Source organism: Streptomyces sp. NPDC092045 (genome assembly GCF_044756005.1).
In the GTDB taxonomy this organism is placed as follows: domain Bacteria; phylum Actinomycetota; class Actinomycetes; order Streptomycetales; family Streptomycetaceae; genus Streptomyces.
Genome location: NZ_JBIVSC010000001.1, coordinates 505,818 through 617,903 on the forward strand (window position 1 = coordinate 505,818; position 112,086 = coordinate 617,903).

Consider the following 112,086-nt stretch of genomic DNA (forward strand, 5'->3'; position numbering starts at 1 on the left):
CTCCGGCTCCACGGTGATGCCGATGCCGGCCGAGCGGTTCGCCGGCCCCTCCAGGAGGACCGCCGAGGTCGCCGCGTCCGGCGTCATCAGACCGGCGGGCCGCATCGTCCCGGAGTCGTCGTACCAGAGCTGGTAGACCTTCCCGGGCGGCGGCGCCGGCATCCCCGCCGCGGCGAACACCGCCCGGTCCAGGGACGGGGAGTGGACGAGGGTGCCCACCGCGCCGTCCGCGAGCCGGGCCGTGGAGACCCGGGCGTCGGGCGCGGCCAGGACGGCCGCGACGGCCTCCGCGCGCTCCTCCGCGACGGCCGCGCGCCGGTCGGCCTCCTCCGCGCGCTCGTACTGCCAGCCCGCGACGCCGCCGAGCGCCAGCAGACCGGCGACCGAGGCGGCGAGCGCCCAGCGGGGCAGCCGCCGCAGGCCCCCGAGGCCGCCCGGCGACCGTCCGAAGGGACGGGTGGCGGGCGGGAGCTGGCGGACGTCCGGGATCCGGCGCAGCACCTCGGCGCGCAGCGCCGGGTCGACCGGCGAGGCGACGGCGAGACCGAGGCGCGCGGTCGTCTCGGAGAGCTCGCGGACCTCGTGCGCGCACGGGCCGCACTGGGCGAGGTGCCGTTCGACGGCCTCCCGCTCCTCGTCCGTCTCCAGGGCGTCGAGGACGTAGGCGCCGGTCAGCGTGTGCAGCTCGTCGGTGGTCATCACGCGGTCACCCCCAGGCAGTCGCGGAGTCGGATGAGCCCGTCGCGCATCCGGGTCTTCACGGTCCCCAGGGGGAGCGAGAGCAGCTCCGCGACCTCACGGTAGGTCAGACCGCGGTAGTAGGCCAGAGTGACGGACTGCCGCTGGCGTTCGGTGAGGCCCTGAAGACAGCGCCGTACCCGCTCGCGGTCCAGACGGCCCTCCACCTCCTCGGTCACCTCGTCGTACGCGGGACTGTGGTCGAGCAGCGCGACCCGCCGGGCGCGGTCCGAGGCGGCCTGCTCGGAGCGCACCCGGTCCACGGCCCGGCGGTGGGCGAGGGTCAGCGCCCAGTTCAGGACCGAGCCCCGGTCCGGCCGGTAGCGGGCGGCGGAGCGCCAGAGGTCGACCATCACCTCCTGCGTCACCTCCTCGGACTGCGCGGGATCGCGCAGCACGGAGCGGACCACGCCCAGGACGGGACCGGAGACCCGGTCGAAGACCCCGGCGAAGGCGTCCTGGTCGCCCCGGGCCACCCGGACCATCAGCTCGGGCAGTCCGTCGCCCCGGTCCGGGACCGGACCGCCTCCGACGCGTGCGTGCTCTCTCATCCGCCTGTGCCCTCCTGCGTGGCCTCGGGTGCGCTGCTCCTGAGGGTGTTCGGAGCGGCGGCCCCGGGGGATTGGTCAGGTCCGCGAACGGTCCGGTGCGGCCCCTCCCTCCTTCGGGAGGCGGCTCAGCGCGCCCGGCCACCAGGCCTTCGGGCCGAGGTCCCGGACGAGCGCCGGGACCAGGAGCGACCGCACCACCAGGGTGTCGAGCAGCACGCCGAAGGCCACGATGAACGCGATCTGCACGAGGAACGCCAACGGGATCACGCCGAGCGCCGCGAAGGTCGCCGCGAGCACCACGCCCGCCGAGGTGATCACGCCGCCGGTCGCGGTCAGGCCGATGCGGACGCCCTCGCGGACCCCGCGGCGCAGCGTCTCCTCGCGCACCCGGGACATCAGGAAGATGTTGTAGTCGACCCCGAGCGCCACCAGGAAGACGAAGCCGTACAGGGGCACCGAGGAATCGGTGCCGGTGAAGCCGAGGACGTGCTCGAAGACGAGCGCCGAGACGCCCAGGGTGGCGGCGAAGTTGAGCGCCACCGTGGCCACCAGGAGCAGCGGCAGCACGAGGGAGCGCAGCAGCGCCACCAGGATCACCAGGATGATCGCCAGGACCACCGGGACGATGAGCGCGCGGTCCCGGGCGGCGGTGCGCTGGGTGTCGTACTGCTGCGCCGTCGAGCCGCCCACCAGGGCGTCCGATCCGGGGACCGCGTGCACGGCGGTGCGGAGCCGGGCGAGCGTCTCGCGCGCCGCGTCGCTGTCGGCCGCGTCGGCGAGGGTGGCGTCGATCCGGACCCGGCCGTCGACCACGAGCGGCTTCTCGGGGGCCGGGCGGCCCGTCGCGTCCACCGGGAACGCGGAGTCGACGCCCTCGACGTCCCGGGCGGCGGCGGCCACCCGGGGCGCCGCCCCGGCGTCGGCGATGATCACGGCGGGGTTGCCCGCGCCGCCGGGGAAGTGGCGGCCGAGGGTCTCCTGCGCGGCGACGGACGGCGCGTCGTTCACGAAGATCTCGTCGAAGGGGACGCCCCGGGAGTTCAGCACGGGCGCGAAGGCGGCGCAGGCCAGCAGGCCGGCGAGGGTGATCGCCCACACCTTGCGGGGCGCGCGGTCGACCACGCCGGCGATGCGGTGCCAGAGGGCCTGGCCGCCCCGGGGCGCCTCGGGGTCCGCGCCCTCGGGGAGCGTCTTCGGGCGGGCCGGCCAGTAGGCGGCGCGGCCGGTGAGGACCAGGGCCGCCGGGAGGAAGGTGAGCGCGCTGACCACGGCGCAGACGATGCCGATGGCGCCGACCGGGCCGAGCGCCCGGTTGTTGGACAGGTCGCTGGCGAGCAGGGCGATCAGCGCGAGGGCGACGGTGGCGGCGCTGGCGACGATCGGCTCGACGGAGCGGCGCAGGGCCTTGCGCATGGCGGCGAAGCGGTCGGCGCCCGGGGCGGTGAGCTCCTCCCGGTAGCGGGCGGCGAGCAGCAGCGCGTAGTCGGTCGCGGCGCCGATCACCAGGATGGACAGGATGCCCTGCACCTGGCCGTCGACCCTGACCAGGTCGGCGTCGGCGAGCGCGTACACGATCGCGCAGGCCAGGCCGAGGGCGAAGACCGCGCCCACGATGATCATCAGGGGCAGCAGGACGCTGCGGTAGACGACGAGCAGGATCAGCAGCACCGCGATCAGGGCGACGCCGAGGAGCAGCCCGTCGATGCCGGAGAAGGCGCCGGAGAGGTCGGCCTGGGTGGCGGCGGGGCCCGCGAGCCACACGGTCGTCCCCGGCACCGGGGCCGCGGCCTCCCGCACCGAGTCGAGCGTGTCCGGCAGCGCGTCGCCGAGGTCGGGCCGGAGCGGGACGACGGCCCGCAGCGCCTTCCCGTCCTCGGACGCCAGGGCGGGGGAGGGCGGTCCGGCGATCCCCGGACGTCCGGAGAGCGCGGCGAGGGCCTTCGTCGCCCCGGCGGCCGAACCGGCGTCCAGGCTTCCCCCGTCCTTCGCGGTCCACACCACGATCGCGGGCACGGACTCCGAGGTGCGGAAGGCCTTCTGGGCCTCGATGACCTTGGTGGACTCGGCGCTGCGCGGCAGGAAGGCCGCCTGGTCGTTGGTGGAGACCTCGCCGAGCCGGCCGGCGAAGGGACCGAGGCCGCCGCCGACGGCGAGCCAGACGAGGAGCAGGACCAGCGGGACGAGGAAGCGGGTCCGGCGGGGAGCGCGGGGCATCGGGTCTCCGAACTATGACTTGACCATTAACAATCTCAATGATTGAGAGAAGTGTGCACCATCACGGGAAGGGCCGGACGACCGGGTACCCGGAACGGGCGATCGGATGCCACGGAACACCACGTACGCGGGCTCTCGTCGGACCTTCCGCCGTCACGGACCCCGCGGATGCACCCGTTCGGAGTACTCGGCCGTTCCGTGACGCGTGGATTTCGTGCCGCGTGCGGTTCGCGACGGGTTGTCGCGACGGGCCCGTCCCGGTGGCGCGTCCGTCCCGGTGACGGGTCCGCCCGGGCGGGGCGCTCCTCCCGGCGGCCCGCCCGCCTCAGCGGCGCGGCACGCGCAGGGCGCCCAGTTCGTCGTTCAGGACGTTCAGGAAGCGCAGGGCCACCGCGAGTTCGTCGTCGTCGAACCGGTCCCGCGCCCGGGCCGTCGCCTCCGCGAGCGGCAGGAAGTAGCGCCGGGCCGCCGCCCTCGCCCCGTCCTCGTAGCGCACGTGCACCACGCGGCGGTCGGCGCTCTCCCGGGACCTGCGGATGTGGCCGGCCCTCTCCAGCCGGTCCAGACAGGCCGTCACCGCGCCGGAGGTCAGCCCCAGGTGCTCCCGGAGCCGCCCCGGCGTCAGCGGCTCGGGACTGTCCAGGACGACGGCCAGGGCCTGCACGTCCGTGGGGTGCAGCCCCTGCGCCTGGGCGAAACCGTGCACCAGACGGTTGATCTCGCCCTGCGTCCGGCGCAGCGCGACGGCGAAACTGTGCAGGTCACCGACCGCGCCCGGAGGGGCGGCGGGAACATCTCGGTCTTCTTCGCGGGCCACGCGTTCAGCCTATAGACCCCGTCCTCCCGCATCCGTCCGGGCCGCGGCGGAGGAAGACAGGGAGAAGAATCGACGTGGGACCCGCCCCGCGCGGGCCCCGGCACGCACGCCCCCGGGACGGAACGGAGCACCCCCTGCCATGGCGACGCACCCCAGGGCCACGCCCGACCCGACGCCGGACGGTTCGCCCGGCGCGGCACCCGCAGGCCGGCCCGGCCCCGGCCCCGGCCTCTGCCTCGTGACCGGCGCCGGCGGCTACATCGGCGGCCGCCTCGTCCCCGAGCTGCTCGACGCCGGTCACCGCGTGCGCTGTCTGGCCCGCACCCCCGCCAACCTCCGCGACTACCCCTGGGCGGACCGGGCCGAGGTCGTCAAGGGCGACGTCACCGACGCGGCCACCCTGAAGCCCGCGTTCGAGGGCGTGGACGTGGCCTACTACCTGGTGCACTCCCTCGGGTCCGGCCACGACTTCGAGGAGACCGACCGGCGCGCCGCCCGGACCTTCGCCGAGGAGGCCCGCGCCGCCGGGGTCCGCCGGATCGTCTACCTCGGCGGCCTCACCCCGGCGGGCGTGCCGGAGCGCGAACTCTCCCCGCACCTGCGCTCACGGGCCGAGGTCGGCCGGATCCTGCTCGACTCCGGCGTCCCCACGACCGTGCTGCGCGCCGCCGTCGTCATCGGCTCCGGCTCCGCCTCCTTCGAGATGCTCCGCTACCTCACCGAGCGGCTCCCCGTGATGCTGACGCCGAGCTGGGTCAGGACGCACGTCCAGCCCATCGCCGTCCGCGACGTGCTGCGCTACCTCGTCGGCAGCGCGGACATGCCCGCGGACGTCAACCGGGCCTTCGACGTCGGCGGCCCGGACGTCCTCACCTACCGCGACATGATGATCAAGTACGCGGAGGTCGCCGGGCTGCCCAAGCGCCTCATCGTGTCCGTGCCGATGCTCACCCCCGGCCTGTCCAGCCACTGGATCGGACTCGTCACGCCCGTCCCCGCCGGCCTGGCCCGGCCCCTCGCGGAGTCCCTGCGGTACGAGGTGGTCTGCACCGAGCACGACATCGCGGAGCACGTCCCCGACCCGCCCGGCGCCCCGCTCTCCTTCGACCGCGCCCTCGAACTCGCCCTCCGGCGGATCCAGGAGGCCAAGGTCACCACCCGGTGGTCCTCCGCCTCGCTGCCCGGAGCGCCCAGCGACCCGCTGCCCACCGACCCCGACTGGGCCGGCGGCAGCCTCTACACCGACGAACGCGAACGGACCGTCGACGCCCCGCCGGAGACCCTCTGGAAGGTCGTCGAGGGGATAGGCGGCGAGAACGGCTGGTACTCCTTCCCGCTGGCCTGGGCCGTGCGCGGCTGGCTCGACCGGCTCGTCGGCGGCGTGGGCCTGCGCCGGGGCCGCCGCGACGCCCAGCGGCTCCGGGTCGGCGACGCGCTCGACTTCTGGCGGGTCGAGGAGATCGAGCGGGGGAGTCTGCTCCGGCTGCGCGCCGAGATGCGGCTCCCCGGGCTCGCCTGGCTGGAGATGCGCTCCGAACGGGACGAGGAGGGGCGGACCCGCTACCGCCAGCGCGCCCTGTTCCACCCGCGCGGACTCGCCGGACAGCTCTACTGGTGGAGCGTGGCGCCCTTCCACGCCGTCGTCTTCGGCGGCATGGCGAGGAACATCGCCCGCACGGCGGAGCGGGCGGCGGCCGGGGGACCCGCGCCGGCCGTCCGCACCGGGGACGTGCCGGCCCGCGCGGGGGACGCGCCGCCCCGCGGCTGAACGGCGGCCGCGCGTCCGCCCGCGAACGGCGCGCCCTCCGCATCCGTACGCGGGGCGCAGGAAGAAGAACAGCGGCACAGCCAGAACGCAGGCACAGTCACACCGCAGCCACAGCCACATCGCAGGCGCGGCCGCCCACGCGGCGCCGCACAGCCGGACCGCGGACACGGGCGCACCGCAGACACCGCCGTGTCGCGACACGGTCCCGCCGTGCCGCGGGCGCGGCCGCGCCACAGCCCAGTCCACCGGGCGGCGTCCGGCCCCCCGACGCCCGCCCGGTGGCCGAACCCCAGGAACAGGCGCCATGACCGTCTCCGTCGTCCTCTTCACCTCCGACCTCCGGATGCACGACCATCCGCCCCTGCGCGCCGCCGTGGACGCGGCGGACGAGGTCGTCCCGCTGTTCGTCCGCGACCCCGCCGTCGACCGGGCCGGGTTCGCCGCGCCGAACCGGCTCGCCTTCCTCGCCGACTGCCTGACCGACCTCGACGCCGGACTGCGGCGGCGCGGCGGGCGGCTCGTCGTGCGCGAGGGCGACACCGTGGCCGAGGTGTGCGGCGTGGTCCGGCAGGCCGACGCCGACGAGGTCCACATGGCCGCCGACCACTCGTCCTTCGCCCGCGCCCGCGAGGAACGGCTCCGGGACGCCCTGGAGTCCGACGGGCGCCGCCTCTACGTGCACGACGCCGTGACCACCGTCGTGCCGCCCGGCGACGTCACCCCGCAGGGCTCGGACCACTTCGCGGTCTTCACCCCGTACTTCCGGCGCTGGTCGGGCGAGCCGCTCCGGTCGCCGCTGGCAGCCCCCCGGGCAGTAAGGGTGCCGGACGGCCTGCGCTCCGACGAACCGCCGTCGCGCGCCTCGGTGGCGGGCGTGTCCGAGGGCCTGGTCGAGGGCGGCGAGAGCACGGGCCGGCGCAAGCTCGGCGCCTGGCTCTCCCGGCACGCCGACGCCTACGAGACGGGCCACGACGACCTCGCCGGCGACACCACCTCGCGCCTCTCCCCGTACCTCCACTTCGGCGCGCTCTCGGCCACCGAGGCGGTCCACCGGGCCCGCGCCCGGGGCGGCCCGGGCGCCGAGGCCTTCGTGCGGCAGCTCTGCTGGCGGGACTTCCACCGCCAGATGCTCTCCGCGCGGCCCGGGGCCGCCGCCGAGGACTACCGGCCCCGGCACGACCGCTGGCGGCGGGACGCGGCGGCCGAGGCGGACCTGCGGGCCTGGCGGGAGGGCCGGACCGGCTACCCCGTGGTGGACGCGGCCCTGCGCCAACTCGCCCACGAGGGCTGGATGCACAACAGGGGACGGCTGCTCACCGCCTCCTTCCTCACCAAGACGCTCTACCTCGACTGGCGGGAGGGCGCCCGGCACTTCCTGAGCCTCCTCGTGGACGGCGACCTCGCCAACAACCAGCTCAACTGGCAGTGGGTGGCCGGGACGGGGGCCGACAGCCGTCCGAACAAGGTCCTCAACCCCGTCGCCCAGGGCAGGCGTTACGACCCCGACGGCGCCTACGTCCGCCGCTGGGTCCCCGAACTCGCCGCCCTCCCCGGCGCCTCGGTCCACGAGCCCTGGAAGCTGAAGGAACGGGACCGGGCCGCGTACGACTACCCCGAACCGCTCGTCGCACTCGCCGACGGCACCGCCCGCTTCCGGCACGGCAGGGGCCTGGAGTAGGGCGAGGGGCGGAAAGGCCGGGAGGGGGGCGGGAGGGGCGAGGGACGGGAGGGTGCAACGGGAGGCGTCGCATCGGAAGAGGAAAGACGACGCACAAACGATGCGAGTTGTTCCACCTCGCTCCCCGGCCGGAGGCTGAGGGAGCCGGGGGCACGGAGCCCCAGCGAGAAGGAGCTTCGCCATGAACGCAGCCCGTACGGCCGTCCGCGGCCCCGCCCCCGCCGACGGACCGACCGCCCCCGCCCACCCCGCGGACCCCCGGCGGGACGGGGAGGCGGACCTTTCCGCCGTCCTCCCCACCGCCCTTCCGGACGGGGAGGCGGACCTTCCTCCCGGCCTCTCCGACGCGGAGGTCGGCCTGGGGCTCCTCCGGGGCGACGAGCGCTGCCTCGTCCTCGCCCACCACCGCTGGGCACGCCTCGTGCACACCCTGGCCGCCCGCGCCCTGGGCGACCCGCGCGAGGCCGAGGACGTCACCCAACAGGTCTTCCTCGCCGCCTGGCGCGGTCGCGCCGGATACCGCCCCGAGCGCGGCTCCCTGCCCGGCTGGCTCGTCGGCATCACCCGGCGGAAGATCGCCGACGCCCTCACCGCCCGCACCCGGCGGCTCGACCTCGTCGCCGCCGCCGGAGCGGCCCTGCCCCCGTCCGACGGCACCGGCGAGGGCCCCGAGCACGTCCTCGACCGGATCGTGGTCACCCGCGAACTCGCCCGCCTGCCGCGCGTCCAGCGCGACGTCCTGGCCCTCGCGTTCTTCGGGGACCTGACGCAGACGCAGATCGCCCACCGGACCGGCATGCCCCTCGGCACCGTCAAGAGCCACGCGCGCCGGGGCCTCCAGCGGATGCGCCGCAGCCTCGCCGTGGCCGAGGCCGCCACCGCTTGAGCCCGGACGCGGGCCCGGTGCCGGACCCGGACGCGCACCTGCCATCGAGGCCGGACGCGCACCCGCCACCGAGGCCGGACGCGCACCCGCCACCGAGGCCGGTACCGGACCCGCCACCGAGGCCGGTACCGGACCCGACGGCGGGCCCGGCCCCGCACCCCGTTCCGCACCCGGCTCCGCACGGGGTTCCGCATGCGGCTCCGGACCGGGCCCGGGCCCCGCTCCGGAGACCTGACGTTCTATGACCCGCGGGAGGCCCGTCCTCCGCCGGGTCCGCCCGTCCGGCCCGCCCCGCTCCCCGTCCGGGCGGCCGGAAGCCCGGCGCCCGGACCGCTCCGGGGCCTCCCCGTCCGGAGGGGCCCGTACCCGACGGCCCGTGAGACCTGGCAGACTGCGGCCCTCACGGTCGTCTCCCCCCTCGCCACGAGCGGACCGCTCGTTCTGGGAAGCGGCAAGCGACTCCTGGAGGCCCCATGGCACAGCGGCCCGGACACGCGGCCCACGAGGCCCGCGCGAGCGGGTTCTCCCCCCGGCCGGCGCACCGGCGCGCGGGCGGGACGGCCGCGCGGTGAACGTCTGCCGCACCCGGCGCGCCGGCACCGGCGCCCTCCTCGTCCGCAGCGCCCCCGCGGCCCCCGCCGCGGCCGTCCTGCTGCTCCACGGCGGCCGTGCCGACGGGCCCGAGCCGCCGCCCGCCCTCAACCTCCCCGCGCTGCGCATGCGTCCCTTCGCCGCCGCCGTGACCCGCGCCGTCCGGGGCCGGAGCGTCCTCGTCGCCGAGGTCCGCTACCGCCACCGCGGCTGGAACGGCGAGCGCGCGGACGCCGCCCGGGACGCCGAGACCGCCCTGAACGACCTCCGGGAGCGGATCGGGCCCGTGCCCGTCGTGCTCCTCGGCCACTCCATGGGCGGCCGCGCCGCGCTCCGCGCCGCCGGCGACCCGGCCGTGCGCGGGGTCGTCGCCCTCGCGCCCTGGTGCCCGTCCGGCGAGCCCGTCGAGCACCTCGGCGGCCGGCGCCTCTACCTGCTCCACGACGAGACCGACCGGGTCACCTCCGCCCGCGAGTCCTGGGACTTCGTCCGCAGGGCCAGGGCGGCGGGGGCCGACGCGGTGGGCATCCCGATGCGGATCGGCGGCCACGCCATGCTCCGGGGCGCGGACCTCTGGCACCGCCGGGCGGCCGAACTCACGGCGGCGCTGCTGTCGCACGGCTGAGACCGCCGGATCCCGTTCCGCGCCCGGTCGCGCGGTCACACCGGGGGGACGGTCCGTCCTGCCGCGTGGTGGGAGAGCGCGTCGAGCGCCTCCCGAAGGCCTCCCGGGCGCAGCGTCCCCGGCCCCGGGGTCCGGCCCGCCCAGCCGGGCCCGGCCAGGAGCATCAGCGGACGCGTCCGTGCCCCCTTCACGCCGAACGAACTCCCGGCGACGTGCCGGGCGAGGGCGTGGTGCGCGGTGGAGCGCGCCTGGGACCAGAGCACGACCGCGGCCGGGCCCATGCGCCGCACGGCGGCGTCGAGCGCCTCGGCGGGAACGGCCGCGCCGAACATCCGGGTCGGCAGACCGCGTTCGGAGAGCCCGGCCGCCAGCGCTTCGAGCGGCAGGGTGTGCTGCTCACCGGGCACACAGGCCAGGAGCACGGGCGGTACGGGGGCCATGGCGCCGTGTCCGGCGGGCGCGACCTGCCGGAGCGCGGTCGACACGTGCCAGGACAGCAGGTGCTCCACCTCGACGTAACGGTCGCCGGACGACTCCCACTTGCGCCCCACCGCGTGCAGGGTGGGGGCCATCACCTCCTCCCAGGCGGTGACGAGCCCGTGGTCCGCGATCGCGTCCCGGAGCAGCGCGTCCAGGGCGGGCCCGTCGAGCCGCACGGCGGCCCGCGCGAGCCCCCGGCACTCCCGCCGCACGTCGCCGAGCGGCAGCCCGTTGCCGGACCCGGGCTGCCGGGCCGGCCGGGGCCCTCCGGGGCCCGGCTCCCGCTCGTACGCCGGTTCCCGCTCGTGCACCGGTTCCGGTTCCGGATCCGGTTCCGCCCCCGGGTCCGGAACGGCCGACCGGACCCGCGCCCCCGGCACCGTGTCGGGAACCGCGTCCGAGGCCTCCGTCCTGCCCGTCCGCGCGATCCGCGCCGCCTCGGCCGGCGGTGCCCCCGAGGCCGTCAGCCGGCACATCTCCTCCAGCATCGCGACGTCCTCCGGGGCCCAGCGCCGGTGCCGCCCGTCCTCACGGGCGGCGGGGCCCATCCCGTACCTCCGGTCCCAGGAGCGCAGGGTGGTCGGTGACACCCCGAGGCGCCGCGCCACCGCTCCGGTGGTGAGGCCGTACATCGCCGCATCGCTCATGCGACCAGGTTACGACGCACAAGCGATGCGAGCGCGCCTCAGGCGGCGGGGCCGGTGCGCTCGGCGGCCAGCAGCCCCGCGCAGGCCTCCCGGGTCGCCCGGTGCACGGCGCGGGCGAGCCGTGCGCCCCAGAGCGAGCGCGGTCCCGCGAAAGGCTCCGCGAACGGTCCGGTCCCGTCCGCGCCGGGGGAGGACGCGGCCACGCAGACGGCGTCCGTCGGAGTGCCGGAGGCGTCCGCGCCCAGCTCGACCAGGGCCTGCGTCTTCGCCTCGGTGGCGGTGGCCACCGCGTTCACGAGGGCCGCGTCCGTCAGGGGCACGGGCAGCGACACGATGATGTTGATCGTCCCGGGGCGCGGGACCGCGATCCCGCCGGTGCCCGGGGCGGCGGCCCAGCCCCGCACCCCGATCCCGGCCGTGACCACGGCGTGCGCGCCGCCGTCCACCGCGTGGCGCCGGTCCGCGACCGAGGCCGCCGTCATGAGGCCGACGCCCGGGCCGGAGAGCCCGGCGCCCGAGGCGAGTTCACGGAGGTGGGCGACGGGGTCGAGCCGGTCGTAACCGGGCGGCACCTGGGCGTTGACCACCCACCCCCGCTCGCCGATGCCCCCGCCGAGCACCGCGCTCGACACCATCCGCACGCCCGGCCCCGGGGCCCAGGCGAGGAGCGGCCACTCCCGCCCCCGCTCCGTGTGGCCGAGGAGGACGGCGTCGGCGAGGGACGGGTGGGCGGGGAGGGTCCGGGGAAGCACCCCACACCCTAACGCGCGGCCCTTTTCTCGCTCGAACGAGTGAAAGCTCCTTTCGGACCCATCCGGTCGGCGCCCTGTTCCGAATCACCCGTGACAGCAGGGCCGGAAGCGAACGATTCGCCGCCGACGGCCCGGACGCGCCACCGCCCCCCGCCGGGGAGGCAGTGCCGTCTCTCCACATACGTGCGCAGTCCTCTACGCATCCGGACCAAAGAGGTTCCTCCCATGAACACTTCCCGCATCCGCCGCGCCGCCGTCGCCGTGGCCGCCGCGGCCGTGCTCCCCTTCTCCCTGGCCGCCTGCTCGGACTCCGGCAAGAACGAGGCGTCCGGGTCCGGCGCCCCGGCCTCCAGCGCGCCCGCGCAGGAGAACACCTCGGCCCCCGCCGACTCGGGCATGACGCCCGACGGCCCGTTCGGCCCGGCCTGTGCCGGTGTGCCGAAGGAGGGCGCCGGCTCCTTCGACGGCATGGCGAAGGACCCCGTCGCCACGGCCGCCTCGAACAACCCGGCCCTGTCCACCCTGGTGACCGCCGTCAAGCAGGCCGGACTGGTCGACACCCTCAACAACGCCCAGAACATCACCGTGTTCGCGCCGACCAACGACGCCTTCGCGAAGATCCCGAAGGCCGACCTGGACAAGGTCCTCGCCGACAAGGACATGCTCACCAAGATCCTCACCTACCACGTGGTGGGCCAGAAGCTGACCCCGAAGCAGCTGGAGAACGGAACCTTCGAGACCCTCCAGAAGAGCACGCTGACCACGAAGGGCTCGGGCGAGGAGTACACGGTCAACGACTCCTCGAAGGTCGTCTGCGGCAACGTCCCCACGGCCAACGCGACCGTCTACATCGTCGACACCGTGCTGATGCCCAAGTAGGCGCCGGAGAACGGGCGCCACGCGCGCGGAGCCCGCGGCGGGAGCGGCCGCGGGCCGGGCCGGACGGGAACGGTCCGAACGGGAACGGGCCCGCGCGCGCGTGACGACGTCCGAAGGGCACTCACAGGCGGGACCACCGGACCTTGGGGCCGGTGGTCCCGTTGTCGTGCCCGGTGCCCGGTGCCCGGTGCCTGACACCCGGCACCCGCACCCCCCGCCGTCCCCGAGGCGTGGACCCGCCACGGGTACGGAGTGACGCCGGACCCGCCGGGCTCGTTTGCCGGGCATGCCCTCCCGTCACGCCGTCCCCGGCGCCGCGATACCAGCCCACCGCCCCGCCCGCGAGGCCGCCGAGGCCGCGCTCGTCGAGCACTACCCCGCGCTCGTACGGCTCGCCTACCTCGTCCTGCCGCCCGCGCTCGGCCGCCACCGCCGGGTCCTCGCCGCCCACGCCCTGGTCCAGAACTCCCTGGCGGAGACGGCCGGCCGGCCCAAGGACGGGGCGCCGCGCGCCGGGGCCTCCCTGCCCGGGCAGCGCTCCGGCGAGCGCCCCGCGCACGCGTGGCTGCGGGCGACCGTCGTCCGCGCCGCGCTCCGCCCACCGCGCCGCTTCCCACCCCCGTTCCCCTTCCCGCTGCCCCTCGTCCTCGGCCTGCGGCTCTTCCCCCGGGCCGGTGGGACCGACGAACTCGCCCTCGACCGGGCCCTCGCCGAGGCCGCCCCCGCCACCCGGGCCGCACTCGCCCTGCGGACGCTCGAAGGCCTCCCCGCCGACGCGGCCGCCCGGCTCCTCGCCTCGGCGGGCGTCACGGATCCCGCCGCCGCCCTCCGGGCCGCCGAACGGATCGGCGCCGCGTCCGGCACCGACGTCGAGACGCTCCTCCACAGCGCCGAGTTCGACCCCTGCACCGTCCACACCCGCCCCACCGACCTCCTGCGCCGCCGCCGGCACACCCGGCTCGCCGCCCTCGCCGGCGCGCTGCTGCTCGTCACGACGGGCGTCGCCGTCACCGCCGGGGTCCGGGCCGGGACGGAGGCGGAGCCCGCCGGCTCCCGGGCCGTCCCGGACCGGACGGCGGACCCCGCCGCGCTCGTCCGCACGCCCGCCGACCGCTGGGCCGACACCTCGCGCGTCGACCTCACCGCCTGGCCCGCCCGGGGCGCCGGGACACGGGACACGGCCCTGCTCCGGCGGGCCCTGGAGGCGTGGGCCCGGGGCGCCGGGGACGGCGTCCGGCTGACCGCCGCGCCGGACACGCCCGTCTCCCCGCCCGCCGAACCGCCCCGGCTCCTCTTCGCGGGCCCGGTCGACGGCGCGGCCGTGGTGCTCCTGCACGACGGACGCAGGCTCGCCCGGTACGCCGAACCCCGCGACGGACGCGGGCCCGCCGCCCTCGACCTCGCGCGGGCCGACGACTCCGACGTCACCACCGGCGCCGCCGTGGCCCTCACCCGCACCGCCGGGCGGGCCCGGTACCTCCTCGCGCCCTGGATCGCCGAGGCGGCGGTACGGGACCTCGGCGCGCCCGGCACCGCCGCCCGCCCGCTGGACGTCACACCGGACGGGGTGACCGGCCCCGTCCCGTACGGCGTCCTGTCCGACCCGGGGCGTGCGCCCGGCGCGTGCGCGGGCGCGACCGCGCTCCAGCTCCGCTCCTCGACCCGGATCGTCGAGGACCACGCCTTCCTCCTCGCCGACCTCGGGGAACTCGTCCCCGCGCACCTCACGTGGACGCCCCCGCCGGGCGCGGACGTCCCGGCGCGCGCGCCCCGCGAGGCGACCGGCGCACGCGGGCTCGCGGCCTGGGCGCGCTCGGCCTGCTCCCTGGCACCGCTGCACGGCGCCGGGATCCGGTCGGTCAACCGCTGGGAGTACGCCGAACAGCCCCTGCCCGAGCGGGCGGGCCGGGCCCTGTGGGTCTGCTCCCGCGTGGAGACCTGGGAGGGGAGCGGCCGGGCGTCCGTCTCCTTCGAGGCGCCGGGCGGCCCCGCGCCCCGGCCCGTGGCGGACCTCCGGGACACGGCGGCGTGCGGCCGCTTCGGTCAGCACGTTCTCGCGGGCGCGTACTGGACGGCGCCCTCGGGCACGCGGTACCTGCTCGCGGCGGGCAGCCGCCGGCTGACCGGCGTCACCGCCGGGGGAGCCGTCACGGCCACCGCGCGCGGCCCGTTCCTGGCGGCCAGGGCCGCCGCGGAGGGGCCGGCGCGCCTCACGGGCCGACTCCCCGAGGGCTCCGCCCTCCCGGGATTCGACGTGCTCCCGGGGCCCACCGCCCCTCAGCGCTTCGCCGCCCACCAGGGTTCCGCCGACCGGCGGGGGCCCACCGGCCACGAGGGATCCACCGGCCGGCGGGGGCCCGCCGCCCTCCTCGGCCCCGCCGCCCTCCCGTAAGGCTCCGGTCGCCGGCCGCGTCGGGGTTCCAGGACCTCCACGTGGTCGGCGACCGCCACCACCAGGACGCGGGCGCCGGGGCCGCCGGTGCGCCGGCGGCGGCGCACCCCGCCGGACGAACGTTCTTCCCGGTCGGCCCGGCGGCCCCCGTCTCCCGCGCCCTCGCCTGCGTCCCGGGGGCGGTCGTGGGCGGCTCCTCGCTCGTCGTCTGCGCGGTGATCGCCGTGATGGGCGCCGAGAGGCCCCACCGCGCCGACCCCTCCGGCACGGGCTCCACGGCCGCCGCCCCGGCCCTCGCCACCGGCCCGCCGCCGCTCCTGACCCCCGGCCCGTGCGACGGCTTCCCCGGCCGGGCCCGCACGGTCCTGGGCAGCGGCGTCGTCGCCGGCACGCCCACCGCCGTCCTCCTCACCGCCCCCCTCGGCCGGTCCGGCCGACGGGACGGGGACCCGGAACCGGACGGCGCGAAGACCGGGGTCCCGGAGCCGCGCCGCCCCGGGTGACGGGAACGGGCCCGCGCGCGGCCGGGTGCGGACGGCGTTCGCCTCCGGTACGCCTCCCGCGCGGGATCACCCGTCGTCGACGCCCGCCCGCTGCCGCTTGCCGAGTTCGTACATCAGCTGTTCGTTCGTCCTGACCTCGAAGCGGGCGCGCAGGGCCGCCACGTAGGTCGTGTAGGTGCGCGGGCTGATCTCCAGCGACCGGGCGATGGCCTCGCGGGTGCCGCCCTCGGAGAGCATCCGGAGGATGTCGCGCTCGATCAGCCCGCGGTCGCTGGGGCCGTCCGCCGGCGCCGGGAACCAGGGGTCCGCCGCCTCCCAGTGCAGCTCGTACTCCTCCCGCAGCCACGCGAGCAGCGCCGGATCCCGGACGGCGATGGCGGGTTCGTCCTTCCCCTCGCCCGCCCGGCGGTCCGAGATCAGCGCCACCGTGTCGGTGATGACCATGCGGGGGAACCTGCGCGAGGAGGTCCTGCTCTCGGCGGCCCCCGTCCCGGCCGTCCTCCGGGCGTACTCGGTCTCGGGGGCCCGGGTCCGGGCGCTCGTCGGATAGAGGCTGCGGTAGCGGACGCCGCCCCGCTCCAGGAGGGCGACGTCGCGGACGGTCGACGCCGCCAGCCGCTCCGCGTGCCTCGGCCGCGTCTGGGACGACCAGACGGCGGTGGAGGTCTCGATCGCGTTGTGGAGGAGGTGGTGGACGGCCGTCGGGCCCTCGACGATCTCGATCGCGTCGGTGTCGGGCCGGACTTCGGCCCCCGCCCGGTCCAGGGCCCCCAGGACCGACGGAATCCGCCGGATCCGCCGGATGCGGCGTTCGACTTCGTCAAGTTCCCGGCGGATCAGCTCCCGTTCGACGTGGGGGAGCGGCCTCGTGCTGGGCCGGTCGGTGAGGGGCTCGGTGAAGACGACCCCGACGCTCCGCAGGTTCTCCAGCCGCGGATCGTCCGCCTCCAGGTCGTCGTCCCCGCGCCGGAGCGCCCGGTAAAGCCGCACGTCGTCCTCGGAAAGGCCGAAGTCGTCGGCCCCGTGGGCCGCTTCGCCGCGTTCGTCCACAGTCTCCCCCTGCCCATCCGCGCAATGCGCCGATGGGCATCCTCGATTCCTTGCGAGCGCCGAACCGGTAAGGAAGCCTAACTCTCCGTGAGTTGACCGGACGCGCGGGAAGAGCCCGCGGGGCAGCGCGGGAAACCCCGCTTCGCGCACGAGGAGAGACCCGGGATGCCCCTGAAGGAGCCGCGCCGTCCGGACGCGCGCGGGCGGCGGGCGGCCGGCAGGTGGACCGCCCTGCGCGAGCAGGGACACCTGTGGGCGGCGACGCGCCGGGCCGGACGGCTCATCAACCGCGATCTCGGCCTCGTGGGCGCCGGCGACATGGAGGCGGTGATCAGGGCGGTCGAGGAGAAGCGGGGCAAGCGGATCACCATGGTCCGGGTCCCGCTCCCCCCGGAGGTGTCCGCCTTCTGCGTCCGCGGCCACGACCGGGAGTACGTCGTCGTCGACGCGCTGGCCGGCGAGCTGACCCGGGCACACGCCACCCTGCACGAGCTCTTCCACCTCTGGGAGGAGCACCCGGCCGAGGACGGCGGCCACGACCTGGAGATGGACGAGGCCACGGTCCGCCTGCTCCTGCCCGGCATCAAACCCGAGGCCGCGCTGCGGATCCTGACCAGGTCCCACTACAGCAAGAAGGCCGAACTGGGCGCGGAGACCTTCGCGACGCTCATGCTGCAACGGCTGCACCTCTCCGCGGCGCGCGGCGACGAACCGGTCTCGTCCACCCTCGCGCACAGGAGCGCCGGTGTCTGAGGGGACGACCACGGCGGTCTACCTCTGCGTGGCGGCGATCAACCTGCTCATCAGCGCGGGGAAGGGCATGGCCCTCCTGCGGGAGCGGACGGCCACCCTGGCCCTGATCACCCTCAGCTTCTCCGTGTCGGTCCCGGTCTACGCGGCGGCCAGCCCGGCCGGCTACCGCCTCCTCGGCGAGCTCACCGGGCGCCCCAGCGCCGCGACCCTCCCGGTGTACGCGGGGATCGTCGTCTGCTACGCGATCACCCACGTCCTCACGGTGCTCTGGACCGTGACCTCGTCGCCCGGCGAACGCGCCGGGGTGAACCGGCGCGCACGGGCGTGGGCCGGAGCGTACGCGGGCGTGATCGCGGCCATGGCGGTCACCTTCCGGGCCGCCGACCTGGACGGGCGGCCGGCGGACCCCCTGCGCTTCAACACCGACTTCGCCGAGGGGCAGCCGTTCGTCCTCGCCTTCCTCGCCCTGTTCCTGAGCGCGCTGTCCTGCGCCACGCTCGGCACCGCGCGGCTGGCCCGGCGCACGGTCCCGCGAGACCCGGACCTCCGGCACGCGGTCCGGTACTTCAGCGTGTCGATGGTGATCTGCTTCGGGTACGTGCTGTGCAACGTCCCGGCCGTCCTCCTCGCGAGCCTGGGCGGTCACGCCCTCGACGAGGTGGGCGTCCTGGGATCGCTCTTCGGCACCGTGGGGGCGCTCCTCACGAGCTACGGGATGACCGGGGCCGCCGTGAGCGCGTGGCTGCGGGAACGGAGGGACGTCAAGACCCTCGAACCGCTGTGGCGGCTCGCGGTGAAGGACGTGGACGAAAGGCTCGCCCTCGACCCGCGCGGCCCCGGCCTGCGCCTCACCCACGTGCGCTTCACGCTGCACCGGCGGGTGGTCGAGATCCTCGACGGGATGCGCGTGCTGCGGGCCTGGTCCTCGGCCGGGGCGGCCGGGACCGCCGAACGGCACGTGGAGGCGGGCGATCCGTCCCTCTCCGCGGCGGAGCGGCAGGCCGTCGTGACGGCGGTCGTCCTGCTCGACGCCGCCCTCCGCCTCCGCGCGGCCCGTTCGCGGCAGGCCCGCCCGGTCCCGCCGGACGCCCCGGCGGCTCCGCTTCCCGGGGAGGACACGGCCGCGTCCGACGAACGGCGCCGACTCCTGCTCGTCGCCACCCACTTGGACCACCCCCTCGCCGTCGCGGCGCTGCGGGAGCTGCGCGCCGGGGACGCCGGCCCGCGGGGGACCTCCGGTGACCGCGCGGTAATGTCCTGACCGGTCGGTGCGGAGGACGGCGTCGCGGACGGCGTTCGGCACCGGCCGGTACGGAACACGGTGTCGCCGACAGGACTCGGCACCGGCCGGCGCGGAACACGGCGCCGCCGACAGCGTTCGATCACCCGGCCGCCGGGCCGGGACGGGGGGTTCATGTGAAGCGGGCCGTCGTCATGGGCGGAAGCTACGCCGGGCTTTTCGCCGCCCGCGTGCTGAGCGACCACGCCGAGGACGTCGTGGTGGTGGAACCCGACGCCATCGGCCCCGACGGCCTCGGGCGGCGGACCCCGCAGCGGCACCAGCTCCACGCCCTGCTGTCCATGGGGCACGCGCAGTTGGAGCGCTGGTTCCCGGGCGTCACCGACGACCTGGTGAAGGGCGGCGCGCTCCTGGGCGAGGGCGAGGACGTGCGGTTCTACCTGGACGGGCGCCTGAAGGCACCGGTGGCCGGGGCGCGCATGCTCGGCGCCACCCGGCCGTTCCTGGAGAACCACCTGCGGCGCCGGGTCGAAGGGCTCGCGAACGTGCGGTTCGTCCGGGCGCGGGCCACCGGCCTCGTGCTCCGGAACGGCCGCGTGACCGGCGTGACCACCGCGGCGCCCGAGGGCGCCGACGGGTCCGTCGGCGGACCCGGCGACGCGGCGGGGGAGACGATCGACGCCGACTTCGCGGTCGACGCGATGGGACGCAACAGCCCCCTGGAGGACTGGCTCGTCCGGCACGGCTGGGACAGGGCGCCCGTCGACGGCATGAGGATCGACCTCGGATACGCCACCGCCCTGTTCCACCGGGGGGACGAGCTGGGCGGCACGGTCGTCGCCCACTCCAGCCCGGGGCCCGCGAGCGGCTACCTCCCCACGGTGACGGAGCCCGGCGCCCTGACCGCGGTGGAGGACGACCGCTGGTCCGTCGTCCTGGCCGGCTACGCCGACCACCGCCCCGGGCCCGACCCCGAGGAGTTCCTCCGGCGGATGCGCCGCTGCGTCGAGCCCCTCCGGACGGTGGCGGACGCCTCCACGATGATCGGCGGGGTCAGGACGTACCGCTTCGTCGAGAGCCGCCGCCGCACGTACTCCCGCCTCGACCGGTTCCCCGGCGGCCTCGTCGTCGTGGGAGACGCGCTGGCCAGCGTCAACCCGGTCTACGGCCAGGGCCTGACGCTGTCGGCGCTCGCGGCCAACGCCCTCGGCGCCCACCTCCGTTCCACTCCTTCTCCGCACCTCCCGGCCCGGAACTACTTCCGCCTCGTCGAAGCCGTCGTGGAGGGGGCCTGGCAGCTCTCCACGGCGGCCGACCTCGCACAGCCCCACGTCACCGGCCCGTACCCCCGGGGCCACCGCGCGCGCAAGTGGGTCGCCGACAGGCTCACCGAGGCGTCCGTGCTCGATTCCGCCGTGAACGCGCGGTACATGGGGGTCGTGAACATGGAGCTGCCGCCGAAGGCCCTGACCGACGTCCGGTTCCTCGCGCGCGCCGCCCGCGTGCTGATCAGCGGCTGACGGGAGGGAACCGGACATGTGGGAACGCGTCCTCGACCGCGCGGGCATCCGGGAGCCGGAGGCCCGCCGGGGATACACGGCACAGCGCCGGGCGGTGCGCCGGTTCGCCCCCGCCGAGTACACGGCGGCCCGGCTGCTGCTGCCGGCGCCGCTCCAGCCCGACGTCGTCGTCCTGGTCGCCTTCATGCACGAGACCGACGACCGGATCGACCGCGGCGGCCCGTCCGAACGCGAAGAGGCGCTCCGGCGGTGGCGGGCGCTCACGGACGGGGCCCTGGCCACCGGCGCGTCCCCGCACCCGGTCCTCCGGGCCCTCGCGTGGGCGGTCGACCGGCACCCGGTGCTGCGCGCCCGCGTGCGGGCGTTCCTCGACGGGGCCGCCCTGGAGGTGGCCTGGGAGCGGTTCGGCACGGAGGCCGAGGTCGAGCGGTACGTCGAGGAGTACTCGCTCCCCGCCCTGATGCTGTCCATGGGCCTCCTGGTGCCCGGCGGCGAGGCCGCGTCGGCCGGGTTCGAGCGCGCCTGCCTGGCGCTCATCACCGCCATGCAGCGGATCGACTTCCTGGAGGACCTCGCGCAGGACGTCCGGGAGGGCAGGATCGGCGTCTCGGACGAGGCCCTCGCCCGGCACGGCCTGACGGCCCGGGACCTCCGCGCGGAGACGGCGCGCGCGGACCGGGTCGCGGAGCTGGTCGCCGGTCGGACCGACGCCGCCGTCGCCTTCCTGGCGGCGGCGCGGCCGCTCGTCGGCCTCGCGGCCGAGGCCCACCGCCCCTTCCTGCGGGCCGTCCTGGGGGTGCAGGAACTGCGCGCGGCGGCGGTGCGGAAGGCCGGGGCGTCGCTCGTGGTCCGCCCGAGCGGGCCCTCGCCGCTCGGGTGCGGCGTCGTCCTGCTCCGGGAACTGGTGCGCCGGGGCCTTCTCCCGGCCGCGGCCCGGCGCGGGCCGCGCGGCTGAGAACCGGCCGTCACGGCTGCCGCAGCAGCCCCCGGATCTTGCCCATGAGGCGGGTGCGGGAGGGCGGGGCGAGGGCGCGGACCTGGTCGGCGATCTCCCGGAGCTCCCGCTCCTCCGGGTCGGTCGCGGGCTCCGGCGGGGAGGACCGTTCCCACGGGGGCCCTGCCTGCGGGGCCCGTTCCGACGGCTCCCGCGCCGACGGGTCCTGCTCCGGCGGCGGGGGCGTGAGGACCGCCGCGAGGGCCTCCTGGAGCCGCCCGGCGAGCCTGATGTCCGCCGCGTCGATGCTGCTGCGCAGCGCGAGGTGGCCGACGCGCTCCCCCCGGAGTGTGCTCAGGGTGAGGAGGCTCGCGTAGACGGGGCGCAGCGCCCGCGCGAGGGCCCGCCGGCCGTTCGTGCTCAGGAAGCCCGGGTCCACGTCGAAGAACTCCTCCAACGAGGCCGTCACGGCCCGGCCGGCCTCCCGGCTGCCCGAGAGGAGGGCGGAGACCATGCCCCGGGACAGGCCCAGCGCGTCCGCGATGTGGATCTGCTTGTAGGGCTTCCCGTCCGGCGCGCGCCGGGTGTCGAGCAGGAAGGCCAGACGGACCGTGAAGCCCGGGTTCAGGGCCTCGTCCGGCACCGGCTCGCCCCGCAGCAGGGCGAGGACGACCTCCTCCGGGATGCCGGTCCGGTGGGCGACCGAGTCCAGCTCCAGGTCCTCGTGGGTCATCGCCATCGCGGGGAGCAGCCCGTTGATCGCCGTGATCAGCGCCGCGAGGTCGTCCGGCGGTGGTTCGACGGCGTTCATGCGAGGCGGTCTCCGGTCTCCGGTCTTCGGCGGGAGGAGGGGTGGCGCGAGGTGGTGGCGCGGAGGGGCGGGGCGGGTGCAGGTTAACCGTCCGTCGCCGCCCGCGTCACGGCCGCCCGCCGTCCGGGGGAGCGTCTTCGGCCATGAAGTTCACAATTGTTGACACGGTGGGACGGGTGCAGCAAGATCGGTGAACGTGCCGGTCCCTCGGGGGACCCGGCGTGCCGACCGCGTACGGCGGTGCGCGAGCCGGCACGCGGAACCCCGGGGGGACGGGTACGAGGAGGGCCGCCCGCACGGGACGCGGCGTCGCCGCTCCACGGTCGTCGCGACCGGCCGGACCACCGGCACGGAAACCAACCCGAACCGCAGGGGGTGCTTCGAGGCGGGCGTGCCGCGACCGCGCCGGCCTCGGGAACGGCCCTCGGCCCCGCCCGGGAAGGCGGTGCTCCCGGCTGCGGCCCGGTCCGGCCGGCTCCCCCGCCCGCCAGAGGGAGCTCTGCATGTCTCGCGCACCGGACGCCCCCTCCGCCCGTCGGCCCGCCCCCGGCACCGTCGCCGTCGTCGCGCCGCACGGTGACGACGACGGCCACCTCCGCGAGTACTCCCGGCTCGGCTGGGACTGCGTCGCCGTGGTCCTGCCGGACCACGAGCGCCCCGCCCCCCACCGCGACCACGTCGTGGACGTCCCCGGATACTCCGTCACCGTCGCCCACAACGGAATGCGGCACACGGTGAAGAGGCTCGCGGGCAGGGGCGTCGACCTGGTGGTCGCCGGGAGCGGTTCGGGCGTGGGGCTCGCCGACCGCCTCTCCCGCCTCCTCGGCCTCCCCGGGAACGACCCCGGCACGACGTTCGTCCGGACCAACCGGGCGATCCAGGCGGCCGCGCTGGGCGATTCGGGGATCGCGTCGGCCGCGTCGATGTACTCCACCGACGTACGGGACGCCCTGCGGTGGACCGACATGGTCCGCTTACCGTCCTACGTCGTCGCGGCGGCCGACAGCTCGGTGACGGCGCGCCCCGTCGTCTGCGCCACGCCGGACGAGGTCGCCGCCGCCTGGCGCCGGACGGGCCGGGCCGCCGTCCACCAGGCCGGGTCGGGCGAGGTGATGGTCCAGCAGCGCGTCCCCGGCCCGCAGTACCTCGTCCAGACCATCAGCGGCCCCACGCCCGGCGAGCACCTGGTGTCCGCCGTCTGGGCCGAGATCCGGACGGACGCGCGCGTGCACGACCGCTCCGAACTGCTCGACCACCGGGGGCCGCTCTTCCGCGCGCTGTCGCTCCACGCCCTGCGGGTCCTGCCCGTGCTCGGCATCGCCCACGGCGCCGCCCGGCTCCGGGTGGCGTGGTGCGAACGGCGCGGCCCGGTCCTGCTGTCGGCGCGCGCCTTCGCCCAGCCGTCCCCGGCCGACGACTACTCCCCTTCGGTCAGCCACATCGCCGCGGCGGCGCGCGCGGCGACGACCGACGGCCTGGGCAGGGCGTCGGCGAGCCGCGAGCGGGCCGTGATGCGGGTCTCCCTCGCTGCCCCCGCCGACGGCTGCGTGCTCGACGCCGCCCTGCTCCGGACCATCTCGACCCTGCCCACCCTCGCCCACATCATCCGGTTCGCGCGCCCCGGCAGCCCCCTGCGCAAGACCCTCGACCGGGCCTCGTCCCCCGGCGAACTCGTGCTGACCGGCGCCGCTCGCGCGGTCGAGGAGGACTACCGGCTGATCCGCTCCATCGAGCGGGTCGGTCTCTACGCGGGGCGGTGCGGGTGAGGGGAGGGGCACCGGCACCGGGTCCGCCCGGGAAGGGGAAGGCATCCCTCCGGGTCCCGGGGCGGACGACCCCTCAGGACCCCGGGATACACTGCGGCGCTCCGCCCCGACTGGAGGTCGCCCGAGTGTTTCCCGGACGGATGCCCGCCGCTGTCCTGGCGGTTCCGCTGCTTCTCGCCCTGTCCGGCTGCTCCTCCTGGATCTGCACCGACACGACCGCGCCGCGCGGCGAGGCCGCCGCCGAGGTGCGGGTCCAGAACGTGTACGGCCAGCCCTCCGGCGTCACCGCCGAAGTCGTCGACTGGCACCTCGAACCCCATCCGCAGGTGCCCCACGAAGGGGACCAGGTCCGCTTCCGCTTCCGCTTCGACGGCGCCGACGAGTACTCCGGCACCTTGCTGGACGTCTGCGCGGTGGACGAGGACCGGGTGGTCCTCGGATGCCAGGAGGTCGAATCGGCCCGGGCGTTCGGGCCGGGCCCCGTCGCCGTGGGGGACGACTGGCTCGGCGTCGAACACCCCGAGCGGGTCGCCGAACTCCTCCTGATCCCCAACGACCGGTCCCACCTCGGCCGCAGCTGCGAGAGCGACCCCAAGGACGGCGGCGGGACGCACCCGCCGGAGACGCCCGGCCGGGGCGAACGGCTCTGACCTCCGCGCGGCCGCCCGTTCCCGGGGCCCCTCTCGGGAGGCGCGGTCCTCGGCCGGCGCCGCCGCGAGCCCCGGGACGCCGAGCGCCTTCTCCTGCGCGGGCGTGGCCCGGTGGAGGCTGTCGCTCAGCTGGTGGGGGTCCGCGTCCAGGTCGTAGTACTCGCGGAACGTGACCCGGCCCGTCCCGCCGACGTTGCCCGCGGCGTCCGTGTGGAGCTCGTGGTACTCCGTGTGCCGGCGGTCCTTGGCGACCTACGAGGACCAGGTGTTCTGCCCCTCCGTGCCCGCGCCCTGCCTCCACCACTCGATCAGCAGGTGGGCGCGGGAGCGCCCGCCGAGCAGCGAGCGCCCGTCGTGCGGCGTGTCCGGCGCGATCCCGGCCGCGTCGAGCGCGGTCGGCGCGATGTCGACGTTCGCCGCGATCCGGTCGTCGGTCGTTCCCCCGCCGAGGCCGCCGGCGGGCCAGGAGAGGTAGAACGGCACCTCGTGGGCGGGCCGGTGGGGCATGCCCTTGCCGCCGAGCCCGTGGTCGGCCCAGTGGAAGCCGTTGTCGCCGATGCAGATCACCAGCGTGTCGTCCGACTGGCCCAGCGCCGCCGGCTTGTCGCGGAACGCCCCCCTCCCGCGTCGTCCACCGAGCGCAGCGTCCGCAGCTGCTTCGCCCGCGTCAGCCGGCCGTCCGCGAGCGTCTGCGTCGCGTCGCGCACGTACGCGGGCCTGTCGCCGCGGTCGGCCCCGGGCACGGACGCCCGCCCCAGGCCGGCACGTCGGTGCCGGCGTACTTGGGCCCGGGGGTGTGGGGCCCGGGGGAGGCGCACGGGGTGACGTACGCGGACCAGGGCCGGCCGTCCGTGCGGGACTTGTCGATGAACGCCGGCGTCCGGTTCTTCACCACGGTGGTCGTGCAGCCGGGCACGGTCCGCACGGTTCCGTCCACGTTGAACGTCCCGTCCGCGTGCGACGGCTTGAGCAGCGCGAACTCCTCCGGGACCGGACGTTTTCGATGTGGGCACGACGAAATCCTCTCGGCCGTGTGCGGAGCGACGAAGGCGGCGGACAGGACGCCACGGCCGGGCCCGCCCGCGATCCATGCGCGCGGGACCAAGGAGTTCGTTGCCGCGTTGTTGCCGCGGCGCTTCGCCCCGCTCCGCGGGAGGCCCGCGCCGGACGCGACCCCGGCGTCGCGCGGCCCCGGGGGGAACCACGGCTCCGGCGCGGAGCCCCCGGCCCGGCGGTCCGGGCGCTCCTCGCCGACGACCGCCCCCCGGTTACTATCCTCACTTCATGCCGGAACCCGGCGGAAAGGGGCGCGGCGCCGTCGACCGGCGATCTCCGCCCCTTCGCTCCCGGAGGCCGTGCCCGTGGAACACGAGGCTGAAGAGATGGGTGGCCTGGGAAAGTGTTGGAAGAGGTCGTAGCGACCCGCTATGTCACGCCCCTGCGTGAGGGCGGCTCGCTCCCCGGGATCGTCGAGGCCGACGACCTCGGCACGTACGTCATGAAGTTCACCGGCGCGGGACAGGGCCGCAAGACCCTGGTCGCCGAGGTGATCTGCGGGCAGCTCGCCCGCCGGCTCGGGCTGCGGGTGCCCGAGCTCGTCGCCATCCGGCTCGACCCGGTCATCGGGCTCTCCGAACCCGACCAGGAGGTGCAGGAACTGCTCAAGGCGAGCGGCGGGCTCAACCTGGGCATGGACTTCCTGCCGGGATCGCTGGGCTTCGACCCGCTGGCGTACGAGGTGGACCCGGCCGAGGCGGGCCGGGTCGTCTGGTTCGACGCGGTGATCAACAACGTCGACCGGTCCTGGCGGAACCCGAACATGCTCGTCTGGCACGGCGACCTGTGGCTCATCGACCACGGCGCCACCATGATCTGGCACCACAACTGGCCGGGGGCGCCGGCGTCCGCGGCGAAGCCGTACGACGCCTCCGACCACGCGCTCGCCCCCTTCGCGCCCGACGTCGCCGCCGCGGCCGCCGAGCTCGCGCCGCTCGTCACCCGCGAACTCCTCGACGAGGTCGCCGCCGACGTGCCCGACGAGTGGCTCGTCGACGAGCCCGGCTTCACGGGCCCGGACGAGGTGCGCGCCGCCTACGTCGAGGCGCTGCTGCCCCGCGCCGCCACCATCCACGAGCGGATCACGCTCGGACCGCGGACCGAGAACCGGCCCCAGCAGCCGCCCGGCTGGCTCGCCGACCGCCTCGCGCCCCGTGCGCGCCCCAGCGGGAAGACCGCCGGGAAGCCCGTCGAGAAGGACAGCACCACGTGAGCGACCGTGACGTCTTCGAGTACGCGCTGCTGCGCGTGGTGCCGCGGGTCGAGCGCGGCGAGTGCTTCAACGCGGGCGTGGTCGTCTACTGCCGCGCCCGCTCCTTCGTGGCCGCCCGCACGCACCTGGACGAGTCCAAGCTGACGGTGCTCGACCCGGCGGCCGACGTGACCGGCGTACGGGCGGCCCTGCGCGCCGTCGAGGGGGTCTGCCTCGGCGGGGACGCGGCCGGGCAGGCCGCGCGCGACGACGCGGGGCGCCGCTTCCGCTGGCTGATCGCGCCGCGCTCCACGGTCGTACAGCCGGGACCCGTGCACACGGGCCTCACCGCCGATCCCGAGGCCGAGGTGGAGCGGCTGCTCGATCTCCTCGTGCGCTGAGCGCCCGCGCCCGGACGCAGAGTGACCAGGTGCACCCGGTGGGCCGTTGACACCGGGTGCCGGGGCTTCTAGCGTCTCGTCTGCGGACGATACTAAGCGGTCGCTCATGTGCGGGACGCAGGAGCGGACGCCGGTCGGCCGCCACCAGGGACGATCCAAGGGCGAGGAGAACCAAGCATGTCCACCACCGAGCAGCGCGTAGCCGTCGTCACGGGGGCCGCACGGGGCATCGGCGCGGCCACCGCGCTCCGCCTCGCGGCCGAGGGCCGCGCCGTCGCCGTACTCGACCTCGACGAGGCGGCCTGCAAGGACACCGTCGAGAAGATCACCGCCGCGGGCGGCACCGCCCTCGCGGTCGGCTGCGACGTCTCCGACGGCGCCCAGGTGGAGGCCGCCGTCGCGCGCGTCGCCGCCGAGCTCGGGGCGCCGACGATCCTCGTCAACAACGCGGGCGTGCTCCGTGACAACCTGCTCTTCAAGATGTCCGAGTCGGACTGGGACCTCGTCATGAACGTGCACCTCAAGGGTGCCTTCCTGATGGCCAAGGCCTGTCAGAAGCACATGGTGGACGCGGGCTTCGGCCGGATCGTCTCCCTCTCCTCCTCCTCGGCGCTCGGCAACCGCGGCCAGGCCAACTACTCCGCGGTCAAGGCCGGTCTGCAGGGCCTCACCAAGACCCTCGCCAAGGAGCTCGGCAAGTTCGGCGTCACCGCCAACGCCGTCGCCCCGGGCTTCATCGTCACCGAGATGACCGCGCAGACCGCCGAGCGCGTCGGCATGGGCTTCGAGGAGTTCCAGGCCGCCGCCGCCTCCATGATCCCGGTGCAGCGGGTCGGCCGCCCCGAGGACGTCGCCAACGCGATCGCCTTCTTCACGGGCGACGACGCCGGCTTCGTCTCCGGCCAGGTCATGTACGTGGCCGGCGGCCCGCTCAACTGACGACCGGCAGCGGCAGGGAACAGGAGGAGACGGACATGAGCACGCAGGAACCGCCGGAGCTGTCCGGCAGGGTCGCCCTGGTCACCGGGGCGAGCCGGGGCATCGGCTACGGGATCGCCGAGGCGCTGGTCGCCCGCGGCGACCGGGTCGTCATCACCGGGCGCGGCGAGGAGGCCCTCAAGGAGGCCGTGGAGCGGCTCGGCGCGGACCGGGCGATCGGCGTCCCCGGCAAGGCCCACGACGAGGCCCACCAGGCCGCCGCCGTCGAGGCGGCGATGGACGGCTTCGGCCGGGTGGACTTCCTGGTCAACAACGCCGGGACGAATCCGGTCTTCGGCGCCATCGCGGACCTGGACCTCAATGTGGCCCGCAAGGTCTTCGAGACCAATGTGATCTCCGCGCTCGGTTTCGCGCAGCGGACCTGGCACGCCTGGCAGAAGCAGAACGGCGGGGCGATCGTGAACATCGCCTCGATCGCCGGCGTGTCCGCCTCGCCCTTCATCGGGGCGTACGGAATGAGCAAGGCCGCGATGGTCAATCTGACCCTTCAGCTCGCGCATGAATTCGCGCCGGTCGTGCGAGTGAACGCAATCGCCCCGGCCGTTGTCAAGACGAAATTCGCGCAGGCTCTCTACGAGGGCCGCGAGGCGGAGGCCGCCGCCTCCTATCCGCTCGGCCGGCTCGGCGTTCCGGCGGACATCGGCGGCGCGGCCGCCTTCCTCACCTCCTCCCAGTCGGAGTGGATCACCGGGCAGACGCTCGTCGTCGACGGCGGGATTTTCCTGAACGCCGGAGTCGGGTGACCGATAACCGGACACTTTCCGGAATTCGTGTCCGGATTGGGCCCGGTTCTGCATCGAATGCCTCAAGTGCCCCGTCGGGCTCGAACATTGACCTGACGGGGTGCTGCGGTATCGTCGGCCGACCCATGGCTGAACGAGGAGCGTGCACGTGTTCAACCGGACCAGTCTGCAGGCGGCTGCAGCCCTTGTGTCCATATCCCTGGTGACCGGATGCGGTGTCTTTTCGGACAGTGAATCCGCCGGGGATCAGAGGCTCGTGGTCGGCACGACGAGTTCTCCCTCCACGCTTGATCCGGCCGCGTCCTGGGACAATGCCTGGGAACTCTTCAGGAATGTCTTCCAGACCCTGGTGAGTTTTCCGACCGGCAGCACGACCCCGCAGTCGGACGCCGCGGACTGCAAGTTCACGGACACCGCCAGCCGGGTCTTCGAGTGCAAGCTCATCGACGGCCTCACGTTCTCCAACGGGCACAAGCTGGACGCCAGGGCCGTGCAGTACTCGATCGAGCGCATCCGCACGATCAACCACAAGGGCGGCCCCAACGGCATGCTCGGCTCCCTCGACAAGATCGAGACCGTCGGCGACCGCACGGTCGTCTTCCGCCTCAACAAGTCGGACGCCACCTTCCCGTTCGTCCTCGCCACCCCCGCCATGTCCATCGTGGACCCGGCCGACTACCCGGCCGACCGGCTCCGCTCCAAGGACGGCAAGGTCAGCGGCTCGGGCCCCTACACCCTCGACGCGTACACCGAGGGCGAGTCGGCCGAGCTGACGAAGAACGCCACGTACAAGGGGTTCGCCACCCTCAAGAACGGGGGGGTGACCATCAAGTACTTCAAGGAGTCCGAGGCGATGGTCACGGCGCTCCGCAAGAAGGAGATCGACGCCACCTACCGCGGCCTCACCGCCGAGGAGGTCGTCTCCCTCCAGGACGACAAGCCCGAGAACCAGGGCCTCCAGCTCGTCGAGTCGACCGGCGCCGACATCCGCTACCTCGTCTTCAACACCCAGGACCCCTCGGTCGCCAAGCTCCCCGTCCGCAAGGCCATCGCCCAGCTCGTCGACCGCGACGAACTGGTCAGCAGGGTCTACCAGGGCACCGCCGAACCCCTGTACTCCATGGTCCCCAAGGGCATCGCGGCCCACACCACCAAGTTCTTCGACCGCTTCGGCACGCCCAGCGTCGAGAAGGCCACCGAGCTCCTCCGCGAGGCCGGCATCGACAAGCCCGTCAAGCTGACCTTCTGGTACACGACGGACCGCTACGGCTCCTCGACGGCCGCCGAGTTCGCCGAGCTCAAGCGGCAGCTTGAGGAGTCCGGGCTCTTCGAGGTCACCCTGAACGGCAAGCCCTGGACGGAGTTCCAGGCGGCCTACCAGAAGGGCGAGTACCCGGTCTTCGGCCGCGGCTGGTTCCCCGACTTCCCGGACCCGGACAACTTCGTCGCGCCCTTCGTGGGCAAGGAGAACGTCCTCGGCACGCCCTACCTGAGCCCCCGGATCACCAACGAGCTCCTCCCGAAGTCCCGCCGCCAGAGCGACCGCGGGACCGTCACGGACGAGTTCGTGGCGGCCCAGGAGATCATGGTCCAGGACGTCCGGCTGCTGCCCCTGTGGCAGGGCAAGCTCTACATCGCGGCCCGCGAGGACATCGGCGGCGGAGAACGCGCCCTCGACCCGCAGACGGTCATGCAGATGTGGGAACTCCACCGCCGGGCCAGCTGGTAGGCGGACGCCGCGAGGACCTGCGGGGGCCGCTGTCAGTGGCCCCCGGTAGGTTCTGGGACGTAGACAGGAACGTCCACCGGAGGTTGTTGACCGTGACCGACACCAGCATGCTGCCCGAGTCCTGGCGGGGTGTTCTCGGCGAGGAGCTGCAGAAGCCGTACTTCGCCCAGCTCACCGAGTTCGTCGAGGAGGAGCGCGCCAAGGGACCGGTCTTCCCTCCGAAGGACGAGGTGTTCGCCGCCCTCGACGCCACCCCGTACGACAAGGTGAAGGTCCTGATCCTCGGTCAGGACCCCTACCACGGCGAGGGCCAGGGCCACGGCCTCTGCTTCTCGGTCCGCCCGGGCGTGAAGACCCCGCCCTCCCTGCGGAACATCTACAAGGAGATGAACGCCGAGCTCGGCCTCCCGGTCCCGGACAACGGCTACCTGATGCCGTGGGCCGAGCAGGGCGTCCTCCTGCTCAACGCCGTGCTGACCGTCCGCTCCGGCGAGGCGAACTCGCACAAGGGCAAGGGCTGGGAGAAGTTCACGGACGCGGTGATCACCGCCGTCGCCTCGCGCCCCGACCCGGCCGTCTTCGTGCTGTGGGGCAACTACGCGCAGAAGAAGCTGCCGCTCATCGACGAGGAGCGGCACGTGGTGGTGAAGGGCGCCCACCCCTCGCCCCTGTCGGCGAAGAAGTTCTTCGGGTCGCACCCCTTCACGCAGATCAACGAGGCCGTGGCGGCGCAGGGCCACGAGCCGATCGACTGGCGCATCCCGGACCTCGGCTGAGCCTCGGCCCGATCGGGGCCGGGTGCGGCTAGCGTCGGCCCTCCCAGTGGTGATCTTGTGGAGGTCGCGGTGACCGAGCAGCAGCAGGTGTCGGACGACGGGGTCATGACCAGGATCGGGCAGGCCCTGATGCTGCTCCACGGCGGCGACCGCGAGGAGGCCCGCAACCGCTTCGGGCTGCTCTGGCAGCAGATCGGCCCGGACGGGGACCCGCTGCACCGCTGCACCCTCGCGCACTACATGGCGGACGCCCAGGACGACCCCGACACCGAGCTGGCCTGGGACCTGCGGGCGCTGAGCGCGGCCGAGGACCTCACGGACGAGCGGCTCGCCGCGCACGACGCCTCGGCGGCGGTCCGCGCCCTGTACCCCTCGCTCCACCTCAACCTGGCCGCCGACTACGCCGGGCTCCACCGGCCCGACGCCGCGCGCGCCCATCTGGACCGGGCCCGCGCGGCGGCGGGCCACCTGGACGACGACGGCTACGGGAACGGGGTGCGGGCCGCGATCGAGCGCCTGGAGCTGCGGCTGCGGGCGGAGTGACGGACCGCCGCCCGCCCGCGGTCGGCCCCCTCGCCCCCGTGCGCCCGGCTCACCCGATGTACGGGGCGGGGCAGACGCCCGGCCGGCCGGGGCCCAGGGCGCCGTACCGCTCGCCCAGCGCGCAGACGTCGGACGGGGAGAGCGGGGGCCTCACCGGCGGCTCCACCGCCCGGGGCGGCCCGGTCGGCGCGGACGGGCCGGTCGACGCGGACGGTCCGGGCCGGTCCGGCCGGACCGGCGGACGCGGGTCTTCGCGCCGGGGCGGTACGGCGCCGGGGCGCGGCGCCTCCGGGAGCGCCGGGGCCGCCGACCGCCGCTGCCGCTCGGCCGCGGGGGTCGCGCGGGGCGCGGCGGACGGCGGGGGAGCGGGGAGCGCCGCTTCGAGGGCCTCGCGGGCCGGACCGTCGACGATCTGCGGCGCGACGTCCTTCCCGGTGCGTACGGGCTCCGCCGCCGGAGCGGGGGCGGGCGCCGTCGGCGCGTCCACCGAGACGCAGCCGGTCAGGGCGGCCATCGCCGCCCCTAACAGGATCTTCGCTGTGGTTCGGGTTCCATGCACCCGCGCCACTCTGCTGCTCCGGCGGTGGTCTCCGCGCCCCTACCGGCGGGGAATGCCCCGCACGGGTGAGCCGGCGCGCATCCGGCCTTGACCCCACCGGCCGGACGGACGGCGGGGTGACGGGGACGGCGGCGCGGCCGGACGGGCCGGCCGCCGGTCGCGCGGTCCGGATCAGTCGCCGGTCGCGCCGTCGATCCGCTCCCGGAGCAGGTCCGCGTGGCCGTTGTGGCGGGCGTACTCCTCGATCATGTGGAGGTAGATCCAGCGGAGGTTGAAATCCTCCCCGTTGCGGCGCCTGCCGACGGCCCGGTCGTCCAGGCCGTGGGCCGCCGCCAGGGTGCGGGCGTGGGCGATCTCGGCCTGCCAGGTGGCGTAGGCCTCCTCGTAGGTGTCGCCCTCCTCGGTGTGGATGTCCCGGTCGTGGTCCTCCTCCGTCGAGTAGATCCAGACGGCCTCCTCGCCGGCCAGGGTGCGGCGGAACCAGCCGCGCTCGACCTCGGCCATGTGCCGGACGAGACCGAGCAGGTTGAGGTCCGACGGCGGGGCGGAGGGGGTGCGCAGCCGGGCGTCGTCGAGCCCCTCGCACTTCCTCGCGAGGGTCGCGCGGTGGAAGTCGAGCCACTGCTCCAGCGCTTCGCGCTCGCCCGAGGTGGTGGACGGCGGGACGCGCGGGACCGTTCCGGTCTGTTCGGTCGTCATGCCGGGCATCGTTCCCCACGACCGGAGGGCCACGCCAGCGAATTCACGCCCGTGCGGCCCGGCCCCCGAGCATGCCGCGCAGCAACTCGTCGATCCCGGTGCGCAGTTCCGCGAGGTCCGGCACGGCCGAGTGGAAGGAGCCCGCCGCGCAGGAGAACATCAGCCCCTCGGACCAGGCGATCAGGGAGAGGGCGTGCCGTTCGGGGGCCGCCGAGCCGGCCGCCGCCATCATCGCGGTCAGCGGGCCGTGGAACACCGCGCCCGCCCGGTCGAAGAAGCTCCGCAGCTCGGGGCGGCGGGTGGCCTCCAGGGCCAGTTCGTAGCGGGAGACGAGCAGGGGCCGGTGGTCGGTGAGGTAGCGGTGCAGGGCGAGGGCGAGCGCGTCCACGAGCGCGTCCCCGCCGCCGTCCGGACCGGGCATCTCGTGCGGAGTGAGGACCCGGGACTCCAGCTCGACCTGGCGCCGCACGGCCGTCTCCAGGAGGGCCTGGCGGGTGCGGGCGTGGTTGGACGTCGACCCCTGCGGCAGCCCGGCCCGCTCGTCCACGGCGCGGTGGGTGAGGCCCCGCATCCCCCGTTCGACGAGCAGGTCGAGGGCGGCGTCGCCGATCCGGTCGGCACGCGGGGCGGAGGGGTCCGGCGCTGCGGTCATGGAGGACAACCTACTACCGACCCCTCCTGCCCTCACTGCATCTGTAGTACGGTCGTGGTGCCGGGCTCACTACACCTGTAGTCCCCGGTTCGGCGGATTCCCGACCCGAGGGGGCAGTCATGGAACAGCACGGAGCCGAAGCGAATCGCGGCGACACCGAGGCCGACCGCACCCGTGCCGACCGGGCCCGTGCCGCGCACACCGATTCCGCGCACGCCGATTCCGGCCGTGCCGACGTGAGCCGCACCGACATCGATCACGCCGACGCCCATGCCCACCGCGCAGCCGCCGACGCCCACCGCACCGACGCCCACCGCACCGACGCCCACCGCACCGACGCCCGCCGTCCCGCCCCCCGCCGCCCCGACGCGCCCCGCGCCGTCGTCGTCGGGGCCGGCGTCGGAGGGCTCACCGCCGCCGTCGCCCTGCACCGGAGGGGCTGGCGGGTCACCGTCCTGGAGCGGGCCGCCGACCTCACCCCCGTCGGGGCCGGCATCGGCCTCGCGCCCAACGCCCAGCGGGCCCTGGACGTCGTCGGCCTCGGCGACCGGGTCCGCGCCCTCTCCGCCTGGCAGGGGGACGGCGGCATGCGGACCCCCGGCGGCCGCTGGCTCGTCCGCACCGACGCGAGGGCCGCCGCCGCGCGCTTCGGCGGCCCCCTCGTCCTCCTCCACCGCGCCACCCTCGTGGGGATCCTCACCTCCGCCCTCCCGGCCGGGACCGTGCGGACCGGCACGGCCGCCGCGGTGGCGGACCCGGGGGACGACCACCGCCCGGCCCGCGTCACGGCCCGGAGCGACGGAGGGGAGACGGAGTGGGAGGCCGACCTCGTCCTCGCCGCCGACGGCATCCACTCCGCGATCCGGCGGGCGCTCTTCCCCGACCACCCCGGGCCCCGCTACTCCGGCCGCACCAGCTGGCGGATGGTCGTCCCCGCCCCCGGGCGGCCCTTCGCGCCGCACGAGACCTGGGGCGCCGGACGGCTGTGGGGCACCCAGCCGCTCAAGGACGGCCGGGTCTACGCGTACGCCATGGCCACCGCCCCCGAGGGCGCCCGCGCGCCCGACGACGAGAAGGCCGAACTCCTGCGCCTCTTCGGGGACTGGCACCACCCGGTGCCCGAGGTCCTCGCCGCCGTCGACCCCGGCCGGGTCCTGCGGCACGACGTGCACCACCTGATCACCCCGCTGCCCGCCCACCACCGGGGCAGGGTGGTCCTCCTCGGGGACGCCGCGCACGCGATGATGCCGTCCCTCGGCCAGGGCGGGAACCAGGCGGTGGAGGACGCCGTCGTCCTCGCCCACCACGTGGGCGCCGGGGACGGGTTCACGCCGAGCCGCGCGCTCGCCGCCCACACCGCGGACCGGCTGCCGCGCACCACCGCCGTCGTCCGCAAGTCCGCCCGCGCCGGAGCGCTCACGACGCTCTCCGCCCGCCCGGCCGTCGCCCTGCGCTCGGTCCTCGTCGGCGCGGCCTCCCGCCTCGGACCCGGGTTCCTCCTGCGGGGCCTCGACGGCATCGCCGACTGGCGGCCGCCCGGCGGCCCCGGCCGTCCCGCGTAAGCTGACCGGCGCGAACGGCCCGTACGAGCGGGGCCGGCGAACGACGACAAGGGAGACCCCCGTGAAGGTTGGCTGCATCGGACTCGGCGACATCGCGCAGAAGGCCTACCTTCCCGTCCTCGCCACCCTCCCCGGGGTCGAACTGCACCTGCAGAGCCGCACCCCCGCCACGGTGGAGCGGGTCGCCGACACCCTGCACCTGCCCGCCGGCCGGCGCCACACCGACCTCGACGGGCTGCTCTCCGCCGGGCTCGACGCGGCCTTCGTGCACGCCTCGACCGCCGCGCACGCCGAGATCGCCGAGCGGCTCCTCGACGCCGGCGTCCCCACGTACGTCGACAAGCCCCTCGCCTACGAGTACGCCGACTCCGAGCGGATCGTGGAGCTCGCGGAGAAGCGCGCGGTCTCCCTCGCCGTCGGCTTCAACCGGCGCCTCGCCCCGGGCTACGCCCAGTGCCTGGAGCACCCGCGCGACCTGATCCTGCTCCAGAAGAACCGGATCGGCCTGCCCGAGGACCCCCGCACGCTGGTCCTCGACGACTTCATCCACGTCGTCGACACCCTGCGCTTCCTGCTGCCCGGCGAGACCGAGCACGTCGACGTGCGGGCCCGGATCCGCGACGGCCTGATGCACCACGTGGTGCTCCAGCTCTCCGGCGACGGGTTCACCGCCATCGGCATGATGAACCGGATGAACGGCTCCACCGAGGAGGTCCTGGAGGTCTCGGGCCAGGACACCAAGCGCCAGGTCCTCAACCTCTCCGACGTCGTCGACCACAAGGGGCAGCCGACCGTCCGCCGGCGCGGCGACTGGGTGCCCGTGGCCCGGCAGCGCGGCATCGAGCAGGCCGTGCTCGCCTTCCTCGACGCGGTCCGCGAGGGCCGGGTGCTCAGCGCCCGCGACGCCCTGCTGACCCACGAACTGTGCGAGCGCGTCGTACGGGAGTCCTTGGCCCAGGCGTCCTGACTGCCCGCCCTCCGGGGCCCGTCAGCCGGCGGACTCGCCCGCGTGCGGGCTCAGGACGTCCGTGCCCACCAGGACGAACAGCAGGATGCCGAGCAGGATCCGGTAGATCACGAAGGGCATGAAGCTCTTGGTGGTGATGAAGCGCATGAACCATGCGATGACGGCGTATCCCACCGCGAAGGCGACGATCGTCGCGAAGATGGTCGGACCCCAGGAGACGTGCCCCTCGCCCGCGTCCTTCAGCTCGTACGCGCCCGAGGCGAGGACCGCCGGGATCGCGAGGAGGAAGGAGTAACGGGCCGCCGCCTCGCGGGTGTAGCCCATGAGCAGGCCGCCGGAGATCGTCGCGCCCGAGCGGGAGACGCCGGGGATCAGGGCCATCGCCTGGCAGACGCCGTAGATCAGGCCGTCCCGCACCCCGAGGTCCTTGAGCGTCTTGCGCTCGCGGATCGCCCGGTGACGGCCGCCGATCTCGTCCCGCGCGGCCAGCCGGTCCGCGACGCCCAGGACGACGCCCATGACGATCAGGGTGGTGGCGATGAGCCGCAGGTCCCGGAAGGGGCCCTCGATCTGGTCCTTGAGCGTGATGCCGAGGACGCCGATCGGGATCGAGCCGACGATCACCAGCCAGCCCATCTGGGCGTCGTGGTCGGACCGCACCGACTTGTCCGTGAGGGAGCGGAACCAGGCCGAGACGATCCGCACGATGTCCTTGCGGAAGTAGATCAGGACCGCCGTCTCCGTGCCGATCTGGGTGATCGCGGTGAACGCCGCACCCGGGTCGTGCCAGCCGGCGAACGCCGCCGTGAGGCGCAGGTGCGCGCTGGAGGAGATGGGGAGGAACTCCGTCAGCCCCTGGACGAGTCCCAGGATGAACGATTCGAACCAACTCATGGGGCCAGGGCCGTCCCGTTTTGTACGTGTGTGGTCAGAAGGTCGTGCGCAGCGTACCGTCCCGAAGTGAAGAATCCCCCGACGGAGGATGTACGCGAGGTAGCGCCCGCCGTATCTCCCGGGAGGCCTCCGGCGCGCCTCAGCGGGCGCTGCCCACCAGTTCGGGTTCGGGCGTGTCGTCCCGCGCGGGGACCGGTGCCCGCAGGCCGTGCCGCTTGCGCCAGGCCACCACCGCGGCGCCGATCCCCGACAGGACGATGAAGCCCGCGGAGAAGAGGAAGGCCGGCGAGTCCGGCGAACCCGCCTGGGCGCCCGCCACCACGTACGCCGCCGTGTTCGGGACCGTGCCGATGCCCGTCGCCAGGAGGAACGGCACGTACTTCATCCGGGAGACCGCCGCGCAGTAGTTGGCCGCCGCGAACGGCACCCCGGGGAACAGCCGGATCGCCAGCATCGAGCGGAACCCGTGCCGGCTCAACTGCCCGTCCGCCGCCGTCAGGAGGCGGCCCCGCAGCAGCGGACGCAGGGCGTCCTGGCCCAGGTAGCGGCCGAGGGTGAACGAGATCCCGGCGCCGAGGACCGTCCCCGCGACCGCCCCCGTCAGACCGGCGGCCGAGCCGAAGAGCGCGCCCGCCGCCAGGTTCAGGACCGGGCGCGGCACGAAGGCCGCCGTGCACACCCCGTACGCCAGGGCGAACAGCAGCACCGCGCCCGCGCCGCTCGTCCGCGGCGGCCAGCCCGAGGCCAGCAGGCGCTGCGGCTCGTAGAGCACCACGAGGGTGGCCGCCGTGAGCAGCAGCAGCGCGAGCAGCGAGAGCCGCGCACGGGGAGCGAGGAGGACCCGGGAACAGCGGACGGCGAGGGAGCCCGGCGGCCGGGGGGCGGGAGCGAGCATTCGGGGAGAGTAACGGACGGGTGCGTAGGGGCGCCGTAATGTGCGTCATGTCCGTCCGGACCGGATTCCGGAGCACGCCACGACCGAGGGGCCCGCATGACGACCGATCCCGTGCCCGGGGAAGCCCCGGCGGAGAGGTTCCCGGCGACCGGTCCCGTGCCCGGGGAAGTCCCGGTCGAGAGGTCCCCGAGAACCGGGCCCGTGCCCGGGGGAGCACCGGTCGGGGGAGCCCCGGCGGCCGGACCCGCGTCCCGGGAAGACCCGGACCCGAGGCCCCCGGCGGCCGGACCCGCGCCCGGCGAGGTACCCGGCAGCGCCCTCGCCGACACCGTCCTCGAACGGCTCGTCACCGTCTACCCGGCCGCCGGGAACCCCTTCAGGGCGCAGGAGATGGTCGCGTACATGAAGGGCGTCGCACCCTTCCTCGGGGTGCGGACGCCCGAGCGCCGGGCCCTGTCCCGGACCGTCCTCGACGGCACCCCGCGTCCCGGCGAGGACGACTGCGCGGCGATCGCCCTGCGCTGCTTCGCGCTGCCCGAGCGCGAGTACCACTACTTCGCCGTCGACTACCTCCGCCGCCACGTGCGGCGCTGCTCCTCCGGCTTCCTGCCCGTCGCCCGCCGCCTCGTCACCACCGTCTCCTGGTGGGACACGGTCGACCACCTCGCCGCCCACGTCGTCGGCGGCCTGGTCGCGGCCGACCCCGCCCTCGCCCCCGAGATGGACGCGTGGATCGACGACGAGGACCTGTGGGTCGCGCGCACCGCCCTCCTCCACCAGCTCCGCTTCAAGGGGGACACCGACGCGGACCGCCTCTTCGACCACTGCCTGCGCCGCGCCGGCCACCCCGACTTCTTCGTCCGCAAGGCGATCGGCTGGAGCCTGCGCGCATACGCCAAGACCGCCCCCGCCGAGGTCCGCGCCTTCGTCACCGCCCACGGGAACCGGCTCTCGCCCCTCTCCGTCCGCGAGGCCCTCAAGAACCTCGCCCCGCCCGCCGGCCTCCCCAACCACCGCGCCAGAATGGGGACGTGACAGGGGAGACGGGCAAGCGGACGGCACTGGTCCTGGGCGCGGGCGGCATGGTCGGGGCCGCCTGGGAGACCGGAGTGCTGCGGGGGCTCCTCGACGCCGGCCTCGACGTCACCGGGGCCGACCTCGTCGTCGGCAGCTCCGCCGGCGCGGTCGTCGGAGCGAGGCTCGGCGCGCTCGGCCCCGACGCGCTGTACGAGCGGGAACTCGGCGACGAGGACGTGGAACCGGCCGCGCGGCTCGGGATCCCCGTGCTTCTCCGGTACGCCGTCGCCGTCCTGCGGTCCCGCACCCCGGAGGAGTACGGACGCAGGCTCGGCCGGCTGGCCCTCGGGGCCCGCACGGTGGACGAGGCGGTCCGCCGCGAGACCGTGGTCCGGCGGCTCGGACCGGCCACGGAGTGGCCCGGCCGCCCGCTGCTCGTCACCGCCGTCGACGCCACCACCGGCGAACTCGTCGCGTACGGCGCGGACGCGGGCGTCCCGCTGGCCGACGCCGTCACCGCGAGCTGCGCCGTCCCCGGCCTCCAGCCCCCGGCCACCGTCGGCGGGCGCCGCCTGATCGACGGCGGCATCCACTCCACGGCCAACGCCCACCTCGCCGCCGGGTACGAGAGGGTCGTGGTCGTCGCCCCCGACGGACGCGGCGGCAAGGTGATCCGCTCGCCGGAGCGGCAGGGCGCCGACCTCGCCGCCGCGGGGGCCCGCGTCGAGGTGATCACCCCCGACGCCGACTCCCGTGCCGCCTTCGGGCGCGACGCGCTCGACCCCGCCCACCGGGCCGCCGCGGCCCGCGCCGGACGCGCCCGGGCCGCCCGCCACGCGGAGGCCGTCGCCGCCGTCTGGAACGGCTGACCCCACCCCCCCGCGGGCCGGGCGGCCGGCCCCGCCCCGTCACAATGGGAGCGTGAACGAGCACATCCCCGTCGTCCGCGAGGTCGACCAGGGCACCGCGCGCCTCATGCCCGACGTGGACCGGAAGCGGGCCTGGCTCCTGACGGTCGACGGCGCGCCCCAGTCGTACGTCGACCTCGACGACCCGGCGTACCTGGAGTTCGAGTACGCGCGCCGGCTCGCCCACGTCGTCGACGGCGCGGCCGGCGAGGGCGAACCGCTGGACGTCCTGCACCTGGGCGGCGGGGCGCTCTCCCTGCCCCGGTACGTCGCCGCCACCCGGCCCGGCTCGCGCCAGGACGTCGTGGAGGCGGACCGCGGTCTGCTCGCCCTGGTCGCGGAGCACCTGCCGCTGCCCGAGGGGTCCGGCACCACCGTGCACGGCGCGGACGCCCGGCGCTGGCTGGAGGCGGCCCCCGCCGACTCGGCCGACCTGATCGTCGGCGACGTCTTCGGCGGCTCGCGCGTCCCCGCCCACCTCACCTCCGTCGAGTACGCGCGCGAGGTCCGGCGCGTCCTGCGGCCCGGCGGCGTCTACGCCGCCAACCTGGCCGACGGCGCCCCCTTCGCCTTCCTCCGCTCCCAGCTGGCCACCTTCGCCGCCGTCCTCCCCGAGCTCGCGCTCGTCGCCGAACCGGGCGTCCTGCGGGGCCGCCGCTTCGGGAACGCGGTCCTGGTCGCCTCCGACCGCGCGCTCGACACCGCCCGCCTCGCGCGCCGGGCCGCGGCGGACGCGTTCCCCGCGCGCGTGGAGCACGGGGACGCGCTCGCCCGGTTCACCGGGGACGCGGAACCGGTCGCGGACGCCGGGGCCGTGCCGTCACCCGTTCCCCCGGACGGCGCCTTCGGCATCGGCTGAGCGGGGACCCGGAACGGCCGGGAGCTCCTTCCCGGTCGGTTCGACGGGCGGGTGCGCGGACGCGTGCGGACGCCTGGTCAGGTTCCGCACGTCCGGCACCAGCAGGACCAGGGCGGTGACGAGCACCATCAGCGCCGCCGCGCCCCACAGCGCCCCGCTCCGGCCGAACGCGCCCTCCGCCGGGCCCGTGAGCGCCGTCGTCAGCGGCAGCAGGGCCGTCGAGCCGAACCAGTCGTAGGCGGAGACCCGGGACAGCTTCTCCTCCGGGATCTCCTGGTGCATCGCCGTCATCCACGAGACGCCGAAGACCTCCAGCGCCACACCGCTCACGAACATCACGACCGCCAGTCCGCCCGCGGACAGCGGCACCGCGAGCGCCGCCGAGGGCAGCGCGATCGGGAAGACGCACAGCGTTCCGACGAACAGCATCCGGCGCGGCTTCCACCGGGTCATCAGGACCGCGCCGACGACCGTCCCCACCCCGTACGCGGCGAGCGCGAAGCCCCAGGGGCGCGCGCCGCCCAGCTCCTCCCGGGCGACCAGCGGCCCGTACACCGCCTCGACCGCCCCGATCAGGCCCACCACCACGGAGAACTGGGCGACGATCGACCACAGCCACGGCCGGCCGGCGAACTCCTGCCAGCCCTCCCGCAGGTCGGAGAGGAGGCCGCCGCCGGGGGCGCGCTCGGGCACGCCCTTCACGTCGAGGAAGGCACGCAGCCCGCCCGCGACGGCGAAGGCGACGGCGTCGACCACGAGGACCCAGCCGGGGCCGACGAACGCGACGAGCGCGCCGCCGAGCGCGGCGCCGCCGATGGAGGCGCCGTGCATCGCCATCCGGAAGACGGCGAACGCCCGGCTCGCCTGCTCCCCGCTGACGGTGGCCATGAGCATGCCCTCGGCCGCCGGGTTGAAGAAGGCCTGGCCGGTGCCGCAGAGCGCGGTGAGCACCATCATCTGCCAGATGCGGGCCTCGCCGGAGAGGACGAGGGCGGCGAAGACGGCCTGCGACACGCAGTTGAGGACGTTGGCGGCGACCATCACCCGGTGCCGGGGCAGCCGGTCGGCGACGGCGCCGCCGACGAGCAGGAAGAGGACCAGGGGCAGGAAGCGCGCCATCGCCACGAGGCCGACGTCGCCCGCGTCGCCGCCGGAGTCGAAGACCGCCCAGGTGGTGGCGATCAGGGCGCCGTGCGTGCCGAGGTTGGTCACGACCGTGGCGGCGGTCAGCAGGAGGTAGTTGCGCCCGGCCCACTCGGGGCGGCGGGAGTGGGGAGGCGCGGGGGAGGGGGAGGCGGGGGAGTCGGCGGGTGAGGTCACCCCGGGACTATCCCCGCCGCCCGGCCGAAGTGCCAAACCGATGTACGGACGGGCCGTGGTGCCGGCCACCGGGACGCCGGGTCCCGGTGACCGGGGGCGCGCCGGGTCCCGGTGGCCGGGGCGGTCACGCTTCCCCCGTCCCGCCGTCACGAGCCCCCGGCGGGCGCGGCCCCCGCCGTCACGGGCCCGGGCGTCAGGAGTCCTCGGCGAGCCGGACCGTGGAGAGGATCTGCCGGATCGTGGCGTCCGGCAGCTCGTCGCCGACGCCGTCGGCCGCGTTGAGGACCCAGGTCGAGAAGTCGTTCTTCGCGTTCTTGAAGGTGAAGGCGATCGCCTTGCCGTCCGACTCGCACTTGTTGCGCTTCTTGACGCCCGTGGCCGTGGCCGTCGACACGCTGCCGACGAGGCCGGACTTCGTCGTGTACGGCACGGCCTTGGTGATCTTGACCGTGTCCCGCGGCATGTGCTGCGCGTAGCCGCCCCACACCCAGGTTCCGGCCTCGTTGTACGCGGCCTCCCCGGTGTTCTTGGCACCCTGGCCGCCCTTGGTGCCGGCCGATGCCAGGCTCCAGGACTCCTCGCTGCCGTCCTTGTTGGTGTCGTAGGTGCACCACTTGCCCTTGAGGTGCGTGGGCCCGGACATCGTGACGAGCGGGCTGCCGTCGCCCTTCTTCTCGTCCTCCAGGAAGCTGATCGTCCCGGGCTTCGAGACGTCCCACTCCGGCGGCACGTCGAAGAGGGTGCCGTACTTCGGGTTGTGGACGACCTTCCAGCCGGGGATCGTCGGCTGCCGCGCGGCGTCGTCGCGCGGGTTGTCGAGGCCGGAGGACTGGCTCGGCTCGGGGATCGCCGACGGGTCTGCGGGTGCGGTGGCCGACGCGGACGGCTTGGGGTCGGCGGCGGTCGGCTCCCCGTCGTCCTCGCCGAACACCAGGAAGGCGGTGACGCCGGTCGCGGCGACCACGGCGGTCGCGGCGACGATCGCCACGATCGCCGTCTTCTTCTTCCCGCCGGGACCGCCGGGACCGCCCGGACCGCCGGGCTGCCCCGGGACCGCGTACTGCTGCGGCACGGTCGGCTGCTGGTACGGGTTCGGCTGCCCCGGCTGCGGTCCGTACCCCTGCTGCGGGTACCCCGGCGGGGCCGGCGGCTGCTGGCCGTACCCCGGCTGCGGCTGCGGATGACCCGGCTGCGTCGGCGGCTGCTGCGGGTACCCGGGCTGGGCCGGCGGCTGCTGGTACGGGTTCGGCTGCTGGTAACCCGGCTGCTGGTACGGGTTCTGACTCTGGTCCTGCGGGTTCTGCTCGCCCCCGGGCGGCTGCTGTCCTGGCCACATGGCCAGTAACCATAGAGGTGCGGGGGCCGTGCGGCCATGCCCGCCCCCCGCCGGGAGGGGCCGCGGGACGCGCGCGGGGGATGGCCAAGGCTACTACTCATGGGTAACATCACGCTCCATGAGCGCAGACCAGATGACCGTCGGCGAGATGCTCGCCGCGACGGTGCCCATGGCCGGGACCCTGAACCTGGAGTTCCTGGAGACCACCGCCGAGCGCGCCGTCGTGCGCCTGCCGGACCAGCCCGCCTACCACAACCACGTCGGCGGCCCGCACGCCGGAGCGATGTTCACGCTCGCCGAGTCCGCCAGCGGCGCCATCGTGCTCGCCGCCTTCGGCGACCAGCTCAGCCGCGCGGTCCCGCTCGCCGTCAAGGCCGAGATCGGCTACAAGAAGCTGGCCATGGGCGTCGTCACGGCCACCGCCACCCTGGGCCGCCCCGCCGCCGAGGTCGTCGCCGAACTCGACGCCGGACAGCGCCCGGAGTTCCCGGTGCGGATCGACATCACCCGCGAGGACGGCGCCGTGACCGGCGAGATGACCGTCGTCTGGACCCTGCGCCCGAACGCCTGAACCGGCCCGGGACACCGTGCCCCCGCCCCCGCACCCCTTCCGGTGCGGGGGCGGACGCGTTTTTGGTGTCGCGACCGGCGACCGGCGACCGGCGACCGGAACCGTCCCCGGCCCGTCCCCGGCGTCGAGGTCCGTCCCTCCCGACCGGGTAGGCTTCCCCGGCGTGCCCGCCGAGGCGCACGACGGCGCCACGGCCCCCGACCACGGGCCCGGCGCGACAGGGGAGCCGAAACGGGAGGAAGCCGCGTTGCACGTCCAGGAGTGGCTGGAGACGATCCCCCCGATCGCCGTGTACACCCTCGTGGGGGTGGTGATCGGCCTGGAGAGCCTGGGCATCCCGCTGCCCGGCGAGATCGTCCTCGTGAGCTCCGCGCTGCTCGCCTCGCAGCACGGCGACATCAACCCGTACGTGCTCGGCGCCTGCGCCACCGCCGGCGCGATCATCGGGGACTCGATCGGCTACGCCATCGGCCGCAGGGGCGGCAGACCGCTGCTCGCCCGGCTGGAGAGGAAGTTCCCCAAGCACTTCAGCGAGGCCAACATCGCCCTCGCGGAGAGCTCCTTCCAGAAGTGGGGCATGTGGGCGGTCTTCTTCGGCCGCTTCGTCGCCCTCCTGCGCATCTTCGCCGGACCGCTCGCGGGCGTGCTGCACATGCCGTACTGGAAGTTCCTCGTCGCCAACGTCTTCGGCGGCATCCTGTGGGCCGGCGGCACCACGGCCGTCATCTACTCGGTCGGGATCGTCGCCGAGGCCTGGCTGAAGCGCTTCTCCTGGCTCGGCCTCGTCCTCGCCGTCCTGATCGGCCTCACCTCGATGCTCGTCCTCAAGAACCGTGCCAGGAAGGCGGCCGAGGAGCGCGCCGCCGCCCCCGCCGGGCCGGCGCCGGAACAGGTGTCGGTCCCGGCCGCGGACTGAGCGCCTCCCGTACGGCGCGGAGGGCGGCACCCCGACCGGGCGCCGCCCTCCGTCCGTTCCCGCGCGCGGGACGCGCTCACTCCCCGAAGGCCTCCGCGTGGCCCTCGGCCAGGTGCAGGTACATCTCGGCGTTGAGCCGGATGCCCGCCAGCTCCTCCTCCGTCAGCGGGCGGCGCACCTTCGCCGGGACGCCCGCGACCAGCGAGCCCGGCGGGACCTCCATGCCCTGCGGGACGAGCGCCTGGGCGGCGACGAGCGACCCGGCGCCGATCCGGGCCCCGTTGAGGACCGTGGCGCCCATGCCGACGAGCACGTCGTCCTCGATGACGCAGCCGTGCACGGTGGCGTTGTGGCCGACGGTCACCCGGGCCCCGATCGAGACGGGGAAGCCGGGGTCGACGTGGACCGTGCAGTTGTCCTGGACGTTGGAGTCCTCGCCGATCTCGATCGGACCGCAGTCCGCCCGCAGCACCGCGTGGTACCAGACGCTCGCTCGGGCGCCGAGGGTCACCTCGCCGAGGACCACCGAGGTCGGGGCGGTGAAGGCCGTCGGGTCGATCCGCGGCTCCCTGCCGCCCACGCCCTTGATCAACGCCTCTGTCATGGTTCTTCGCTCCTGATCGTCAGCCGTCGTGTCGCGCCCGGGGGTGTCCCCGCGCCGCAGCCTATGCCGGGCCCATGACGGACATCACAGCGCACGGCGGTGATCGGGCGCGACGGCGCCGACTACCGTGGCCGGGTGCCCAGGAACAGAAACACGTTCTCATCCCTCGCCGCCTGGCGGCGCAGGGTCGTCGCGCACGCCCTCCAGGGCGGCTGGCGCTGGGTGCAGCAGGCCGGCGCCGTCACCGCCGAGCACCAGGGGAGACTGCGCTTCCGCCGGCTCGGCGAGGGCACCCGGCTCGCCTTCCCGCAGGGCACGGTCTTCGGCGAGCGGTGGATCGAGATCGGCGCGTGCTGCATCGTCGCCGAGCAGGTCACGCTGACGGCCGGGATGCTGCCGGGCCTCGACCTCGGGACGGAGACGGTCCTGACCCTCGGCGACGGGGTCGTCCTCGGCCGGGGCAGCCATGTCATAGCCGACGCGGAGGTGACGATCGGCTCGGACACGTACTGCGGACCGTACGTCTACATCACCTCGACGAACCACAGCTACGACGACCCGGACGAGCCGGTCGGCCGCCAGTGGCCCCGCTCGGCGCCGGTCTCCATCGGCCCCGGCTGCTGGCTCGGCACGGGCGCGGTGGTCCTGCCCGGCGCGCGCCTCGGCCGCAACGTGGTCGTCGCGGCGGGCGCGGTGGTGCGCGGCGAGGTCCCGGACCACTCGGTCGTGGCCGGCGCCCCGGCGAAGGTGGTCCGCAGCTGGGACCCCGAGAACGGCTGGCAGCCCCCGCTCCGCACCCCCGCCCCCGTCCCGATCCCGGAGGACGTCACCCCCGAGCAGCTCGCGGCGCTCGCGGCGTGGGAGGTCGAGCAGGCGGGCACGGCGGCGTCCTGACGGGGCGCGAGGGGTGTCCGTACGCGCCGCCCGCACTCCGGGACGGCGCCCCGCCCGTTCGGTGCCGGTTGTTAACGTGACGCGCATGCGCGCACCCATCGGAGACTTCACCGACGCCCGGCCCGCCCCGGACCGCCTCGACCTCCTGACCGGCCCCGTCGCCGACGCCGTCCGCGCCTGGACGGGCCCCGTCCCCGCCGACCAGGTGCTCTACGTCGACACCGACCCGGCCGTCGCCGACACCGCCGTCTTCGTCGAGCACCACGGCGCCGACCTCCTCGACGCCTCCGCGAACTGCGTGGTCGTGGCGGCCAGGCGGGGCGGCGACACGACCCTCGCCGCCTGCGTCGTCGGCTCCGCCACCCGCGTCGACGTCAACGGGGTGGTGCGCCGTCACCTCGGCGCCCGCAAGGCCTCGTTCGCCCCGGCGGACACGGCCACCGGCGAGAGCGGCATGGAGTACGGCGGCATCACCCCCGTCGGCCTCCCCGCCGCCTGGCCGCTCCTCGTGGACGCCGCCGTCGTCGACATGCCCTGGGTCCTCGTCGGCAGCGGCCGCCGCCGGGGCAAGCTCATCCTCCCGGGCAAGGCCCTCGGCCAACTGCCCGGCGCGGTCGTCCTGGAGGGCCTCGGCGTCCCTGTGACCCGGGAGGGCCGGGGCGCGTCCGGCGGATCGGGGGCGGACGCGCCCCGGGGCGAATCCGGCGGATCCTGACCGGGCCGGCCGGACACGCCCGCGACAGGAGCGCCGTCGAGGGCCGGCGCCGTGGGGATCCGCTCGGCCGAACCGAGCGCCGGCACCGGGCGATTCGCCCACAGGTCCGCCCCCGCGATCCGCACAGCCCGACTCCCGGTCCATCCGTGACGTCCGGCGGAGGACGGAACCGGGTGGCCCGGGGCCGGGAGGGCGCCCGCCGGGGAGGACCGGCGCAGGCGGACCACCGCGTCGTGCGGGTCCTCCGCGTCCTCTACCCCGTCTCCCGGGGGCGTACGGACGCGGTCGCCGTCCGGTCCCACGGCCGGCGCGGGCAGTGGGCCGTCCTCGACGCACACCGCGCACGCGGCCGGTCTCCGGTCCGCCCGGGAGGGCCGTCGGAGGGCTGCCGGTCCCGACGACGGGCGGGCCGTCGTGTGCACGGGGTGGTGCGGGGAGGGGCCGGGCCGCCTCTCCGCCCAAGATCATCGACGTGCAGAATGACCCGTATGCCGATGACGAACACCCCGCGGACCGCCACGCTCGACGACGCCCCGGACATCAGCCGCACCCTCGCCCGCGCCTTCGCCGACGACCCGATGATGGGGTGGTTCTTCCCCGGCGGGGCCTCGCGCGAGCCCGATCTGACGCGGTACTTCACTACCATCTTCACCCGGCAGTACGGCCTCCACGGGGTGTGCGAGCGGACCGCGTCGGCCGCCGCGTTCTGGGTGGCGCCGGAGGGACAGGAGAAGGCGGTCCCGGACGCGGAGACGGTCGCCGAGCTGGAGGAGGTCCTCGGCGACCGGGCGCCGCTGTTCCGGGAGGCGGTCGAGGCCGCGGCCGGGCAGGGCCCCGAGGAGCCGCACTGGTACCTCGCGGTCGTCGGCGCGGACCCGGCCGCCCGGGGCCAGGGGCACGGGGCGGCGCTGCTGCGGTCCGGGCTGGACCGGGCCGACGGGGCGGGGCTGCCGGTCTACCTGGAGTCCTCCAAGCCGGACAACCTCCCCTTCTACGAGCACTTCGGCTTCACCGTCCTGGGCGAAACGGCCCTGCCGGGCGGCGGCCCGACGCTGTGGGTGATGCGGCGCGAACCCGTGACCGCGGACCGGGAGAGGCCGACGACGGCCTGATCTCCGGGCCGGACGCCCGGGCGCGGTCTCGTCGGCCGGGCCCGGACACCCGACCGCGCGCCCGCCGTCCCGTCCCGCCCGTACGGCACGTGCCGTACGGGCGGGACGGGACGGCGCGCGGGCCGGGCGGGGCGAGCGTCAGAGGCATTTTCCGTTCGGCCAGGTCCTCAGCTCCCTGGGCCAGGTGGTGACCATCGCCTGCGCGGAGACGGGCGTGGCTGTCCGGCGGATCACGGCCGGGGCCCCGGCCCCGGCCCGCCGGACGCCCCTGGGGCGTGTGTCGAAAGTGGCGCCGTCTGCCCGGAGGGCAGGCCCGGCGGTGTCCGGTGCGTGCGATCGCAAGGCGGAGGGCCGCCCCGATACTGGTGGTATCGGGGCGATCCCGACGACGCGGCCGGGGGTGCCCCCGTGCCCGCAGGGCTACGGGGGAGTGCGTGCCGGGCGCCGCCGGGCAGGCGGGACTTTCGACACACGCCCTAGCCCAGGCGCGGGATCTCGATCGCCGGGCAGCGGTCCATCACCATGTCCAGGCCCGCCTCCCGGACGCGGGCGAAGGCGGCCTCGTCGATCACGTCGAGCTGGAACCAGACCGCCTTGGCGCCGATCGCCACGGCCTCGTCCGCGACCCCGCCCGCCAGCTCGCTGTTCACGAAGACGTCGACGACGTCGACCGGGAACGGGACGTCGGCGAGGGACGCGTAGCCCGGCTCGCCGTGGACCGTCTCCGCCTTCGGGTGGACCGGGACGATCCGCTTCCCGAAGCGCTGGAGGACGGCCGCGACCCCGTAGGCCGCCCGCGCCCGGTTGTTCGAGAGGCCCACCACCGCCCAGGTGTCGCCCGTGGACGTCAGGATCCGCCGCACCGCCTCCGGGGCGGAGTGCCCGGCGGTACCGGCGGTGGTCGTGCTGTCGGCGCTCATCGTCTCTGCTGCCTCTCCTCGGCGCGGTCCGTCTCCCGGGAGAACGAGCGGCGCCGGGCCGTGATTCCCACCGGGCCCCCACCGGCCGCCCGAAGGCGCCGGGCCGGCGGAACGTAGGCTGGCCGGATGCAGGAGCAGTACCGCACCCCGGCCCGCGAGGGCGTGCACGAGACCGAGATCAACCGCTCGCGCTTCCTCTGCGCGCTCGCGCCCGTCGCCGACGAGCGGGAGGCGCAGGAGTTCGTCGCGCGCGTCCGCAGGGAGCACCCGACCGCCACCCACAACTGCTTCGCCTACGTCCTCGGCGCCGACGCCTCCGTGCAGAAGGCCAGCGACGACGGCGAACCGGGCGGCACGGCCGGCGTCCCCATGCTCCAGATGCTGCTGCGCCGCGAGATGCGGTACGCCGTCGCCGTCGTCACCCGCTACTACGGCGGCGTGAAGCTCGGCGCGGGCGGTCTGATCCGGGCGTACGGCGGGGTCGTCGGCGAAGCCCTCGACGCGCTCGGCACCGTGACCCGGCAGCGCTTCCGGCTCGCCACCGTCACCGTCGACCACCAGCGGGCGGGCAAGCTGGAGAACGACCTGCGGGCGACCGGCCGGACCGTCCTGGACGTGCGGTACGCCGAAGCCGTCACGATCGGGATCGGCCTGCCGGACGCCGACGTCGACGCCTTCCGCGCCTGGCTCGCCGACGCCACGGCGGGCACGGCGGGCCTCGTCCTCGGCGGCGAGGCGTACGGCGACGTGTGAGGTGGGGCACGCGCGCGGGCCGTCCCCGTCGACCCGGGCACCGGCCGTCAGCAGGGCGTGAGGCGCGCCCGGACCCGCCCCTCCGGCCGCACGGCCCCGGACCCCCGCCCCCGGACCCCGCCCCCGGGCGGACGCCCGGACGCGCTCCGGGCACCCGCTCCCGGTGCTCCGTCACCCGGACGGCCCTCCCCACGCCCCCGCTCGGGATAGCGTGGTGGACGGACACGAACGGCGACCGGTGCGGGCACCGGCGGGGGAGGAACGGCGCACATGCGGGGTGGGACGGCATCGTGAGGCTCCTGCACACCTCGGACTGGCACCTCGGCCGGTCCTTCCACCGCGTCGGGCTCCTCGGCGCCCAGGCCGCCTTCCTCGACCACCTCGTGGCCACCGTCCGCGAACACCGGGTCGACGCCGTCCTCGTCGCCGGCGACGTCTACGACCGGGCCGTGCCCCCGCTGCCCGCCGTCGAACTCTTCGACACCGCCCTGCACCGGCTCGCCGACGCCGGGGTCCCCACCCTCATGATCTCCGGCAACCACGACTCGGCCCGCCGCCTCGGCGTCGGCGCCGGACTGATCGAACGGGCCGGCATCCACCTCCGCACCGACCCCGACGGCGTCGGCACCCCCGTCGTCCTCGCCGACGCCCACGGCGACGTCGCCCTCTACGGCCTGCCCTACCTCGAACCCGCCCTCGTCCGCGAACGGCTCGGCGCCGGAAGGGCCGGCCACGAGGCCGTGCTCACCGCCGCCATGGACCGGGTCCGCGCCGACCTCGCCGGACGGCCCCCCGGCACCCGCTCCGTCGTCGTCGCCCACGCCTTCGTCGCCGGCGGCGCGCCCAGCGACAGCGAGCGGGACATCACCGTCGGCGGCGTCTCCGCCGTCCCCGCCGGGATCTTCGACGGCGTCGACTACGTCGCCCTCGGCCACCTCCACGGCAGCCAGACCCTCACCCCCCGCGTCCGCTACTCCGGCTCCCCCCTCGCGTACTCCTTCTCCGAGGCCGACCACCGCAAGACCATGTGGCTCGTCGACCTCGGCCCGGCGGGACCCGGCGGCGCGGACCTCGGCGCCGAACGCCTCGACTGCCCCGTCCCGCGCCCCCTCGCCCGGCTCCGGGGCCGGCTCGACGACCTCCTCGCCGACCCCGCGCTCGCGCCCCACGAAGGATCCTGGGTCGAGGCCACCCTCACCGACCCCGTACGGCCCGCCGACCCCATGAACCGGCTCGCCGAACGCTTCCCGCACGCCCTCAACCTGGTCTTCGACCCCGAGCGGACCGACGGCGACACCGGCGCCTCCTACGCCCAGCGGCTCCGCGACCGCAGCGACCAGCAGATCGCCGAGGACTTCGTGGCCCACGTGCGCGGCGGCGCGGCGCTCGACGGAGCGGAACGGGCCGTCCTGTACGGCGCCTTCGACGACGTCCGGGTCGACACGGCCGCGCGCGAGGTGGGCCGGTGAGGCTGCACCGCCTGGAGATCACCGCGTTCGGCCCCTTCGGCGCCACCCAGACAGTCGACTTCGACTCCCTGTCCTCCGCGGGCCTCTTCCTGCTCCACGGACCGACCGGCGCGGGCAAGACCTCCGTCCTGGACGCCGTCTGCTTCGCCCTGTACGGCAGCGTGCCCGGCGTCCGCCAGACCCCCGGCGCCTCCCTGCGCAGCGACCACGCCCCCGTCGGCACGTACACCGAGGTCCTCCTCGAACTGACCGTGGGGGAGCGGCGGCTGGAGATCACCCGCCGCCCGGCCCAGCAGCGGCCCAAGAAGCGCGGCGGCGGCTTCACCACCGAGAAGGCCCAGACCTGGCTGCGCGAGTACGACCCGGCCACCGGCGCCTGGAACGGACTCAGCCGCTCCCACCAGGAGACCGGCGAGGAGATCACCCAGCTCCTCGGCATGAGCCGCGAGCAGTTCTGCCAGGTCGTCCTCCTCCCGCAGGGCGACTTCGCCCGCTTCCTGCGCGCCGACGCCGAGGCCCGGGGCAGGCTCCTCGGCCGCCTCTTCGACACCCGCCGCTTCGCCGCCGTCGAGGAACGCCTGGCCGACCTGCGGCGCGTGGCCGAACAGCGGGTGCGGGAGGGGGACGAGCGGCTGCTCGCCCTCGCCCACCGCACGGCCCAGGCCGCCGGCGGGCTCGACGCCGCCCGCACCCCGGTCGAGGGCCGGCCCGGCGAGCCCGGACTCGCCGCGTCCGTCCTCACCTGGGCCGCCGTCGCCCGCACCGAGGCGCACGAGGCCCTCGACATCGCGGGCGTGCGGCTCGCCGCCGCCGAACTCCGGCAGGCGCACGCGCGGGCCGCCCTCGACGCCGAGCAGGACCTCGCCGCCCGCCAGGCCCGCCACGCCGACGCCCTCCGGCGCCGCGAGCGGATCGCCGAGCGGACCCCCGAGCGCGACCGCCTCCGGGCCGTCCTCGACCGGAGCCTCCGGGCCGACCGGGTCGCCCCCGCCCTGGCCCTGCGCCGGGACGCCGAGCGCGAGCACGCCACCGCCCTGTCCGCCCTCGCCCGCTCCCGCGCCCCGCTGCCGCCCGACCTCGCCGACGCCGGGACCGAGCAGCTCGCCGCCCTGGAGAACCGGCTGCGCGAGGAGCTCGGCGGCCTCGACGCCGCCCGCCGCGCCGAACGCCGCGCCGCCGTCGTCACCGGGGAACGGGCCGCACTGGAACGGGAGGCGCGCGCCGACGAGGACGCCCTGCGGGACGCGGCCGACTGGCTCGCCGGCTGGGAGCCCCGGCGCGCCCTGCTCACCGGGCACGCCGAGGCGGCCCGGGACGCCGTCGCCCGCGCCGAACACCTCGCCGGACGCCTGGAGCCCGCCCGCCGCCGGCTCTCCGCCGCCCGCCGCCGCGACGCCCTGGCCCGGGGCGCCGAGGCGGCCGGGAGCCGCCTCGCGGAGGCCCGCGAACGGCGGAACGACGCCCACGAGACCTGGCTCGACGTCAAGTCCCGCCGTCTGGAGGGCATCGCCGCCGAACTCGCGGAGGCCCTCGACCCGGGCGCCCCCTGCCAGGTCTGCGGCTCCACCGCCCACCCGGCCCCCGCCCGCACCGGCGCGGGCCACGTCGACCGCGCCGCCGAGGACGCCGCCTACGCGGCCTACGCCGACGCGGAGGAGGCCCGTACGGCCGTCGAACGCGAACTGGCCGTCACCCGGGAGTCCTGGACCGCGGCCCGCGCGGAGGTCCGCACCGGACAGGGCGACGACACGGCCGACGCCGACCCCACGGTCGAAGAACTCGCCCGCGAGGTCGATGAGTTGGCCGGGCTCCACGCCGAGGCCCACGCCCTCGCCGGACAGGCGCACGCCGCGCGCCAGGCCCTCGCGGGGGCCGAGCGGGAGCACGAGGAGCGGGTGGCGGCGCAGCGGGAGGCCGAACGGCGGGTCGCCGCCCGGACCTCGCGGCGCGAGGCCCTCGACCGGGAGCGGACCGCGCTCGACGAGGAGATCGCCCGGGGACGCGGCGCGTTCGCCACCGTGGCCGAACACGCCGACCGCCTGGAGCGGCGGATCGTCCTCCTGGCCGACGCCGCCGGCGCCGTGCGCTCCGCCGAACTCGCCGCCCGGCGCCTCAAGGAGGCCGACGACCGGCTCGCCGACGCCGCCTACAAGGAGGGCTTCGCCACCCCCGACGAGGCCGCCGCCGCACTCCTGGGCGAGAGGGAGCGCCAGGGCCTCCGGGAGCGGCTCGACGCCTGGCAGGCCGAGGAGGCCGTCGTCGCGGACCGGCTCGCCGAGCCGGGCACCGCGGCCGCCGCGGCGCTCCCGCCCGCCGACCCCGCCGCCGCCGGGGCCGCCCACGCGGCGGCCGAACGCGCCCTGCGCGAGGCCGACTCCGCCCTCGCCGCCGCCCGCGAACGGGTCGCGGACCTCGCCGGGCTCTCCCGGCAGGCCGCCGCCGAGGTCCGCCGCCTGGGGCCGCTCCGCGAGGAGTACGAGCGGGTGGCCCGCCTCGCGGCCCTCACCGCCGGCACCTCCGCCGAGAACGAGCGCCGGATGCGCCTGGAGTCGTACGTCCTGGCCGCCCGGCTCGAACAGGTCGCGGCCGCCGCGACCGCCCGCCTCCTGCGCATGTCCTCGGGCCGCTACACCCTCGTCCACTCCGACGCCCGCTCCGGCGCCCGGCGGGCCGGCCTCGGGCTGCACGTCGTCGACGCCTGGACCGGCAACGAGCGCGACACGGCCACGCTCTCCGGCGGCGAGACCTTCTTCGCCTCCCTCGCCCTCGCCCTCGGCCTCGCCGACGTGGTCACGGACGAGGCGGGCGGCGTCCGGCTCGACACCCTCTTCATCGACGAGGGCTTCGGCAGCCTCGACGAGCAGACCCTCGACGAGGTCCTCGACGTCCTCGACTCGCTGCGCGAGCGGGACCGCAGCGTCGGCATCGTCAGCCACGTCGGCGACCTGCGCCGCCGGATCCCGGCCCAGCTGGAGGTCGTCAAGGAGCGGCACGGCTCGGCCGTGCGGCTGCGCACCGGAGGGGACGCGCTCAGCGGCTGACGGGCCGCCGGGGCAGCGGCGAGGAGTAGACGACGCTGGTCGTCACCGGGCCGAGCCCGGCGATCTTCCCGGTGACCGCCTCCAGGTCCCGCATGGAGCGCGCCGCGACCTTCAGGACGAAGCAGTCGTCGCCGGTGACGTGGTGCGCCTCCAGGACCTCCGGGGTGGTGTCGAGCAGGTCGTGGAACGGCTTGTAGTTGCCGTGCGGGTAGCGCAGCCGCACGAAGGCCAGGATGGTGCGCCCGAGCCGCTCCTGGTCGACGAGCGCCGTGTACCCGGTGATCACCCCGGCCTCCTCCAGGCGCCGCACCCGGTCGGTCACCGCGGACGGCGACATCGACACGGCGCGCGCGAGTTCGGCGAAGCTGGCGCGGCCCTCGGACTGGAGGGCTTCGAGGATGCGCCAGTCGGTGGCGTCCGGCGTGTAGGCGGTGCTCATGGGTGAGCAATAGCAGGCGGATGCCCCACCGATCAAGGGGGATCCCCGGCCGGTCAGGGGAGTTCTCCGGCCGGCCGGAGACCTCCTCCGCTCCGGTTCTCAGAGCCGGGAGATCTCGTCCACCAGGTCGTCCAGGCCGAGGGGCCCCTGTGAGAGGGCCGCCATGTGCCAGGCCTTCGCGTCGAACGACTCGCCGTGCGCCGCCCGGGCGTTGGCGCGGCCGAGCAGCCAGGCGCGCTCGCCCAGCTTGTAGCCGATGGCCTGGCCCGGCACCGAGAGGTAGCGGGTCATCTCGCTCTCCACGAAGGCCGGCGGGCGGCTGCTGTGCCGCTGGAAGAACTCCTGGGCCAGCTCCGGGGTCCACCGCTCGCCCGGGTGGAAGGGGGAGTCCGCCGGGATCTCCAGGCCCAGGTGCATACCGATGTCCACGACGACCCGGCAGGCGCGCATCATCTGGGCGTCGAGGTAGCCGAGGCGCCGTTCCGCGTCGGGCAGGAAGCCGAGCTCGTCCATCAGGCGCTCGGCGTACAGCGCCCAGCCCTCCATGTTGGCGCTGACCTTGCCGATCGTCGCCTGGTAGCGGGAGAGCCGGTCGGCGACGTGCACCCACTGCGCGGTCTGGAGGTGGTGGCCCGGCACGCCCTCGTGGTACCAGGTCGACACCAGGTCGTACACCGGGAAGCGGGTCGTGCCGTCCACGGGCAGCCAGGTGCGGCCGGGGCGCGAGAAGTCCTCGGACGGGCCGGTGTAGTACGGGGCGGCGGCGCCGCCCGGCGGGGCGATCCGGGACTCCACCCGCCGCACCCGCTCGGCGAGTTCGAAGTGGGTGCCGTCGAGCGCCTCGACGGCCTCGTCCATCAGCCGCTGGAGCCAGTCGCGGACCTCGTCGACGCCCTCGATGTGGGTGCCGTGCTCGTCCAGGTGGGCGAGCGCCTCCCAGGGGTCGGCGCCGGGCAGGATCCGCCCGGCCTCGGTCCGCATCTCGCCGAGCAGCCGGTGGTACTCGGACCAGCCGTACGCGTAGGCCTGGTCGAGGTCCAGGTCGGTGCCGTTGAAGAAGCGGGACCAGCGCCGGTAGCGCTCGCGGCCCACCGTGTCCGGGGCGCCGGCGACCGCCGGGGCGTACACGTCCCGCATCCAGTCCCGCAGCGCGCCGAGGGCGGCGGTGGCCTCCTTGCCGGCCGTCGCCAGTTCGGCGCGCAGCCCCTCGGGGAGGGCGTCGGGCCCGGCGGCGGCGAACTCCTCGAACCAGCCGGGGCGTTCGCCCGCGCCGCCGGTCCACTCGGTGAGCTGCCCGACGAAGGTGGCGGTGGCGCGGGGGCCTCCGAACAGCTTGCGCTCCAGGCCGAGGGCGAGCGAGGAGCGGTAGCCCTCCAGGGCGGCCGGGACCGCGCGCAGCCGGGCCGCCACCGCCGCCCAGTCCTCCTCGGTCTCCGTCGGCATCACGGTGAAGGCGATGCGGACGCTGTGCACGGGCGAGCGCATGTTGCTGACGGCGCAGAGGCCCTCGTCGGCCTCGTGCACGGCCAGTTCCGCCGTCAGACGCTCCCGCAGCAGCCGGGCGCACCGCCGCTCGGCGTCGCCGTCGGCCCCCGGCACCCGCTCGGCCTCGTCGAGCCGGGCGAGCGTGCGGCGGGCGAGGTCGGCCACCGCACGCTGGCCGGCGGGCGAGAAGTCGGGCAGCAGTCCGGCGCTCTCCCCGACTCCCAGGTACGTGCCGATGATCGGGTCGAGGGCGATGAGTGCGTCGACGTGGTCGTCGGCGACCTGGCGGGGCAGCGGGCTGCTGGAAATCTCTGGCATGGGGGCCATCCTGGCCTCTCCGGCGGGCCCGCGTCATCCTCGTCCGGCCTCAGTCGGCTGACAAGGACGGGCCCGCGGAGGGCGGCAGGAGCGGCCCGCACTCCCACTGCTGGAAGATCAGCCGGGTCTCGACCCGGGCCACCTCGCGGCGGGAGGTGAACTCGTCCAGGACGAGTCGTTGCAGGTCGGTGGGGTCCGCCACGGCCACGTGCACCAGGTAGTCGTCGGGGCCCGTCAGGTGGAACAGCGCCCGGGACTCCGGCAGGGCCCGGATCCGGTCGACGAACGGACCGATCAGTTCCCGCCGGTGCGGGCGGACCTGGACCAGCAGGAGCGCTTCCAGCCCACGGCCGAGTTTGGCCGGATCCAGACGTAGTTGGTGACCGAGGATCACGCCCGTGCGCCGCAGCCGGGCGACCCGGTCCAGACAGGTGGAGGGAGCGACGCCGACCTCGGCGGCGAGCTCGCGGTAAGTGGTCCGGGCGTCGTTCTGCAGGAGGCGAAGAATGTGCAGATCGACCGGGTCCAGTACGACGGAATCGGCCATCCGTCGAACGTAGCACGGAGCTTCCGCGCTACTTGCCGGTATCCGTTCACAGTGCCGCCATGGACGCCATGGATCTCGGCCCCTCGGTCACCCCGAGGGCCCTTGCCACCGAAGCCGTGCACGCGGGCCGCGAGGACCTCGCCGACCTCGGGCTGCACGCCCCGCCGATCGACCTGTCCACCACCTACCCCTCGTACGACGCCCGGGGCGAGGCCGCCCGGATCGACGAGTTCGCCACCACCGGTGCCCGGCTCGACGGTCCGCCCGTCTACGCCCGGCTCGACAACCCGACCGTCGCCCGCTTCGAGGAGGCCCTCGCGCGCCTGGAGGGCGCCGAGGCGGCCGTCGCCTTCGCCAGCGGCATGGCGGCCCTGACCGCCGTCCTGCTCGCCCGGGCGAGCCAGGGCCTGCGCCACGTCGTCGCGGTCCGCCCGCTGTACGGCTGCAGCGACCACCTCCTGGACGCCGGTCTGCTCGGCACCGAGGTGACCTGGACCGACCCGGCCGGCATCGCGGAGGCGATCCGGCCCGACACCGGCCTGGTCATGGTGGAGTCGCCCGCCAACCCCACCCTCGCCGAGGCCGACGTCCGGGCCGTCGCCCACTCCTGCGGCTCCGTGCCGCTCCTGGTCGACAACACCTTCGCCACCCCCGTCCTCCAGCGGCCGGTCGAACAGGGCGCCCGGATCGTGCTGCACAGCGCGACCAAGTACCTGGGCGGCCACGGCGACGTGATGGGCGGGGTCGTCGCCTGCGACGAGGAGTTCGCCCGCACCCTCCGGCAGGTCCGCTTCGCCACCGGCGGAGTGCTCCACCCGCTCGCCGGCTACCTGCTGCTCCGCGGCCTGTCCACCCTGCCGGTGCGGGTCCGGGCGGCGTCCACGACGGCCGCCGAACTCGTCCGGCGGCTCACCACCGACCCCCGGATCGCCCGCGTCCACTACCCCCGGATCGGCGGCGCGATGATCGCCTTCGAGGTCTACGGGGAGCCGCACGACGTGATCGCCGGGGTACGGCTCATCACCCCGGCGGTCAGCCTCGGCAGCGTCGACACCCTGATCCAGCACCCGGCCTCCATCAGCCACCGGATCGTGGCCGAGGGCGACCGGCGCTCGGCGGGCGTCAACGACCGCCTGCTGCGGATGTCGGTCGGCCTGGAGGACGTCGAGGACCTCTGGCGGGATCTGACGCAGGCGCTCAGCGCTCCGCCGGCCGGCTCTCCCCGTGCTGCCGCGGCCGGGCGCCCGGCCGCTGTGCCGGGGCCAGCCGGGCGGTGATCACCAGGGTGCCCTCCTCGATCTGGTAGTCGAGGGGCAGACTGAGCGCCCGCATCGCGGCCACCATCCCCGTGTTGGACGACTGGGTCACGGCGTACACGCTGTCGCAGCCGGCCTCCTCGGCCATCGCCACGAGCCGGCCGAGGAGTTCGGACCCGATGCCGCGCCGCTGCCAGTCGTCCTCGACCATCAGCGCGACCTCCGTCTCGTCCCCGTCCCACAGCAGGTGGCCCAGGGCGACGAGGCGGCCGGAGGCGGTCTGCACGGCGAGGGTGCGCCCGAAGCGGGGGCTGAGCAGGTGGTCGAGGTAGCGGTCGGCGTCGCCCACCGGGCCGTGGTAGCGCAGGCCCAGGGTGCGGGCCGAGCAGCGGTCGTGCATGGCCCGCGCGGCGGCCAGGTCGCGCTGGTCGGCGCGGCGGACGGTGATCTCGTTGCCCTCGGGCAGGGTCAGCACGTCCCGGCCGCGCGGGAGGCGCGGGCCGAGCCGGGCGTCGAGCTCGACCAGGGCGCGCGCCCGGGCGAACTCGGTCGGGGTGAAGGGGAGATGGGGGCGCTCGACGACGAGCGTGCCGCCGTGCGGATCGCGCAGCCGCATCGCGGTCTCCTCCAGGACCCCTTCGACCGGGGCCTGTTCGCCGGTGGGACGCCCGGTGAGCGAGACGGCCGGCACGGAGTGGAGGGTGCAGCGGCCGAGGAGCTGGCGCAGCGCGAGCGGCAGTTCGGCCGCGTCGAGCGCCGTACGGGTGGCGAGCCCGAGGACCCGGGTGGGCGTGTCCACCAGGTCGTGGGCGTCGGCCCGCTCGGTCCAGGTGTCCCGGCCGCCGGCCGCCGCGACCTCGTGGGCCAGGGCCCGCGCGGAGAGGTCGGCGGGCGCGCGCAGCAGGAACTCGTCGACCGTGCCGTCCGCCAGCGGGTGGGTCTGGAGGGTGAGGATGTCCACGTCCAGGCGGGCGAGGACCGTGCACAGGGCGGCGAGGCTGCCCGGGGTGTCCGCGACGGTGGTCCGCATCCGCCACAGCGCGGTCCCGGCGGCCCGCCCGGACCCCTCCTCCGCGCGGTCCCCCTCGCCGGCACGGGGCTCTCCCGGCGCTCCGGGCCCCGGCCGCGCCCCGGGGACGAGGGCCGGGCGCCCGCCGGGATCACCGGCGGGCGGGGCATGGCTGGCATGACTGCGCCGCCGGGCCCACCAGGTGTGGAAGGCCGCGGTGGCGATCAGCGCGATCGCCGAGAGGACCAGGAGGGAGGGGCCCTCCGGGCCCTTGGCGATGGTCTTGGCGATCGTGTCGGCCACCACCACGGCGGTGAACAGCGCGGCCAGCTCGATCAGGTCGTGCCGCCAGTGGTGCGGGTGGCGGGCGCTCTTCGAGGACGTCACATCGGTCATGACTTCACTGTGGCCCAGTGGTGTTGCGTGATCACGAACGCTTTGTGACTGACGGGTTAAGCGCCCATCTGGCGGCTTAACGCCCGATTCAGGCCGTTTCTGTCAGAGGCTGATCGGCCCCTTGACGGAGTGCGTTCAGCAGCCGCCCGGCCTGGACCACCAGCTGCGAGGAACCCCGAGCCGAGGCCACCTCCTCCAGCCCGGCGAGCCCGCCCCGGGCCCCGCACCGCTCCACGCAGTCCGCCGCGACCGCGAGCACCTCGCCGAGCCCCCGCACCGGCTTCTCCGCGCCGAGCAGCTCCGGCAGCATCGCCTCCAGGACCGCCCAGACCGTCCCGTACGCCCCGGTGGCGGAGGCCGTCCGGACCGCTCCCGTCAGCCGGTTCGGCTTGAGCGACCCCTCCGCCATCAGCCACGCCAGCTCCTCCCCGAGCGCCCGGGCGTTCAGCTCGCCCCGCGACGCCAGGACGAGCAGCGCGTCCACCGCGCGCAGCCGGTCGTCGGAGTCGAGGCAGCCGAGACCGAACGCCAGGGCCAGGTGCACCGCACGGCCGACCGGACCCCCGGCCTCGGCCAGCGCGGTCAGCGGCTCGGTCGCCCCGCGCTGGTCCCCGTCGACGGAGTGCGCCATGGCCGGAAGCAGGCAGGCCGCCAGGACCTCGCGGTCGGCCGGGAGCACCGACGCCCACTGCGCCCGGTCCCCGATCCAGTGGTAGCAGTGCCGAGGAGTCGCCCGCACTGCGCCGCCCAGCCAGTGGAAGGCGGGCGGGAACTCCTCCCGCACCACGGCGCGCTGCCCGAACTCCACCACGATCCGGTCGATCAGCCACCACTTCCCCGAGAACTGCTTGGCCCCCCGGGGGAAGAACCGCACGGCCGCCCCCAGCGCGTCCTCGTCCCGCAGCCAGGCGGCGAGCCGCAGACCGGCCGGAGTGCCGAGCGCCGCCGCCTCCCCGGCCGCCCGCCCCGCCGACGGGTCCGCCCGCAGGACCCGGACCAGGGCCTGGGCGAAGTCCACCGGAGCGGGCTCCACCCCCGCGTCCCGGTAGGCCCGCAGCCGCTCCACCAGGACCGGAGGTTCGATCCCGCCGGTGTGCAGGGTCGGCGCGGCGAGCAGGAACGGCAACGCGTCCGTGCCGACCAGGGCGGCGGCCTCCCACAGCCGCGCGTCGAGGACGCCCGACAGGCCCTCGTGGGAACAGGAGTCCCGGTCGGGCACCTCCGCCCGATGGACGTCGATCACCGACCGCTTCACGAGGCCGAGCAGCGACGCGAGCACCACGTGGATGCCGTGGGGGTGGTGCGTGAAGTGGTGGGGCGTCTCCCAGACCCCCGCCGGGAACGCCTCCCGGACCGCCTCCGCCACCGCTGCCCGGTCCCGGTGCGCGTGCCGCACCAGACCGTCGAGCGCCCGCTCGAACGCCACGGGCTCCTCCATGAGCCCCTTCGCCACCAGCTCCTCCACCAGCTCCGCGACCGTGGACGCCGCGGGCGCCACCGGCCCCGGCTCCGGCACCGGCGGCAGGATCTCCTCGTACGGCCCGGAGTCGGGCTCCGCCAGGGCGTCCCCGAACACCTCCACGGCCGCCCGCCGGTGCGCCGGCCCGAGGAGCCCGGCCGCCTCGGCCAGCTCGCCCCGCACCTCCGCGTCCACCGCGGACAGATACCTGCCCACCAGCTTCAGCGCCCGCTCCTGGACCCCGGTGTCCTCGTGCCCGAAGGCCTCCGCGACGGCGGGCAGCAGCTCGCCGGCCGCGCCCCGCTCCCGCGCCAGCACCTTGCCGACCAGGGTCAGCTGCGCCCGCACCAGCTTCTTCTCGGTCCGGAAGAGCACCGCGCCCGTCATCTCGGCCAGCGCCCCGACCGGCAGGGTCCCCGCCGTGGCGAGCCCCGCGAGGACCTCCTGCGCGTACCCGGCCACCGGCGACGGCGCGTCGGCCGCCATCCCGATCCAGTCCGGGACCCGCTCCCGCAGCTCCTCCCCGGTCGGCGCGAGGAGCCGCAGCACCTCCAGCGGGAACCGCAGGTCCCGCACCCGCCCGCCGCGCAGCAGCCGGGACGCGCACAGGTCCACCACCTCGCCCCGGTCGAGCACCCCTTCCGCGACGAGCGACGTGAGCGCCGTCGGCCAGTGCGTCGGCGCCTCCGGGCCGACCGACCAGGTCAGCCGGTCGGGGGTCTCGCCCATCGACAGCGCGTGCGCCACCAGGACCGGTGTCTGCGGGTCCGCGCGCAGCCGCTCCAGGAGCCGCTTGTCGGTGACCTTCCGCGTCCAGCCCAGCACGTAGCCGTCGGTCGCCGGCACCGGACAGCCGGAGCGCACCACGAGCCCGCGGATCAGTTCGTAGGCGCTCTCCGCGACGTTGCGCCGCTTGGCGAGCCGGCCCGCCACGTCCGCCAGCCAGGCCGGGTCCCGGTCGGCGAGCACCGCCAGGACCGGGGTCGCGTCCTTGAGCTCCCAGCCCAGCATGTCGCCGCCGGCGAGCCAGGTGGCGGCCGCCGCGGCCCCCGTGTGGCACCCGGCCCCCGCCACGTACAGGCCGCGCCGGATCCGGGCCGCATCCTGCCCCCGCCTCCAGTCCCAGGAGCGGACCTCGGCGCGCAGCGCCTTCAGCCTCCCCAGGGCCTCCTTGCGCGCGGCGGCGTCCAGCGGCTCCAGGAGCTTCGGCACCTGCCGGGCCTGCCCGGCGCGCACCGCGTCGAGCAGCCGCCCGACCGCCGCGTCGCCCGGGGCCACGCCCCGCGCTCCGTCCTCCACCGACACCGCCGCACCGCTCTCCGTACCGATTCCCACGCCTGCCCCCATCGTCTTCCGTCCCGCCCCTTCGACCCGTGCCCTGATCCCGGCCACCGCTCCGGCCGCCCATTCCCCGATCCCGGTCACGGCGCCGCCCCGGCCACGACCACCGCGCCCCGCCGGGCCATCCGCACCGCGAGCGCGTGCTTGCACGGCCCCCGGCGCCCCCGGTGGTCCGCCCACCACCGGCAGGTGCAGCTCAGGACCCCGTCCGACTCCCGCACCCGGTAGCGCCGGTCGCCCGAGGCCACCGCCGCCGTCTCCCCGTCCAGTTCCACGGCACCCTCCGCGACCAGGCGGCGGGCGCTCACCAGACGCGGGTTGTGGCGCTCGGCGCGGTCCGCGTCGTACGGCAGCTCCCGGTGGAAGTAGGCCGCGTCCGCCACGTCGTACCCCACCCGGCCGGCCGTGCCGAGCCGGGTCAGCGCCGCCCGCACCCGGTCGACGGTCAGACCCGCCTGCGCCGCGAGGTCGGCCGGGTCGACGCGCGGCTCCCAGGCGAGCAGCACCGCGACCAGCTCGGCGTCCTGCTCCGCCTCCTCCGTCGCCAGCGCCTCCAGGACCCCGCCCTCGCCGGAGAAGCCCCGCGCCGGGTCGGGCGACAGCGTCAGCGTCAGCCGCATCCCCGGCAGCGTCACCTCCCAGGCGCTCGCCGCCGCCACGCCGTCCGGCACCGGTCCGTACACCCGCAGCCCCGTCGCGTGCCGGAGCACCCGTTCCAGGGCGACCAGCCGGTCCGGCCCCGGCAGGCAGACCGCGCCCGCCCCCGGCCGGGTCGTCGGCCGCAGCGTCCGGCCCGACTGCGTGATCCACAGCGGACCGCGCCCCCGGGACTGCGCGCGCGGCAGGGACCGGAGGAAGCGCACGGCCTCCGCCCCCGTCAGCTCCGCCCGCAGGTCGAACCGGGCCGAGGCGACCTGGGCCTCGGCGAACCCCCTCAGCCAGCGGTCCGGCAGCGGCACCTTCTTCTCCACGACCGAGCCCGCGAGGGTGCTCACCGCCATCTCGTCGGGACCGACCCGCAGGTGCAGCGGATCGTCCCCCGTCATCCGCGACAGCGCCTCGCGCAGCGGGTCGTTGACGTCGACGTTGGTGGTGCCGTGGCCCGTTTCCGCGCCGCCGAGGCCCTCGTCGAGCACGTCCAGGCGCGCGTACACCCCGCCGCAGCCGGAGAAGGACTCGAACCGCAGCCGGTCCCCGTTCCCCGTCACCACCGGATCCAGCGAACCCGGCCGTATCCGCTGGTAGTAGCGGGCCGCGGCCACGTCGGCGACCGCGAGCAGACCGCGCGCGGCGACCTGCGGCGAGGCCAGGAAGCCGGAGAAGAAGCGGGGACGGGCCTCGGCCCCGCGGGGCGTGAGGCCCCCCGCCGTCTCCAGTCCGAGCAGCCGGCCGGAGCCCGTGGACTCCAGCGCGGACGGGCGTGCGTAGGCGAGCGCCTGTACGGATCGCGTCATGGAAAAAACCGTAGGACCCGCCACTGACAACGGCCCTGACCAGGGGATTCGGCCTCAGGGGCCGCCCCTGGCCGGTGTCGTTCGACGGCTCCGCGTCACCGAACGCGCCGGTGCCGCCGGACGACTTCGCGCCGTGGAGAGGCCTCTGTCGCCGGACGACTCCCTGTCACTGAACGCCCCCGCCGCCGGGCGCCCCCGTCCCACTGCCCGGCGCGCCCGTCTACTGCCCGACGCGCCCCGGCCGCAGCACCTTGCTGAACAGGACCTTCCCGCCCTCCGCCCGCAGCCGCACGGTCAGGTCGCCGCTGTGACCGTCGATGTCGACCTCGCCGAAGTACTGCGGGCTCTCCATCGGCGACAGGTTCGCCCGCTCCGGCGCCCGCACGAAGACCCGCTCGGGGCCGAAGGTCCCGTCCAGCGCGCTCGCCGGGAACGCGCCCGCCGCCAGCGGCCCCGTCACGAACTCCCAGAAGGGGGCGAAGTCCTCGAAGGCCGCCCGCTCCGGCGCGTAGTGCTGCGCCGAGGTGTGGTGCACGTCCGCCGTCAGCCACAGCGTGCCGGTGATCCGCCGGTGCTTGACGAACCGCAGCAGCTCCGCGATCTGGAGCTCGCGGCCCAGCGGCGCGCCCGGATCGCCCTGCGCGATCGCCTCGAAGTCCGCCGCCCCGTCCGGCACGACCAGGCCGATCGGCATGTCGGCCGCGAGCACCTTCCACACGGCCGTCGAAGCGGCCAGCTCCCGCTTCAGCCAGGCCAGTTGCTCCGCGCCGAGGATGCCGGTGGTGTCGTCGGTCCGGCGGTTCGGCGAGTTGGCGTTCCGGTACGAGCGCATGTCGAGCACGAACACGTCGAGCAGCGGCCCGTACCGCACCACCCGGTGCACCCGCCCGCGCCCACCGGGCACGTGGAGGGTGGAGACCGGCGTGTACTCGCCGAAGGCGCGCGCCGCGCGGGCGGCGAGGACGTCCACGTCCTTCTCCGCGTACCGGGGGTCGTCCAGGATCTGCCCCGGGTACCAGTTGTTCCGCACCTCGTGGTCGTCCCACTGTACGACCGACGGCACCTGCGCGTGGAACGCCCGGACGTTGCGGTCGAGGAGGTTGTACCGGAAGTTGCCCCGGTACTCGTCCAGGGTCTCGGCGACCTTGGACTTCTCCGGCGTCGTGACGTTCCGCCAGATCCGCCCGTCCGGCAGGGTCACGCTCGGCTCGATCACCCCGTCCGCGTAGATCGCGTCGCCGCTGCACAGGAAGAAGTCCGGATCGAGACGGCGCATCTCCTCGTACGCGCGGAAGCCGCCGATGTCCGGGTTGATGCCCCAGCCCTGCCCCGCGACGTCCCCGGACCACAGGAAGCGGACGCCGTCGCGGCGCCGGTCCGGGGCCGTGCGGAACGTGCCGGTGACCGGCTCGCCGGTACGGCGCGGGTCGTCCGGGTCCGCCAGGGTGACCCGGTAGTGGATCTGCTCGCCCGCCGGCAGGCCGTGCAGGGCCGTGGTGCCGGTGAAGTCCGTGCCCGCCCCGAGCAGCGGCCCCCGGTGGCGGCGCGCCCGCCGGAAGGACTCGGTCGCGGAGGTCTCGACGACCATGCGCGCCGGCCGGTCGGAGCGCACCCACACCAGACCGGAGGAGGCCGTGACGTCACCGGCCTGCACGCCCCACGCGGCCCGGGGGCGGCCGGAGAGCGCGAACGCGGGGGCGGCGGGGCCGAGGGCGAGCGCGGCCGACGCGGCCAGCGAGCCGCGCAGGAGGCCGCGCCGCGCGGGCGCGGGGGAGGAGCCGGGCACGGGGTGGGACATGGAAGGGCCTCCGGGAGGTGGTCGATTCCGGTCGTGGGCGGTACGCCGCCTCATGCCTAGCGGCCGGGGGCGGCGCCCGCGCGAACCCCGCGTGAACAGATCGCTCGGGCGGCCCCTCCGGGCCTCTCGTGGGGAGCGCTCACCCTCGGACCCGGTTCTTCCGGTTCGGTCTCACCAGCCCTCGGATCCGCTCCCTCCGCCCCGGCCCACCGACTCCGCGAGCTCAGCTCCCCACCGGCCCCCGGACCCGGCCCCTCCACCCCGGCCCGCCGGCCCCGCGAGCTCAGCTCCCCACCGGCCCCCCGACCGCCCCCGCCAGCAGCCCGATCCCCTCCGCGACCGCCGACGGCGACAGGTGCGCGTAGCCGATGACGAGCCGTACGTCCCCGTCCGCCGGCCGTGCCGTGCCGTACTCCTCCAGGGACCGCAGCGCCACCCCCGCCTCCGCCGCCCGCGCCAGGAAGCGCTCCGGCGGCCCGAAGCGCGCCGGTACGCGCGCGATGACGTGCAGTCCGGCCGCGATGCCGCTCACCCCGGTGCCGGGGAGGTGCTCGGCGAGGGCGGCGAGCAGCGCGTCCCGCCGCTCCCGGTAGGCGCGCTGGCAGCGGCGGAGCTGCCGGTCGTACCCGCCCCGCGTCACGAACTCCGCCAGGACGGCCTGGTCGAGCACCGGATTGCCCAGGTCCATCGTCCGCTTCCGCTCCACGACCTCGTCGAGCAGCGCCTCGGGGACCAGGGCCCAGCCGAGCCGCAGCCCGGGCGCCAGCGACTTGCTGACCGATCCCGCGTAGACGACCCGCTCCGGATCGAGCCCCTGGAGCGCGCCCACCGGCGCCCGGTCGTACCGGAAGTCCCCGTCGTAGTCGTCCTCCAGGACGTAGCCGTCGACCGTCCGCGCCCAGTCGAGGAGCGCGGTGCGCCGCTCCGCCGACCAGCCGATGCCGGACGGGAACTGGTGCGAGGGCGTCACGACCACGGCCCGCACCCCCGAGGCGGCGAGCGGCCCCGGCCGCAGGCCCTCCCCGTCCAGCGGCAGCCACACCGTCTCCATGCCGGTGGAGGCGAAGAGGCGCCCGTGCTCGGGGCTGCCGGGATCCTCGACGCCGACCGCGCGCAGTCCCCGCGCCCGCAGCACGAACCCCAGGAGCGTCGACGCCTGCGCCACGCCCGAACAGACCACGAGCCGTTCCGGATCGGCCACCACGCCCCGCCGTCGCACCAGCATCCCGGCCAGCGCCCCGCGCAGCTCGGTAAGCCCGCGCGGGTCCGGGTAGCCGAGCGCCCGGTGGGGCAGCCGCGCCAGGACGGAGCGTTGCGCCGCCGCCCACGCGCTCCTCGGGAACAGCGACAGGTCCGGCACCCCCGGCCGGAAGTCCACCCGGAGGCCCGGCCCCGGCGGCCCGGCGACCGGACCGCCCACCCCGGCGACCGGACCGCGCACCCCGCGCCCGTCCGCCCCGGCCGTACCGCCCGTCCCGCTCCCGCCCCCGCCGGGCGCCCGCACCGCGCCGCCCACCCAGGTCCCCGCACCCCGTTCGCCGCGCAGGTACCCCTCGGCGGTGAGCTGCTCATACGCCTCGGTGACGAGCCCCCGCGAGACGCCGAGGTCGGCCGCGAGCTCGCGGGTGGACGGCAGCCGCGTCCCGGCCGCGAGCCGCCCCGAGCGGACCGCCTCGCGCAGCGCCTCCTGGAGCGCCCGGCCCCGCCGGCGCGCCGGCGCCCCGACGGCCGGGAGCAGCAGCTCCCACGCGGGCTGCCCGGCGGGCCCCGGCGCCCCGCCCGAAGTGGTCCTCGATGGAGTCATGGAAGTGGACCTTAACCGGGGCCGCGCGGCTTCCTAGCGTCGTCACCATGAACGCGAACTCCCTGCGCGGGGTCCTGCTCGTGACCCTCGCCTACGCCCTCGTCGGCGCCTCCTTCACCGCGAACAGCCTGCTCGGCGCCTATCCGTACGCGGGCGGCCAGGCGCTCCGCTACGGGGCCGCCTGTCTGCTCCTGCTCCCGCTGCTCGGCCGCGGCGGGCTCGCCCCGCTCCGGCTCCTGACCGCCCGTCACCTGGTGCGGCTCGCCGCCCTCGCGGCCGTCGGCATGATCGGCTTCAACCTCGCCGTCCTGGCCGCCGAGCGGACCGCCGAGCCGGCCGTCCCGGGCGTCCTGGTGGGCTGCGCGCCGGTCGTCGTCGCCGTCCTTGTCCCGCTGGCCGAGGGCCGCAGGCCGGCCCGTCCCGTGCTGTACGGGGCGCTGCTCGTCGCCGCCGGGGCGTTCACCGTGCAGGGCTGGGGGAGGACGGACGCGGCCGGGATCGGCTGGTCGGTGGCGGCGCTCGCGGGCGAGGTGGGGTTCACGGTCCTCGCCGTCCCGGTGCTGCGGATCCTCGGCCCGAAGCTGCTCACGGCCGCCGTCTGCGGGGTCGGCGCGGCCGAGGCGGCGCTCCTCGGCCTGCTCGTGGACGGCGCCGGTTTCGTGCGGACGCCGACGGGCGTCGAGGCGGGGGCGCTCGTCTGGCAGGCGGCCCTGGCCACGGTCGTCGGCTTCGTCCTCTTCTACACGGGCGTCCAGCGGATCGGCATGGAGCGGGCCACCCTCTTCACCGGAGCGATCCCGGTCGCCGCCGCGCTGAGCGCCGTCCTGGTCGCGGGCGCGTCCTTCGGCCTCCCGCAGGCGGTGGGCAGCCTGCTCGTGGGGGCCGGCGCCGCCCTGGGCACCGGCCTGTTCACCCGTACGAGAGCGGTCTCAGCGGCTGCCGTCCAGGACGACGCGGGCGACGAGGGCCGGGTCGTCGTTCATCGGCACGTGGCCGCAGCCGGGCAGCCGGACGAGCCGCGCGCCGGGCAGGGCGTGCTTCGCGCGGACGCCCTGGCGGCGCAGGAGCAGCCGGTCGCGGGTGCCCCAGGCGACGGTGACGGGGACCGAGGAGGAGACGTCGTCGCGGAAGAGCACGGTCCGGCCCGCCGCCAGGGTCTGGTGGAAGCCGGTCGCGCCGCGCAGCGCGAGCGTCTCGGCGACGACCGCGTCGGGTGAGCGCCGCGCGGGCCGGGCGTAGATGGTGCTGGTGAGGGCGGTGCGCCCGGCGGGCGTGCGGGAGAGCCGTTCGATCACCGGCACGGGCAGCGACAGGGCCGCGCCCCGCATGGCCCGCAGCGTCCCGAAGGCGTACCGGCGTTCGGCCTCCGTCCAGAAGCCGGCGGGGGAGAGGGCGGTGACCGAACGCACCAGCTCCTCCCGGCCCAGCTCCAGCGCGAGCAGCCCGCCGAGCGAGTTCCCGGCCACGTGCGGACGCTCCACGCCGAGGGCCCCGCAGAAGGCGCCGAGGACGGGGACGACGGTGGACAGGTCGTACGGGGATCCCTCGGGCAGCGCGTCGGAGGCGCCGAAGCCGGGCAGGTCGACGGCGATCACGTCCCGCTCGGCGGCCAGCACGTCGAGGACGGGCTCCCAGGCCTGCCAGTGGTGCCCGATGCCGTGGAGGAGCAGCAGCGGCTCGCCCGCGCCCCTCCTCTCGTACGTCAGGGACGTCGTCCGGGGACCCGCGGGGGTCTCGATCGTGAACGTGATCCGTGCGGACATGCGGACTCCCTGTCGTGACACCGTCCTGACACCTCTTGGACGACCCGTCAGTAACAATTACCGGTCGGTAGCCAGGAGTTCAAGGGCCCGGCCCGAACTGGACAGGCCGGAGGCGTTGGGCTGGGATGGGCGGGTGCCCACCGACATCCCCACCGACACGCCGACCGAACTCTTCGAGGAGCACCGCCCGATGCTCCTCGGAGTCGCCTACCGGATGCTCGGGCGCGCCGCCGACGCCGAGGACGTCGTCCAGGAGGCCTGGCTGCGCTGGACCGCCGGCGACCGCGGCGACGTCCGCGAGCCGCGCGCCTTCCTCGTGCGGATCACCACCCGCCTCGCCCTGGACCGGCTCCGGCTCGCCCGCACGCGCCGCGAGACCTACGTCGGCCCCTGGCTGCCCGAGCCCGTCGTCACCGACTTCGGCCCGGCCGCCCCCGACACCGCCGAGCGCGCCCTGCTCGCCGACTCGGTCTCGCTCGCCGTCCTGGTCGTCCTCGAATCCCTCTCGCCCCTGGAACGGGCCGTCTTCGTGCTGCGCGAGGCCTTCGGCTTCCCGTACGGGGAGATCGCCGCCGCCCTGGACCGCTCCGAGGCGGCCGTGCGCCAGCTCGCCGGGCGCGCCCGGCGCCACGTGGCGGAGGGCAGGCCGCGCTACGACGTCGACCCGGCCGAGCGCCGCGACCTCACCGAGCGCTTCCTCGCCGCGGCCTCGGGCGGCGACCTCGGCGAACTCCTCGCCCTGCTCGCCCCGGACGTGCGCCTCGTCGGCGACAGCGGCGGCAAGTCCAAGGCGCCGCTGCGGGTCATCGAGACCGCGGACAAGGTCGGCCGCTTCCTCAACGCCGTCGCGGCGGACGCGGACTCCCGGTACGAGCACCGCCTCGTCGAGGTCAACGGCGCTCCGGCCCTGGTCGCGTTCGTCGACGGGCGCCCCGACACGGTGATCCAGCTCGAAGTCAGGGACGGACGCGTCCAGACCGTCCACATCATCCGGAACCCCGACAAGTTCCACGGCCTGAAGGGCGCCTGACCCCCGGGCACGGCGACGGGCCTCCCACCGCATCGCGGTGGGAGGCCCGTCGCCGGTCGGGGAGGGAGCGCGTCACACGCCCGCGATCGACTTGATCCAGGAGCGGTACGCCGTCACGTTGGTGTACGCCGTGGTGGTCTGGCGGTCGCTGGTGGAGGCGACGCCGACCTGGACGCCCGCGGCCATCATCGGACCGCCGGAGTCGCCGCCGGCGGTGATGCCGTCGCCCCGGCGGGCGCAGATCGCGGAGCCGCCGTAGGCGTCGGTGCAGCCGCTGGTGACGGTGACGTTGGCGACCTTCAGGTAGCGGGACTGGCAGTTGGCCTCCGAGCCGCACTGGGACGTGGCGCCCCAGCCGTACACCTGGACGCTCTGGCCGACGCGCACGGTGCCCGGCTGGCCGAGCGTCGCGTAGGTCGCCGACACCGAGCGGTCGAGGCGGACGAGGGCCAGGTCCGAGCTGTGCGTGTAGGTCTGGGCGCCGTTGGCCAGGGTGCCGCCGCTGTGCTGGTCGAGGCTGCCTATGCGGAAGGAGAGCCCGCCGCCGGTGACGCAGTGCTTGGCGGTGAGGATCCAGGTCGGGGCGATGATCGTGGCCGAACAGGTCTCCCGGCCGTTCGAGAGCAGCCGGGCCGCCCACGGGGCGTTGGAGGCGTAGCCGCCGCCGATGATCGGCTGCACGGCCTGGACGGCCGGGGGCGCGGGCGCCGGTGCCGCCGAGGCGGTGGGGGCGAGCAGGGCGAGGACGGAGACCGCCGCGGCCGCGAGGGCGGGCACGAGCCGTGTGATGCGCAAGGTTCCTCTATTCGGTGGGCGCGCCCGGGGGCGCGCGTGTGGGGGGCGGGCGGCCCGGAGGGGCCGCGCGCATGCCGGAGTCCCGCCGGCGGGGCGGTGGTTCGGCATGGACATGACCCATGATTCCGAAGAGGGGGGCGGACGCGGTAATAACACTTGGCCATAACACGGCGTTCTCTCCCGGGAGGGCTCCGGAGGGCTCCCGGGGGCTCCGGAGTGTCCGAGGGGCGCGCGTCCTCGTCGCCCGGTGCGGTCGCCGCCGCACGAACCCCCGCCTCCGCCGCCCCCGTGCGGGGGTTTTCCGCTACCGGCGCCTCACAGGGGTGCGAACGTCCTGTGAACGATCTAGGTCAGAGGGCCACATTCCGGGGTTTTCACCAGAGGATTGGTCTTGACCAAGGGGGTGGCTCGCCTTATGGTCGCAGAGTTAGTGCAGGAACCTTTAATAAACAAGGGCGCGGAAAAACGCCGCGGGACACGGCGAATTGCGGAGGATCAGGGTGGGGACCACGCAGCTGGCATCGGTACCGGAACCGAAGTACCAGCACCTCAAGACAGTGATCGGCGAAGCGCTCGACTCGGACTTCGCCGTCGGGGAGATCCTCCCCAACGAGCGCGAGCTCGCCGCGCGCTTCGGCGTCGCCCGGGCCACGCTCCGGCAGGCCCTGGAGCAGCTGGAGCTGGAAGGGCGCCTCCAGCGCCGCCGCGGCGTCGGCACCACGGTCGCCCCGCCGCGCGTCGGCGTGGACGTCTCCACCACCCAGCACACCTGGCCGGGCGTCGGCGACGAGGCCTGGCAGTCCCTGGACTCCGCCTCCGACGTGCCCCCGGCCGCCGTCGCGCGCGTCCTGGAGACCGGCGCCGAGGACCGGGTGCACGTCGTCCGCCGCCTCCGCGTCAGCCAGGGCCAGCCGGTCGCTGCCGAACTGCTCTACGTGCCGGCCGACTCCGTCCCGGACCTCAGCGGCATCGACGCCCCCGCGGGCCCGGCCCGCGCCCGCGCCGTGCTCCGCGAGCTCCAGCACCTCGCCCTGGACGGCCAGGACCGCTCCGTCGAGCTCGGCTCCGCCCGCGCCGACGACGCCAGGGAGCTCGACCGGCTGCCCGGCGCGCCCGTCCTCGTCGTGACCACCCGCTACCTCTCCGGGGGCCGCACCGCCGCCGTCTCCGTGGCCACCTACCGGGCCGACACCTGCCGCCTCACCTTCGGCGACTCGGTCGACCTGGTCATGGCCTCGTAGCCCGCGCTCCCCGACGACAGGCACCGGCCCGCCCCGGGACCGCCCCCGGGCGGTTCAGCGGCGGGCCGTCACCGTTCCGTCGACGGCGAAGAGCTGCTCCTCGACGTGGTCGAGCGCGAGCCGCAGCGCCCCCGTGCCCACCGCGGCCTCGCCGAGCAGGGAGAGCACCACCCGGGGCGGCCGCAGGCAGAACCGCGCCAGCTCCTCGCGGAGCGGCTGGAGCACCCCGTCGAGACCGGCCGCCCAGCCGCCCACCACGACCAGCTCGGGGTCGATGGCCAGGACGAGGGCCGCCACGTCGTGCACGAGCCGCTGGATGAACCGCTCCACCGCCGCCCCGGCCCGCGCGTCGCCCTTCCTGGCCAGCGCGAACACCTCCGCGACCGCCTGCTCGTCCAGCGGGTGCAGCGGCTCGTCCGTGGTCGAGAGCAGGTGCTCGGGGGTGACGTCCCGGCCGAGCAGGTGCAGGGCGCCGATCTCGCCGGCCGCCCCGCCGAAACCGCGGTGCAGCCGGCCGCCGATCAGCGAACCGGCGCCCGGACTCAGCCCGGCGAGCACGAACACGATGTCGTCGGAGTCGGTTGCCGCGCCCTTCCAGTGCTCGGCGACGGCCGCCGCGTTGGCGTCGTTCTCCACGATCACCGGGCAGCGGAAGGAGCGCCGCAGCCGCTCGCCGAGGGCCAGGCCCGTCCAGCCCGGCAGCGCCGTGCCGAGGCGCACCGTCCCGTCGGCCTCCACGATGCCGGGCGTGCCCACGCCCACGGCCCGCAGGTTCGACCGGGCGACCCCGGCCCTGCGCAGCACGTCCGCGACGACCGTGCGCACCCGGTCGAGCCGCTCGTCCTCGGGCGCCGTCTCCGACACCTCGCGGGACCCGGCGCCGATGATCCGTCCGTCGAGACCGGAGAGCAGCGCGGCCACCCGGTGCGGGCCGATCTCGATGCCGAGCAGATGGCCGGCCTCCGCGCGGAAGCGGAACCTCCGCGCCGGACGCCCCTGCCGGCGGGCCTCGCCCTCCTCGGGCGCCGACTCGACGACGAGCCCGCCCTCCATGAGGCCCTCCACGACCCCTTCGACCGTGGGCCGCGACAGACCGGTGATCCGGGTCAGATCGGTGAGCGTGGGCGCGTCGGCGCCCCGCAGCGCATGGAGTACCACCGCGGAGTTGATCCGCCGCAGCAGAGACGGATCCCCGCCGGTCAGCCGCCCCACCGTCTGTCCTCCCAGCTCGTGCGCCACTCAGGCGGATGGTACTCAATGGGTCCTTACGCGGCGAGTGCCGCCCCGTCACGCTTGGGTGACGGTCCGTGCGCGCGGTGCCGGCGGCGGTCCGGGCCCCCGGCCCGCGGGACCGGCGATTCCGGGGGCGGACGGCCCGCACCGCGGTGAGGACCCCGGAGGCGCGGGAAGCGGAACGGGACGTGCCGGACGCCCCGTTCGCCGCCCGGCGGAACCCGCCCGCCCCGGCCGCGTACGGCCCCCGCCCGCCGCGAGTCCCGGCCGCGCACGGGACCGGCGGAGTCCCGGACCCGTACGGCGGATCGCGGCCGGACGGGTCCTACGCCTCCGTGCGCCGCTCGACCCCCGCCGCCTCCCGGAGGCGGGCGAACTCCTCGGCCATCGCCTCCGTCGACCAGTGGGCGTTGAGACCGCTCGGGCTGGGCAGCGCCCAGATCCGGGTGGTGCCGATCGTCCGCTCCTGCGGCCCGATCGCCGCCTTCGGCTCGTCGAAGGCCGCGCGGTACGCCGTGACCCCGGCGATCGCCAGCCAGCGCGGCGCCAGCCGCTCCACCCGCCCGGTGAGCAGCCGCCCGCCCTCCCGGTACTCCTCGCGGGTCAGCTCGTCGGCCCGCGCGGACGGCCGCTCCACCACGTTCGTGATCCCCAGGCCGTACGTCAGGAGCTCCTCCTGCTCGTCCGGCCGCAGCTGCCTCGGCGTGAACCCCGACAGGTGCAGCACCGGCCAGAACCGGTTGCCCGGCCGGGCGAAGTGGTGGCCGGACGCCGCCGTCGTCAGACCCGGGTTGATCCCGCAGAAGAGCACCGAGAGGCCGCTCGCGACCACGTCCGGAACGACGCGGTCGCGGGCGGCCTCCAGCTCCTGCCGGGTGAACCGGGGGGAGGGGGTCAGAGGATCGCCCCGGGGGCGTAGGCGGCGGCCTCCGGGTGCCGCTTCACGATCTCGTCCACGCGGGAGACCACGGCGGCGACCTGGTCGGCGGCGGCGCCCGTGAAGGACAGCTTGTCCGCCATCAGCTCGTCGAGCTGCGCCCGGTCCAGCGGGATGCGCTCGTCGGCGGCCAGCTTGTCGAGCAGCTCGTTGCGCTCGGCGCCCCGCTCGCGCATGGCGAGCGCGGAGGCCACGGCGTTCTCCTTGATGGCCTCGTGGGCGACCTCGCGGCCGACCCCGGCGCGCACGGCGCCCATGAGGACCTTGGTGGTCGCCAGGAAGGGCAGGTAGCGGTCCAGCTCGCGGGCGACGACGGCCGGGAAGGCGCCGAACTCGTCGAGCACGGTCAGGAAGGTCTCCAGGAGGCCGTCCAGGGCGAAGAAGGCGTCCGGCAGCGCGACCCGGCGGACCACGGAGCAGGACACGTCGCCCTCGTTCCACTGGTCGCCGGCCAGCTCGCCGGTCATCGAGGCGTAGCCGCGCAGGATGACCATGAGGCCGTTGACGCGCTCGCAGGAGCGGGTGTTCATCTTGTGCGGCATCGCCGAGGAGCCGACCTGGCCGGGCTTGAAGCCCTCGGTGACCAGCTCGTGGCCCGCCATCAGGCGGATCGTCTTGGCGGTCGAGGAGGGCGCGGCGGCCAGCTGGACCAGGGTGGTGACCACGTCGTAGTCGAGCGAGCGGGGGTAGACCTGGCCGACCGAGGTGAAGGCGTGCGCGAAGCCGAGGTGGCCGGCGATCCGGCGCTCCAGGTCGGCCAGCTTGCCGGCGTCGCCGCCGAGCAGGTCGAGCATGTCCTGCGCGGTGCCGACCGGGCCCTTGATGCCGCGCAGCGGGTAGCGGCCGAGCAGCTCCTCCAGGCGCGCGTACGCCACGAGCAGCTCGTCCGCCGCCGTCGCGAACCGCTTGCCGAGGGTGGTCGCCTGGGCGGCGACGTTGTGCGAGCGGCCGGCCACGACCAGCTCGGCGTACTCGGCGGAGAGCCTGCCGAGGCGGGCGAGGACGGCGACCGTGCGGTCCCGCATCAGCTCCAGGGAGAGCCGGATCTGGAGCTGCTCGACGTTCTCGGTGAGGTCGCGCGAGGTCATGCCCTTGTGGACGTGCTCGTGGCCGGCGAGGGCGTTGAACTCCTCGATGCGGGCCTTCACGTCGTGCCGGGTGACCTTCTCGCGCTCGGCGATGGAGCCGAGGTCGACCTGGTCGAGGACGCGCTCGTAGTCGGCGAGGGCCTCCTCCGGAACCTCGATCCCGAGGTCCTTCTGCGCACGCAGCACGGCGAGCCACAGCCGGCGCTCCAGCTTCACCTTCTGCTCGGGGGACCAGAGGACGGCGAGCTCCGCGGAGGCGTAGCGGCCGGCCAGAACGTTGGGGATGCGGGGCTTCGCAGTCACAGCAGTCACGTGGGCAGAGTTTACCTGGCGGTTTCTGCAGGTCGGCGCCGCCGCCCGATGTGGAGCTTGCTACGAGACGCGGGTCACGGACGCTCGGACCGGACGCTCGCCGAGGGCGCGTACGGAAGCAGCTCCGGGCGCTTGGGCGCGCGGCCGTCGCCGGAGGAGCGGCCCGTCAGGCGCCGGCCGATCCAGGGGCCCAGGTGCTCCCTGGCGAAGCGGGCGTCCGCGAGCCGCCGGCTCGCCCAGCGCGGGGGCGCGGTCGGCGGCAGCGGGGTGCGCCAGTCCTCCCCGGGCTCCAGGCCGAGGGTCTGCCACACGGCCTCGGCGACCCGCCGGTGCCCCTCGGCCGTCAGGTGGAGCCGGTCCACGTCCCAGAGGCGGGGGTCGCCGAGCGACGGCGCCCCGTACAGGTCGACGACCAGGGCGCCGTGCCGGGCGGCGAGCCCGTCGATGTGGGCGAAGAGCTCCTCCATCCGGGGCCGGAAGCGCTCCATGACGGGCCCGTTCCGGCCGGGGCTGCGCATCAGGACGAGCTGCCCGCAGGCCGGTGTGAGGCGTTCCACTGCCTCGGTGAGGAGGTCCCTCACCCGGACCATGTCGACCTTGGGGCGCAGGGTGTCGTTGAGGCCGCCGACGAGGGTGACCACATCGGCCTCCATCGTTGCGGCCGGGCCGACTTGCTCCTCGACGATCTGTCCGATGAGCTTCCCGCGCACGGCGAGGTTCGCGTAGCGGAAGCCGGGGGAGCGGGCGGCGAGACGGCCCGCGAGGGCGTCGGCCCAGCCGCCGTAGGAACCGTCGGGCCTCAGGTCCGACATACCCTCGGTGAAGCTGTCGCCGAGGGCGACGAAACTGTTGTACGTGGCATTGATCTCCATGGCGGAGCGATCATACCGCGCGGTATGCGAGGCGTGCCGTGGAGAACCCGGGAGGGGAAACCCGATGAGCGACGCGCTCCTGAGCGCCCTGGCCGAGGCCCTGGCCGGACTGGTGACGGCCGTCGAGACCTCCGACGAGGACGTCCTCGACCCCGACACGGCGGTCGAGTGGCTGGAGTCCACCGGGCACGCCCTCGCCGGGCTCACGGCGGCCGACCGGCGGACCCTCGACGGGCTGTTCCGCGCGGCAGCCCTGCGCGCGCCCGAGGGCCCCCGGCGGAACGGGCTGCTCGAGGTCTCCGAGGGCCTCGGGCTCACCGAGGACACCCACGCCGCCGCCTGCGACGCCGCCCTGGACCACACCCGCCGCCTCGCCGCCCTCGTCCGCGACGCCGACCCCGCCACCCCCGTCCCCGGCCGTCCCGGCCGCACCCTCGCGGACCTCGCCCGGCACGTCGGCACCGTCCACCGCTGGGCCGAGCACCTCGTACGGACCCGCTCCGCCGTCCGCGTCCGCGCGGAGGACCTCCCCCTCGACCCGCCGGCCGGCCCCGCCGCGTACGCCGACTGGCTCGTCGCCGGAGCCGAGCGGTTCGCCGCCACCGCGCGCGACGCCGACCCGGACGCCCCCGTCTGGTCCCCGGGCGCCGACCCGCACGTCCGCCACTACCCCCGCCACGTGCTCGTCGAGACCCTGGTCCACCTCGCCGACGCCGAGCTCGCCGTCGACGGGAAGGCCGGTCCCCTCGACCCCGGCACGGCCGCGGACGCCGTCGACCACTTCCTGACCGACGCCCCGTACGTCGCCCGGATCGCCGAGCCGGTCTCCCGGCTCGGCCGGGACGGGGCGGTCCTGCGCCTCACCGCCCGCGACGCCGGCACCGTCTGGAACCTCGTCCTCGGCGGGGGCGGCTTCACCTGGACCCGGGGGAGCGGCGGCGCCGGGCCGACCGCCGCCGTCGAGGCGGACGCCGGGGAGCTGCTGCTCCTGCTGCGCCACCGGTACGGGGCCGACGAGCCCCGCTTCGCGCACACCGGCGACCGGGGCCTCCTGGACGACTGGCTGGCCGCCACCGCGCTCTGACCCGTACGTACGGAGCCCCTCGGCCCGTACGGGAAACGCCCGAAGGGCCCCGGGACGGATCCCGGGGCCCTCCTCGCCGCCCCTACGGACCGGTCACGACGCCGCGGGGCGCCCCACCAGCTCGCGCAGCACGTCCTCCATCGCCACGAGGCCGCCCGGCCGGTCGTTCTCGTCGAGCACCGCCGCCAGGTGCGTCCGGCTGCGGCGCATCGCGGTCAGGACGTCGTCCAGCGGCGTGTCCGCCCGCACCCGGGCGATCGGCCGCAGCGACGTCACCGGGAACGGCAGGTCGCGCGGGACGATGTCCAGGGCGTCCTTGACGTGCAGATAGCCCAGGATGTGCCGCTCGGGGTCGACCACGGGGAAGCGGGAGAACCCGGTCCGCGCCGACAGCGCCTCCAGCTCCTCCGGGGTGGTGCCGACCGGGGTGGACACCACCTTGTCCGCCGGCATCACCACGTCCCGCACGGGACGGCGGCCCAGCTCCAGGGCGTCGTGCAGCCGCTCGGCGGCCCGGTCGTCCAGGAGCCCGGCGTCGCCCGCGTCGGTGACCATGCGGGCCAGCTCGTCGTCCGAGAAGGTCGCGGAGACCTCGTCCTTGACCTCCACCCGCAACAGCTTGAGCAGGGTGTTCGCGAAGGCGTTGATCGTGAAGATCACCGGCCGCAGCGCCCGGGCGAGCGTCACCAGGGGCGGCCCGAGGAGCAGCGCCGAGCGCGTCGGCTCGGCGAGCGCGATGTTCTTCGGCACCATCTCGCCGAGCAGCATGTGCAGGTACGTCGCGAGCGACAGGGCGATCACGAACGAGATCGGGTGCACCAGGCCGTGCGGGACGCCGACCGCGTCGAAGACCGGTTCGAGGAGGTGCGCGATGGCCGGCTCGGCGACGATGCCCAGGACCAGGGTGCACAGCGTGATGCCGAGCTGGGCCGCCGCGAGCATCGCGGAGACGTGCTCCAGGCCCCAGACGACACTGCGCGCCCGCTTGTCCCCGGCCTCGGCCAGGGGCTCGATCTGACTGCGGCGTACCGAGATCAGGGCGAACTCGGCGCCGACGAAGAAGGCGTTGACGACCAGCGTGAGCAGGCCGATCAGCAACTGGATCGCGATCATCGGCCGGCCTCCCCGGTCTCGTCCTCGACGGCGTGCACGGGCTCGTGCAGCAGCACGCGGGCCGCGCGCCGGCCCGAGGCGTCCACGACGTCGAGCCGCCAGCCGGCCAGCTCCACGCCGTCGCCGACGGCCGGGATGCGGCCCAGCTCGTGGGCGACGACGCCCGCGAGCGTCTCGTACGGGCCGTCCGGCACCTTCAGGCCGATCGTGCCGAGCTGGTCGGTGCGGGCCGCGCCGTCGGCGGACCACAGCGCGCGCCCGTCCGCGTCCTCGCCGGCCCGCGCCAGGTCGGGGGTCTCGTGCGGGTCGTGCTCGTCGCGCACCTCGCCGACGACCTCCTCGACGATGTCCTCCAGGGTGACGACCCCGGCCGTGCCGCCGTACTCGTCGATGACGACCGCCATCGTCTGTTTCCCGGACAGCCGGTCGAGCAGCCTGTCGACGGTCAGCGTCTCGGGGACGAGCAGCGGCTCGCGCAGCATCTCGCCGATCGGGCGGCGGTACCGCTCGGCCGCCGGTATGGCCAGGACGTCCTTGATGTGGGCGATGCCGACGACCGCGTCCAGGCTGTCCCGGTAGACGGGGAAGCGGGACAGGCCGGTCGCGCGGGTCGCGTTCGCCACGTCCTCGGCGGTGGCCTGCACGTCCAGGGCGGTGACCTGCACGCGGGGCGTCATCACGTTCTCGGCGGTCAGCTCCGCCAGGTTGAGGGTGCGGACGAACAGCTCGGCCGTGTCCGCCTCCAGGGCCCCCTCCTTCGCGGAGTGCCGGGCGAGGGCCACCAGCTCCTGCGGGGAGCGCGCGGAGGCCAGCTCCTCGGTCGGCTCCATGCCGAGCCGGCGCAGGATCCGGTTCGCGGTGTTGTTGAGGTGGCTGATCAGCGGCTTGAAGGCGGCCGTGAACACGCGCTGCGGGGTGGCCACGACCTTCGCCACGGCGAGCGGCGAGGAGATGGCCCAGTTCTTGGGGACCAGCTCGCCGACCACCATCAGGACCACGGTCGACAGGGCGGTGCCCAGGACCAGGGCCACCGAGGAGGCCACCGCGGCGGAGAGGCCGAGGGCCTCGACCGGGCCCTTGATCAACGCGGCGATCGACGGCTCGGCCAGCATGCCGACCACCAGGTTGGTGACGGTGATGCCGAGCTGGGCGCCGGAGAGCTGGAACGTCAGCGACCTGACGGCCTTGAGCGCGCCCGCCGCACCGCGCTCGCCGCGCTTCGCCGCGGCCTCGAGTTCGCCGCGCTCGACCGTGGTCAGCGAGAACTCGGCCGCGACGAAGGCGCCGCACGCGAGGGAGAGCAGGAGCGCGAGGAGGAGCAGAAGCACTTCGGTCATCGGTTCACCTCCGTCCCATGATCACGCGGCGGGAGGAGGATCGCTCGGCGTCGGCGGCCGGAGCCGGAACTCTCGAGTCTTGCGGAACCAGTGCTACTGGGAGGCTCGCCCATGGGCGGACGCTCACACCTTTCGGTCGTCGGAATGTGGGGACCATGGTAAAGGACAGGCAAAGCGGGCTGGTGGTCACCCTTGCCCTCCTCACTTCGCGAGCGGCTTCACCCAGCGGCGCCAGTGGTCCTCGCGCTCGTACCCGGCCGCCGCCCACACCATCCGCCCCGTTCCGTTCGCCTCCAGGACCATGGCGTCCGCACGCCGTCCGCCGAGCGCGGCGAACCGCTCCTCGGCCGCCCGCAGGAGCGCGGCGGAGATCCCCCGGCGCCGGTACGCGGGCAGGACGGCCAGCCGGTAGAGGGAGGCGCGCCAGCCGTCCCACCCGGCGATCACGGACCCGACGATCCGTCCGTCGGCCAGGGCGAGGAGCAGGGCCTCCGGGTCGCGCTCGACGAGCCGGGTGACCCCGGGGACGTCGTCCGAGACCGACGTCCCCTCGGCGGACTCCCGCCAGAAGGCCAGGACGGCCTCGGCCTCGGCGACGGTGGCGGCACGTATCTGCGGATCGATCATGGCCGGATCCCATCACGGCGGCCTCCGGCCGTGCCAGGGGGTTCCGGGGAGCGGGACGGTGCCGCCTCACCGCCGCGCCGTGCCCAGGACGCAGGGGGAGGACGGCAGCCGGGGCCCGCCCTCCGGCACGTCGAAGGAGCGGTACGGGCCGAGGGCGAACCCGGCCCCGCCGATCTCCGCCAGCGGATCGCGGGAGGTGTGGCAGCCGCCGAAGAGCAGCGGCCACACCGTGCGGTCGAGGCCCCGCTGCACCCGCGCGAGCCCCGGCGTCTTCGCCGCCTCGTGCTCGAAGAAGCGCAGCTCGCCGCCCGGACGCAGGACCCGGCGCAGCTCCGCGAGGGCCGTCGGCACGTCCCGCACCGTGCACAGCACCAGGGAGACCACCGCCGCGTCGAAGGAGCCGTCCTCCACCGGCAGCGCCTCGGCCGTCCCCGGCACCACGGTCACCGGAACGGCCGCCCGCCGCGCGGCCTTCCCGGCCGGTTCGCGCAGCCGGGCCTCCGGCTCGACGGCCACGACCTCCGTGACCCCGACCGGGTAGTGCCCGAAGTTCAGCCCGTTCCCGGCGCCGACCTCGACCACCCGGCCGGCGAGCCCGGCGAGCAGTTCCGCCCGGAGGGCCCCGATCCCGCCCCGCGTCTCGGCGGAGACGCTGAACCGGGCGTAGAAGCGGGCGAAGAGGGGGTGGTGCACCCGGGGCGGACCGCCGGGCGCCGACCGCGGAGACGACATCGTGGGCTCCTCGTGCCTGGACGCGCGTACGTCCAGCCTACGGAGCGGCGCGGCCCGGGGCCGGACGACGGGCCGGGACGCCGGTCGTCCCCGCGTCTCTTCGGACGGCCGGTGGCCGGGGCGCCGGCCGCCCCGTACCCCTTCGCACCGCCCCGGCACGCCCTCCGGAACCGGGCCCGTCACCCAGCTCCCGTACGCCCCTCCCGGACCGGGCCCGCCGCTCAGCCCCCGTACGGCTCCGCGTGCGCCCCCGTGAACGCCTCCGCGTCCCACGTCCCGCCCAGGGCCGGGGCCAGCCAGCCGCCCGCCGCCGCCCGGAACTCCGCCGGGGACAGCGTCCCCGACCCCTCCGGCACGGCTCCGAGCAGCGGCGCGTCCGCCGCCTCCGGCAGGTCCGCCAGGTTGCAGCGGGCCGCCAGGTCCGGCGCGGCCGGCCAGCTGCCGACCACCACGCCGAGCTGCTCGATCCCGCGCGCCCGCAGCGCCTCGGCCGTCAGGGCCGTCGAGTTGAGCGTCCCGAGCCCGGCCGGGGCCACCACCAGGACCGGCGCGCCGAGCAGCGCCGCCGCGTCCGCGAGCGTGCCGCCCTCCCCGTCGAAGCGGACGAGCAGCCCGCCCGCCCCCTCCACCAGGACCAGGTCGTGCCCGGCGGCCAGCTTCCGGGCGGCCTCGGCGACCTCCCGGGGCCCGACCGGCGCGAGACCGGCCCGCCGGGCGGCCGTGCCCGGGGCCAGCGGCTCCGGGAAGCGGCCCAGCTCGGCCGAGGCGGCGGCGCCCGAGAGCCGTACGACCTCGTCCGCGTCGCCCCGCTCGTCCGGTCCGACGCCCGTCTGCGCCGGCTTCAGGACCGCGACCGACCGTCCGGCGGCGGTCGCGGCGGCGGCGACCGCCGCGGTCACGACCGTCTTGCCGATCTCGGTCCCGGTGCCGCTGACGACGACGATTCCCACTGCCCGCTCCATCCTTGCTTCCGTTCAGCCCGCCGCCGCGGCGGCCCGTACCGCCGCGCAGATCCGGGCCACGTCCTCGTCGCCCGTCACGTACGGCGGCATCGTGTAGATCAGGTCCCGGAACGGGCGCAGCCACACGCCCTCCCGGACCGCCGCGCGCGTCGCCGCCGCCATGTCGACCCCGTGGTCGAGCTGGACGACCCCGATCGCGCCGAGCACCCGCACGTCCCGCACGCCCGGCAGGTCCGCGGCCGGGGCGAGCCCGTCGCGCAGCCCCGCCCCGATCCGCCCGACCTCGCCCCGCCAGTCCTGGGAGAGCAGCAGGTCGATCGAGGCCAGGGCCACGGCGGAGGCCAGCGGGTTGCCCATGAAGGTCGGCCCGTGCGCCAGGACCGGCACCTCGCCCCGCGAGATCCCGTCGGCCACCCGGCCCGTGCAGAGCGTCGCGGCCATCGACAGGTAACCGCCCGTCAGCGCCTTGCCCACGCACATCACGTCGGGGGAGACCCCGGCCGCGTCGGCCGCGAACAGCGTGCCCGTGCGCCCGAACCCGGTCGCGATCTCGTCGAACACCAGCAGCACGCCGTGCTCGTCGCAGGCCTCCCGCAGCACCCGCAGGTACGCCGGGTCGTGGAAGCGCATCCCGCCCGCGCCCTGCACCACCGGCTCCACGACCACCGCGGCCAGCTCGTGCGCGTGCCGCCCGATCGCGGTCCGCAGCAGCTCGGCGTACGACTCCTCGTACGCGGCCGGCGGGGCGTCCGCGAAGACCTGGGGCTGGAGGACCCCGGTCCACAGCTCGTGCATCCCGCCCTCGGGGTCGCACACCGACATCGGCTGCCAGGTGTCCCCGTGGTACCCGCCGCGCCAGGTGAAGAGGCGCCGCTTCTCCGGGCGGCCGAGCGAACGCCAGTACTGCAGGCACATCTTGACCGCCACCTCGACGGAGACCGAGCCCGAGTCGCTGAGGAAGACGTGCCGCAGCGGTTCGGGGGTGATCTCCACGAGCCGGCTCGCGAGGCGGACGGCCGGCTCGTGGGTGAGCCCGCCGAACATGACGTGGCTCATCCGGTCGAGCTGGCCGCGCACCGCCTCGTTGAGGACGGGGTGGTTGTAGCCGTGCACCGCCGACCACCACGACGACATGCCGTCGATCAACTCGTCCCGCCCCTCGGCGGGTTCGGCGAGCCGGAGGCGCACCCCGGACGCGGACGCGACGACCAGCGGGTCCGTGCGGCCCGGCATGGGGCCGTACGGGTGCCAGACGTGCGCCCGGTCCAGGGCGAGGAGCTCGTCGTTACGCATTCGGCGCGAGGTCCGTACCGGCTCCCCGGCGGCGCACCGCCACCAGATCGGTCCGGGCGCCGCCCGGCCCGGCCTCGGCGGCCGGCGCCTCGGCGGGCTCGGGGACCGGGGCGTGCCCGCCGCACGGACCGCAGCCGCCGCCGGAGTGCGGGCCGCAGCCCGCGCCGCTCTCCGCCGCGCCGCTCTCCGCCGCGCCGCTCTCCGCCGCGCCGCTCTCCGCCGGAGCGTGCGAACCGCAGCCGCCGCCGCTCCCCGCCGGAGCGCCCGAACCGCAGCCGCCGCCGGCCGCCGCGAGCGCGTCCGCGCGGTGGGCGGGCAGCGTGGGCGTGCCCGCGCCCTCCACCTCGAAGCCCGCGTCCGCGATCATGTCCAGGTCGGCCTGGCCGGCCTGGCCCTCGCTGGTCAGGTAGTCGCCCAGGAAGATCGAGTTCGCGATGTGCAGCGCGAGCGGCTGCATCGAGCGCAGGTGCACCTCGCGGCCGCCGGCGATCCGCACCTCGACGTCGGGGCAGACGAACCGCACCATCGCCAGGATCCGCAGGCAGCGCTGCGGCGTCAGGTTCCACTCCTTGGCGAGCGGGGTGCCCTCGAACGGGATGAGGAAGTTGACCGGCACCGAGTCCGAGCCCAGCTCCCGCAGCGCGTACACGACGTCGACCAGGTCCTCGTCGGCCTCGCCCATGCCCGCGATCAGACCCGAGCAGGCCGAGAGCCCCGCGGCGTGCGCCTTGCGCACGGTGTCCACCCGGTCGGCGTACGTGTGGGTCTTGGTGATCCCGCCGTACGTCGCCTCGGAGGTGTTCAGGTTGTGGTTGTACGCGTCGGCGCCGGCCTCCCGCAGCCGCTCCGCCTGGCCGTCCGAGAGCAGACCGAGGCAGGCGCACACCTCGACGCCCTCGTTCTCCTCCTTGATGGCCTCGATGGTCCTGCCGACCCGCTCGACATCCCGGTCCGTCGGACCGCGCCCGCTCGCCACCAGGCAGACCCGCTTGGCGCCGCCCGCGACGCCCGCCGCGGCCGCCTTCGAGGCCTCGTCCGGCTTCAGCCAGGTGTACTTGAGGATCTCCGCCTTGGAGCCGAGCCGCTGCGAACAGTACGAGCAGTCCTCGGGGCACAGGCCGGACTTCAGGTTGACCAGGTAGTTGAGCTTCACCCGCCGCCCGAACCACCGACGGCGCACCTTGCCGGCCGCGGCCACCACATCGAGCAGTTCGTCGTCGGAGGTCGCCAGGACGGCGAGCGCTTCTTCACGGGTCGGCGGCTCGCGCCGCAGCCCCTTCTCCACCAGCGTGTTCAGCAGGTCCATAACCGCTGATCCTGGCCTACCGCCCGCCCCCGGGCCAAGGAGGATCCGAACAAACGCCCCCGTTCGGGGTGTGTGGATGACCACACCACGATCCCGGTCTCCTCCGGTTAGGGTCTGTGCGCTGCCTACAAAAGGCACCGGCCGGACGGCCGGAGGCGCCGACGGAGGATCCCGCATGCCACAGGCCGACGACGCGCGGGCCGCGGGCCCGCGCCGCACCGCGTTCGACTGGACCGGGGCCGAGGCGCGCCGCCGGGCCGACGCCGGCCTCGTGCGCACGCTGCGGCCCCGGGCGGCCGAGTCGGACCTCCTCGACCTGGCGGGCAACGACTACCTCGGCCTCACCCGCAGGCCCGAGGTCACGGAGGCGGCGGCCGGGGCGGCCCGGCGCTGGGGCGCCGGCTCCACCGGCTCCCGGCTCGTCACCGGCACCACCCTGCTCCACACCGACCTGGAGCGCGAACTCGCCGCCTTCTGCGGCTTCGAGGCGGCCCTCGTCTTCTCCTCCGGCTACACCGCCAACCTCGCGGTGCTCACCGCGCTCGGCGGCCGGGACTCCCTGATCGTCTCGGACGCCGCCAACCACGCCTCCCTGGTGGACGGCTGCCGCCTGGCGCGCGCCGAGACCGCCGTCGTCCCGCACGCCGACCCCGAGGCCGTGCGCAAGACCCTGGAGGCGCACCCCGGGCGCCGGGCCCTCGTCGTCAGCGACTCCGTCTTCTCCGTCGACGGCGACCGGGCCCCGCTCGCGGAGTTCGCCGCCGCCTGCCGCGCGCACGGCGCCGGTCTCGTCGTGGACGACGCCCACGGCTTCGGCGTCCTCGGCGACGGGGGCCGGGGCGCGCCGCACGGCGCCGGACTCGCGGGCGACGAGGACGTGGTCGCCACCCTGACCCTCTCCAAGTCCCTAGGCAGTCAGGGCGGCGCGGTCCTCGGCCCGGCCCGGGTGATCGAGCACCTGGTGAACGCCGCCCGCACCTTCATCTTCGACACCGGCCTCGCCCCGGCCGCCGTCGGCGGCGCCCTCGCGAGCCTGCGGCTGATCGCCGCCGAACCGGGGCTCGCCGCGCGGGTCCGCACCGTCGCCACCACCCTGTACGAGCGGCTCACCGCGGCCGGTCTGACGGCGGCCCGGCCGTACGCGGCCGTGGTCTCGGTCCGCGCCCCCTCCCCGGAGGCGGCGCTGCGCTGGGCGGCGGACTGCCGGGAACGGGGCCTGGCGGTCGGCTGCTTCCGGCCCCCGTCCGTCCCCGACGGCGTCTCGCGCCTGCGCCTGACGGCCCGCGCCGACCTGACGGACGCGCAGATCGGCCGCGCGGTGGAGACGGTCCTGCGGACCGCCCCCGCCGCCTGAGGGCCGCGCCGGGGCCGTTCACGGTTCGTACGGTTCACCGCTTCGGGCGACAGGGGCGGCTCTTTCCTGGTGGAACCCGGTACGGCGCGGCACCATCGGTGGGACTCTGACGCGCAGTGCTATCCGGGGCAGCGGCCCCGGCGGGAAAGGGACAGAGTCGCCATGGCAGACCATCAGGAAGCAACCGTCACCCTGCCGAGCGAGCCCGCCTCGGTCCCCACCGCCCGGCGGTACGTCGCGGAGGTCCTCACCGGCTGGGGCCTCGACGAACTCTCCGACCAGGCGGACGCGGTCCGTCTGATCGTCTCGGAGCTGGCCACCAACGCCGTCCTGCACACCTTCGGCCAGTCGCCCACCTTCACGGTCGACGTCCGCCTCGAGCGCGGGGAGCAGCTCCACGTCGGCGTCACGGACAGCCATCCGCGCCTGCCCCGCCGCCTCCCCGCGGCGGTCCAGCAGGACAACGGACGCGGCATGGTCATCATCCGATCCCTGGCGGCGGGGTCCGGCGGCCGCCTCTCGGTGACCCCGACCCCGGACGGCGGCAAGACGGTCGGCATCACCCTGCCGTGGAAGGCGGCCGCGCCGGTGGTCTGCTAGGGCGTGTGTCGAAAGTCCCGCCTGCCCGGCGGCGCCCGGCAGGCACTCCCCCGTAGCCCTGCGGGCACGGGGGCACCCCCGGCCGCGTTGTCGGGATCACCCCGATGCAACAAGTATCGGGGCGACCCTCCGCCTTGCGATCGCACGCACCGGACACCGCCGGGCCTGCCCTCCGGGCAGACGGCGCTACTTTCGACACACGCCCTAGAAGGCGTCCGGCGCGCCCCCGGGCCCGTCCGGCGCGTCCCCGGGCCCCTCCGGCGTGGCGCGGCCGGGGCGGCGGGGGCGGTCCGGGTGCGGCGGCGCCGCCGCACCCCCGGCCTCCCCTCCGGCGCCCGCTCAGCGCCCGGGCGGGGTCACCGGACGCGTCCGTAGGAGACCTTCGAGGTCCAGATCTTGTCGAGCTTCACCCAGGAGCCCGTCTTGGGCGAGTGCCAGATCTTGCCGCTCCCGGCGTAGATGCCCACGTGGTAGACCTTCCCGCCGGAGTGGAAGAAGACCAGGTCCCCCTGCTGCCGGCTGCCGGCGGAGACCCGGCTCGTCTTGTTGTACTGCTGCTGCGCGGTGCGGGGCAGCGACTTGCCCGCCTGCTTGTACGCGTAGAGCGTCAGGCCCGAGCAGTCGAACCGGGAGGGTCCCGTGGCCCCGTAGCGGTAGGGCGCCCCCTTCTTGGCGGCGGCGACGCTCAGCGCCTTGTTCGCGTGTGCGGTCGCCGCCTGTGCCTCCGGTGCCGCGCCCGGCGCGAACAGCGTGCCGCCGACGGCGGCGAGGGTGAGAGCCGAGACGGCTCCGGCCCGGGACAGCAGGGACGGGACGTACATCTGCGCAGTCATGCGCAACCCTTCGTCAGCCGCCTGTGAAGGATGACCTGTCGGGTTCGGGCAGGCGAAGATGCCCGGCCGCGGCTGCGGCTTCACCCCAAGGGCCGGCCCCGCTGCGGAAACAGCGCGTACGGCCCGTACTGCTCGGGTCCTCCACTCCTGCCGATCCAATCCTGTCGACCAGGCGTCCGGGACGGCGGCAGGACTCGGCGTCCGCCCGGACCGCCCCGCCTCGGATGGCGGGGGCTTGTCGTCGGCAGGGATCTTGCCCCACAGCCTGGTCGAAATCCGAGTGGAAACGGCGTTATGTGAGAGTCCTCACGACTGATCCATTCGGGTGGACAGGATGCTTTCGTGATCGTCGGAGGTTTGGCCGACGAGCCCCGCACCAGCGAGGGAACGTCCGATTCCGCCAGATGTGTACACCCCGTGCGCAACTCGCCCGAGCCACATGTCGACTCGTCGACTCCACCGAACGGACGAGCCGTTCCGGCGGGGGCGTCGGCCGTCCGGCCCTCGACACGACATGCCGGAATGTCAACTCCGTCATGCCCGGGGGAGCGTGACCCGGCCGGCCCGCCGCTCCCCGTCCAACACCCGCAGGGCGCGCGCCAGGGTGTCCGCGTGGACCTCGCTCTCACCCCGCGCGTGCATGAGGGCCAGCGCCTCGCGCAGCTCCTCCGCGCGTCCCACCAGGGCCTGAGCCGCCCTCAGGGCCCCATAGGTATGCGTACTTCTGGATGGATTGATCTTCCCCAGGAGGTCGACGACCGCGAGGTACGCGTCGATCAGCTCGCCCTCGGCCCGCGTCAGGGCCGGCAGCGGCGGCGGCTCGGGAACCACGGTCCGCTCACCGCGCCGCGCGGCCGGCCGCGGCGCGCCGGCTCGTGATCACGTGGTCCACGAGCCCGTACTCGACCGCGGCCGGGGCGTCCAGGACCGCGAGGCGGTCGAGGTCGGCCTCGACCCGCTCGCTGCTCCGTCCGGTGTGCCCGGCGAGCAGCCCGGCCATCAGGGCGCGCTGGCGGAGCAGTTCGCGGGCATGGACGTCGAGGTCGCTCGGCCGTCCGTGCAGGGGCTCCTCCGCGGCGGGCTGCCGGAGCGTGACGCGGGCGCCGGGGAGCATCGTCCGCTTGCCCGGGGTGCCGGCGGCGAGCAGGACGGCGGCGCTGGAGGCGGCCCGGCCCAGACAGGTGGTCGCCACGTCGCAGGCGAGGGTCCGGATCGTGTCGTGGATGGCGGTCATGGCGGTGACGGAGCCGCCGGGGGAGTTGATGTAGAGCGCGATGTCCTGCTCGGGCGCGGCGTACTCCAGGTACAGGAGCTGGGTGATCACGTCGTTGGACGAGACCTCGTCGACCCGGGTGCCGAGGAGGACGATCCGGGACTCCAGCAGCTTCGTGTACGGATCGAGGGTCCGCGTCCCGGAGCCGGTTCGCTCCGTGAACCCGGGCAGGACGTGTCGAGCCTTCATGGCGGGCGCCTCCATCTGTAAAAAATGTACAGGACGTACAGGCCGTAAGATGAGGAGCATGACCTACGAGATCCCGGTGACGCAAGCGCGAGCCGAGCTCGCGGACCTCATCAACCGCGTCGTGTACGGCGGTGAACGCGTCGTCGTCACCCGCCACGGGAAGCCCCTCGTCGCCCTGGTGTCCGCCGCCGACCTGGACGTGCTCGAAGGGGCGGCGCAGCCGGAGGAGGAGCGGGTGGTCCGCTCGGTCTCCGGCTTCCATTCCCTCGACTCCGCTCCCGGCGAACAGGGGCACTTCGGCCTCGCCGCCCGCCACCGCGAGCCCGGCACCCCCTAGGGGGTGTCACCGGTCGGATGATCATGAGAACGCAAAGCCGAAGTTAACGAGCCGGAAAAACTTCCGCCCTAACGTGCAATGTCTCGCCGCGGGCCGCATCCGGGCAGTTCAACAGAGTGTTGACGGTCGGTAGGGTCCGCAGCTGTCCGGGTGCCGTCCCGGTCGACGACTGTGAGGTGGAAGAGTGCAACTGAGCCCGCACGAGCAGGAACGCCTGCTCATCCATGTGGCGGCGGACGTGGCCGAGAAGCGCAGGGCCCGGGGCGTACGGCTCAACCACCCCGAGGCCGTCGCCCTCCTGACCTCCCACGTCCTGGAGGGCGCCCGCGACGGCCGGACCGTCGCCGAACTGATGGCCTCCGGCCGCGAGGTGCTCACCCGCGACGACGTCATGGAGGGCGTCCCCGAGATGATCCACGACGTCCAGGTCGAGGCCACCTTCCCGGACGGCACCAAGCTCGTCACCGTCCACGACCCCATCGTCTGAACGGGCGCCGCCGATGATTCCCGGAGAGATCCTGTACGCGGACGGCCCCGTCGCCCTCAACGAGGGGCGCCCCGTCACCCGCCTCACCGTGCTCAACGCCGCCGACCGGCCCGTCCAGGTCGGCTCCCACTACCACTTCGCCGAGGTCAACCCCGGCCTGGAGTTCGACCGCGCCGCCGCGCGCGGACGACGGCTGCACATCGCCGCCGGGACCGCCGTCCGCTTCGAGCCCGGCATCCCCGTCGAGGTCGAGCTCGTCCCGATCGCCGGCCGCCGGATCGTGCCCGGACTGCGCGGCGAGACCGCCGGCCCGCTCGACGCCGACCGGGTGACCGGGCCCGCCGCGAACGCCGGCACCGACGGAGGCCCCCGTGCCTGAGCTGCACCGCTCCGCGTACGCCGACCTGTTCGGCCCCACCACCGGCGACCGGATCCGCCTCGCCGACACCGACCTCCTCGTGGAGATCGAGGAGGACCGCTGCGGCGGCCCCGGCCGCGCCGGCGAGGAGGCCGTCTTCGGCGGCGGCAAGGTCGTCCGCGAGTCCATGGGACAGGCCCGCACCACCCGCGCCGAGGGCGCCCCCGACACCGTGATCACCGGCGCCGTGGTCGTCGACCACTGGGGGATCGTCAAGGCCGACATCGGCATCCGCGACGGGCGGATCACCGCCCTCGGCAAGGCCGGCAACCCCGACACCATGGACGGCGTCCACCCCGGCCTCGTGATCGGCCCCGAGACCGAGATCGTCGTCGGCAACGGACGGATCGTCACCGCCGGCGCCGTCGACGCCCACGTCCACTTCATCTCGCCGACCGTCGTCGAGCAGGCCCTCGCCACCGGCGTCACCACCCTCGTCGGCGGCGGCACCGGACCCGCCGAGGGCACCAAGGCGACCACCATCACCCCCGGACCCTGGCACCTGGCCCGGATGTTCGAGGCCCTCGACACCTTCCCGGTCAACATCGGCCTCCTCGGCAAGGGCAACACCATGTCCCGCGAGGCCATGCGCTCCCAACTGCGCGGCGGGGCCCTCGGATTCAAGATCCACGAGGACTGGGGCGCCACCCCGGCCGTCATCGACGCCTGCCTGGGCGTCTGCGAGGAGACCGGCGCCCAGCTCGCCATCCACACCGACACCCTGAACGAGGCGGGCTTCGTCGGCGACACCCTCGCCGCCATCGCCGGCCGCACCGTCCACGCGTACCACACCGAGGGCGCCGGCGGCGGGCACGCCCCCGACATCATCACGGTCGTCTCCGAGCCGTACGTCCTGCCCAGCTCCACCAACCCGACCCGCCCGCACACCGTCAACACCATCGAGGAACACCTCGACATGCTGATGGTCTGCCACCACCTCAACCCCGCCGTCCCCGAGGACCTCGCCTTCGCCGAGTCCCGCATCCGGCCCTCCACCATCGCCGCCGAGGACGTCCTCCACGACCTCGGCGCCGTCTCGATCATCTCCTCCGACTCCCAGGCCATGGGCCGGATCGGCGAGGTGATCATGCGCACCTGGCAGACCGCCCACGTCATGAAGAAGCGGCGCGGCGCCCTCCCCGGGGACGGCCGCGCCGACAACCGCCGCGCCCGTCGCTACGTCGCCAAGTACACGATCAACCCCGCCGTCGCCCAGGGCATGGACCACCTCGTCGGCTCCGTCGAGCCCGGGAAGCTCGCGGACCTGGTGCTCTGGGAGCCCGCCTTCTTCGGCGTGAAGCCGCTCGTCGTCCTCAAGGGCGGCCAGATCGCGTACGCGCAGATGGGCGACGCCAACGCCTCCATCCCCACGCCCCAGCCGGTCCTGCCGCGCCCGATGTTCGGCGCGCTCGGCAAGGCCGCGGCGGCCGGCTCGTTCAACTTCGTCGCGGAGGCGGCGATCGAGGACGGCCTGCCGCAACGCCTGGGCGTGCACAAGGAGTTCACCGCCATCGGGAACACCCGGAGGGTCACCAAGGCCGACATGCGCGAGAACGACGCGCTGCCCCGGGTCGAGGTCGACGCGGACACCTTCACGGTGACCATCGACGGCGAGGCGGTCGAACCGGCCCCCGCCGCCGAACTGCCCATGGCCCAGCGGTACTTCCTCTTCTGATGGAGATGCCGACGAAGACGGGACCGGGGGAGCGGACGGAACCGCGACCGGGCGCGCGATCCGCCCTCCTCGTGCTCGCCGACGGGCGCTTCCCCGCCGGCGGGCACGCCCACTCCGGCGGCGCCGAGGCCGCCGTCGGAGCCGGCCGGATCAAGGACGCCGACGACCTGGAGGCCTTCTGCCGGGGACGCCTGCACACCACGGGCCTCACCTCCGCCGGACTCGCCGCCGCGGCCGCGCACGGACTCGACCCGCACGCGCTCGACGCGGCGGCCGACGCCCGCACCCCCTCGCCCGCCCTGCGCGCCGCCGCCCGCAGGCTCGGCCGCCAGATGATGCGGGCCGCCCGCGCCACCTGGCCGGACCCCGCGCTCGACGCCCTCGCGGCGGCCTTCCCGCGCGGCGCCCACCAGCCCGTCGTCCTCGGCGCCGCCGCCCGCGCCGCCGGACTCGGCCCCGAGGACGCGGCGCACTGCGTCGCGTACGAGACGATCAGCGGCCCCGCGACCGCCGTGGTGCGCCTCCTGGGCCTCGACCCCTACCGGGCCACCGCCGTCCTCGCCCGCCTCGCACCCGAGACGGACCGGGTGGCCGAGCGGGCCGCCGCGGCCGCCCGGGAAGGGGTGGACGCCCTGCCGGCCGCCTCCGCCCCCCTGCTCGACCTCACCGCCGAACAGCACGCGTCCTGGCCGGTCCGCCTCTTCGCGTCCTGACGCCCCGACACCCCCGACGTCCCATCCCCTTCCACGACACGACCACCCCGGAGCCGCCCCATGCACCTCGGCCACGCCCACGCCCACCACGGCGCCGTCTCCGCCGACGCCCACCGCCCCGACGGCACCCGTCGCGCCCTGCGCGTCGGACTCGGCGGACCGGTCGGCTCCGGCAAGACCGCCACCGTCGCCGCCCTCTGCCGCGTCCTGCGCGACACCCTCTCCCTCGCCGTCGTCACCAACGACATCTACACCCGCGAGGACGCCGAGTTCCTGCTCCGCGAGGCCGTCCTGCCGCCCGAGCGGATCCGGGCCGTGGAGACCGGCGCCTGCCCGCACACCGCCATCCGCGACGACATCTCCGCCAACCTCGAAGCCGTCGAGGAACTGGAGGACGCCGTCGGGCCGCTCGACCTGATCCTCGTCGAATCCGGCGGCGACAACCTCACCGCCACCTTCTCCCGGGGACTCGTCGACGCCCAGGTCTTCGTCATCGACGTCGCCGGCGGCGACGACATCCCGCGCAAGGGCGGTCCCGGCGTCACCACCGCCGACCTCCTCGTCGTCAACAAGACCGACCTCGCCCCGTACGTCGGCTCCGACCTGGGACGGATGGCCCGCGACGCCGAGGAGCAGCGCGGCGAACTGCCCGTCCTCTTCACCTCCCTGCGCTCGGCCGAGGGCGTCGGCCCCGTCGCCGACTGGGTCCGGGCACGCCTCGCGGCATGGACCGCGTGAGCCTGCGCGCCACCGCCCGGATCGCCGCCGACGCCGGCGGCGGGCTGCCGCTCCTGGTGAGCGACGGCCCCCTCGCCCTGCGCCGCACCCGGGCGCCGGAGCCGTACGCCCGGGTCACCGTCGTCGGGGCGATGAGCGCCCCGCTCGGCGGCGACCGGCTCGCGATCGAGACCGGGGTACGGGCCGGGGCCCGGCTCCTGGTCGACTCGGCCGCGGCCACCCTCGCCCTGCCGGGCCGGAGCGCCGACCCCGCCGCGTACGACGTCCGGATCGACGTCGCCGACGACGGCGTGCTCCGCTGGCTGCCCGAGCAGGTGGTCTCCGTCCACGGCTCGCACCTGCGGATGCGCACCACGGTCGAACTCGCCCCCACCGCGCGGCTCGTCCTGCGCGAGGAGCAGGTCCTCGGGCGGCACGGCGAACCGCCCGGCACCCTCGCCACCCGTCTCGCCGTCCGCCGCGCCGGACGCCCCCTGCTCGACCAGGAGCTGTCCTTCGGCCCCGGCGCCCCCGGCGGCTGGGGCGGCGGCGCGGTCCTCGGCGGCCACCGGGCCACCGGGCAACTCCTCGTCGTCGATCCGGCGTTCGCCGAGGAGCCGGTGGAGACCCGGCTCCTCGGGGAGCACGCGGTGATCGCCCCGCTCGCGGGCCCCGCCGCCCTCGTCACCGCCGTGGCCCCGGACGCCCTGGCCCTCCGCCGCCTCCTCGACACCGCCCTGGACGCGCTCGCCCCGTTCTGAACCGCGCCGTCCGGCCCCGGGACGTCACCGCTCAGCGGTACACCACTCTCCGGTTATGGGTTCGGCAAAGAAACACGCGTTCGCCCTTTCCTCCCGGGTCTCCCTGGCGAAAGGATCTCCTGGACCACCAACACCGGGCGCCGCGACGGGAAACGGCGCCCCCACCGGGGGAGAACCCATGAGACGTACGACAGTGCTCGGCTCGGCCGGCACGCTGATAACCGGCGCGCTCGTCGCGGGCGCGCTCGCGGCTCCGACGGCGAACGCCCAGAGCGACCGGCACCACCGCGACGCCGAGTCGATCGGCGTCGCGGTCGCCGCCGCCCGGGCCGCCGCCACGGGCATCGACTGGCAGGACTGTCCGGCCGACTGGGGCCTGGAGAAGCCGATCCAGTGCGGCTGGGTCACCGTCCCCGTCGACTACGCGAAGCCCGACGGCAAGAAGATCAAGATCGCCGTGGACCGGATCAAGTCCACCGGCACCCCCGCCGAGCGCCAGGGCGCGCTGCTCTACAACCCCGGCGGCCCCGGCGCCTCCGGCCTGCGCTTCCCGCGCCGCGTCACCACCAAGAACGCCATCTGGGCGGGCGCCGCCAAGGCCTACGACTTCGTCGGCTTCGACCCGCGCGGCGTCGGCCACTCGGCCCCCATCTCCTGCGTCGACCCCACCGAGTTCGTCAAGGGCCCCAAGGCCGACCCGGTCCCCGACGGCGAGGCCGACAAGCGCGCCCAGCGCAAGCTCGCCGCCGAGTACGCCAAGGGCTGCGCCGAGAAGAGCGGCGCCGTGCTGCCCTTCATGACCACGCCCAACAGCGCCCGCGACCTCGACGTCGTCCGCGCCGCCCTCGGCGAGCGGAAGCTCAACTTCGTCGGCGTCTCCTACGGCACCTACCTCGGCGCGGTCTACGGGACCCTCTTCCCCACCCACGTCCGCCGCATGGTCCTCGACAGCGTCGTCAACCCGTCCCGGGACAAGATCTGGTACGAGGCCAACCTCGACCAGGACATCGCGTTCGAGGGGCGCCTCAAGGACTGGATGACCTGGGTCGCCCGGCACGACGCCACCTACCACCTGGGCGACAGCTACGCCGAGGTCCGCGAGCAGTGGGACGTCCTGCGCGCCGCCGCCAAGAAGAACCCGCTCGGCGGCAAGGTCGGACCGGCCGAACTCATCGGCTTCTTCCAGAACGCGCCCTACTACGACTCCATGTGGGCCCCGGTCGCGGAGGCCTGGAGCGCGTACGCCGCCGGCGACCCGCAGCCGCTGATCGACTCGGCCGCCGCCGACCTCACCGACACGGCCGGCAACATCGCCTCGGAGAACGGCAACGCCGTCTACACCGCCGTCGAGTGCGCCGACGCCCCCTGGCCGACCAGCTGGCAGAAGTGGGACCGGGACAACACCCGCCTCCACCGGAAGTACCCGTTCATGACCTGGGCCAACGCCTGGATGAACCTGCCCTGCGCCACCTGGGCGGCCCCGCGCCAGCAGCCGGTCGAGGTGAAGACCCACCGGGGCCTGCCGCCGGTGCTCATCGCCCAGGCCGAGCGCGACGCCGCCACCCCGTACGCCGGCGCCGTCGAACTGCACAAGCGCTTCAAGGGCTCGCGCCTGATCACGGAGCGGGACGCCGGCTCGCACGGCATCACCGGCCTGGTCAACCCGTGCCTCAACACCAAGGTCGAGGCCTACCTGCTGACCGGGAAGCTGGACGCCGTGGACCAGACCTGCGCCCCGCACGCCACCCCGCAGCCGTAACGGCACGGGCACGGCGGCGGGAGGGGGCGGACCGTCCGGCGGTCCGCCCCCTCCCGCCCCGCTCGCGCGGATCCGCCCTCAGCGTCCCCCGCCGGGGGACTTTCGCGGCTCCCCGCCCGGAGGGTCCCCGGGCTTCCCGGCCTCCGCCTCCGCGGCCTTCACCACCGCCGCGTACTCGTCCACGTACTCCTGCCCCGACAGGCGCAGGATCTCGTACATGATCTCGTCCGTGACCGCGCGGACCACCGCCTTCTCGCCCTCCTGCCCGGCGAACCGGGAGAAGTCCAGCGGCTCCCCGAACCGGATGGCGACCCGGCGGATCCGCGGCACGACCCGTCCCGGCGGCTGGATCTCGAAGGTCCCCACCATCGCGCAGGGCACCACCGGCACCCCGGCCCGCAGCGCCATCACCGCCACGCCCACCTTGCCCTTGTAGAGCCGCCCGTCGTGCGAGCGGGTCCCCTCGGGATAGATGCCGAGCAGCTCGCCCCGGTCGAGGACGCACAGCCCCTCCCGGATCGCCGCCCGCCCGGCCTCCTTGCCCGAGCGGTCCACCGGGATCTGCCCGGCGGCCCGGAAGAAGGCGGCCGTCAGCCGGCCCTTGAGGCCCGGCCCCGTGAAGTACTCCTGCTTCGCCAGGAAGGTGATCCGCCGGTCCAGGACGGCCGGCATCAGGAAGTGGTCGGAGAAGGAGAGGTGGTTGCCCGCCACGATCGCGGCCCCCTCCGCCGGGACGTGCTCAAGCCCCTCGATCCGCGGCCGGAACAGCAGCTTGAGCAGCGGCCCGAGGAGCACGTACTTCATCAGTTGGTAGAACACTCGCGACCCCGTTCGCCCGTCCGTCGGTCCGTCCGTCATGTCTTCGTCTTCCCGCCACGCCCGTTGTATCCGCGCGCGGGCCCGTGGTCCACTGGGAGGAGAGCGCCACCATGACCGACGGGCACCTCATGACCAGCGGACACGGCACCCGACGCCCCGGCCGGATCCTCACCGCGTTCCTCTGCGCGCTGACGGCGGCCGGGCTGTACGGCTGCTCCGGCACGACCGCGCCGCACCCGGACCCCACCACGGCCCCGGCCGGCCGCTCGCCCCTCACGGGCCTCCCCGCCGAACCGGGACCCGTCCTCGCCGCCAAGATCGACAACGTGGCGGCGGCCCGCCCCCACACCGGGCTCGGCGCGGCCGACCTCGTCTACGTCGAACAGGTCGAGGGCGGCGCCACCCGGCTCCTGGCCGTCTACTCCTCCCGCCTCCCCGAGCGCGCCGGGCCCGTCCGCAGCGCCCGTGAGTCCGACATCGCCCTGCTCGCCCCCTTCGGCCGGCCCGCCCTCGCCTACTCCGGGGCGCAGTCCGCCCTGAACCCGCTGCTCGCCGCCGCGCCGCTGTACCCGGTCACCGAGAGCACCGCGCCCGGGGCCTTCCTACGCTCCCCGGACCGGGCCGCCCCGCACAACCTCTACCTGCGTCCCGCCCGCGCCCTCGCCGCCGCCCCGGAGGCCGGGGACGCCCGCGACATCGGCCTCCGCTTCGGGGCCGCCCCGCCGGACGGCACCCCGACCACCGCCTCGACCGTCCGCTACCCGGCGGCCCGCTACACCTTCACCTGGTCCGCCGCCGACCGCGCCTGGCGGGTCGCCATGGACGGCCGCGAGGCCCGCGCCACGGACACCGGACCGCTCACTCCGGAGACGGTCGTCGTCCAGCGCGTCACCGTCCGCCCCTCCGGCTTCCGCGACCGGACCGGCGCGGTCTCCCCGTACACCGAGACCGTCGGCGAGGGCACCGCGCTCGTGCTGCGCGACGGGCGCGCTCACGAGGCCCGCTGGTCCCGGCCCTCCGCCGGGTCCGGCACGTCCTTCACCACCCCGGACGGGGCGCCGCTGGCCTTCGCCCCCGGGCAGGTCTGGATCGTCCTCGCACCGCGCGGATGAGGCGTACGGGGGCGCGGGGACGCCGTCAGAGGCCCGTGGGGCCCACGGGACCCGTGGGCCCCGGGCGGTCCGGCGGGCGGCGGCGCGGACCGGCGGCGACCGTCCCGCTCTCCGACGCGGCGACCCCGATCGTCACCACGATCAGCACCATCAGACCGAACCAGAGCCAGCCGCTGCTGCCGAGCGCGACCGTGTACGCCGTCGTCAGCACCAGCGCGGCGCAGGTGAGCACCGTCATCGTCTTCGTGGGACCGGACATCAGTCCGCCCTCCTCCCGACCGAGGCCGCGGAAGCCGTTCCGACCATCGTGACCCGGAGAAGGGGGCGCGCGCTACTCCCCGGACGCTCCGGCGTGCGCCGGAAACCGGCTTCCGCACGCGGAACGGGCCCGGCGCCGCACCGGCACCAGACCCGCCCACGACCTCCCGGAGGTCAGTTCCCCCGCGCCCGGAGCGAGGCCAGGTACGCGTTGTACGCCTCCAGCTCCTTGTCGCCGTCCCGGTCGGCCGCCCGGTCCTTGCGGACCGCCTGCCGCTGCTCGGAGTGGTACCACTGGTAGACGAGCGCGATCAGGACCAGCACGGACGGGATCTCGCTGAAGGCCCAGGCGATGCCGCCCGCCGCGTTCTGGTCGGAGAGCGCGTCGATCCCCAGCGAGGCCGGCGGGCTCGCGTACGCCTCGACCATCGGCTCCGAGGCCATCATCAGCGCGATGCCGAAGAAGGCGTGGAACGGCATGCCCGCGAACAGCTCCAGCATCCGCATCACATACCCCGGCCGGTGCGGCCCCGGGTCCACGCCCATGATCGGCCAGAAGAACACCACGCCGACCATCAGGAAGTGGACCATCATCCCGATGTGCCCCGGCTTCGACCCCATGAGGAAGTCGAAGAGCGGCGTGAAGTACAGCGCGTAGAGGCTCGCGATGAACATCGGGATCGTGAAGCCGGGGTGCGTGATCACCTTCATGTACCGGCTGTGCAGCAGCTTCAGGAGCAGCTCGCGCGGCCCGGTCGAGCCGCGGCCCGCCACCGGCAGCGCCCGCAGCGCGAGCGTCACCGGCGCGCCGAGCAGCAGCAGGATCGGCGACAGCATGGAGATCACCATGTGCTGCACCATGTGCACGCTGAACATGACCATGCCGTAGTCGTTCAGCCCGGTGCACATCACGAGCGCGACCGTGAGGACGCCGACCGCGAAGAACACCGTCCGGCTCACCGGCCACGCGTCCCCGCGCCGCCGCAGCCGCGCCACGCCCCACCCGTACAGGCCGAGGGCCGCGAGGCAGCCGACCAGGAAGAAGAGGTCGGGAGAGAACTCCAGGCCCCGCCCCAGCGTGAACGGCGGCAGGTCCGTGGTCATGCCGTGCCCGCTGTGATCCATCCGTACACTCCCGGAGCCCGATTCGCGCTTGTTGTCCGCACCAGACTAGAACCGCCCCCGGCCGCGATCGCGACCGGGGGCGGGTGTCACGTGCGGGAAGACGCACGGTCACGCACGGGAGCCGTCAGAGCACGCACTCCGCCTCGGCGTAGCGGTCGGCCGGAACCGTCTTGAGGGTCTCCACGGCCTGCGCCAGCGGAACCATCACGATGTCCGTGCCGCGCAGCGCGGTCAGCATGCCGAACTCGCCGCGGTGCGCCGCCTCCACCGCGTGCCAGCCGAAGCGGGTCGCGAGGACGCGGTCGTACGCGGTCGGGGTGCCGCCGCGCTGGACGTGGCCGAGGATGACCGGACGGGCCTCCTTGCCGAGCCGCCGCTCCAGCTCCACGGAGAGCTGGTTGGCGACGCCGGTGAAGCGCTCGTGGCCGTAGATGTCGGTGCCGGCGGTCTTGAACTCCATCGAGCCCTCGCGCGGCTTCGCGCCCTCCGCGACCACCACGATCGCGAACCGCTTGCCGTCCGCGAAGCGGGCGCCGACCCGGGCGGTCAGCTCGTCCGTGTCGAAGGGGCGCTCGGGCACGACGACCGCGTGCGCGCCGGCCGCCATGCCGGAGTGCAGCGCTATCCAGCCGGTGTGGCGGCCCATGACCTCGACGACCAGGACCCGCTGGTGGGACTCGGCGGTGGTCTTCAGCCGGTCGAGGGCCTCGGTCGCCACGGTGACGGCCGTGTCGAAGCCGAAGGTGACGTCGGTGGAGGCGATGTCGTTGTCGATGGTCTTCGGGACGCCGACGATCGGCAGGCCCGCGTCGGAGAGCAGGTTCGCCGCCTTCAGGGTGCCCTCGCCGCCGATCGGGATGATCGCGTCGAGACCGAGGTCCGCGACGTGGCCCCGGGCGCGCTCGACGCCGTCGACCAGGTGCGCGGGCTGGACCCGCGAGGAGCCGAGGATGGTGCCGCCGCGGGCCAGGATGCCGCCCACCGCGTCCAGGTCCAGCTTGCGGTAGTCGCACTCCAGGAGGCCCTTCCACCCGTCGTGGAAGCCGATGACCTCGTCGCCGTGGTCCACCACGGCGCGGTGCACGACGGACCGGATGACAGCGTTCAGACCGGGGCAGTCTCCGCCGGAGGTGAGCACGCCAATGCGCATAGCCCAAAAACCTTTGCAACGTGGGCCGACTCCCGGACCACGTCGTCCGGCTGGATCCCCGCCACCCTATAGCCGCCGGGTGGCGGGGCCGAACCGGATGTCCGCACAGTGGACAACGCACGTGCGTACGAGAGGTGCGGACGGACCGTGCGGGCCGGTCAGGCGGGCTGCGTGGCCGCCGCGATGCGCTCGGCGCGCAGCGCCTCGTACCAGCGGTCGTCCGTCGGCGGCAGCGCGTTCACGTCGAGGGCCAGCTTCAGGAGCAGGTCCGCGATCTGCGGGTTGCGGGCCATGACGGGGCCGTGCATGTACGTGCCGAAGACGGTGTCGTTGTACGCGCCCTCGGTGCCGTCGCCGGTGCCGTTGCCCTTGCCGAGGACGGTCCGGGCGAACGGCCGGGCCGTCGGGCCGAGGTGGGTGATGCCCTGGTGGTTCTCGAACCCGGTGAGCTGGGGCAGGCCCAGACGCGGGTCGATGTCCGCGAGGACGTCGCCGACGCACCGCTCGCCCTCGCCGCGCGTCGAGATCACGTCGATGAGCCCGAGGCCGGCCTCGCGCTCGCCGAGGTCGTTGATGAACTCGTGGCCCAGGATCTGGTAGCCGGCGCAGACCGAGAAGATGATCGCGCCGTTGGAGGCGGCCCGGCTCAGGCCGCCGTCCCGCCGCAGCCGCTCGGCCGCGAGCCGCTGCGGACGGTCCTCGCCGCCGCCGATCAGGTAGATGTCGCCCGAGGTCGGCACCGGCTGGTCGCTGCGGACGTCGACGCGCTCGACGCTGAGGCCGCGCTGCAGGGCGCGGCGCTCGACGACGAGGGCGTTGCCCTGGTCGCCGTAGGTGCTGAGCAGGTCCGGGTAGACCCAGACCAGGCGCAGGCTGCTGTCACTCATGCTGCATGTCCTCTACGGGTCAGTTGCCGACGCGGCGGCGGACGTCCTGGAAGGCGGTGTAGTTGGCGATCAGCTCGATCTGCCCGGGCGGGGCCATCGCGACGGCCTCGTCGAGGGACTCGCAGACGCGGAAGTCCACGCCCGCGACCTCCAGGCGGACCGCCAGGTCGAGCCTGCGGTCGCCGATCACCATGATCGGGTGGCCGGCGAGCCGGCCGTAGTCGACGTCCCACAGCCAGGAGGTGTCCGTGCCGTCGGCGCCGCGCGCGTTGACGGAGAGGATCACCGGGGCCGGCGGGCCGTCGATGAGCGAGAACGTCTCCAGCCAGCCGGCCGGGTTCTTCGCGAGGAGCAGACGCAGGTCGCGGTTCTGGAAGGAGACCACGTCATAGCGGCCGGCGACGGCCTGCACCTGGTACATGCGCTCCAGCGCCACCTGCGGCGGCACCCCGAAGACGGCGGCGACGGCGGCCGAGGTGGTGGCGTTCGCCTTGTTGGCGCGGCCGGGCAGCTGGAGCCGGATCGGCCAGGCCGAGCCGTGCGGGTCGAGCACGTGGTCGCCGCTGAGCGCCCAGCTCGGCGCGGGGCGCCGGAAGCCGCACTCGCCGCAGAACCAGTCGTCGCCGGGGCGCTGCATGACACCGCCGCAGGCGGGGCACGACCAGGCGTCGTCCTTCCACTCCTGGCCCGCGGCGACCCACACCACGTTCGGGGAGGAGGAGGCGGCCCACACGATCAGCGGGTCGTCGGCGTTGGCGATGACCACGGCCTTGGTGCCGTTGAGGCCCTCGCGCCACTTCTCGGCGAGCATCCGGGTCTCGGCGGCGCGGTCGAGCTGGTCGCGGGAGAGGTTGAGCAGCGCGATCGCCTTGGGCGTGGTGTCCCGGGCGACGCCCGCGAGGTACTTCTCGTCGACCTCGATCACGCCGTACCGGGAGTCCGAGCCGCCGGCGAGCGCCGAGGTGATGCCCGCGGGCATGTTCGCGCCGAGCGCGTTCGAGACGACGGGGCCGGCGGCGCGCAGGGCCTCCGCGATCAGCCGGGTCGTCGTCGTCTTGCCGTTGGTCGCCGACACCAGGACGACGTCCAGATGCTGGGCGAGGCGCCCGAGGAGGTCGGGGTCGAGCCTCAGCGCCACCTTGCCGCCGATCACCGATCCGCTTCCGCGACCCGCCGCCCGCGACACCGCGGCCGCGGCCCTGCCCGCCGTCACGGCCAGCTTGGCGCGCGGCGACAGCGGCTCTGGATTACCGGGGTGTCCTGACATCGTTCTTGTTCCTCCTCGCGTCGGTCCGGGCTCAGCCTATCGAGATCCGGCCAGGAGCCCGAACAGCGGCACCGCCGAGCGATCCCGTGAAACGGGCAGGTCACGGCGGACCGTACCCTTACCGGCATGCGAAACCGCCCCATCCCCGGCAGTTCCGGCCTGGTCCGAGCGATGAGCCTGCTCGGCGATCCCGTGCTGCACGCGCCCTGCGCGCCCGTCACCGACTTCGGACCCGAACTGGCCCGGCTCGTCGAGGACATGTTCGCCACGATGTACGCGGCGAACGGGGTGGGCCTGGCGGCGAACCAGGTGGGCGTGGGCCTGCGGGTCTTCGTGTACGACTGCCCCGACGACGAGGAGGTCCGCCACCTGGGGCACGTGGTGAACCCGCGCCTGGTGGCGGCCGACGGGGACGTGGTCAGGGGGCCGGAAGGGTGTCTCTCCCTGCCGGGCCTGGAGGCCCCGACGCCCCGTTTCGACCGCGCGGTGGTGGAGGGCGTGGACCTGGACGGGGCTCCGGTGCGGGTCGAGGGCACGGGTTTCTTCGCCCGCTGCCTCCAGCACGAGGCCGACCACCTGGAGGGCGGGGTCTACGCGGACCACGTCGCGGGGTGGCGGAGGTCACGTCTGCTGCGGGCGGTCCGCAAGCAGCCGTGGGGCGGCGGGGCGGCGGTCCTGGAGGGCTGAGGGGCTTCCGGGCGGGCCCGTCGGACGGCGCCTTCCCGGCGGGTTCCAAGGAGTGTCTCGCCGATCACGCCGGACGCGCGGTGTCCGGCCTGGTCGACAGGGCACGCCCTAGAAGCCCGGCCCGTCCGCCCGGTCGTCGGCCTCGGCCAGACGACCCCAGAGGAGGTCCGCCAGGCTGCGGACGAGTTCGGCGCGGGAGCAGGGGCGCTCGCCGAGCCACCAGTCGCCGGCCGCGTGCATCATGCCGACGATGCCGTGGCCCCAGATCCGGGCCTGGGCCTCGGCGCCGGGGCCCAGGTCGACGCGTTCGGCGATGACCTGGCCGAGCTCCTCGCCCATGCGGCGGAGCAGCGGGGCCGAGTGGCGGCCGACGTCGAAGCCCTGCTCGGTCTGGTGGGGTTCCTCGGCGGGGTGCATGAGGAAGCGGTAGACCTGCGGCATCGCCTCGATCGAGGCGAGGTAGGTGTCGAGGGTGGACTCCACCCGGTGGCGCCGGTCGGAGGGGGCGTCGAGCGCGGCCCGCAGGGCGGCGAGGAGCGCGTCGGTGTGCCGGGTGGCGAGGGCGCGGTACAGACCGCCCTTGTCGCCGAAGTGGCGGTAGAGGATCGGCTTGGTGATGCCGGCCTCGGCCGCGATCGCGTTCATGGAGGCCTTGGGACCGTCCCGGAGCACCACCCGGTCCGCCGCCTCCAGCAGCTCGCGCCGCCGCTGCTCGGCGGGCGTCTGCTGGTCGGTGGTCCGGTGCGCGATGTCCATGTGCCTGTCTCCCCGGCCGTACGGTCTCGATCCCGCGGTTCCGCGCCCGGCGGTTCCGCGGTTCCGTCTTCTGTGTCCGCCGGGCCGTCGCAACGTAACACCCGGCCCGGTTCCGGTGCCGGTCGGGCCGAACGGCTCCCGCGCAGGTTGACAGCCCCTACCCGGCGGTAACAGACTGCTGTTACCGCAAGTAACATACTGCTGGGAGGGAAAATGGGCGAGTTCACGTTCGAACTCAACGAGGACCAGAAGCAGGTGCGCGACTGGCTGCACGGCTTCGCGGCCGACGTCATGCGCCCCGCGGCCGCCGAGTGGGACGAGCGTGAGGAGACCCCCTGGCCCATCATCCAGGAGGCGGCCAAGCTCGGAATCTACTCCCTCGACTTCTACGCCCAGCAGTTCTTCGACCCGACCGGCCTCGGCATCCCCATGACCATGGAGGAGCTCTTCTGGGGCGACGCGGGCATCGCCCTCTCCATCGTCGGCACCGGCCTCGCCGCCGTCGGCGTCCTCGCCAACGGCACCGAGGAGCAGATCGGCACCTGGGTCCCGCAGATGTACGGCGACGCGAACGACGTCAAGGTCGCCGCCTTCTGCTCCTCCGAGCCCGACGCCGGCTCGGACGTCGCCTCCATGCGCACCCGGGCCGTGTACGACGAGGCCAGGGACGAGTGGGTCCTCAACGGCACCAAGACCTGGGCGACCAACGGCGGCATCGCCAACGTGCACGTCGTCGTCGCCGTCGTCGACCCGGAGCTCGGCTCCAAGGGCCACGCCTCCTTCATCGTGCCGCCGAACACCCCCGGCCTCTCCCAGGGCCAGAAGTTCCAGAAGCACGGCATCCGCGCCTCCCACACCGCCGAGGTCGTCCTGGAGGACGTGCGGATCCCCGGCCACTGCCTCCTCGGCGGCAAGGACAAGCTCGACGAGCGCCTCGCCCGCGCCCGGGAGAAGGCGAAGGCGGGCGGCGAGCGCGTGAAGAACGCCGCCATGGCCACCTTCGAGGCCTCCCGGCCCGCCGTCGGCGCCATGGCCGTCGGCACCGCCCGCGCCGCGTACGAGGTCGCCCTCGACTACGCGAGGACCCGCGTCCAGTTCGGCCGCCCGATCATCGAGAACCAGGGCGTCGCCTTCCAGCTCGCCGACATGGCCACCCGGATCGACGCGGCCCGCCTCCTGGTCTGGCGCGCCTCCTGGATGGCGACCGCCGGCAAGCCCTTCACCTCGGCCGAGGGCTCCATGTCCAAGCTGTACGCCAGCGAGGTCGCCAAGGAGGTCACCGGCCAGGCGATCCAGATCCTCGGCGGCAACGGCTACACCCGCGAGTACCCGGTGGAGCGCATGCACCGGGACGCCGCCATCTACACCATCTTCGAGGGCACCAGCGAGATCCAGCGCCTGGTCATCAGCCGGACGATCGCCAAGTAAGTCAGGTCGCCGCAGGGCGCGTTCGCCCCGCACCCCGTCCCGGGGCGCGGGGCGGACGCGTCAGAACGGCCGGAGCACGTCCCCGACCGCGTCCAGGGCGGTCCGCCACGGGTAGGCCGCCGGATCCCCCTGGCCCGGCTCGTGCGGCACGAATCCCCCCTCGCCGTACAGGACCCGCACCCCCGCGCCGCGCAGGATGTCCAGGGACAGGTCGAACCGGGGGTGCGCGGCGTACGCGGAGTTCACGCACGGCATCACCGCCATGGGGATGCGCTTCCCGATGCCCTCGGTCGCCACCGCGACGAGCCACGTGTCCGTGAGCCCGAGCGCCCACCGGTTGACCGTATTGAAGGTGGCCGGCGCCACCACGACCGCGTCCGGCTCCGGCCACACGGCCGGCTCGCCGGGCAGCCGGTGGTCCCAGCGCACGGGGTGCCCGGTGAGGGCGGCGAGGCCGTCGAGGGAGCCGGCGAGCCAGCGGGCGGCCGTCGGCGTGAGGCCGAGGCACACGTCCCAGCCGTCGGCCTGCGCCTCCTCGACGACCCGTGCGACGTCGAAGACGGGGGAGGCGGCGCTGCTGAACAGGTACAGGGTCCGATCGTTCATGACCGCCATCCGATCACACGGTGGTCGTACGGAGGCGATCCCGTCCGGACTCAGTCCTTCCGCTTCCCGTCCCTCAGGTGCAGCGAGCGCAGGACCGCTTCGAGGGCGAAGCGGCGGTCGGGGTCGAGGAGCCGGTCGCCGAAGTGGTTGTCCAGGTTCCGCAGCCGGTAGCGGACCGTCTGGGCGTGCACGCCCAGCATCTCGCCGACCTGCTCGGCCGGGGCCCGGGTGGAAACGTGGACGCGCAGGGTCTCGATCAGCCGGTCGCGCCGGCTGCCGGACAGGCCGTCGAGCGGCGCCAGTTCGCGCGCGGCGAGGTGGTGGACGAGCGCCGGGTCGGAGAGCAACCACAACGTTGTCAGGTGCTCCTCGCAGTGCACGAGCGGCGCGTCCGGCACGATGCCGTCGTCGACGAGCTGGAGGACGCGCCGGGCCCAGCGGATGGAGTGGGCGGCCTGCGGGGGCGGAACGGTCAGGCCGACGACGGCGGGGGTGCCGGCCAGGGCGGATTCGAGCATCGCGAGGCGCTCGGCGGTCAGCGGGCCGGGGATGAGCAGGTGGGGCTGGGGGAGGCTGAGGTCGGCGAGGACGTCCCGGTCGAGGCCCGCCTGGACGAGTTCGGCGACCGGCGCCCGTAAGGCGACCATGGTGCACTCGGCGGGCAGTTCCCAGGAGGACTCCCGGCACAGCTCGGCGATGGTCGTCCGGGGCAGCGGCGGTCCGGCGAGGACGAGGTGGAGGAGCTGTCTGCGCAGCGCCGCGGTGTCCGACATCGCGCGGCCCTGGACCATGACGTACCCCTCGCGGGAGAGCGCCTCCAGCTCCTCGACGTAGGCGAAGAGGGCGTCCGCGAAGGCCAGGATGAGGGTGGGGGAGAGGTTGTACGTGCGCCCGATGCTCTTGGCCCGGCGCAGCGCGATGCGGGCGCCGAGGCGGTAGGCGCCCTGGAGGGTGTCGAGGTCGCGGCCCTCGTAGGCCTCCACCCGGCCGAACTTGCGCAGCAGTTCGTCGCGGAGGGCCGAGTTCGTGCCGGGGTCGGCGACCCGGTCCACGAAGGCCGCCAGGGCCTGCTCCACGCCCTGGCGGATCGCGTCCGAGTGGGGCCCGTTGAAGAGGTGGGCGTACACGGGATAGGTCCGCTGGACCTCCACGCCGATCTCCTTGATGAGACCGGGGATCTCCGGCCTCATCAGATCGGCGAACTCCCGGGGGAGCGGGTCGATGGGCTCGCCGACGCTCGGCGGCTGTGCGATAGCGGGCATGGACCGATCCCTTGCTCTTCTGCGCGACCGGTGGGGGAACGGCGGTGCGGCGCCCTGCCCGGAGAACGGGGCGCCGCCACGGCCGTCAGGTGCGTACCTGCGGGGACTGCTGAAGCTAGGACAACTGCTCGGTGGTGTACACAACTTGCGCAGGAGTTGGCGCCCCGGGAGGGCGTGCGCCGCCGACTAGGCCGGTAATCGCCCCTGGGTGGCCGTTACTTTACGGCGGAGTGCCAGCTCTGCGAGAAGACCTTCCCGGCGTCGGGAGCGACGACGCCCGGCGCGTAGAGGCCGGTCAGATAGGTCTGGGTGTTGTTGAGGACGAGGCTGTTCTTCCCGGCGGGGGAGGGCAGGCCCGTCTTGAGGTTGACCGCGCCGTCGATCAGGCCGAGCAGCCCGAGGCCGCAGCCGCTGGCGCCGGGGACGGCGAAGGTGTTGTCGCCCTGGGTGGAGCCGAGGAGGTTGATGCGGCTCACGTCGCCCTCCTCGTTCGCGGTGCCGTCGGCGCTGAAGCGCTCCAGGCCGAACTCGGGGGCGGTGAAGTTGCGCGGGCGCAGGAGGATCGGCTTCTCCTTCGTCCCGATGTAGCAGTTGCTGCCGAGGAACGGGTTCTCCAGGCGGATCCGGACCGGGAGGGTGACGATCGGCTGGTCGGTGAGGACGCCCGCGATCTGGTCGAAGTCCGACGGGGTGCCGGCCGACTCCAGGGTGGCGGTGATCTTGTTGAGCTTTCCGTCGGAGAGCTGCTTGCAGATGCTGGTGATGAAGGGGATGTCGCTCGGACACATCAGGCCGAGCAGGCCGCCGGGGACGGTCGCGGAGTCGGCGATGATCGCGCCGGCGGGCGGGGCGACGACCGTGCTGGTGCCGTCGGAGTTCTGGATGGTGCCGATCTGGAGGTTGGTCTTCCCGGTGTTCACCGTCGTCTTGCCCAGCTTGATGGAGCCGCTGAGGGAGAAGGAGGCGACGCACTGCGGCGCCCTGTCCAGGCCGTCGGCGGCGAGCATCGCCGGGGCGTCGACGGGGCAGCGGGTGGACGGGGCCCAGCCGCCGTTCAGCTCGGGGGCGGCGGTCGCCGTGCCCATGGAGGCGAAGGCGCCGAGGGCGGTGAGGGCGGAGACGGTGGCCAGCTTCGTGCGGGAGGAGACGAGGGGCATGACGGAGGCCTTTCTGGCGGAAGGGGACGGGGCGGGTCAGCGTTCGGGCTTGGGGATCACGAGGGGCTGGGAGTCCTCGGTGCACTCGGCCGGGTTCCAGGCGTTGGGATCGACGGCACAGGACTGGCCCTGCGTCTGCTTCACGTAGTTGCCGGGGCCGGAGATGGAGGCGGTGAGGAGCCGGTCGAGGTTCTCTCCGTCGGCACCGCAGCCCTTGAAGGCCGGAATGGTCGTCTCGCCGGTGAGCGGGCCGCCGCTGGAGAGCAGGTAGCCGACGGCGTCGGTGCCGTTGACGAGTCGTCCCTTCCCCTGGAGCACCAGATGCTTCCCGGGGTGCCGGGAGGGGTCGGGATCGGCGGAGGTGAGCGGCTCCGCCGTACGGCAGGAGGGGCCCACGTCCAGTGCGACGCCGTTGACCTCGACGTCGAGGACGCGCAGGACGAGTGGTGCCCGGACCACGGTGTCCGTGGAGTTCGAGAAGTCCGACATGAAGATGCGCAGGAGCGCTTCGATCGTGATGGGGCCGGCCTGTTCCAGGACCATGGTCGCCGTGACCGGCTGGAAGTCGAAGGACAGGAAGGTGGAGGTGAAGGGCGGGGTCTGCTTGCGCCCCTGGTAGGACAGGTTGGCCGTCGACGGGACGAAGAAGTGGATCTCGTCCGTCGGAGGGGGGTAGGGGGGCTCCCCCGAGAGGCCCTGTTCGATCAGCATGCAGGACACCGGGAGGAGCGAGGCGCCTTTCTGCTTCCGCACGTTGCTGTAGCCGGTGACGTAGGCGGACAGCGACGTGGGCGTCGGGTTCTCGGTCAGACAGGGGGGCGCGGCCGGCCGGGCCGCCGGTGCCGGTGCGGTCCCGTCGTCCGCCCGCCGGCCGACCCGCGGCCCCTTCGGGGCCCCGCTCGCCCCGTTCGTGGTCTCCGGCCCTGCCGGGGTCGTCCGGTCCGGCGGGAGCGACGGCGTGGGCGGGCCGGACGAGGAGGCGGACGGCGAAGGGACGGCCGATGACGCGGGAGGGGAGGTCGGTTCCGCGGTGGGGACGTCCGCGCCGACCGGGAGGGTGACGAGCCGCGTGCGCTCCCCGGCGTCCGGGCCGGGGGCGCAGGTGACGGAGAGGGAGGCGGGAGCGGTGGCCGCGCCGTCGGCCGTGCTCGGGGCGAGGTCGACGGCCAGCGCTCCGGCGACGAGGGTCAGCTCGCCGGGGGCGTCCGTCGTCAGGAAGGGGACGTCCCCGGCCGTGGTGAGCACGAGGGGGCCTTCGGCGGGCACGGCGACGGGCTGCGACGTACCGCTCCACACGGCTTCCGCGCGCTGCTCCCCCTGGGCCACGTCGACCGCGAGCCGTGTCTCCGCCCGTACGGTGGCGGCCTTGAGCGCGGTGAGGTCGGCCACGGCCCCGGCGGGGAGCTCCACCGTCGTGGTGACGTCGGTGGGGCGCATCTCCTCGCCCACGGAAGCCCGTTCGGGGAAGGTCGCCGCGATCCGCACCGTCGCGGGCCGCTGTCCCGAAGGCAGGGCGCAGACGTAGGACAGCGCGGTGTCGACCTTCAGCGTCCCCACGGCGACGGCCGAGGCCGGGAGCAGGGGGGCGAGCGCCACGAACGCGGCGATCGTCGCGCCGCGCGCGCGGACGCGGGGAGATCGGGTGGTGGGCCCGGGGCCTCTCATCTGTGTGCTCCGCTCGGGTCGTTGGGTGCCGACGGGAGGAGGGGCCGGCGCGGGGCGCGGCAGGTCCGCGTAGGCGGGAAGCCGCACTCTTACGGGTGGGAGCCGACGATCGTCGGAACGGTGGCGGTGCCCGTCTTCTTGAGCAGGTAGCCGGCCTTGACGATCAGACTGGCGCCGACCGGGGCGGAGGCACCGCAGTTGGTCTGCGAGACGACGGGCAGACCGCCGGTCGTGCCGGCGAGGGCCAGCCTGCCCGTTGCGTTGGTGTAGGTGGCGGGTATCGTCCCGCGGACGCGGAAGACGCAGGCACCCCAGGTGACCCTGATGTCGACGTCGCCGAGGTGACCCGCGGTGACGCCGGTGGAGGCGTCGTGGTCCCGGGCGACGAAGGTCCAGGGGGTGGTGGGAGCGAAGCTCATGGTGCCGAGCACGCTGCTGCAGGGCGCGCCGGAGGCGCCGAACGCGAAGGAGTCGACGGTGCCGACGGTGGCGGGGTTGCCGGTGGCGCTCCTCAGGCCGCCCGAGAGGGACGACCGCGAGCACGTCACGGCGATGCCGTTGTCCTCGACGAGTTCGATGAGCACGACGACGTTCGCGCTGTTCGTCGCGGAGACGCCGACCGGTGACGGACCGACGGTCCAGACGGTCGAGGGGGCCGCCGACGCAGGGGCCGCCGCGAGGACGAACGCGGCCGCGGCCGCTCCGGCGGCGATGCCGCGCTTCCTGATCGGCTTCTTCACGGTGCGGGACTCTCCTCGGCGGGCGTCGCCCCCCGCGTGCGGGAGCGGAGGGGTGGTGGGGTGCGCGGACAGCCCGCGCCCGTCCGGCCGGTGGCGCCGGCCGGACGGACACGGGTTCGCGGACCCTTACGGGTTGGAGCCGACGATCTGCGGGATGGTCGTGGTGCCCGTCTTCTTGACGAGGTAGGCACCCTTGAAGAGCGGCTTGGCGCCGACCGGCACCGCCGCGCCGCAGCTGGTCGACGACACGACGGTCAGCTCGCCGGCGACGCTGTTGACGGTCAGCTTGCCCGTCGAGTTCTGGTACGTGCCGGAGGCCTTGCCGGTCACGCGGAAGACGCAGGCGCCGACGGTCACCTTGGCGTCGACGTTGCCGACGTAGCCCGAGGTGATGCCGGTGGAGGCGTTGTAGTCCTGGGCCACGATGGTCCAGGGCGTGGTGGCGACGGTGGTCACGTTGCCCAGGACGCTGGTGCAGGGCGAGCCGGAGGCGCCGAAGGCGATGGCGCTGATCGAGGCGACGGTCGCCGGGTTGCCCGTGGCGTTGAACAGCGAGGCCGAGGCGGTCGACTGCGTACACGTCATGGCGATGCCGTTGACGCTCAGGACGATGTTCCCGGTGTTCGTCGCGGAGGCGGCGATCGGGGACGGCGCCGGGCTGACGGTCCAGACG

105 protein-coding genes, 1 pseudogene and 1 riboswitch (2 of these 107 running past the window's edge) are annotated in these 112,086 nt (G+C 75.0%); of the genes and pseudogenes, 51 read left to right on the forward strand and 55 right to left on the reverse strand.

The window, feature by feature from the left end; genetic code table 11:
• From ACIQKA_RS02375 to ACIQKA_RS02390, 4 genes are all read right to left on the reverse strand, one after another.
• Positions 1–699 carry the 5' portion of an anti-sigma factor domain-containing protein gene (locus ACIQKA_RS02375; protein WP_383154891.1) on the reverse strand. The gene continues 63 nt to the left of window position 1, outside the view, so the window shows 699 of its 762 coding nt (coding positions 1–699); it begins with the start codon at positions 697–699; the stop codon falls past the left edge of the window.
• Positions 699–1,289 carry a sigma-70 family RNA polymerase sigma factor gene (locus tag ACIQKA_RS02380; protein ID WP_383433608.1) on the reverse strand — a complete coding sequence of 197 codons (591 nt, stop codon included), beginning with the start codon at positions 1,287–1,289 and terminating at the stop codon, positions 699–701. The genes ACIQKA_RS02375 and ACIQKA_RS02380 overlap by 1 nt, the downstream gene beginning before the upstream one ends.
• A 75-nt stretch (positions 1,290–1,364) precedes the next feature.
• A complete protein-coding gene (locus ACIQKA_RS02385; RefSeq protein ID WP_402539699.1) occupies positions 1,365–3,503 on the reverse strand; it encodes an MMPL family transporter in 2,139 nt (712 codons plus the stop codon).
• A gap of 325 nt (positions 3,504–3,828) precedes the next feature.
• Positions 3,829–4,320 (reverse strand): MarR family winged helix-turn-helix transcriptional regulator, encoded by a 492-nt coding sequence (locus ACIQKA_RS02390; protein WP_383154896.1) that lies wholly within the window; start codon positions 4,318–4,320, stop codon positions 3,829–3,831.
• Between the two features lie 139 nt (positions 4,321–4,459).
• Here ACIQKA_RS02390 and ACIQKA_RS02395 point away from each other — a divergent pair, with 139 nt between their 5' ends.
• The 4 genes from ACIQKA_RS02395 to ACIQKA_RS02410 all read left to right on the forward strand — a co-directional run bounded on the left by ACIQKA_RS02395 (position 4,460) and on the right by ACIQKA_RS02410 (position 9,868).
• On the forward strand, positions 4,460–6,088 hold the full coding sequence (locus ACIQKA_RS02395) for an SDR family oxidoreductase (RefSeq protein WP_402539702.1): 1,629 nt from the start codon (positions 4,460–4,462) through the stop codon (positions 6,086–6,088).
• Positions 6,089–6,392: 304 nt separating this feature from the next.
• Entirely contained in the window at positions 6,393–7,766 is a 1,374-nt protein-coding gene (locus ACIQKA_RS02400; RefSeq protein ID WP_402539704.1) for a cryptochrome/photolyase family protein, read from the forward strand.
• A gap of 181 nt (positions 7,767–7,947) precedes the next feature.
• Positions 7,948–8,652, forward strand: a complete 705-nt coding sequence (locus ACIQKA_RS02405) for a sigma-70 family RNA polymerase sigma factor (protein WP_383433616.1) — start codon at positions 7,948–7,950, stop codon at positions 8,650–8,652.
• 568 nt (positions 8,653–9,220) lie between these two features.
• A complete protein-coding gene (locus ACIQKA_RS02410) occupies positions 9,221–9,868 on the forward strand; it encodes an alpha/beta fold hydrolase (protein ID WP_383154908.1) in 648 nt (215 codons plus the stop codon).
• Positions 9,869–9,903: 35 nt separating this feature from the next.
• On the opposite strand, the gene ACIQKA_RS02415 is transcribed toward ACIQKA_RS02410, so the two are convergent.
• Together ACIQKA_RS02415 and ACIQKA_RS02420 are read right to left on the reverse strand one after the other, a co-directional pair.
• Positions 9,904–10,995, reverse strand: coding sequence for a MerR family transcriptional regulator (locus ACIQKA_RS02415; protein ID WP_391093940.1), 1,092 nt, complete (start codon positions 10,993–10,995; stop codon positions 9,904–9,906).
• Positions 10,996–11,033: 38 nt separating this feature from the next.
• Positions 11,034–11,747: an adenosylcobinamide amidohydrolase gene (locus ACIQKA_RS02420; protein WP_402539705.1), complete on the reverse strand. Its 714-nt coding sequence runs from the start codon at positions 11,745–11,747 to the stop codon at positions 11,034–11,036.
• A 225-nt stretch (positions 11,748–11,972) separates the two neighbouring features.
• Between ACIQKA_RS02420 and ACIQKA_RS02425 the strand changes: the two genes are divergently transcribed.
• The 3 genes from ACIQKA_RS02425 to ACIQKA_RS02435 all read left to right on the forward strand — a co-directional run bounded on the left by ACIQKA_RS02425 (position 11,973) and on the right by ACIQKA_RS02435 (position 15,521).
• Positions 11,973–12,626, forward strand: coding sequence for a fasciclin domain-containing protein (locus ACIQKA_RS02425; RefSeq protein WP_383154916.1), 654 nt, complete (start codon positions 11,973–11,975; stop codon positions 12,624–12,626).
• A 286-nt stretch (positions 12,627–12,912) separates the two neighbouring features.
• Positions 12,913–15,018: a hypothetical protein gene (locus ACIQKA_RS02430; RefSeq protein ID WP_402539706.1), complete on the forward strand. Its 2,106-nt coding sequence runs from the start codon at positions 12,913–12,915 to the stop codon at positions 15,016–15,018.
• A 41-nt stretch (positions 15,019–15,059) separates the two neighbouring features.
• On the forward strand, positions 15,060–15,521 hold the full coding sequence (locus ACIQKA_RS02435; protein ID WP_402539707.1) for a hypothetical protein: 462 nt from the start codon (positions 15,060–15,062) through the stop codon (positions 15,519–15,521).
• A gap of 66 nt (positions 15,522–15,587) precedes the next feature.
• On the opposite strand, the gene ACIQKA_RS02440 is transcribed toward ACIQKA_RS02435, so the two are convergent.
• Positions 15,588–16,571: a LuxR C-terminal-related transcriptional regulator gene (locus ACIQKA_RS02440; RefSeq protein WP_383154922.1), complete on the reverse strand. Its 984-nt coding sequence runs from the start codon at positions 16,569–16,571 to the stop codon at positions 15,588–15,590.
• 165 nt (positions 16,572–16,736) lie between these two features.
• Here ACIQKA_RS02440 and ACIQKA_RS02445 point away from each other — a divergent pair, with 165 nt between their 5' ends.
• The 4 genes from ACIQKA_RS02445 (at position 16,737) to ACIQKA_RS02460 (ending at position 21,039) form a co-directional block, all read left to right on the forward strand.
• The gene (locus tag ACIQKA_RS02445; protein WP_383154925.1) at positions 16,737–17,324 is read left to right on the forward strand and encodes a hypothetical protein; all 588 of its coding nucleotides are present in this window, start codon (positions 16,737–16,739) and stop codon (positions 17,322–17,324) included.
• A complete protein-coding gene (locus tag ACIQKA_RS02450) occupies positions 17,317–18,585 on the forward strand; it encodes an MAB_1171c family putative transporter (RefSeq protein ID WP_402539710.1) in 1,269 nt (422 codons plus the stop codon). The genes ACIQKA_RS02445 and ACIQKA_RS02450 overlap by 8 nt, the downstream gene beginning before the upstream one ends.
• Positions 18,586–18,740: 155 nt before the next feature.
• On the forward strand, positions 18,741–20,084 hold the full coding sequence (locus ACIQKA_RS02455; RefSeq protein WP_402539712.1) for an FAD-dependent oxidoreductase: 1,344 nt from the start codon (positions 18,741–18,743) through the stop codon (positions 20,082–20,084).
• Between the two features lie 16 nt (positions 20,085–20,100).
• Positions 20,101–21,039, forward strand: a complete 939-nt coding sequence (locus tag ACIQKA_RS02460) for a phytoene/squalene synthase family protein (protein ID WP_390107059.1) — start codon at positions 20,101–20,103, stop codon at positions 21,037–21,039.
• A gap of 10 nt (positions 21,040–21,049) precedes the next feature.
• Here the strand turns inward: ACIQKA_RS02460 and ACIQKA_RS02465 are convergent, their stop codons facing one another.
• On the reverse strand, positions 21,050–21,829 hold the full coding sequence (locus ACIQKA_RS02465) for a hypothetical protein (RefSeq protein ID WP_390107057.1): 780 nt from the start codon (positions 21,827–21,829) through the stop codon (positions 21,050–21,052).
• Positions 21,830–22,332: 503 nt separating this feature from the next.
• Here ACIQKA_RS02465 and ACIQKA_RS02470 point away from each other — a divergent pair.
• Positions 22,333–23,595, forward strand: coding sequence for a hypothetical protein (locus ACIQKA_RS02470; protein ID WP_402539714.1), 1,263 nt, complete (start codon positions 22,333–22,335; stop codon positions 23,593–23,595).
• A gap of 140 nt (positions 23,596–23,735) precedes the next feature.
• Positions 23,736–24,245, forward strand: coding sequence for a hypothetical protein (locus ACIQKA_RS02475; protein WP_383154942.1), 510 nt, complete (start codon positions 23,736–23,738; stop codon positions 24,243–24,245).
• Positions 24,246–24,497: 252 nt separating this feature from the next.
• Here ACIQKA_RS02475 and ACIQKA_RS02480 read toward each other — a convergent pair whose 3' ends face one another.
• Positions 24,498–24,812, reverse strand: a complete 315-nt coding sequence (locus ACIQKA_RS02480; protein WP_402539716.1) for a hypothetical protein — start codon at positions 24,810–24,812, stop codon at positions 24,498–24,500.
• Positions 24,813–25,644: 832 nt separating this feature from the next.
• Between ACIQKA_RS02480 and ACIQKA_RS02485 the strand changes: the two genes are divergently transcribed.
• The 7 genes from ACIQKA_RS02485 (at position 25,645) to ACIQKA_RS02515 (ending at position 31,684) form a co-directional block, all read left to right on the forward strand.
• Positions 25,645–26,514: a HipA family kinase gene (locus tag ACIQKA_RS02485; RefSeq protein ID WP_383154947.1), complete on the forward strand. Its 870-nt coding sequence runs from the start codon at positions 25,645–25,647 to the stop codon at positions 26,512–26,514.
• Positions 26,511–26,894 (forward strand): DUF3037 domain-containing protein, encoded by a 384-nt coding sequence (locus tag ACIQKA_RS02490; RefSeq protein ID WP_383154950.1) that lies wholly within the window; start codon positions 26,511–26,513, stop codon positions 26,892–26,894. Before ACIQKA_RS02485 ends, ACIQKA_RS02490 begins: the two co-directional genes overlap by 4 nt.
• A gap of 177 nt (positions 26,895–27,071) precedes the next feature.
• On the forward strand, positions 27,072–27,833 hold the full coding sequence (gene fabG, locus ACIQKA_RS02495; protein WP_376235758.1) for a 3-oxoacyl-ACP reductase FabG: 762 nt from the start codon (positions 27,072–27,074) through the stop codon (positions 27,831–27,833).
• Between the two features lie 35 nt (positions 27,834–27,868).
• Positions 27,869–28,636, forward strand: a complete 768-nt coding sequence (locus ACIQKA_RS02500) for an SDR family oxidoreductase (protein ID WP_383154953.1) — start codon at positions 27,869–27,871, stop codon at positions 28,634–28,636.
• A 148-nt stretch (positions 28,637–28,784) separates the two neighbouring features.
• The gene (locus ACIQKA_RS02505) at positions 28,785–30,365 is read left to right on the forward strand and encodes an ABC transporter substrate-binding protein (RefSeq protein WP_383154956.1); all 1,581 of its coding nucleotides are present in this window, start codon (positions 28,785–28,787) and stop codon (positions 30,363–30,365) included.
• Positions 30,366–30,457: 92 nt separating this feature from the next.
• The gene (gene ung, locus ACIQKA_RS02510; RefSeq protein ID WP_383433657.1) at positions 30,458–31,141 is read left to right on the forward strand and encodes a uracil-DNA glycosylase; all 684 of its coding nucleotides are present in this window, start codon (positions 30,458–30,460) and stop codon (positions 31,139–31,141) included.
• Between the two features lie 69 nt (positions 31,142–31,210).
• Positions 31,211–31,684, forward strand: coding sequence for a hypothetical protein (locus ACIQKA_RS02515; protein WP_383154961.1), 474 nt, complete (start codon positions 31,211–31,213; stop codon positions 31,682–31,684).
• A gap of 49 nt (positions 31,685–31,733) precedes the next feature.
• On the opposite strand, the gene ACIQKA_RS02520 is transcribed toward ACIQKA_RS02515, so the two are convergent.
• The 3 genes from ACIQKA_RS02520 to ACIQKA_RS02530 all read right to left on the reverse strand — a co-directional run bounded on the left by ACIQKA_RS02520 (position 31,734) and on the right by ACIQKA_RS02530 (position 33,594).
• Positions 31,734–32,198 (reverse strand): hypothetical protein, encoded by a 465-nt coding sequence (locus ACIQKA_RS02520; protein ID WP_402539719.1) that lies wholly within the window; start codon positions 32,196–32,198, stop codon positions 31,734–31,736.
• Positions 32,199–32,414: 216 nt separating this feature from the next.
• On the reverse strand, positions 32,415–32,951 hold the full coding sequence (locus tag ACIQKA_RS02525) for a DinB family protein (RefSeq protein WP_402539720.1): 537 nt from the start codon (positions 32,949–32,951) through the stop codon (positions 32,415–32,417).
• 34 nt (positions 32,952–32,985) lie between these two features.
• Positions 32,986–33,594 (reverse strand): TetR/AcrR family transcriptional regulator, encoded by a 609-nt coding sequence (locus ACIQKA_RS02530; protein ID WP_402539722.1) that lies wholly within the window; start codon positions 33,592–33,594, stop codon positions 32,986–32,988.
• A 119-nt stretch (positions 33,595–33,713) separates the two neighbouring features.
• Here ACIQKA_RS02530 and ACIQKA_RS02535 point away from each other — a divergent pair, with 119 nt between their 5' ends.
• The gene (locus tag ACIQKA_RS02535) at positions 33,714–35,156 is read left to right on the forward strand and encodes an FAD-dependent monooxygenase (RefSeq protein WP_402539724.1); all 1,443 of its coding nucleotides are present in this window, start codon (positions 33,714–33,716) and stop codon (positions 35,154–35,156) included.
• A gap of 61 nt (positions 35,157–35,217) precedes the next feature.
• Positions 35,218–36,123 carry a Gfo/Idh/MocA family protein gene (locus tag ACIQKA_RS02540; protein ID WP_383433671.1) on the forward strand — a complete coding sequence of 302 codons (906 nt, stop codon included), beginning with the start codon at positions 35,218–35,220 and terminating at the stop codon, positions 36,121–36,123.
• Between the two features lie 21 nt (positions 36,124–36,144).
• Here the strand turns inward: ACIQKA_RS02540 and ACIQKA_RS02545 are convergent, their stop codons facing one another.
• Positions 36,145–37,017 (reverse strand): undecaprenyl-diphosphate phosphatase, encoded by an 873-nt coding sequence (locus ACIQKA_RS02545; RefSeq protein WP_391093927.1) that lies wholly within the window; start codon positions 37,015–37,017, stop codon positions 36,145–36,147.
• A 139-nt stretch (positions 37,018–37,156) separates the two neighbouring features.
• Positions 37,157–37,912 (reverse strand): VTT domain-containing protein, encoded by a 756-nt coding sequence (locus tag ACIQKA_RS02550; RefSeq protein WP_391093926.1) that lies wholly within the window; start codon positions 37,910–37,912, stop codon positions 37,157–37,159.
• A gap of 201 nt (positions 37,913–38,113) precedes the next feature.
• On the opposite strand from ACIQKA_RS02550, the gene ACIQKA_RS02555 reads away from it, so the two are divergent.
• Genes ACIQKA_RS02555 through ACIQKA_RS02565 form a run of 3 tightly spaced genes read left to right on the forward strand, consistent with a single transcriptional unit; the run spans position 38,114 to position 40,696 of the window.
• On the forward strand, positions 38,114–38,947 hold the full coding sequence (locus ACIQKA_RS02555) for a DNA alkylation repair protein (RefSeq protein ID WP_402539727.1): 834 nt from the start codon (positions 38,114–38,116) through the stop codon (positions 38,945–38,947).
• Entirely contained in the window at positions 38,944–39,798 is an 855-nt protein-coding gene (locus ACIQKA_RS02560) for a patatin-like phospholipase family protein (RefSeq protein WP_383433678.1), read from the forward strand. The genes ACIQKA_RS02555 and ACIQKA_RS02560 overlap by 4 nt, the downstream gene beginning before the upstream one ends.
• A gap of 52 nt (positions 39,799–39,850) precedes the next feature.
• Positions 39,851–40,696: a spermidine synthase gene (locus ACIQKA_RS02565; protein ID WP_402539729.1), complete on the forward strand. Its 846-nt coding sequence runs from the start codon at positions 39,851–39,853 to the stop codon at positions 40,694–40,696.
• Here ACIQKA_RS02565 and ACIQKA_RS02570 read toward each other — a convergent pair.
• Positions 40,658–42,016 (reverse strand): MFS transporter, encoded by a 1,359-nt coding sequence (locus ACIQKA_RS02570; protein ID WP_383433684.1) that lies wholly within the window; start codon positions 42,014–42,016, stop codon positions 40,658–40,660. The two genes, ACIQKA_RS02565 and ACIQKA_RS02570, sit on opposite strands and share 39 nt — an antisense overlap.
• A 193-nt stretch (positions 42,017–42,209) precedes the next feature.
• Complete coding sequence (locus tag ACIQKA_RS02575; RefSeq protein ID WP_391093921.1) at positions 42,210–43,352, reverse strand: hypothetical protein; 1,143 nt, start codon at positions 43,350–43,352, stop codon at positions 42,210–42,212.
• A 133-nt stretch (positions 43,353–43,485) separates the two neighbouring features.
• Here ACIQKA_RS02575 and ACIQKA_RS02580 point away from each other — a divergent pair, with 133 nt between their 5' ends.
• Positions 43,486–43,923: a DUF4442 domain-containing protein gene (locus tag ACIQKA_RS02580; RefSeq protein ID WP_030214413.1), complete on the forward strand. Its 438-nt coding sequence runs from the start codon at positions 43,486–43,488 to the stop codon at positions 43,921–43,923.
• 247 nt (positions 43,924–44,170) lie between these two features.
• Complete coding sequence (locus tag ACIQKA_RS02585; protein WP_383433698.1) at positions 44,171–44,839, forward strand: DedA family protein; 669 nt, start codon at positions 44,171–44,173, stop codon at positions 44,837–44,839.
• Positions 44,840–44,915: 76 nt separating this feature from the next.
• Here ACIQKA_RS02585 and ACIQKA_RS02590 read toward each other — a convergent pair whose 3' ends face one another.
• Positions 44,916–45,443, reverse strand: a complete 528-nt coding sequence (locus ACIQKA_RS02590) for a gamma carbonic anhydrase family protein (protein ID WP_383154989.1) — start codon at positions 45,441–45,443, stop codon at positions 44,916–44,918.
• A gap of 135 nt (positions 45,444–45,578) precedes the next feature.
• On the opposite strand from ACIQKA_RS02590, the gene ACIQKA_RS02595 reads away from it, so the two are divergent.
• The 3 genes from ACIQKA_RS02595 to ACIQKA_RS02605 all read left to right on the forward strand — a co-directional run bounded on the left by ACIQKA_RS02595 (position 45,579) and on the right by ACIQKA_RS02605 (position 48,164).
• The gene (locus ACIQKA_RS02595) at positions 45,579–46,337 is read left to right on the forward strand and encodes an acyltransferase (RefSeq protein WP_383154992.1); all 759 of its coding nucleotides are present in this window, start codon (positions 45,579–45,581) and stop codon (positions 46,335–46,337) included.
• 85 nt (positions 46,338–46,422) lie between these two features.
• On the forward strand, positions 46,423–47,052 hold the full coding sequence (locus ACIQKA_RS02600) for a YbaK/EbsC family protein (RefSeq protein ID WP_402539732.1): 630 nt from the start codon (positions 46,423–46,425) through the stop codon (positions 47,050–47,052).
• Positions 47,053–47,531: 479 nt separating this feature from the next.
• Entirely contained in the window at positions 47,532–48,164 is a 633-nt protein-coding gene (locus ACIQKA_RS02605; protein WP_402539734.1) for a GNAT family N-acetyltransferase, read from the forward strand.
• 476 nt (positions 48,165–48,640) lie between these two features.
• On the opposite strand, the gene ACIQKA_RS02610 is transcribed toward ACIQKA_RS02605, so the two are convergent.
• On the reverse strand, positions 48,641–49,084 hold the full coding sequence (locus ACIQKA_RS02610; RefSeq protein ID WP_383158791.1) for a CoA-binding protein: 444 nt from the start codon (positions 49,082–49,084) through the stop codon (positions 48,641–48,643).
• A 126-nt stretch (positions 49,085–49,210) separates the two neighbouring features.
• Here ACIQKA_RS02610 and ACIQKA_RS02615 point away from each other — a divergent pair, with 126 nt between their 5' ends.
• The 3 genes from ACIQKA_RS02615 to ACIQKA_RS02625 all read left to right on the forward strand — a co-directional run bounded on the left by ACIQKA_RS02615 (position 49,211) and on the right by ACIQKA_RS02625 (position 54,347).
• Positions 49,211–49,837: a YigZ family protein gene (locus ACIQKA_RS02615; RefSeq protein WP_383158790.1), complete on the forward strand. Its 627-nt coding sequence runs from the start codon at positions 49,211–49,213 to the stop codon at positions 49,835–49,837.
• 290 nt (positions 49,838–50,127) lie between these two features.
• On the forward strand, positions 50,128–51,306 hold the full coding sequence (locus ACIQKA_RS02620) for an exonuclease SbcCD subunit D (RefSeq protein ID WP_383437996.1): 1,179 nt from the start codon (positions 50,128–50,130) through the stop codon (positions 51,304–51,306).
• The gene (locus tag ACIQKA_RS02625) at positions 51,303–54,347 is read left to right on the forward strand and encodes an AAA family ATPase (RefSeq protein ID WP_402539737.1); all 3,045 of its coding nucleotides are present in this window, start codon (positions 51,303–51,305) and stop codon (positions 54,345–54,347) included. The genes ACIQKA_RS02620 and ACIQKA_RS02625 overlap by 4 nt, the downstream gene beginning before the upstream one ends.
• On the opposite strand, the gene ACIQKA_RS02630 is transcribed toward ACIQKA_RS02625, so the two are convergent.
• The 3 genes from ACIQKA_RS02630 to ACIQKA_RS02640 all read right to left on the reverse strand — a co-directional run bounded on the left by ACIQKA_RS02630 (position 54,337) and on the right by ACIQKA_RS02640 (position 57,136).
• Entirely contained in the window at positions 54,337–54,786 is a 450-nt protein-coding gene (locus ACIQKA_RS02630) for an Lrp/AsnC family transcriptional regulator (protein ID WP_383442764.1), read from the reverse strand. The two genes, ACIQKA_RS02625 and ACIQKA_RS02630, sit on opposite strands and share 11 nt — an antisense overlap.
• Positions 54,787–54,885: 99 nt before the next feature.
• Entirely contained in the window at positions 54,886–56,589 is a 1,704-nt protein-coding gene (locus ACIQKA_RS02635; RefSeq protein WP_383158779.1) for a DUF885 domain-containing protein, read from the reverse strand.
• A gap of 49 nt (positions 56,590–56,638) precedes the next feature.
• Entirely contained in the window at positions 56,639–57,136 is a 498-nt protein-coding gene (locus tag ACIQKA_RS02640) for an Lrp/AsnC family transcriptional regulator (RefSeq protein WP_366372468.1), read from the reverse strand.
• Positions 57,137–57,195: 59 nt separating this feature from the next.
• On the opposite strand from ACIQKA_RS02640, the gene ACIQKA_RS02645 reads away from it, so the two are divergent.
• Positions 57,196–58,413 (forward strand): trans-sulfuration enzyme family protein, encoded by a 1,218-nt coding sequence (locus ACIQKA_RS02645; protein WP_383158776.1) that lies wholly within the window; start codon positions 57,196–57,198, stop codon positions 58,411–58,413.
• Here ACIQKA_RS02645 and ACIQKA_RS02650 read toward each other — a convergent pair.
• The 5 genes from ACIQKA_RS02650 to ACIQKA_RS02670 all read right to left on the reverse strand — a co-directional run bounded on the left by ACIQKA_RS02650 (position 58,334) and on the right by ACIQKA_RS02670 (position 67,653).
• Positions 58,334–59,797: a GNAT family N-acetyltransferase gene (locus tag ACIQKA_RS02650; protein WP_383438005.1), complete on the reverse strand. Its 1,464-nt coding sequence runs from the start codon at positions 59,795–59,797 to the stop codon at positions 58,334–58,336. The genes ACIQKA_RS02645 and ACIQKA_RS02650 overlap by 80 nt on opposite strands.
• A gap of 88 nt (positions 59,798–59,885) precedes the next feature.
• Positions 59,886–62,591, reverse strand: coding sequence for a DUF6493 family protein (locus ACIQKA_RS02655; protein WP_402539739.1), 2,706 nt, complete (start codon positions 62,589–62,591; stop codon positions 59,886–59,888).
• 86 nt (positions 62,592–62,677) lie between these two features.
• Positions 62,678–64,051: an SWIM zinc finger family protein gene (locus ACIQKA_RS02660; RefSeq protein WP_402539740.1), complete on the reverse strand. Its 1,374-nt coding sequence runs from the start codon at positions 64,049–64,051 to the stop codon at positions 62,678–62,680.
• A 220-nt stretch (positions 64,052–64,271) separates the two neighbouring features.
• Entirely contained in the window at positions 64,272–65,849 is a 1,578-nt protein-coding gene (locus ACIQKA_RS02665) for an alkaline phosphatase D family protein (RefSeq protein WP_402539742.1), read from the reverse strand.
• 283 nt (positions 65,850–66,132) lie between these two features.
• Positions 66,133–67,653 carry a PLP-dependent aminotransferase family protein gene (locus ACIQKA_RS02670; protein WP_402539744.1) on the reverse strand — a complete coding sequence of 507 codons (1,521 nt, stop codon included), beginning with the start codon at positions 67,651–67,653 and terminating at the stop codon, positions 66,133–66,135.
• Between the two features lie 284 nt (positions 67,654–67,937).
• On the opposite strand from ACIQKA_RS02670, the pseudogene ACIQKA_RS02675 reads away from it, so the two are divergent.
• Positions 67,938–68,537: pseudogene (locus ACIQKA_RS02675) on the forward strand (EamA family transporter); the annotation flags it as partial.
• A 45-nt stretch (positions 68,538–68,582) separates the two neighbouring features.
• Here ACIQKA_RS02675 and ACIQKA_RS02680 read toward each other — a convergent pair.
• Positions 68,583–69,416, reverse strand: a complete 834-nt coding sequence (locus ACIQKA_RS02680; RefSeq protein ID WP_383158764.1) for an alpha/beta fold hydrolase — start codon at positions 69,414–69,416, stop codon at positions 68,583–68,585.
• Positions 69,417–69,561: 145 nt separating this feature from the next.
• Here ACIQKA_RS02680 and sigJ point away from each other — a divergent pair, with 145 nt between their 5' ends.
• Positions 69,562–70,446, forward strand: coding sequence for an RNA polymerase sigma factor SigJ (gene sigJ / locus ACIQKA_RS02685; protein ID WP_383158795.1), 885 nt, complete (start codon positions 69,562–69,564; stop codon positions 70,444–70,446).
• 72 nt (positions 70,447–70,518) lie between these two features.
• Here sigJ and ACIQKA_RS02690 read toward each other — a convergent pair whose 3' ends face one another.
• Complete coding sequence (locus ACIQKA_RS02690) at positions 70,519–71,241, reverse strand: S1 family peptidase (RefSeq protein WP_383158122.1); 723 nt, start codon at positions 71,239–71,241, stop codon at positions 70,519–70,521.
• A 500-nt stretch (positions 71,242–71,741) separates the two neighbouring features.
• On the opposite strand from ACIQKA_RS02690, the gene ACIQKA_RS02695 reads away from it, so the two are divergent.
• Positions 71,742–72,482, forward strand: a complete 741-nt coding sequence (locus ACIQKA_RS02695; RefSeq protein WP_383158120.1) for a GntR family transcriptional regulator — start codon at positions 71,742–71,744, stop codon at positions 72,480–72,482.
• A gap of 54 nt (positions 72,483–72,536) precedes the next feature.
• Here the strand turns inward: ACIQKA_RS02695 and ACIQKA_RS02700 are convergent, their stop codons facing one another.
• The 4 genes from ACIQKA_RS02700 to ACIQKA_RS02715 form a co-directional block, all read right to left on the reverse strand.
• Complete coding sequence (locus tag ACIQKA_RS02700; protein ID WP_383158127.1) at positions 72,537–73,694, reverse strand: ROK family transcriptional regulator; 1,158 nt, start codon at positions 73,692–73,694, stop codon at positions 72,537–72,539.
• A 346-nt stretch (positions 73,695–74,040) separates the two neighbouring features.
• Complete coding sequence (mug, locus tag ACIQKA_RS02705) at positions 74,041–74,547, reverse strand: G/U mismatch-specific DNA glycosylase (protein ID WP_383437717.1); 507 nt, start codon at positions 74,545–74,547, stop codon at positions 74,041–74,043.
• A gap of 62 nt (positions 74,548–74,609) precedes the next feature.
• Entirely contained in the window at positions 74,610–76,052 is a 1,443-nt protein-coding gene (gene purB, locus ACIQKA_RS02710) for an adenylosuccinate lyase (protein ID WP_383158115.1), read from the reverse strand.
• A gap of 74 nt (positions 76,053–76,126) precedes the next feature.
• Entirely contained in the window at positions 76,127–76,924 is a 798-nt protein-coding gene (locus ACIQKA_RS02715) for an SGNH/GDSL hydrolase family protein (RefSeq protein WP_383158112.1), read from the reverse strand.
• Between the two features lie 64 nt (positions 76,925–76,988).
• On the opposite strand from ACIQKA_RS02715, the gene ACIQKA_RS02720 reads away from it, so the two are divergent.
• A complete protein-coding gene (locus ACIQKA_RS02720; protein WP_383158110.1) occupies positions 76,989–78,008 on the forward strand; it encodes a maleylpyruvate isomerase N-terminal domain-containing protein in 1,020 nt (339 codons plus the stop codon).
• A gap of 93 nt (positions 78,009–78,101) precedes the next feature.
• Here the strand turns inward: ACIQKA_RS02720 and ACIQKA_RS02725 are convergent, their stop codons facing one another.
• The 7 genes from ACIQKA_RS02725 to bioB all read right to left on the reverse strand — a co-directional run bounded on the left by ACIQKA_RS02725 (position 78,102) and on the right by bioB (position 85,378).
• Positions 78,102–79,121 carry a hemolysin family protein gene (locus ACIQKA_RS02725; protein WP_383158107.1) on the reverse strand — a complete coding sequence of 340 codons (1,020 nt, stop codon included), beginning with the start codon at positions 79,119–79,121 and terminating at the stop codon, positions 78,102–78,104.
• Entirely contained in the window at positions 79,118–80,458 is a 1,341-nt protein-coding gene (locus ACIQKA_RS02730) for a hemolysin family protein (protein WP_402539747.1), read from the reverse strand. Before ACIQKA_RS02730 ends, ACIQKA_RS02725 begins: the two co-directional genes overlap by 4 nt.
• Before the next feature lie 201 nt (positions 80,459–80,659).
• The gene (locus ACIQKA_RS02735; RefSeq protein ID WP_383158102.1) at positions 80,660–81,085 is read right to left on the reverse strand and encodes a GNAT family N-acetyltransferase; all 426 of its coding nucleotides are present in this window, start codon (positions 81,083–81,085) and stop codon (positions 80,660–80,662) included.
• Between the two features lie 66 nt (positions 81,086–81,151).
• Positions 81,152–81,817 carry a class I SAM-dependent methyltransferase gene (locus ACIQKA_RS02740; protein ID WP_402539749.1) on the reverse strand — a complete coding sequence of 222 codons (666 nt, stop codon included), beginning with the start codon at positions 81,815–81,817 and terminating at the stop codon, positions 81,152–81,154.
• A gap of 221 nt (positions 81,818–82,038) precedes the next feature.
• The gene (bioD, locus tag ACIQKA_RS02745; RefSeq protein ID WP_383437707.1) at positions 82,039–82,779 is read right to left on the reverse strand and encodes a dethiobiotin synthase; all 741 of its coding nucleotides are present in this window, start codon (positions 82,777–82,779) and stop codon (positions 82,039–82,041) included.
• A gap of 12 nt (positions 82,780–82,791) precedes the next feature.
• A complete protein-coding gene (locus tag ACIQKA_RS02750; protein WP_391093899.1) occupies positions 82,792–84,072 on the reverse strand; it encodes an adenosylmethionine--8-amino-7-oxononanoate transaminase in 1,281 nt (426 codons plus the stop codon).
• Positions 84,065–85,378 (reverse strand): biotin synthase BioB, encoded by a 1,314-nt coding sequence (bioB, locus tag ACIQKA_RS02755; protein ID WP_402539752.1) that lies wholly within the window; start codon positions 85,376–85,378, stop codon positions 84,065–84,067. Before bioB ends, ACIQKA_RS02750 begins: the two co-directional genes overlap by 8 nt.
• A 175-nt stretch (positions 85,379–85,553) precedes the next feature.
• On the opposite strand from bioB, the gene ACIQKA_RS02760 reads away from it, so the two are divergent.
• Both ACIQKA_RS02760 and ACIQKA_RS02765 read left to right on the forward strand, forming a co-directional pair.
• Entirely contained in the window at positions 85,554–86,732 is a 1,179-nt protein-coding gene (locus ACIQKA_RS02760) for an 8-amino-7-oxononanoate synthase (RefSeq protein WP_402539753.1), read from the forward strand.
• Between the two features lie 162 nt (positions 86,733–86,894).
• Positions 86,895–87,332, forward strand: a complete 438-nt coding sequence (locus ACIQKA_RS02765) for an ATP-binding protein (RefSeq protein WP_390106997.1) — start codon at positions 86,895–86,897, stop codon at positions 87,330–87,332.
• 356 nt (positions 87,333–87,688) lie between these two features.
• On the opposite strand, the gene ACIQKA_RS02770 is transcribed toward ACIQKA_RS02765, so the two are convergent.
• From ACIQKA_RS02770 to ACIQKA_RS02780, 3 genes are all read right to left on the reverse strand, one after another.
• Positions 87,689–88,165 (reverse strand): C40 family peptidase, encoded by a 477-nt coding sequence (locus tag ACIQKA_RS02770; RefSeq protein WP_376234350.1) that lies wholly within the window; start codon positions 88,163–88,165, stop codon positions 87,689–87,691.
• 3 nt (positions 88,166–88,168) lie between these two features.
• Positions 88,169–88,299: riboswitch (cyclic di-AMP (ydaO/yuaA leader) on the reverse strand.
• A gap of 400 nt (positions 88,300–88,699) precedes the next feature.
• Entirely contained in the window at positions 88,700–88,996 is a 297-nt protein-coding gene (locus tag ACIQKA_RS02775) for a hypothetical protein (protein ID WP_383437691.1), read from the reverse strand.
• 7 nt (positions 88,997–89,003) lie between these two features.
• Positions 89,004–89,627: an ATP-dependent Clp protease proteolytic subunit gene (locus ACIQKA_RS02780; protein ID WP_402539755.1), complete on the reverse strand. Its 624-nt coding sequence runs from the start codon at positions 89,625–89,627 to the stop codon at positions 89,004–89,006.
• Between the two features lie 58 nt (positions 89,628–89,685).
• On the opposite strand from ACIQKA_RS02780, the gene ACIQKA_RS02785 reads away from it, so the two are divergent.
• The 8 genes from ACIQKA_RS02785 to ACIQKA_RS02820 all read left to right on the forward strand — a co-directional run bounded on the left by ACIQKA_RS02785 (position 89,686) and on the right by ACIQKA_RS02820 (position 96,494).
• Complete coding sequence (locus tag ACIQKA_RS02785; RefSeq protein ID WP_383158079.1) at positions 89,686–89,964, forward strand: type II toxin-antitoxin system Phd/YefM family antitoxin; 279 nt, start codon at positions 89,686–89,688, stop codon at positions 89,962–89,964.
• A 184-nt stretch (positions 89,965–90,148) separates the two neighbouring features.
• The gene (locus ACIQKA_RS02790) at positions 90,149–90,451 is read left to right on the forward strand and encodes an urease subunit gamma (RefSeq protein WP_383158077.1); all 303 of its coding nucleotides are present in this window, start codon (positions 90,149–90,151) and stop codon (positions 90,449–90,451) included.
• A gap of 13 nt (positions 90,452–90,464) precedes the next feature.
• Positions 90,465–90,830, forward strand: coding sequence for an urease subunit beta (locus ACIQKA_RS02795; protein ID WP_383437685.1), 366 nt, complete (start codon positions 90,465–90,467; stop codon positions 90,828–90,830).
• Positions 90,823–92,544, forward strand: coding sequence for an urease subunit alpha (locus ACIQKA_RS02800; protein WP_383442797.1), 1,722 nt, complete (start codon positions 90,823–90,825; stop codon positions 92,542–92,544). Before ACIQKA_RS02795 ends, ACIQKA_RS02800 begins: the two co-directional genes overlap by 8 nt.
• A gap of 5 nt (positions 92,545–92,549) precedes the next feature.
• The gene (locus ACIQKA_RS02805; RefSeq protein ID WP_383158071.1) at positions 92,550–93,257 is read left to right on the forward strand and encodes an urease accessory protein UreF; all 708 of its coding nucleotides are present in this window, start codon (positions 92,550–92,552) and stop codon (positions 93,255–93,257) included.
• Between the two features lie 60 nt (positions 93,258–93,317).
• Positions 93,318–93,995, forward strand: a complete 678-nt coding sequence (ureG, locus tag ACIQKA_RS02810; RefSeq protein ID WP_383158069.1) for an urease accessory protein UreG — start codon at positions 93,318–93,320, stop codon at positions 93,993–93,995.
• The gene (locus ACIQKA_RS02815; RefSeq protein WP_402540238.1) at positions 93,992–94,735 is read left to right on the forward strand and encodes an urease accessory protein UreD; all 744 of its coding nucleotides are present in this window, start codon (positions 93,992–93,994) and stop codon (positions 94,733–94,735) included. Before ureG ends, ACIQKA_RS02815 begins: the two co-directional genes overlap by 4 nt.
• A 178-nt stretch (positions 94,736–94,913) precedes the next feature.
• On the forward strand, positions 94,914–96,494 hold the full coding sequence (locus ACIQKA_RS02820) for an alpha/beta hydrolase (protein ID WP_383437682.1): 1,581 nt from the start codon (positions 94,914–94,916) through the stop codon (positions 96,492–96,494).
• Positions 96,495–96,572: 78 nt separating this feature from the next.
• On the opposite strand, the gene ACIQKA_RS02825 is transcribed toward ACIQKA_RS02820, so the two are convergent.
• Positions 96,573–97,313, reverse strand: coding sequence for a lysophospholipid acyltransferase family protein (locus ACIQKA_RS02825; protein ID WP_390106984.1), 741 nt, complete (start codon positions 97,311–97,313; stop codon positions 96,573–96,575).
• Positions 97,314–97,441: 128 nt separating this feature from the next.
• Between ACIQKA_RS02825 and ACIQKA_RS02830 the strand changes: the two genes are divergently transcribed.
• Complete coding sequence (locus ACIQKA_RS02830; protein ID WP_402540239.1) at positions 97,442–98,425, forward strand: DUF3048 domain-containing protein; 984 nt, start codon at positions 97,442–97,444, stop codon at positions 98,423–98,425.
• A 25-nt stretch (positions 98,426–98,450) separates the two neighbouring features.
• On the opposite strand, the gene ACIQKA_RS02835 is transcribed toward ACIQKA_RS02830, so the two are convergent.
• From ACIQKA_RS02835 to ACIQKA_RS02855, 5 genes are all read right to left on the reverse strand, one after another.
• The gene (locus ACIQKA_RS02835) at positions 98,451–98,684 is read right to left on the reverse strand and encodes a hypothetical protein (protein WP_383160317.1); all 234 of its coding nucleotides are present in this window, start codon (positions 98,682–98,684) and stop codon (positions 98,451–98,453) included.
• A gap of 173 nt (positions 98,685–98,857) precedes the next feature.
• Positions 98,858–99,808 carry a cytochrome c oxidase assembly protein gene (locus tag ACIQKA_RS02840; protein ID WP_383160318.1) on the reverse strand — a complete coding sequence of 317 codons (951 nt, stop codon included), beginning with the start codon at positions 99,806–99,808 and terminating at the stop codon, positions 98,858–98,860.
• 124 nt (positions 99,809–99,932) lie between these two features.
• Positions 99,933–100,958, reverse strand: coding sequence for a 6-phosphofructokinase (locus tag ACIQKA_RS02845; protein ID WP_383435700.1), 1,026 nt, complete (start codon positions 100,956–100,958; stop codon positions 99,933–99,935).
• A 158-nt stretch (positions 100,959–101,116) separates the two neighbouring features.
• Positions 101,117–101,845: a type 1 glutamine amidotransferase gene (locus ACIQKA_RS02850; protein ID WP_125667136.1), complete on the reverse strand. Its 729-nt coding sequence runs from the start codon at positions 101,843–101,845 to the stop codon at positions 101,117–101,119.
• A gap of 19 nt (positions 101,846–101,864) precedes the next feature.
• Entirely contained in the window at positions 101,865–103,112 is a 1,248-nt protein-coding gene (locus tag ACIQKA_RS02855; RefSeq protein ID WP_366372509.1) for a MurT ligase domain-containing protein, read from the reverse strand.
• 126 nt (positions 103,113–103,238) lie between these two features.
• Here ACIQKA_RS02855 and def point away from each other — a divergent pair, with 126 nt between their 5' ends.
• A complete protein-coding gene (def, locus tag ACIQKA_RS02860; RefSeq protein ID WP_383160325.1) occupies positions 103,239–103,799 on the forward strand; it encodes a peptide deformylase in 561 nt (186 codons plus the stop codon).
• Between the two features lie 108 nt (positions 103,800–103,907).
• Here the strand turns inward: def and ACIQKA_RS02865 are convergent, their stop codons facing one another.
• Entirely contained in the window at positions 103,908–104,555 is a 648-nt protein-coding gene (locus tag ACIQKA_RS02865; RefSeq protein WP_383155470.1) for a TetR family transcriptional regulator, read from the reverse strand.
• A 213-nt stretch (positions 104,556–104,768) separates the two neighbouring features.
• Between ACIQKA_RS02865 and ACIQKA_RS02870 the strand changes: the two genes are divergently transcribed.
• Positions 104,769–105,983 (forward strand): acyl-CoA dehydrogenase family protein, encoded by a 1,215-nt coding sequence (locus ACIQKA_RS02870; protein WP_383155468.1) that lies wholly within the window; start codon positions 104,769–104,771, stop codon positions 105,981–105,983.
• A gap of 60 nt (positions 105,984–106,043) precedes the next feature.
• On the opposite strand, the gene ACIQKA_RS02875 is transcribed toward ACIQKA_RS02870, so the two are convergent.
• From ACIQKA_RS02875 to ACIQKA_RS02900, 6 genes are all read right to left on the reverse strand, one after another.
• The gene (locus ACIQKA_RS02875) at positions 106,044–106,589 is read right to left on the reverse strand and encodes a flavoprotein (protein ID WP_383435693.1); all 546 of its coding nucleotides are present in this window, start codon (positions 106,587–106,589) and stop codon (positions 106,044–106,046) included.
• A gap of 50 nt (positions 106,590–106,639) precedes the next feature.
• Positions 106,640–107,851: a helix-turn-helix domain-containing protein gene (locus ACIQKA_RS02880; protein ID WP_383155463.1), complete on the reverse strand. Its 1,212-nt coding sequence runs from the start codon at positions 107,849–107,851 to the stop codon at positions 106,640–106,642.
• 215 nt (positions 107,852–108,066) lie between these two features.
• The gene (locus ACIQKA_RS02885; protein WP_391093888.1) at positions 108,067–109,008 is read right to left on the reverse strand and encodes a hypothetical protein; all 942 of its coding nucleotides are present in this window, start codon (positions 109,006–109,008) and stop codon (positions 108,067–108,069) included.
• A gap of 36 nt (positions 109,009–109,044) precedes the next feature.
• Positions 109,045–110,673, reverse strand: a complete 1,629-nt coding sequence (locus ACIQKA_RS02890; protein ID WP_402539760.1) for a DUF6801 domain-containing protein — start codon at positions 110,671–110,673, stop codon at positions 109,045–109,047.
• Positions 110,674–110,762: 89 nt separating this feature from the next.
• Positions 110,763–111,413, reverse strand: a complete 651-nt coding sequence (locus tag ACIQKA_RS02895; protein ID WP_402539761.1) for a hypothetical protein — start codon at positions 111,411–111,413, stop codon at positions 110,763–110,765.
• Between the two features lie 126 nt (positions 111,414–111,539).
• Positions 111,540–112,086 carry the 3' portion of a hypothetical protein gene (locus tag ACIQKA_RS02900; protein WP_383155455.1) on the reverse strand. Its footprint extends 95 nt past the window's final position, so 547 of the gene's 642 nt are visible here — the last part of the coding sequence; its start codon lies beyond the right edge, outside the window — the gene reads right to left on this strand; its stop codon occupies positions 111,540–111,542.

Bases quoted from the DNA above. Each gene is read 5' to 3' on its own strand.
- ACIQKA_RS02765 (WP_390106997.1), top strand. From the start codon at position 86,895: ATGGCAGACCATCAGGAAGCAACCGTCACCCTGCCGAGCGAGCCCGCC.
- ACIQKA_RS02405 (WP_383433616.1), top strand. From the start codon at position 7,948: ATGAACGCAGCCCGTACGGCCGTCCGCGGCCCCGCCCCCGCCGACGGA.
- ACIQKA_RS02580 (WP_030214413.1), top strand. From the start codon at position 43,486: ATGACCGTCGGCGAGATGCTCGCCGCGACGGTGCCCATGGCCGGGACC.
- ACIQKA_RS02525 (WP_402539720.1), bottom strand. From the start codon at position 32,951: ATGCCCGGCATGACGACCGAACAGACCGGAACGGTCCCGCGCGTCCCG.
- ACIQKA_RS02635 (WP_383158779.1), bottom strand. From the start codon at position 56,589: ATGCCAGAGATTTCCAGCAGCCCGCTGCCCCGCCAGGTCGCCGACGAC.
- ureG (WP_383158069.1), top strand. From the start codon at position 93,318: ATGCACCTCGGCCACGCCCACGCCCACCACGGCGCCGTCTCCGCCGAC.
- ACIQKA_RS02545 (WP_391093927.1), bottom strand. From the start codon at position 37,017: ATGAGTTGGTTCGAATCGTTCATCCTGGGACTCGTCCAGGGGCTGACG.
- ACIQKA_RS02415 (WP_391093940.1), bottom strand. From the start codon at position 10,995: ATGAGCGATGCGGCGATGTACGGCCTCACCACCGGAGCGGTGGCGCGG.
- ACIQKA_RS02610 (WP_383158791.1), bottom strand. From the start codon at position 49,084: ATGAGCGCCGACAGCACGACCACCGCCGGTACCGCCGGGCACTCCGCC.
- ACIQKA_RS02885 (WP_391093888.1), bottom strand. From the start codon at position 109,008: ATGCCCCTCGTCTCCTCCCGCACGAAGCTGGCCACCGTCTCCGCCCTC.
- ACIQKA_RS02425 (WP_383154916.1), top strand. From the start codon at position 11,973: ATGAACACTTCCCGCATCCGCCGCGCCGCCGTCGCCGTGGCCGCCGCG.
- ACIQKA_RS02615 (WP_383158790.1), top strand. From the start codon at position 49,211: ATGCAGGAGCAGTACCGCACCCCGGCCCGCGAGGGCGTGCACGAGACC.
- ACIQKA_RS02475 (WP_383154942.1), top strand. From the start codon at position 23,736: ATGCCCGCCGCTGTCCTGGCGGTTCCGCTGCTTCTCGCCCTGTCCGGC.
- ACIQKA_RS02665 (WP_402539742.1), bottom strand. From the start codon at position 65,849: ATGTCCCACCCCGTGCCCGGCTCCTCCCCCGCGCCCGCGCGGCGCGGC.
- ACIQKA_RS02865 (WP_383155470.1), bottom strand. From the start codon at position 104,555: ATGGACATCGCGCACCGGACCACCGACCAGCAGACGCCCGCCGAGCAG.
- ACIQKA_RS02575 (WP_391093921.1), bottom strand. From the start codon at position 43,352: ATGTGGCCAGGACAGCAGCCGCCCGGGGGCGAGCAGAACCCGCAGGAC.
- ACIQKA_RS02590 (WP_383154989.1), bottom strand. From the start codon at position 45,443: ATGACAGAGGCGTTGATCAAGGGCGTGGGCGGCAGGGAGCCGCGGATC.
- ACIQKA_RS02770 (WP_376234350.1), bottom strand. From the start codon at position 88,165: ATGACTGCGCAGATGTACGTCCCGTCCCTGCTGTCCCGGGCCGGAGCC.
- ACIQKA_RS02725 (WP_383158107.1), bottom strand. From the start codon at position 79,121: ATGATCGCGATCCAGTTGCTGATCGGCCTGCTCACGCTGGTCGTCAAC.
- ACIQKA_RS02845 (WP_383435700.1), bottom strand. From the start codon at position 100,958: ATGCGCATTGGCGTGCTCACCTCCGGCGGAGACTGCCCCGGTCTGAAC.
- ACIQKA_RS02470 (WP_402539714.1), top strand. From the start codon at position 22,333: ATGTCTCGCGCACCGGACGCCCCCTCCGCCCGTCGGCCCGCCCCCGGC.
- ACIQKA_RS02500 (WP_383154953.1), top strand. From the start codon at position 27,869: ATGAGCACGCAGGAACCGCCGGAGCTGTCCGGCAGGGTCGCCCTGGTC.
- ACIQKA_RS02730 (WP_402539747.1), bottom strand. From the start codon at position 80,458: ATGACCGAAGTGCTTCTGCTCCTCCTCGCGCTCCTGCTCTCCCTCGCG.
- ACIQKA_RS02830 (WP_402540239.1), top strand. From the start codon at position 97,442: ATGACCAGCGGACACGGCACCCGACGCCCCGGCCGGATCCTCACCGCG.
- ACIQKA_RS02795 (WP_383437685.1), top strand. From the start codon at position 90,465: ATGATTCCCGGAGAGATCCTGTACGCGGACGGCCCCGTCGCCCTCAAC.
- ACIQKA_RS02460 (WP_390107059.1), top strand. From the start codon at position 20,101: ATGTGGGAACGCGTCCTCGACCGCGCGGGCATCCGGGAGCCGGAGGCC.
- ACIQKA_RS02880 (WP_383155463.1), bottom strand. From the start codon at position 107,851: ATGCCCGCTATCGCACAGCCGCCGAGCGTCGGCGAGCCCATCGACCCG.
- ACIQKA_RS02750 (WP_391093899.1), bottom strand. From the start codon at position 84,072: ATGCGTAACGACGAGCTCCTCGCCCTGGACCGGGCGCACGTCTGGCAC.
- bioB (WP_402539752.1), bottom strand. From the start codon at position 85,378: ATGGACCTGCTGAACACGCTGGTGGAGAAGGGGCTGCGGCGCGAGCCG.
- ACIQKA_RS02670 (WP_402539744.1), bottom strand. From the start codon at position 67,653: ATGACTCCATCGAGGACCACTTCGGGCGGGGCGCCGGGGCCCGCCGGG.
- ACIQKA_RS02430 (WP_402539706.1), top strand. From the start codon at position 12,913: ATGCCCTCCCGTCACGCCGTCCCCGGCGCCGCGATACCAGCCCACCGC.
- ACIQKA_RS02890 (WP_402539760.1), bottom strand. From the start codon at position 110,673: ATGAGAGGCCCCGGGCCCACCACCCGATCTCCCCGCGTCCGCGCGCGC.
- ACIQKA_RS02660 (WP_402539740.1), bottom strand. From the start codon at position 64,051: ATGACGCGATCCGTACAGGCGCTCGCCTACGCACGCCCGTCCGCGCTG.
- ACIQKA_RS02720 (WP_383158110.1), top strand. From the start codon at position 76,989: ATGAGCGACGCGCTCCTGAGCGCCCTGGCCGAGGCCCTGGCCGGACTG.
- ACIQKA_RS02870 (WP_383155468.1), top strand. From the start codon at position 104,769: ATGGGCGAGTTCACGTTCGAACTCAACGAGGACCAGAAGCAGGTGCGC.
- fabG (WP_376235758.1), top strand. From the start codon at position 27,072: ATGTCCACCACCGAGCAGCGCGTAGCCGTCGTCACGGGGGCCGCACGG.
- ACIQKA_RS02855 (WP_366372509.1), bottom strand. From the start codon at position 103,112: ATGTCAGGACACCCCGGTAATCCAGAGCCGCTGTCGCCGCGCGCCAAG.
- ACIQKA_RS02780 (WP_402539755.1), bottom strand. From the start codon at position 89,627: ATGAAGGCTCGACACGTCCTGCCCGGGTTCACGGAGCGAACCGGCTCC.
- ACIQKA_RS02530 (WP_402539722.1), bottom strand. From the start codon at position 33,594: ATGACCGCAGCGCCGGACCCCTCCGCCCCGCGTGCCGACCGGATCGGC.
- ACIQKA_RS02550 (WP_391093926.1), bottom strand. From the start codon at position 37,912: ATGCTCGCTCCCGCCCCCCGGCCGCCGGGCTCCCTCGCCGTCCGCTGT.
- ACIQKA_RS02760 (WP_402539753.1), top strand. From the start codon at position 85,554: ATGCCACAGGCCGACGACGCGCGGGCCGCGGGCCCGCGCCGCACCGCG.
- ACIQKA_RS02875 (WP_383435693.1), bottom strand. From the start codon at position 106,589: ATGAACGATCGGACCCTGTACCTGTTCAGCAGCGCCGCCTCCCCCGTC.
- ACIQKA_RS02715 (WP_383158112.1), bottom strand. From the start codon at position 76,924: ATGGAGATCAATGCCACGTACAACAGTTTCGTCGCCCTCGGCGACAGC.
- ACIQKA_RS02645 (WP_383158776.1), top strand. From the start codon at position 57,196: ATGGACGCCATGGATCTCGGCCCCTCGGTCACCCCGAGGGCCCTTGCC.
- ACIQKA_RS02735 (WP_383158102.1), bottom strand. From the start codon at position 81,085: ATGATCGATCCGCAGATACGTGCCGCCACCGTCGCCGAGGCCGAGGCC.
- ACIQKA_RS02400 (WP_402539704.1), top strand. From the start codon at position 6,393: ATGACCGTCTCCGTCGTCCTCTTCACCTCCGACCTCCGGATGCACGAC.
- ACIQKA_RS02650 (WP_383438005.1), bottom strand. From the start codon at position 59,797: ATGACCGATGTGACGTCCTCGAAGAGCGCCCGCCACCCGCACCACTGG.
- ACIQKA_RS02535 (WP_402539724.1), top strand. From the start codon at position 33,714: ATGGAACAGCACGGAGCCGAAGCGAATCGCGGCGACACCGAGGCCGAC.
- ACIQKA_RS02445 (WP_383154925.1), top strand. From the start codon at position 16,737: ATGCCCCTGAAGGAGCCGCGCCGTCCGGACGCGCGCGGGCGGCGGGCG.
- ACIQKA_RS02465 (WP_390107057.1), bottom strand. From the start codon at position 21,829: ATGAACGCCGTCGAACCACCGCCGGACGACCTCGCGGCGCTGATCACG.
- ACIQKA_RS02380 (WP_383433608.1), bottom strand. From the start codon at position 1,289: ATGAGAGAGCACGCACGCGTCGGAGGCGGTCCGGTCCCGGACCGGGGC.
- ACIQKA_RS02605 (WP_402539734.1), top strand. From the start codon at position 47,532: ATGACCCGTATGCCGATGACGAACACCCCGCGGACCGCCACGCTCGAC.
- ACIQKA_RS02680 (WP_383158764.1), bottom strand. From the start codon at position 69,416: ATGTCCGCACGGATCACGTTCACGATCGAGACCCCCGCGGGTCCCCGG.
- ACIQKA_RS02640 (WP_366372468.1), bottom strand. From the start codon at position 57,136: ATGGCCGATTCCGTCGTACTGGACCCGGTCGATCTGCACATTCTTCGC.
- ACIQKA_RS02600 (WP_402539732.1), top strand. From the start codon at position 46,423: ATGCGCGCACCCATCGGAGACTTCACCGACGCCCGGCCCGCCCCGGAC.
- ACIQKA_RS02630 (WP_383442764.1), bottom strand. From the start codon at position 54,786: ATGAGCACCGCCTACACGCCGGACGCCACCGACTGGCGCATCCTCGAA.
- ACIQKA_RS02520 (WP_402539719.1), bottom strand. From the start codon at position 32,198: ATGGCCGCCCTGACCGGCTGCGTCTCGGTGGACGCGCCGACGGCGCCC.
- ACIQKA_RS02395 (WP_402539702.1), top strand. From the start codon at position 4,460: ATGGCGACGCACCCCAGGGCCACGCCCGACCCGACGCCGGACGGTTCG.
- ACIQKA_RS02835 (WP_383160317.1), bottom strand. From the start codon at position 98,684: ATGTCCGGTCCCACGAAGACGATGACGGTGCTCACCTGCGCCGCGCTG.
- def (WP_383160325.1), top strand. From the start codon at position 103,239: ATGCGAAACCGCCCCATCCCCGGCAGTTCCGGCCTGGTCCGAGCGATG.
- ACIQKA_RS02740 (WP_402539749.1), bottom strand. From the start codon at position 81,817: ATGTCGTCTCCGCGGTCGGCGCCCGGCGGTCCGCCCCGGGTGCACCAC.
- ACIQKA_RS02785 (WP_383158079.1), top strand. From the start codon at position 89,686: ATGACCTACGAGATCCCGGTGACGCAAGCGCGAGCCGAGCTCGCGGAC.
- ACIQKA_RS02820 (WP_383437682.1), top strand. From the start codon at position 94,914: ATGAGACGTACGACAGTGCTCGGCTCGGCCGGCACGCTGATAACCGGC.
- ACIQKA_RS02805 (WP_383158071.1), top strand. From the start codon at position 92,550: ATGCCGACGAAGACGGGACCGGGGGAGCGGACGGAACCGCGACCGGGC.
- ACIQKA_RS02840 (WP_383160318.1), bottom strand. From the start codon at position 99,808: ATGGATCACAGCGGGCACGGCATGACCACGGACCTGCCGCCGTTCACG.
- bioD (WP_383437707.1), bottom strand. From the start codon at position 82,779: ATGGAGCGGGCAGTGGGAATCGTCGTCGTCAGCGGCACCGGGACCGAG.
- ACIQKA_RS02385 (WP_402539699.1), bottom strand. From the start codon at position 3,503: ATGCCCCGCGCTCCCCGCCGGACCCGCTTCCTCGTCCCGCTGGTCCTG.
- ACIQKA_RS02850 (WP_125667136.1), bottom strand. From the start codon at position 101,845: ATGAGTGACAGCAGCCTGCGCCTGGTCTGGGTCTACCCGGACCTGCTC.